Origin of the sequence: Pseudoxanthomonas sp. PXM01 (genome assembly GCF_014851815.1) — a bacterium.
Taxonomy (GTDB): domain Bacteria; phylum Pseudomonadota; class Gammaproteobacteria; order Xanthomonadales; family Xanthomonadaceae; genus Pseudoxanthomonas_A.
This window is the reverse complement of record NZ_JACVAJ010000002.1, coordinates 613,153-726,347: the sequence shown is the minus strand read 5'-3', so window position 1 is coordinate 726,347 and position 113,195 is coordinate 613,153. Positions and strand designations below refer to the sequence as shown.

104 protein-coding genes, 1 tRNA gene and 1 pseudogene (2 of these 106 only partly in view) are annotated in these 113,195 nt (G+C 68.5%); 69 read left to right on the top strand and 37 right to left on the bottom strand.

The window, feature by feature from the left end; genetic code table 11:
* On the top strand, positions 1–305 hold the 3' end of the coding sequence (locus tag IB230_RS12840) for an ABC-F family ATP-binding cassette domain-containing protein (RefSeq protein ID WP_192272764.1). 1,546 nt of this gene lie to the left of the window's left edge; 305 of the gene's 1,851 nt are visible here — the last part of the coding sequence; its start codon lies off the left edge, out of view; it ends in the stop codon at positions 303–305.
* 2,233 nt (positions 306–2,538) lie between these two features.
* On the top strand, positions 2,539–2,871 hold the full coding sequence (locus IB230_RS12835) for a zinc ribbon domain-containing protein (protein WP_192273922.1): 333 nt from the start codon (positions 2,539–2,541) through the stop codon (positions 2,869–2,871).
* A 46-nt stretch (positions 2,872–2,917) separates the two neighbouring features.
* Here the strand turns inward: IB230_RS12835 and IB230_RS12830 are convergent, their stop codons facing one another.
* Positions 2,918–5,017: a phosphoglycerol transferase I gene (locus IB230_RS12830; RefSeq protein ID WP_192272763.1), complete on the bottom strand. Its 2,100-nt coding sequence runs from the start codon at positions 5,015–5,017 to the stop codon at positions 2,918–2,920.
* A 235-nt stretch (positions 5,018–5,252) separates the two neighbouring features.
* Between IB230_RS12830 and IB230_RS12825 the strand changes: the two genes are divergently transcribed.
* Positions 5,253–5,876 carry a hypothetical protein gene (locus IB230_RS12825; protein ID WP_225589507.1) on the top strand — a complete coding sequence of 208 codons (624 nt, stop codon included), beginning with the start codon at positions 5,253–5,255 and terminating at the stop codon, positions 5,874–5,876.
* Between the two features lie 9 nt (positions 5,877–5,885).
* On the opposite strand, the gene IB230_RS12820 is transcribed toward IB230_RS12825, so the two are convergent.
* Positions 5,886–6,806, bottom strand: a complete 921-nt coding sequence (locus tag IB230_RS12820; protein WP_192272761.1) for a DUF3011 domain-containing protein — start codon at positions 6,804–6,806, stop codon at positions 5,886–5,888.
* Positions 6,807–6,957: 151 nt separating this feature from the next.
* Between IB230_RS12820 and aspS the strand changes: the two genes are divergently transcribed.
* From aspS to IB230_RS12805, 3 genes are read left to right on the top strand one after another with little or no spacing between them, the layout of a single operon-like run.
* The gene (gene aspS / locus IB230_RS12815; RefSeq protein ID WP_192272759.1) at positions 6,958–8,709 is read left to right on the top strand and encodes an aspartate--tRNA ligase; all 1,752 of its coding nucleotides are present in this window, start codon (positions 6,958–6,960) and stop codon (positions 8,707–8,709) included.
* A 17-nt stretch (positions 8,710–8,726) separates the two neighbouring features.
* A complete protein-coding gene (locus IB230_RS12810; protein WP_192272757.1) occupies positions 8,727–9,041 on the top strand; it encodes a DNA primase in 315 nt (104 codons plus the stop codon).
* A gap of 35 nt (positions 9,042–9,076) precedes the next feature.
* Positions 9,077–9,562, top strand: coding sequence for a GNAT family N-acetyltransferase (locus tag IB230_RS12805; protein ID WP_192273921.1), 486 nt, complete (start codon positions 9,077–9,079; stop codon positions 9,560–9,562).
* Between the two features lie 273 nt (positions 9,563–9,835).
* On the opposite strand, the gene IB230_RS12800 is transcribed toward IB230_RS12805, so the two are convergent.
* Both IB230_RS12800 and IB230_RS12795 read right to left on the bottom strand, forming a co-directional pair.
* Entirely contained in the window at positions 9,836–10,777 is a 942-nt protein-coding gene (locus tag IB230_RS12800) for an alpha/beta hydrolase (RefSeq protein ID WP_192272755.1), read from the bottom strand.
* A gap of 45 nt (positions 10,778–10,822) precedes the next feature.
* Positions 10,823–11,251, bottom strand: coding sequence for an organic hydroperoxide resistance protein (locus IB230_RS12795; RefSeq protein ID WP_192272753.1), 429 nt, complete (start codon positions 11,249–11,251; stop codon positions 10,823–10,825).
* A 123-nt stretch (positions 11,252–11,374) separates the two neighbouring features.
* Here IB230_RS12795 and IB230_RS12790 point away from each other — a divergent pair, with 123 nt between their 5' ends.
* The 22 genes from IB230_RS12790 to IB230_RS12685 all read left to right on the top strand — a co-directional run bounded on the left by IB230_RS12790 (position 11,375) and on the right by IB230_RS12685 (position 33,012).
* Entirely contained in the window at positions 11,375–12,202 is an 828-nt protein-coding gene (locus IB230_RS12790) for an AraC family transcriptional regulator (protein WP_192272751.1), read from the top strand.
* A gap of 43 nt (positions 12,203–12,245) precedes the next feature.
* A complete protein-coding gene (locus IB230_RS12785) occupies positions 12,246–12,884 on the top strand; it encodes an alpha/beta hydrolase (protein ID WP_192272749.1) in 639 nt (212 codons plus the stop codon).
* 57 nt (positions 12,885–12,941) lie between these two features.
* On the top strand, positions 12,942–13,673 hold the full coding sequence (locus IB230_RS12780; protein WP_192272747.1) for a YebC/PmpR family DNA-binding transcriptional regulator: 732 nt from the start codon (positions 12,942–12,944) through the stop codon (positions 13,671–13,673).
* 9 nt (positions 13,674–13,682) lie between these two features.
* A complete protein-coding gene (gene ruvC / locus IB230_RS12775; RefSeq protein ID WP_192272745.1) occupies positions 13,683–14,204 on the top strand; it encodes a crossover junction endodeoxyribonuclease RuvC in 522 nt (173 codons plus the stop codon).
* The gene (gene ruvA / locus IB230_RS12770) at positions 14,201–14,788 is read left to right on the top strand and encodes a Holliday junction branch migration protein RuvA (protein WP_192272743.1); all 588 of its coding nucleotides are present in this window, start codon (positions 14,201–14,203) and stop codon (positions 14,786–14,788) included. The genes ruvC and ruvA overlap by 4 nt, the downstream gene beginning before the upstream one ends.
* A gap of 52 nt (positions 14,789–14,840) precedes the next feature.
* Positions 14,841–16,763, top strand: a complete 1,923-nt coding sequence (locus tag IB230_RS12765) for a potassium transporter Kup (RefSeq protein WP_192272741.1) — start codon at positions 14,841–14,843, stop codon at positions 16,761–16,763.
* A gap of 60 nt (positions 16,764–16,823) precedes the next feature.
* Positions 16,824–17,978 (top strand): DUF418 domain-containing protein, encoded by a 1,155-nt coding sequence (locus IB230_RS12760; protein ID WP_192272738.1) that lies wholly within the window; start codon positions 16,824–16,826, stop codon positions 17,976–17,978.
* 41 nt (positions 17,979–18,019) lie between these two features.
* Entirely contained in the window at positions 18,020–19,060 is a 1,041-nt protein-coding gene (ruvB, locus tag IB230_RS12755; protein ID WP_192272737.1) for a Holliday junction branch migration DNA helicase RuvB, read from the top strand.
* Between the two features lie 51 nt (positions 19,061–19,111).
* A complete protein-coding gene (gene ybgC / locus IB230_RS12750; protein WP_192272734.1) occupies positions 19,112–19,567 on the top strand; it encodes a tol-pal system-associated acyl-CoA thioesterase in 456 nt (151 codons plus the stop codon).
* Positions 19,568–19,606: 39 nt separating this feature from the next.
* Positions 19,607–20,380 (top strand): protein TolQ, encoded by a 774-nt coding sequence (tolQ, locus tag IB230_RS12745; protein WP_192272732.1) that lies wholly within the window; start codon positions 19,607–19,609, stop codon positions 20,378–20,380.
* Positions 20,381–20,392: 12 nt separating this feature from the next.
* A complete protein-coding gene (locus tag IB230_RS12740; protein WP_192272730.1) occupies positions 20,393–20,836 on the top strand; it encodes an ExbD/TolR family protein in 444 nt (147 codons plus the stop codon).
* Positions 20,826–21,863, top strand: a complete 1,038-nt coding sequence (tolA, locus tag IB230_RS12735) for a cell envelope integrity protein TolA (protein WP_192272728.1) — start codon at positions 20,826–20,828, stop codon at positions 21,861–21,863. Before IB230_RS12740 ends, tolA begins: the two co-directional genes overlap by 11 nt.
* Before the next feature lie 101 nt (positions 21,864–21,964).
* A complete protein-coding gene (tolB, locus tag IB230_RS12730; RefSeq protein WP_192272726.1) occupies positions 21,965–23,281 on the top strand; it encodes a Tol-Pal system beta propeller repeat protein TolB in 1,317 nt (438 codons plus the stop codon).
* A gap of 65 nt (positions 23,282–23,346) precedes the next feature.
* The gene (gene pal, locus IB230_RS12725) at positions 23,347–23,862 is read left to right on the top strand and encodes a peptidoglycan-associated lipoprotein Pal (RefSeq protein WP_192272724.1); all 516 of its coding nucleotides are present in this window, start codon (positions 23,347–23,349) and stop codon (positions 23,860–23,862) included.
* A 15-nt stretch (positions 23,863–23,877) separates the two neighbouring features.
* Positions 23,878–24,711, top strand: coding sequence for a tol-pal system protein YbgF (gene ybgF / locus IB230_RS12720; RefSeq protein WP_192272722.1), 834 nt, complete (start codon positions 23,878–23,880; stop codon positions 24,709–24,711).
* A 63-nt stretch (positions 24,712–24,774) separates the two neighbouring features.
* The gene (queE, locus tag IB230_RS12715; RefSeq protein ID WP_192272720.1) at positions 24,775–25,458 is read left to right on the top strand and encodes a 7-carboxy-7-deazaguanine synthase QueE; all 684 of its coding nucleotides are present in this window, start codon (positions 24,775–24,777) and stop codon (positions 25,456–25,458) included.
* 47 nt (positions 25,459–25,505) lie between these two features.
* Positions 25,506–26,171, top strand: coding sequence for a 7-cyano-7-deazaguanine synthase QueC (gene queC, locus IB230_RS12710; RefSeq protein WP_192272718.1), 666 nt, complete (start codon positions 25,506–25,508; stop codon positions 26,169–26,171).
* Positions 26,172–26,245: 74 nt separating this feature from the next.
* Positions 26,246–26,321: transfer RNA gene (locus IB230_RS12705), tRNA-Lys, on the top strand.
* Positions 26,322–26,387: 66 nt separating this feature from the next.
* A complete protein-coding gene (locus tag IB230_RS12700) occupies positions 26,388–27,500 on the top strand; it encodes a PLP-dependent cysteine synthase family protein (RefSeq protein WP_343227314.1) in 1,113 nt (370 codons plus the stop codon).
* Positions 27,501–27,527: 27 nt separating this feature from the next.
* Complete coding sequence (locus IB230_RS12695) at positions 27,528–29,555, top strand: M3 family metallopeptidase (RefSeq protein ID WP_192272714.1); 2,028 nt, start codon at positions 27,528–27,530, stop codon at positions 29,553–29,555.
* A gap of 119 nt (positions 29,556–29,674) precedes the next feature.
* A complete protein-coding gene (locus IB230_RS12690; RefSeq protein WP_192272712.1) occupies positions 29,675–31,855 on the top strand; it encodes a glycoside hydrolase family 3 N-terminal domain-containing protein in 2,181 nt (726 codons plus the stop codon).
* Between the two features lie 5 nt (positions 31,856–31,860).
* Positions 31,861–33,012, top strand: coding sequence for an MFS transporter (locus IB230_RS12685; protein ID WP_192272710.1), 1,152 nt, complete (start codon positions 31,861–31,863; stop codon positions 33,010–33,012).
* 5 nt (positions 33,013–33,017) lie between these two features.
* Here the strand turns inward: IB230_RS12685 and IB230_RS12680 are convergent, their stop codons facing one another.
* The 3 genes from IB230_RS12680 to IB230_RS12670 form a co-directional block, all read right to left on the bottom strand.
* The gene (locus IB230_RS12680; protein WP_192272708.1) at positions 33,018–33,467 is read right to left on the bottom strand and encodes a hypothetical protein; all 450 of its coding nucleotides are present in this window, start codon (positions 33,465–33,467) and stop codon (positions 33,018–33,020) included.
* Positions 33,468–33,570: 103 nt separating this feature from the next.
* Positions 33,571–35,364, bottom strand: a complete 1,794-nt coding sequence (gene recQ, locus IB230_RS12675; RefSeq protein WP_192272706.1) for a DNA helicase RecQ — start codon at positions 35,362–35,364, stop codon at positions 33,571–33,573.
* A 135-nt stretch (positions 35,365–35,499) separates the two neighbouring features.
* Positions 35,500–36,054, bottom strand: a complete 555-nt coding sequence (locus IB230_RS12670) for a Dps family protein (RefSeq protein WP_192272704.1) — start codon at positions 36,052–36,054, stop codon at positions 35,500–35,502.
* 90 nt (positions 36,055–36,144) lie between these two features.
* On the opposite strand from IB230_RS12670, the gene hrpA reads away from it, so the two are divergent.
* Positions 36,145–40,257: an ATP-dependent RNA helicase HrpA gene (hrpA, locus tag IB230_RS12665; RefSeq protein ID WP_192272702.1), complete on the top strand. Its 4,113-nt coding sequence runs from the start codon at positions 36,145–36,147 to the stop codon at positions 40,255–40,257.
* 15 nt (positions 40,258–40,272) lie between these two features.
* On the opposite strand, the gene IB230_RS12660 is transcribed toward hrpA, so the two are convergent.
* Positions 40,273–40,761, bottom strand: coding sequence for a hypothetical protein (locus tag IB230_RS12660; RefSeq protein ID WP_192272700.1), 489 nt, complete (start codon positions 40,759–40,761; stop codon positions 40,273–40,275).
* 16 nt (positions 40,762–40,777) lie between these two features.
* Positions 40,778–41,284 (bottom strand): hypothetical protein, encoded by a 507-nt coding sequence (locus IB230_RS12655; RefSeq protein ID WP_192272698.1) that lies wholly within the window; start codon positions 41,282–41,284, stop codon positions 40,778–40,780.
* Positions 41,285–41,355: 71 nt separating this feature from the next.
* Here IB230_RS12655 and IB230_RS12650 point away from each other — a divergent pair, with 71 nt between their 5' ends.
* Together IB230_RS12650 and IB230_RS12645 are read left to right on the top strand one after the other, a co-directional pair.
* Positions 41,356–43,500, top strand: a complete 2,145-nt coding sequence (locus tag IB230_RS12650) for a bifunctional (p)ppGpp synthetase/guanosine-3',5'-bis(diphosphate) 3'-pyrophosphohydrolase (RefSeq protein ID WP_225589506.1) — start codon at positions 41,356–41,358, stop codon at positions 43,498–43,500.
* Positions 43,501–43,517: 17 nt separating this feature from the next.
* Complete coding sequence (locus IB230_RS12645; protein WP_343227313.1) at positions 43,518–45,110, top strand: hypothetical protein; 1,593 nt, start codon at positions 43,518–43,520, stop codon at positions 45,108–45,110.
* On the opposite strand, the gene IB230_RS12640 is transcribed toward IB230_RS12645, so the two are convergent.
* On the bottom strand, positions 45,107–47,203 hold the full coding sequence (locus IB230_RS12640) for a glycosyltransferase (RefSeq protein WP_192272696.1): 2,097 nt from the start codon (positions 47,201–47,203) through the stop codon (positions 45,107–45,109). The genes IB230_RS12645 and IB230_RS12640 overlap by 4 nt on opposite strands.
* Positions 47,204–47,298: 95 nt before the next feature.
* On the opposite strand from IB230_RS12640, the gene mrcB reads away from it, so the two are divergent.
* The 5 genes from mrcB to tsaB all read left to right on the top strand — a co-directional run bounded on the left by mrcB (position 47,299) and on the right by tsaB (position 54,217).
* Positions 47,299–49,710, top strand: coding sequence for a penicillin-binding protein 1B (gene mrcB / locus IB230_RS12635; protein WP_192272694.1), 2,412 nt, complete (start codon positions 47,299–47,301; stop codon positions 49,708–49,710).
* Positions 49,707–50,294: a hypothetical protein gene (locus tag IB230_RS12630; protein WP_192272692.1), complete on the top strand. Its 588-nt coding sequence runs from the start codon at positions 49,707–49,709 to the stop codon at positions 50,292–50,294. The genes mrcB and IB230_RS12630 overlap by 4 nt, the downstream gene beginning before the upstream one ends.
* Before the next feature lie 61 nt (positions 50,295–50,355).
* Positions 50,356–52,404 (top strand): ATP-dependent DNA helicase, encoded by a 2,049-nt coding sequence (locus IB230_RS12625; protein ID WP_192272691.1) that lies wholly within the window; start codon positions 50,356–50,358, stop codon positions 52,402–52,404.
* 106 nt (positions 52,405–52,510) lie between these two features.
* Positions 52,511–53,332, top strand: coding sequence for a DUF5694 domain-containing protein (locus tag IB230_RS12620; protein ID WP_192272689.1), 822 nt, complete (start codon positions 52,511–52,513; stop codon positions 53,330–53,332).
* A 144-nt stretch (positions 53,333–53,476) separates the two neighbouring features.
* Entirely contained in the window at positions 53,477–54,217 is a 741-nt protein-coding gene (gene tsaB, locus IB230_RS12615) for a tRNA (adenosine(37)-N6)-threonylcarbamoyltransferase complex dimerization subunit type 1 TsaB (RefSeq protein WP_192272687.1), read from the top strand.
* 14 nt (positions 54,218–54,231) lie between these two features.
* On the opposite strand, the gene IB230_RS12610 is transcribed toward tsaB, so the two are convergent.
* Together IB230_RS12610 and gshB are read right to left on the bottom strand one after the other, a co-directional pair.
* The gene (locus tag IB230_RS12610; protein ID WP_192272685.1) at positions 54,232–55,107 is read right to left on the bottom strand and encodes an energy transducer TonB; all 876 of its coding nucleotides are present in this window, start codon (positions 55,105–55,107) and stop codon (positions 54,232–54,234) included.
* Between the two features lies 1 nt (position 55,108).
* Positions 55,109–56,056 (bottom strand): glutathione synthase, encoded by a 948-nt coding sequence (gene gshB, locus IB230_RS12605; protein ID WP_192272683.1) that lies wholly within the window; start codon positions 56,054–56,056, stop codon positions 55,109–55,111.
* Positions 56,057–56,298: 242 nt separating this feature from the next.
* On the opposite strand from gshB, the gene IB230_RS12600 reads away from it, so the two are divergent.
* The 6 genes from IB230_RS12600 (at position 56,299) to IB230_RS12575 (ending at position 67,270) form a co-directional block, all read left to right on the top strand.
* Positions 56,299–56,700: a response regulator gene (locus IB230_RS12600; protein ID WP_055940451.1), complete on the top strand. Its 402-nt coding sequence runs from the start codon at positions 56,299–56,301 to the stop codon at positions 56,698–56,700.
* A gap of 53 nt (positions 56,701–56,753) precedes the next feature.
* Positions 56,754–57,284 (top strand): chemotaxis protein CheW, encoded by a 531-nt coding sequence (locus tag IB230_RS12595; protein WP_192273918.1) that lies wholly within the window; start codon positions 56,754–56,756, stop codon positions 57,282–57,284.
* Between the two features lie 33 nt (positions 57,285–57,317).
* Positions 57,318–59,354, top strand: a complete 2,037-nt coding sequence (locus IB230_RS12590) for a methyl-accepting chemotaxis protein (protein WP_192272681.1) — start codon at positions 57,318–57,320, stop codon at positions 59,352–59,354.
* Between the two features lie 90 nt (positions 59,355–59,444).
* Positions 59,445–65,546 carry an Hpt domain-containing protein gene (locus IB230_RS12585; RefSeq protein WP_192272679.1) on the top strand — a complete coding sequence of 2,034 codons (6,102 nt, stop codon included), beginning with the start codon at positions 59,445–59,447 and terminating at the stop codon, positions 65,544–65,546.
* Positions 65,533–66,789 (top strand): chemotaxis protein CheB, encoded by a 1,257-nt coding sequence (locus IB230_RS12580; protein WP_192272677.1) that lies wholly within the window; start codon positions 65,533–65,535, stop codon positions 66,787–66,789. The genes IB230_RS12585 and IB230_RS12580 overlap by 14 nt, the downstream gene beginning before the upstream one ends.
* 10 nt (positions 66,790–66,799) lie before the next feature.
* Complete coding sequence (locus IB230_RS12575; RefSeq protein WP_192272675.1) at positions 66,800–67,270, top strand: chemotaxis protein CheW; 471 nt, start codon at positions 66,800–66,802, stop codon at positions 67,268–67,270.
* A gap of 109 nt (positions 67,271–67,379) precedes the next feature.
* Here the strand turns inward: IB230_RS12575 and IB230_RS12570 are convergent, their stop codons facing one another.
* Together IB230_RS12570 and bioA are read right to left on the bottom strand one after the other, a co-directional pair.
* A complete protein-coding gene (locus tag IB230_RS12570) occupies positions 67,380–68,111 on the bottom strand; it encodes a 16S rRNA (uracil(1498)-N(3))-methyltransferase (RefSeq protein ID WP_192272673.1) in 732 nt (243 codons plus the stop codon).
* Positions 68,102–69,502 (bottom strand): adenosylmethionine--8-amino-7-oxononanoate transaminase, encoded by a 1,401-nt coding sequence (gene bioA, locus IB230_RS12565; RefSeq protein WP_192272671.1) that lies wholly within the window; start codon positions 69,500–69,502, stop codon positions 68,102–68,104. Before bioA ends, IB230_RS12570 begins: the two co-directional genes overlap by 10 nt.
* A 74-nt stretch (positions 69,503–69,576) precedes the next feature.
* On the opposite strand from bioA, the gene nudE reads away from it, so the two are divergent.
* The 5 genes from nudE (at position 69,577) to IB230_RS12540 (ending at position 72,516) form a co-directional block, all read left to right on the top strand.
* Positions 69,577–70,125, top strand: coding sequence for an ADP compounds hydrolase NudE (nudE, locus tag IB230_RS12560; protein ID WP_192272669.1), 549 nt, complete (start codon positions 69,577–69,579; stop codon positions 70,123–70,125).
* A complete protein-coding gene (gene cysQ / locus IB230_RS12555) occupies positions 70,122–70,958 on the top strand; it encodes a 3'(2'),5'-bisphosphate nucleotidase CysQ (protein WP_192272667.1) in 837 nt (278 codons plus the stop codon). The genes nudE and cysQ overlap by 4 nt, the downstream gene beginning before the upstream one ends.
* Positions 70,942–71,757: a nucleoside triphosphate pyrophosphohydrolase gene (gene mazG, locus IB230_RS12550; RefSeq protein WP_192273917.1), complete on the top strand. Its 816-nt coding sequence runs from the start codon at positions 70,942–70,944 to the stop codon at positions 71,755–71,757. Before cysQ ends, mazG begins: the two co-directional genes overlap by 17 nt.
* A 116-nt stretch (positions 71,758–71,873) precedes the next feature.
* On the top strand, positions 71,874–72,197 hold the full coding sequence (locus IB230_RS12545) for a YnfA family protein (protein ID WP_192272665.1): 324 nt from the start codon (positions 71,874–71,876) through the stop codon (positions 72,195–72,197).
* A 16-nt stretch (positions 72,198–72,213) separates the two neighbouring features.
* Entirely contained in the window at positions 72,214–72,516 is a 303-nt protein-coding gene (locus tag IB230_RS12540) for a DUF962 domain-containing protein (protein ID WP_192272663.1), read from the top strand.
* A gap of 9 nt (positions 72,517–72,525) precedes the next feature.
* On the opposite strand, the gene IB230_RS12535 is transcribed toward IB230_RS12540, so the two are convergent.
* The gene (locus tag IB230_RS12535; protein WP_192272661.1) at positions 72,526–72,864 is read right to left on the bottom strand and encodes a DMT family protein; all 339 of its coding nucleotides are present in this window, start codon (positions 72,862–72,864) and stop codon (positions 72,526–72,528) included.
* 128 nt (positions 72,865–72,992) lie between these two features.
* Between IB230_RS12535 and IB230_RS12530 the strand changes: the two genes are divergently transcribed.
* From IB230_RS12530 to IB230_RS12495, 8 genes are all read left to right on the top strand, one after another.
* Complete coding sequence (locus IB230_RS12530; RefSeq protein ID WP_056879702.1) at positions 72,993–73,694, top strand: response regulator transcription factor; 702 nt, start codon at positions 72,993–72,995, stop codon at positions 73,692–73,694.
* Positions 73,695–73,743: 49 nt separating this feature from the next.
* Entirely contained in the window at positions 73,744–75,018 is a 1,275-nt protein-coding gene (locus tag IB230_RS12525; protein WP_192272659.1) for a HAMP domain-containing sensor histidine kinase, read from the top strand.
* Positions 75,019–75,114: 96 nt separating this feature from the next.
* Complete coding sequence (locus IB230_RS12520; protein WP_192272657.1) at positions 75,115–76,653, top strand: efflux RND transporter periplasmic adaptor subunit; 1,539 nt, start codon at positions 75,115–75,117, stop codon at positions 76,651–76,653.
* The gene (locus tag IB230_RS12515) at positions 76,650–77,381 is read left to right on the top strand and encodes an ABC transporter ATP-binding protein (protein WP_192272655.1); all 732 of its coding nucleotides are present in this window, start codon (positions 76,650–76,652) and stop codon (positions 77,379–77,381) included. Before IB230_RS12520 ends, IB230_RS12515 begins: the two co-directional genes overlap by 4 nt.
* On the top strand, positions 77,378–78,619 hold the full coding sequence (locus tag IB230_RS12510) for an ABC transporter permease (protein WP_192272653.1): 1,242 nt from the start codon (positions 77,378–77,380) through the stop codon (positions 78,617–78,619). Before IB230_RS12515 ends, IB230_RS12510 begins: the two co-directional genes overlap by 4 nt.
* A gap of 77 nt (positions 78,620–78,696) precedes the next feature.
* Positions 78,697–79,653 (top strand): isoaspartyl peptidase/L-asparaginase, encoded by a 957-nt coding sequence (locus IB230_RS12505; RefSeq protein WP_192272651.1) that lies wholly within the window; start codon positions 78,697–78,699, stop codon positions 79,651–79,653.
* Positions 79,654–80,373 carry a transcriptional regulator gene (locus IB230_RS12500; RefSeq protein ID WP_192272649.1) on the top strand — a complete coding sequence of 240 codons (720 nt, stop codon included), beginning with the start codon at positions 79,654–79,656 and terminating at the stop codon, positions 80,371–80,373.
* The gene (locus IB230_RS12495; protein WP_192272647.1) at positions 80,352–80,729 is read left to right on the top strand and encodes a VOC family protein; all 378 of its coding nucleotides are present in this window, start codon (positions 80,352–80,354) and stop codon (positions 80,727–80,729) included. Before IB230_RS12500 ends, IB230_RS12495 begins: the two co-directional genes overlap by 22 nt.
* Positions 80,730–80,750: 21 nt before the next feature.
* Here IB230_RS12495 and IB230_RS12490 read toward each other — a convergent pair whose 3' ends face one another.
* On the bottom strand, positions 80,751–81,440 hold the full coding sequence (locus IB230_RS12490; protein ID WP_225589585.1) for an SGNH/GDSL hydrolase family protein: 690 nt from the start codon (positions 81,438–81,440) through the stop codon (positions 80,751–80,753).
* A gap of 248 nt (positions 81,441–81,688) precedes the next feature.
* Here IB230_RS12490 and IB230_RS12485 point away from each other — a divergent pair, with 248 nt between their 5' ends.
* The 8 genes from IB230_RS12485 to IB230_RS12450 all read left to right on the top strand — a co-directional run bounded on the left by IB230_RS12485 (position 81,689) and on the right by IB230_RS12450 (position 87,301).
* Positions 81,689–82,069 carry a diacylglycerol kinase gene (locus tag IB230_RS12485; RefSeq protein ID WP_192272645.1) on the top strand — a complete coding sequence of 127 codons (381 nt, stop codon included), beginning with the start codon at positions 81,689–81,691 and terminating at the stop codon, positions 82,067–82,069.
* 32 nt (positions 82,070–82,101) lie between these two features.
* The gene (locus IB230_RS12480) at positions 82,102–82,833 is read left to right on the top strand and encodes a TerC family protein (RefSeq protein ID WP_225589504.1); all 732 of its coding nucleotides are present in this window, start codon (positions 82,102–82,104) and stop codon (positions 82,831–82,833) included.
* 151 nt (positions 82,834–82,984) lie between these two features.
* On the top strand, positions 82,985–83,632 hold the full coding sequence (locus tag IB230_RS12475; protein WP_192272641.1) for a LemA family protein: 648 nt from the start codon (positions 82,985–82,987) through the stop codon (positions 83,630–83,632).
* A gap of 19 nt (positions 83,633–83,651) precedes the next feature.
* Positions 83,652–84,518: a TPM domain-containing protein gene (locus tag IB230_RS12470; protein ID WP_192272639.1), complete on the top strand. Its 867-nt coding sequence runs from the start codon at positions 83,652–83,654 to the stop codon at positions 84,516–84,518.
* Positions 84,518–85,009 (top strand): TPM domain-containing protein, encoded by a 492-nt coding sequence (locus IB230_RS12465; RefSeq protein WP_192272637.1) that lies wholly within the window; start codon positions 84,518–84,520, stop codon positions 85,007–85,009. Before IB230_RS12470 ends, IB230_RS12465 begins: the two co-directional genes overlap by 1 nt.
* 83 nt (positions 85,010–85,092) lie before the next feature.
* On the top strand, positions 85,093–85,980 hold the full coding sequence (gene lgt / locus IB230_RS12460) for a prolipoprotein diacylglyceryl transferase (protein WP_192272635.1): 888 nt from the start codon (positions 85,093–85,095) through the stop codon (positions 85,978–85,980).
* Positions 85,981–86,002: 22 nt separating this feature from the next.
* Complete coding sequence (locus IB230_RS12455; RefSeq protein ID WP_192272633.1) at positions 86,003–86,797, top strand: thymidylate synthase; 795 nt, start codon at positions 86,003–86,005, stop codon at positions 86,795–86,797.
* A gap of 6 nt (positions 86,798–86,803) precedes the next feature.
* Positions 86,804–87,301: a dihydrofolate reductase gene (locus tag IB230_RS12450; RefSeq protein ID WP_192272631.1), complete on the top strand. Its 498-nt coding sequence runs from the start codon at positions 86,804–86,806 to the stop codon at positions 87,299–87,301.
* Here IB230_RS12450 and IB230_RS12445 read toward each other — a convergent pair.
* The 10 genes and pseudogenes from IB230_RS12445 to IB230_RS12400 form a co-directional block, all read right to left on the bottom strand.
* A complete protein-coding gene (locus IB230_RS12445; protein WP_192272629.1) occupies positions 87,298–87,954 on the bottom strand; it encodes a DUF1287 domain-containing protein in 657 nt (218 codons plus the stop codon). The two genes, IB230_RS12450 and IB230_RS12445, sit on opposite strands and share 4 nt — an antisense overlap.
* A gap of 2 nt (positions 87,955–87,956) precedes the next feature.
* A complete protein-coding gene (locus tag IB230_RS12440) occupies positions 87,957–88,811 on the bottom strand; it encodes a symmetrical bis(5'-nucleosyl)-tetraphosphatase (protein WP_192272627.1) in 855 nt (284 codons plus the stop codon).
* 12 nt (positions 88,812–88,823) lie between these two features.
* The gene (apaG, locus tag IB230_RS12435) at positions 88,824–89,204 is read right to left on the bottom strand and encodes a Co2+/Mg2+ efflux protein ApaG (protein WP_192272625.1); all 381 of its coding nucleotides are present in this window, start codon (positions 89,202–89,204) and stop codon (positions 88,824–88,826) included.
* A gap of 58 nt (positions 89,205–89,262) precedes the next feature.
* Positions 89,263–90,051 (bottom strand): 16S rRNA (adenine(1518)-N(6)/adenine(1519)-N(6))-dimethyltransferase RsmA, encoded by a 789-nt coding sequence (gene rsmA, locus IB230_RS12430; protein ID WP_192272623.1) that lies wholly within the window; start codon positions 90,049–90,051, stop codon positions 89,263–89,265.
* A gap of 46 nt (positions 90,052–90,097) precedes the next feature.
* Complete coding sequence (gene pdxA, locus IB230_RS12425; RefSeq protein ID WP_192272621.1) at positions 90,098–91,072, bottom strand: 4-hydroxythreonine-4-phosphate dehydrogenase PdxA; 975 nt, start codon at positions 91,070–91,072, stop codon at positions 90,098–90,100.
* Positions 91,073–91,091: 19 nt separating this feature from the next.
* Positions 91,092–92,402, bottom strand: a pseudogene (locus tag IB230_RS12420) (peptidylprolyl isomerase); the annotation flags it as partial.
* The gene (gene lptD / locus IB230_RS12415; protein WP_192272617.1) at positions 92,399–94,864 is read right to left on the bottom strand and encodes an LPS assembly protein LptD; all 2,466 of its coding nucleotides are present in this window, start codon (positions 94,862–94,864) and stop codon (positions 92,399–92,401) included. The gene lptD and the pseudogene IB230_RS12420, both read right to left, overlap by 4 nt.
* Positions 94,865–94,989: 125 nt before the next feature.
* The gene (locus tag IB230_RS12410; RefSeq protein ID WP_192272609.1) at positions 94,990–95,898 is read right to left on the bottom strand and encodes a histone deacetylase family protein; all 909 of its coding nucleotides are present in this window, start codon (positions 95,896–95,898) and stop codon (positions 94,990–94,992) included.
* Positions 95,899–96,012: 114 nt separating this feature from the next.
* Positions 96,013–96,570, bottom strand: coding sequence for a cob(I)yrinic acid a,c-diamide adenosyltransferase (locus tag IB230_RS12405; RefSeq protein ID WP_192272607.1), 558 nt, complete (start codon positions 96,568–96,570; stop codon positions 96,013–96,015).
* 8 nt (positions 96,571–96,578) lie between these two features.
* Positions 96,579–97,181: a hypothetical protein gene (locus IB230_RS12400; RefSeq protein WP_192272606.1), complete on the bottom strand. Its 603-nt coding sequence runs from the start codon at positions 97,179–97,181 to the stop codon at positions 96,579–96,581.
* 98 nt (positions 97,182–97,279) lie between these two features.
* Here IB230_RS12400 and ubiH point away from each other — a divergent pair, with 98 nt between their 5' ends.
* From ubiH to IB230_RS12385, 3 genes are read left to right on the top strand one after another with little or no spacing between them, the layout of a single operon-like run.
* Entirely contained in the window at positions 97,280–98,488 is a 1,209-nt protein-coding gene (gene ubiH, locus IB230_RS12395) for a 2-octaprenyl-6-methoxyphenyl hydroxylase (protein WP_192272604.1), read from the top strand.
* A complete protein-coding gene (locus tag IB230_RS12390; RefSeq protein ID WP_192272602.1) occupies positions 98,485–99,672 on the top strand; it encodes a UbiH/UbiF family hydroxylase in 1,188 nt (395 codons plus the stop codon). The genes ubiH and IB230_RS12390 overlap by 4 nt, the downstream gene beginning before the upstream one ends.
* 54 nt (positions 99,673–99,726) lie before the next feature.
* Positions 99,727–100,851, top strand: coding sequence for a Gfo/Idh/MocA family oxidoreductase (locus tag IB230_RS12385; protein WP_192272600.1), 1,125 nt, complete (start codon positions 99,727–99,729; stop codon positions 100,849–100,851).
* 6 nt (positions 100,852–100,857) lie between these two features.
* Here the strand turns inward: IB230_RS12385 and IB230_RS12380 are convergent, their stop codons facing one another.
* The 6 genes from IB230_RS12380 to IB230_RS12355 form a co-directional block, all read right to left on the bottom strand.
* Positions 100,858–101,580 carry a hypothetical protein gene (locus tag IB230_RS12380; protein ID WP_192272598.1) on the bottom strand — a complete coding sequence of 241 codons (723 nt, stop codon included), beginning with the start codon at positions 101,578–101,580 and terminating at the stop codon, positions 100,858–100,860.
* A gap of 72 nt (positions 101,581–101,652) precedes the next feature.
* A complete protein-coding gene (locus IB230_RS12375) occupies positions 101,653–102,585 on the bottom strand; it encodes an SMP-30/gluconolactonase/LRE family protein (protein ID WP_192272596.1) in 933 nt (310 codons plus the stop codon).
* 36 nt (positions 102,586–102,621) lie between these two features.
* Complete coding sequence (gene rlmM / locus IB230_RS12370) at positions 102,622–103,674, bottom strand: 23S rRNA (cytidine(2498)-2'-O)-methyltransferase RlmM (protein WP_192273915.1); 1,053 nt, start codon at positions 103,672–103,674, stop codon at positions 102,622–102,624.
* An 87-nt stretch (positions 103,675–103,761) separates the two neighbouring features.
* A complete protein-coding gene (locus IB230_RS12365) occupies positions 103,762–104,322 on the bottom strand; it encodes a nucleoside deaminase (protein ID WP_192272594.1) in 561 nt (186 codons plus the stop codon).
* A complete protein-coding gene (locus IB230_RS12360; RefSeq protein WP_192272592.1) occupies positions 104,322–104,741 on the bottom strand; it encodes a hypothetical protein in 420 nt (139 codons plus the stop codon). The genes IB230_RS12365 and IB230_RS12360 overlap by 1 nt, the downstream gene beginning before the upstream one ends.
* Before the next feature lie 75 nt (positions 104,742–104,816).
* Entirely contained in the window at positions 104,817–106,559 is a 1,743-nt protein-coding gene (locus IB230_RS12355; protein WP_192272590.1) for a glutamine--tRNA ligase/YqeY domain fusion protein, read from the bottom strand.
* A gap of 93 nt (positions 106,560–106,652) precedes the next feature.
* Between IB230_RS12355 and IB230_RS12350 the strand changes: the two genes are divergently transcribed.
* The 3 genes from IB230_RS12350 to msrA are packed head-to-tail and all read left to right on the top strand — an operon-like array spanning position 106,653 to position 108,311.
* Positions 106,653–107,321 (top strand): glutathione S-transferase family protein, encoded by a 669-nt coding sequence (locus tag IB230_RS12350; RefSeq protein WP_192272588.1) that lies wholly within the window; start codon positions 106,653–106,655, stop codon positions 107,319–107,321.
* A 38-nt stretch (positions 107,322–107,359) separates the two neighbouring features.
* Entirely contained in the window at positions 107,360–107,629 is a 270-nt protein-coding gene (locus IB230_RS12345; RefSeq protein WP_192272586.1) for a DUF2007 domain-containing protein, read from the top strand.
* A 31-nt stretch (positions 107,630–107,660) separates the two neighbouring features.
* Complete coding sequence (msrA, locus tag IB230_RS12340) at positions 107,661–108,311, top strand: peptide-methionine (S)-S-oxide reductase MsrA (RefSeq protein ID WP_192272584.1); 651 nt, start codon at positions 107,661–107,663, stop codon at positions 108,309–108,311.
* A 94-nt stretch (positions 108,312–108,405) separates the two neighbouring features.
* Here msrA and IB230_RS12335 read toward each other — a convergent pair whose 3' ends face one another.
* The 5 genes from IB230_RS12335 to ahpF form a co-directional block, all read right to left on the bottom strand.
* On the bottom strand, positions 108,406–109,047 hold the full coding sequence (locus tag IB230_RS12335) for a hypothetical protein (protein WP_192272582.1): 642 nt from the start codon (positions 109,045–109,047) through the stop codon (positions 108,406–108,408).
* Positions 109,048–109,068: 21 nt separating this feature from the next.
* Positions 109,069–110,034 (bottom strand): transaldolase, encoded by a 966-nt coding sequence (locus tag IB230_RS12330; protein WP_192272580.1) that lies wholly within the window; start codon positions 110,032–110,034, stop codon positions 109,069–109,071.
* A gap of 110 nt (positions 110,035–110,144) precedes the next feature.
* Positions 110,145–110,585, bottom strand: coding sequence for a nucleoside diphosphate kinase regulator (gene rnk, locus IB230_RS12325; RefSeq protein ID WP_192272578.1), 441 nt, complete (start codon positions 110,583–110,585; stop codon positions 110,145–110,147).
* Positions 110,586–110,696: 111 nt separating this feature from the next.
* Complete coding sequence (oxyR, locus tag IB230_RS12320; RefSeq protein WP_192272576.1) at positions 110,697–111,656, bottom strand: DNA-binding transcriptional regulator OxyR; 960 nt, start codon at positions 111,654–111,656, stop codon at positions 110,697–110,699.
* 70 nt (positions 111,657–111,726) lie between these two features.
* Positions 111,727–113,195, bottom strand: partial view of an alkyl hydroperoxide reductase subunit F gene (gene ahpF, locus IB230_RS12315; protein WP_192272574.1) — the 3' portion only. 118 nt of this gene lie beyond the right edge of the window; 1,469 of the gene's 1,587 nt are visible here — the last part of the coding sequence; its start codon lies off the right edge, out of view — the gene reads right to left on this strand; the stop codon is at positions 111,727–111,729.

Below are 113,195 nucleotides of genomic sequence, written 5' to 3'. Positions count from 1 at the left end.
ATGCCGCCTGGCTGCGCACGCGCGCCTCGGCGCAGGGCAGCAAACCGCTGCGCAGCGAGCCGGCGCCCGCACCGAAGACCGCGCCGGCCCCTGCGCGCAAGGTCAATCCGGTGAAGCTGGCCGCCGCGGAAGCCAAGGTCGCCGAACTGGAAGGCAAGCTGGCCGACGTGGACGCGCAGCTCGCGGACCCGAACAGCTACGCCGATGCCGACCTCGCCGCACGGCTGGGCCGGGACCGCGAAGCGCTGCAGGAGCAGCTGTCCAAGGCCGAGGAGGCCTGGTCGGCGCTGTACGACGAGGCGTGACCCGCATCTGCAGGATGCGGTAGGCTGGCCCCCGCGGATGCCGCTTGGGGAAGTGGCCGCACGGGGGCAGGACATGGGGAAGCAGCAGGCAAGGACCGCCGCGATCGTCGCGCTGGTGGCGTTGGTGGGATTCGCGACGACTCGTTCGATCCCGGCATTGCAGATGGCCGACGAGCACAGGACATCCGCTTTCACGATGGCGGTGCCTGCGGGAGCGATACGGGTCGACGGGTCGCAGCCGTTGGTAAGGCAGCCGCCCTTGCGGCTGTCCGGCCGCGTGCTGGGCCTGCGATCGGTTCCCGCAGGTCTGCGGATCGACGTCCAGGTTGGGGCAAGCTCCTACGCCGCCAATGTCGTCGGCGACACCTATACGGTCGATCTCGGCCTGCCGGACCCATCGGCGATGATCACGGTGCATGCGCGCGCGTCCGCACTGCACTTCAGTTCGATCGTCGGCACCGTCGCCCAGGCGCGAGCGTTCGCTGGGGATGATCTGCATGCCGATGCCCAGGAGATCTCCTCCCTCAACGTATCGGCGTTCCGTACCGCGTTGAGCTGGCTGGTTCGCCATGCCCTGGGCGGGCGTGATCCGCTCGACGACAGGCAGCTCCGAGACGGCCTTCGTGCGGCGGTTACTCCCGACCTCGCCGTCATGACCCATGTCATCGACCAGCTGGCGCACGAGCCGGAGCGGTTGCCATCGTCTTATCCGGACGGTTTCGCTCTGGTCCGCGATCGCGCGGCGTACACGAGTTTCGCCGAGGCAAGCTGGGAGGTGGCGCCGGCCCATCTCGCGCAGATCCCGGATTCAGCGCCGTTGAGCAGTCTGCAGCAGCTCCCGGAAAAACTCTTGATGATTGACGGGATGCCGTACCGCAGCGTCGCCCCTGCAGCGGGCAATGTTCATTTGCTGGCGCGCAAGCCGGACGGCAGTTTCGATCTGTATGAGAACACGCCGTTGCGCGCGCCCAACTACTCGGTGCGACTGGATGCCGGTGGTGGGCTTGAACTCACACCGAGGCATGAGATCCAGCGTTCGCTCAAGGGAAGCGGCGGGATTATCGGCCTGGCAGGCGCCCACCGCCTGGTCCGCCTCGCATCAGGGCACGGGGTGGACATCTGGTTGCTGGAGGCGCACTGGGAGGAGTTCTATGCAGGCACGCCTCGGGGAGAGCGCATCGAGTACCGCGTGTTCGCGGCTTCCAGCCTGCCCGGATGGTCCCATCTGGAGGGATGGCCGCAGTTGACTGGCGGGAACCGCGCATTGCCTTGGTTCTGCGAGCAGCCCCTGCAGGGCGGCGGATTCTATTTCGACGAGTGCGACTACGTCCTGCACCAGTTGCAGGCCACGGGCTCGAACAGCACGATCGGGCACGGCACCAACGTCAACGAGGTCACCCTGCAGCCGGCGCCGGCCACGGGCGGCCAGCCCTTCAGCTGGAGCCTCGACTGGGATCGTTCGTTGCGTGTGGACACGGCGAATGCAGAAGTGCAGCTGTGGCGGCTCGACAGCCACGTTCCGTCGGTGGCAAACATCGTCTATCTGGCGCGTTCCAAATCCGCCGCCACGGCCGACAAGATGCTGCTGGGCCTCAGCGTGGATGCCGTGCAGAACCAGCCACAGGCGACCAGCGTCGATGTGCTGGGTGAATGGCAAAGCGAACAGCCGCAGGGGGGCTGGCCACGCAATGTGGGGTGGATGACGCTCTATGGCGCCATGGAGGTGACGGCTCGGAAGGTTCGCAGGGCCGATGGCACAGGCAACGACCAGATCGTTTCCGATGTCATTCGCGATACGCCGCTGTTCTGGGAGGTCCGGGGCAATGCGTTCTACGACACCTGGGCGCTGGCGCGCTTACCGGATCGCAGTCAGCGCTATTTCCGTTCGTGCGCCGATGCGGCCGCCGCCAATGCGGACATGTGCTCCACCATCGTCGGGTACTACCGGCCAGTGACGCGGACAGCTCGGGGGTTCTTCGGCATCCGGGAGATCTATCAGACCGCTTACCAGGATCCGCGCAATGGAGCGCCATCGGCGCCGCTCAAGCGGGTGTGGTTCCGACCTGGATATCAGAGTTGCACCGGCGGCGCATGCGTCGCCAGTTTTGGCCCCGCTGCTTCCGCCATGGGCCAGAATGCGCTGCAAGCGCCGCCCGATGCCCAACTCGCCGGGATTGAAACCGCGCGCCGCAGCCCCACAATACGTCCGGTCCACGTCCGTATCCCCCGCCTCATGCCCATCTACGCCTTCGAATGCACCCAGTGCGGCCACAGTTTCGACCGCCTGCAGAAGTTGTCCGACCCTGACCCCGATACCTGCCCGGCGTGCAGCGCGCAGGCGGTGAAGCGGCAGTTGACCGCGCCGTCGTTCCGTCTGGCGGGCAGCGGCTGGTACGAGACCGACTTCAAGAAGGACGGTGACAAGAAGCGCAACCTCGCCGATGGCGGCGAAGGCGCCAAGCCGTCGGGCGACTCCAAGCCTTCGACCGAGTCGGCGCCTGCGGCCAAGAGCGAACCATCGAAGACCGACGTCAAGCCCAGCGCCGCGAAGCCGGCAGCCGAGTAAGAACGCTGGAGAGCGCCGCGCATCAGGCAGCGCGGCGCATGTGCGGTCAGGAGCGCGGACGGCCCGAGACGCGGGTCATGGCGATGCCCTCCAGGGGCATCTCCTCCGTGTAGTCCAGCCACGCGCGGATCACCAGGTCGTCCACGGCAGTGTCCAGCCACATCGGCAGGCGGATCTGGCCGCCGGCACCCGGCACCACATTCACCCACTCGCGCGCATGGATCACCTTGCCGTCCGCTGACACGGCTTCCAGCCAGAACGGATGGCTGGGCAGCCGCTGCGGACGCAGCCGCACCTGGTACTGCCCCGCCAGCATGCGGCGCGATTCCTGGCTCAGCGTGAGCGGGCGGCGCGGTCGCGGGCGCGGTTCGTTGCTGACTTCGAGCGGCGTATCGATCTTCACGCCGCGCGCGAGATCCGCATCGGCATACAGCTTCAGGTCGTTGTTGCGATCGACCAGCAGCGCGCACCATTCGCCCAGCGGCAGCGCGTCCTCGAACGCCGTGCAGCGATCGATGTAGGCGAGCACGTTGTCGGGGTCGCGCATGAACTGGCGCGGTGCATCCTCGAGCACGATCGAACTGATGTTCCAGGTCTTGTCGTACTCCAGCATCACCGGCGGGCGGATCTGCTGGTCGCCCACCACCACGTGGTCGCCTTCCATGCGCAGCGTGCCGGTGTCGCGCCCCATCCACAGCTGGCGCGCGTAACCCAGATACGGGCGATACCCCGATGCATCGCCATCGCGGGCGGCGAGGCTCGCACCATCCCGGGGAGGATCCGCCAGCAGCGAACGGCCGAAGCCCAGCGCGGTCTGCTGCGGATGGAGCATCTGCAGGACCGTCGCGCCGGTGTCGAGCGTGCTGCCGCCCCGGTCGATCTGGCCGGCGGGCAGGTCGGGCGCCAGCATCAGCAGCAGGTTTTCACGCGGCATGTCCGCCAGCACGCCACTGAGGTCGTTCGGCATGGCCAGGTGGTCGGACGCGATGACGATGAGGGTGTCCTGCGCATATGGGCTGTTGCGGATCCTGTCGACCAGCGAGGAAATCAGCCGGTCGGTGCACTTGAGTGCGTTGAGCAGGCCGACGTCGCCATGACGGCTCTCGTAGCGCTCACCCTTGCACGACACCGGCAGGTGGCCGGCGGGGTGGTGCGTATCCATCGTCAGCGTGGTGAGCATGAAGGGCGCGCCGCGCGCCGACAGGGTCATGAAATCGGCGAACACGTCGTCGAGCAGCACGTCGTCGTGGATGCCCCAGTCCGAGAAGTGCTCGCGCGCCACGCCTGCCTTCTCGTAGTAGCCGCGTTCCTTGATCCGGTCGAAACCGTGGCTGGCGAGGAAGCTGCCCTTCGCGGCGAACGAGGCATCCGCGCCGCCACTGAAATGCAGGCGGTAGCCCTGCTGTTTCAGGTAGTCGCCCAGGCAGTACGCGCCGGGCAGGAAGCGGCCCATGCGACCCATGCTGTTCTCGTCGCCGCGCGCGGTCGTCAGCGGCACGCCGCACATCGAGGACACCAGCCCGGCGATGGTCCAACCGCTGCCTTCCGGCGACGCGATGCCGCGGAAGTCGGCTGCCTGTCCCGCCAGGCGCGAGAGATGCGGCATCAGCTCCGGAAAGACCTTCTGGTCCAGGTACGTGCGCTCGAGGCTCTCGCCGTAGATCCAGACGATGTTGCGCGCGCGCTCCACGGGGGCGTGCGGGATGACGTATTCCGCGGACACGGCGGTGACGTCGGTCGGCAGCGTGGCCCGATAGAGCCGCAGGCCATCGGCGAAGACGGGGCTGCCCACGACCGCTGCGATGAAGGTGGCGGCGAATGCTGCCGACAGCCATCCGCCGTGACGGCGCATCTGGAAGCGGCGTACGCGCAACAGCAGCAACGAGGCCAGGGCGAGCACGGCGAACACGGCGAACACCGAGATGACGTTGCGGAATTCCGCGATGCCGGCGCCTTTCAGGCCGGTCTGCAGGTGGTAGAGCGTGGCGGCATTGATGCCGTCGCCGCTCAGGCGATCCACCAGCCACCACACCGCCAGCGACAGCAGCCACACACAGAATGCTGCGGCCTTGACGCGGCGCCAGCGGGGCGACGCCATCAGCAGGCAGGCGAGCAGAAGCGAGCACGGAACAAGCCAGAGGGACATCGTTCAGCCCTCCCGCATCGTTGCGCGGCTCCTTGCCCGCGAGGGCGCGTGCGGTCGCAAAAACGTCATGAGTCGGTCAATCCCCTGAAACATGGATGTGCCGACGCTGCCATGCGCAAACTGAACATGATGTCGTCATGCACGCATCGCGTCCGGATGCTCAGCGTCGTTCGCGCCTGTGACTTGCCCGCATCGCGCGGTATAAAGGGACATTGCACCAGTGTGGGGAAACTGAATGAAGCGGACCGTGTGGATGAAAGGTGGATATGCATTGCTGGCTTTGAGCGCAGCAGCATCGGTGCAGGGCAAGGAGGCGCCGCCGCCGTCGGATGCGTTCCTCGCATCCCTGGCCGCGCATTGCGGAAAGGCCTACGCTGGCCGCATCACGGCGAACCAGCCCGCCTCCACGACACCCGATCCGTTCGAAGGCAAGACGCTGGTCATGCACGTGCGCGGCTGCGATGCGTCCACGCAGGAGATCCGCGTGCCCTTCCATGTGGGCGACGATCATTCGCGCACCTGGGTGCTCACGCGCACGGCGAACGGCTTGCGGCTCAAGCACGACCATCGCCATGAAGACGGCAGCCCGGATCCGGTGACGATGTACGGCGGCGACACGGCGGTGGCGGGAACGCCGCAGCGCCAGGCATTCCCTGTGGACGCCGAATCCATCGCGATGTTCGAGCGGGAAGGGTTGGCGGCCTCGGTGACGAACACCTGGGCGATGGAGCTGGTGCCGGCGAAAACCTTCGTCTACGAGTTGAGTCGCCCCAACGGCCGGTTGTTCCGGGTGGAGTTCGATCTCACCGCGCCGGTCGCGTTGCCGCCGGCGCCGTGGGGCGCCGAAGTCGAGGGCTGAGCCCAGGCGTCAGCGCGGCCCGAAGCGGCCGCGGCAGCCACGGTCCACCCACACCTGGTTGCCGGCGTAGCCCCAGCTGTAGCCTTCCCGGCAGCTGTTGTTGGACAGCTGCTGCAACAGGATCGGCCGGCCCTGGCGGGCATCGTAGGCGCAGGTCCTGCGGCGGTTGTCGTCGCTGCTGCAGGTGACGCTGTAGTCGCTGTTGCCGCCCCCCCAGCCGGTGCCCGAATCGCGGAACTCGGCGCGGCAACCGCTGCGCACCCAGACCATGCCCTGGCGCTGGCCCCAGTTCTGGTTCTCCGTGCAGCGGGTCGAGGACAGGTTCCGCTGGATGACAGCGCGGCCGCGGAAGCTGGTGCGGCACTCGCGGTAGGCGCCGTTCGCGCTCTCGCACTTCACCACGCCGCCGTTGCCGCCCCAGTCGCCGCCGGTGTTGCCTTCGGCGAACCGGCCGCGGCAGCCTCGATCGACCCAGACGGTGCCATTGCCACTGCCCCAGTTCTGGCCTTCGACGCAGCGCGTGCCGGACAGGTTCTGCACCAGCACCGCGTTGCGGCGGAAGCCGGTCTGGCATTCGCGGCGGCGGTTGTCCTTGCTTTCGCAGGTGACCTGACCGCCGGACGGTGGCGGGTTCGGGTTCCAGCCGCCGTTGTTGCCCCCGAGCGACTGGGCGATGTCCTGCTTGATGCGGCCGAAGGTCCAGTTGGAGCGGTTGACCTGGTCCAGATAGAACCGCAACTGGTCGTCCGGGATGCGGCGGCCGCGGGACTGTTCCGAGTACTCCAGGCTGATCACCCGGGTCTGGTCCTGCACCGACAGCGTGCGCAGGTTCTCCGGGGCATAGGCCTTGGGCGCGATCTGGGCGGTAGCACTGCCGGCCGCCAGGGCCAGCAACAGTACGAGAACGGACTGCAACAGCGGCTTCTTCATGGCGGCACCCTCCTGGGGAGGCGCCAGCATACGCCGGGAATGTTAATCCGGAGCGGAGGCGGGCCGGGGGACCGGGTAAACTAGCCGGCTAGGACGGCCGCTGGCCGTCGCATCCCCTTCCGGCGATGCCGGATGACCCCCTGGAGTTCCCATGCGTACCCATTTCTGCGGCCTCGTCGACGAGGCCATGATCGGCCAGACCGTGACCCTGTGCGGCTGGACCGACGTCGCCCGCAACCTCGGCGGCGTCTGCTTCATCGACCTGCGTGACCACGAAGGAATCGTGCAGGTGACGGTGGATCCGTCCAATGCCGAGGTCTTCAAGGTCGCCGCGTCGCTGGGGTACGAGGACGTGCTGCAGGTCGAGGGTGTCGTGCGTGCGCGTGAGGCCGTCAATACCAAGATCCGCACCGGCCAGGTGGAGGTGATCGCCACGGGCATCACGGTGCTCAACAAGGCCGAGCCGCTGCCGTTCCACCACCACGAGAACCCGGGCGAAGACGTTCGCCTGAAGTACCGCTATCTGGACCTGCGCAGCCCCGACATGCAGCGCAAGCAGCGCACCCGCATCCGCCTGGTGCAGGCGCTGCGCCGCTGGCTGGACGCACGCGGCTTCCAGGACATCGAGACGCCGATCCTGACCAAGGCCACGCCGGAAGGCGCGCGCGACTTCCTGGTGCCGGCGCGCATGCATCCCGGCGAGTTCTACGCGCTGCCGCAGTCGCCGCAGCTGTTCAAGCAGATCCTGATGGTGGCCGGCTTCGACCGCTACTACCAGATCGCGCGCTGCTTCCGCGACGAAGCGCTCCGCGCCGACCGCCAGCTCGAGTTCACCCAGCTCGACATGGAGTTCGCCTTCGTGCGCGAGCGCGACGTGCAGGACGCCGTCGAAGGCATGATCCGCGACATCTTCAAGGAAGTGATGGACGTGGAACTGGCCAACCCGTTCCCGCGCATGACCTGGGCCGAGGCGATGCGCCGTTACGGCTCGGACAAGCCGGACCTCCGCATCACGCTGGAACTGGTCGACGTGGCCGAACTGGTGAAGTCCAGCGAGTTCGCCGTGTTCACCGGCGCCGCCAATGATCCGGACGGCCGCGTCGCCGCGCTGCGCATTCCGGGCGGCGCCTCGCTGAGCCGCAAGCAGATCGACGAGTACGCCGCGCATGCCGCCAAGTACGGCGCCAAGGGCCTGGCCTACATCAAGATCGACGACGCCGGCGCGGTCAGCTCGCCGATCCAGAAGTTCTTCGCCGAGGACGCGTTCGCGGCGCTGGTCAAGCACGTCGGCGCCGGCAATGGCGACATCGTGTTCTTCGGTGCCGGCGGCTACAACAAGGTCTCCGACTTCATGGGCGCGCTGCGCCTCAAGGCCGGCAAGGACTTCGGTCTGGTGCAGGACGGCTGGACGCCGTTGTGGGTCACCGATTTCCCGATGTTCGAGTACGACGACGAAGCGCAGCGCTACGTCGCCCTGCATCACCCCTTCACCGCGCCGGCGGTGGACGACATCGCCGACCTGCGCGCGAACGCGAAGACGGCCGTGTCCCGCGGTTACGACATGGTGCTGAACGGCAACGAGATCGGCGGCGGTTCGATCCGCATCCACCGCCCCGAGATGCAGAGCACGGTGTTCGAGCTTCTCGGTATCGGCGCCGAGGAAGCGGAAGCCAAGTTCGGCTTCCTGCTGGACGCGTTGCGCTTCGGCGCGCCGCCGCACGGCGGCATCGCGTTCGGCATCGACCGCATCGCCGCGCTGATGGCGGGAACGGAATCGATCCGCGACGTCATCCCGTTCCCCAAGACCACCAGCGCGCAATGCCTGATGACCGGTGCACCCTCTCCCATCCCGGATGAGCAGCTGGCGGAAGTGCACATCCAGGTTCGTCCTAAGAAAGACTGATCGAGAGAACTCAAGAAATGACGGAAGTTGCTTTTTCGCTGGAGTGGGAACGCCTGGGCAATGAAGGCGCCGATGCGGCGCTGGTGACGGAGCGCGCGCGCGTGTTCGGTGGCTGGCTGGTGCGCGTCGGCACGTCGCCGGCGGCGATGGCGGTGACCTTCGTGCCGGATGGCCAGGGCCGCTGGGACGGTGAGGACTTCGGCGAAGACGATTACGAAGAAGAAGACGAAGAAGAGTACGAAGAGGAAGAAGACGAGGACGCTGACGAGGAAGACGAGGCGGACGAAGAGGAAGAAGAGGAAGAGGAAGAAGAGGAAGAAGAGGACGCGTAAGCGTGCGGATCCGTCGTGCCACCGTCGATGACGCCATGGTCCTGTCGGATCTGGCGTCGCGCACGTTCACCGAGACCTTCGGCCATCTGTATCCGGCCGAGGATCTGGCGGCGTTCCTCGCCGATGCCTATGACGTCGACAAGCAGCGCGTCATCCTTGCGCATCCTGAGTACGCGGTCTGGCTGCTGGAAGACGATGGCGTGGCCGTGGGGCACGCGGCCGCCGGGCCGTGCGGGTTGCCGCACGCTGAGGTGGTGAAGCGCGATGGCGAGTTGAAGCGGCTGTATGTGCTGGCTTCGCACCAGAACGGCGGGTGGGGCGGCAAGCTGTTCGCCGAAGTCGAGCAGTGGTTGTTGAAGGACGGGCCGCGGACGTTGTGGATCGGGGTGTGGTCGGAGAACTTCGGCGCGCAGCGGTTCTATGAGCGGCAGGGGTTTTCGCGCGTCGGGGGGTACAAGTTCGCGGTCGGCAGGACGCTAGACGATGAGTTCATCCTGCGGCGGGATGCTTCCACCGGCTGACCTGCAAAGCGTTCCGCTCGCCTTCGGCGTGCGGGTAACTTTTCTTTGTTGACGCAAAGAAAAGTCACCAAAAGAAAGCGTCTTCCCCGACGAAGCAATCCCATGATCTGGGTGCTATCGGGATTTTCCGACTCGCCTTCCTGGCGAGGCGGAAAACGGCGGACATCCTTGTCCGCCGCCCTCCGGGTCTGGTGGGCTCGCTGGCGCATCGGGGTGGGGGAGAGCAAAAGCAAACGGCCGCGTAAGCGGCCGTTGCTGTTTGTGGTGCTGTGCTTACTTCTGCAGGAAGTCGAGCAGGTCCTGGTTGACGCGGTCCTTGTGGGTGTCGGTCAGGCCGTGTGGGGCGCCGGGGTAGACGATCAGCTTGGCGTTCTTGATCTGCGCGGCGGAGGCTTTGCCGGCGGCGTCGATGGGGACGATCTGGTCGTCGTCGCCGTGGATGACCAGGGTGGGGATGTCGAACTTCTTCAGGTCGGCGCGGAAGTCGGTGGCCGAGAACGCGGCGATCGAGTCGTACGTGTTCTTGTGGCCGCCCTGCATGCCCTGCGCCCACCAGCTGTCGATCAGACCCTGCGAGACCTTCGCGCCCGGACGGTTGAAGCCGTAGAACGGGCCCGAGGCGATGTCCTTGTAGAGCTGCGCGCGGTTGTCCAGCGAGCCCTTGCGGATGCCGTCGAACACTTCGATCGGCAGGCCGCCCGGGTTGTCGGCGGTCTTCAGCATCAGCGGCGGCACGGCGCTGATCAGTACGGCCTTCTTCACCCGGCTGGTGCCATGGCGGCCGATGTAGCGGGCCACTTCGCCGCCGCCGGTGGAGAAGCCGACCAGGGTGACGTCCTTCAGGTCCAGCGTGTTGATCACGGTGGCCAGGTCGTCGGCGTAGTGGTCCATGTCGTTGCCGTCCCACGGCTGGCTGGAGCGGCCATGGCCGCGGCGATCGTGCGCGACCACGCGGTAGCCCTTGGAGGCCAGGAAGATCATCTGCGATTCCCAGCTGTCCGACGACAGCGGCCAACCGTGGCTGAAGGTGACGACCGGGCCGTTCTTCGGGCCCCAGTCCTTGTAGTACAGCTGCACGCCGTCGGCAGTGGTGAGGGTGCTGGCGGTGCGCTCGACGGCGACGGGCGCCGTGGCCGGTGTCGCGTGGGCGGAGAGGCTGGCCTGGGTGGCGACGGCCAGCAGGGTGACGGCGAGGGTACGGGTGAAGACGTTCATGGTGTCGGTTCCTGCGAAAGGTGGTGGGTCAGGAAGGAAGGGGGATCAGTCGGCGAGCACCAGCGTCACGTCGATGTTGCCGCGCGTGGCGTTGGAGTACGGGCAGACGATGTGGGCGGCGTCGACCAGGGCCTGCAGCTGCACGCGGTCCACGCCGGGGGCGACGATGGTCAGTTCGGCCTGGATGCCGAAACCGGTGGGAATCTGGCCGATGCCGACCTTGCCGGTGACGGTGGTGGTCGAAGGCAGGGCGACCTTCTGCTTGCCGGCGACGAACTTCAGCGCGCCCAGGAAGCAGGCCGACCAGCCGGCCGCGAACAGCTGTTCCGGGTTGGTGCCGTCGCCGCCGGCGCCGCCCAGCTCGCGCGGGGTGGACAGCTTGACGTCGAGCACGCCGTCGGACGAGGTGGCCTGGCCTTCGCGGCCGCCCGAGGCGGTGGCGGTGGCGGTGTAGAGGATCTTTTCGATGGACATGGCGGTTTCCTGGGTGGGTTGGGGGGTGGTCCGGCGGGTGGCCGTCCGGTGAGGTGTACTTTGCGCCGCCACCACGTACGTAAGGTGATATAGAATCCTGAAAACTTGATCGGGAGTACTTCCATGGTCGATCGCCTTGCGGTCCTGCTGGAACGCTTTTCCGTCAGCGCAGCGGTGTTCCATGCCGGTGCGCTGTGCGGCGTCAACACGCTGGAGGCCGAGCCCGGCGTCGGCCAACTGCACCTGATCCAGCGCGGGCCCCTGGAGGTGTTCCATGGCACGACGTCGCTGCGCATCGATACGCCCAGCCTGCTGCTCTATCCGCGCGCGCTGACGCACCGCTTCGTCAGTGACGAGGAGCGGGGTGCGGACATGGCCTGCGCCAGCGTGCGGTTCGAGGGTGGTGCGCAGAACCCGATCAGCGCCGCGCTGCCGGATGTGGTGTGCGTGCCGCTGGCCAGCCTGCACGGCGCCCAGGACGTGCTGGCGCTGCTGTTCGAAGAGGCCTTCACCCAGCGCTGCGGGCGCACCGCGCTGGTCAATCGCCTGTTCGAGGTGGTGATGATCCAGGTGCTGCGCCAGCTGATGGAAACCGGCGAAGTGAAGGGCGGCATGCTGGCCGGGTTGTCGCACCCACGCCTGCGCAACGCGATCGTCGCCATGCACGAAGCGCCGGCGAAGGACTGGACGCTGGAGGAACTGGCGCGCGTGGCCGGGCTGTCGCGCACGGTCTTCGCCAACACGTTCCGTGAAGCGCTGGGGCTGACGCCCGGGCAGTACCTGCAGGGCTGGCGCGTGGGCCTGGCGCAGCAGGCGCTACGGCGCGGCAAGCCGCTGAAGGTGGTGGCGTCGGACGTGGGTTACGGCAGCGAGGCGGCGCTGTCGCGCGCCTTCAAGGCGCATAGTGGGCTGTCGCCGCGCGAGTGGAAGCGCCAGCAGGCGGTGCACTGAGCGTGGCTGGCAAGTGCATCCCGCTTCGTCGACACTCCGTCGCATGACAGGACGATCGACCTCTCTCCCCCGCGTGGTGCTGGTGCATGGCATCTGGAATGCGAAGTCATGGTTGGCGCCGCTGGCGCGCCGCCTGCGGCAGGAGGGCTTCGAAGTCGAGGCGTTCGGTTATCCGAGCATCCTCGGTGGGCCGGAACCGGCCATCACCGGGCTCACGACGCGACTGAAGGCCGGGGCGGCGGTGCATCTGGTCGGCCACAGCCTGGGGGGTCTGATCGGCCTGGAGGCGCTGCGCCGCACGCCGGGCCTGCCCGTGCAACGTCTTGTATGCCTCGGTTCGCCCCTGTGCGGCAGCAACACGGCACGCAGCCTGGGGCGCTCGCCCTGGACGGCACCGGTGCTGGGGCGCAGCGGTGCGTTGCTGCAGGCGGGTTGTCCGCCTTGGAATGGGCGCGTGCCGGTCGGCATGGTGGCCGGCAATGTCGCGCGGGGTATCGGGCGGCTGCTCACCCGCTTCGATGGCGAATCCGACGGCACGGTGGGCCTGGACGAGACGCGGCTGCCGGGCCTGGCGGACCACTGCGTCGTGGCGTCCAGCCATACGGGCCTGGTCTTCTCCGCGGAGGCGGCCCGGCAGGCGGCCTGCTTCCTGCGCGAGGGCCGCTTCCGGGTCGTCGACTGACGTCCGTGTGCGGGCGCGTATAATCCGCGCCCTCGTCAGTGCACTCCGGAAGTTCCCATGGGCAGAGGCCCGTCGATCGAAGCCCGCAAGAACGCCACCGATGCCAAACGGGGCAAGATCTTCACCAAGATCATCCGTGAGATCGGCGTGGCGGCACGCGCCGGTGGCGGTGAGCCCGCCAACAATCCGCGCCTGCGCGTGGCCGTCGACAAGGGCCTGGCGGCCAACATGTCGAAGGACGTCATCGAGCGCGCCATCAAGAAGGCGACCGGTGAACTGGAAGGCGTGGTCTTCGAGGAGATCCGCTACGAAGGCTATGCGCCCGGCGGCGTCGCCGTGATCGTCGACTGCCTGACCGACAACCGCGTGCGCACCGTGGCCGAAGTGCGCCACGCCTTCGGCAAGCACGGCGGCAACATGGGCACCGAGGGCTCGGTGGCCTTCATGTTCAAGCGCCTGGGCGTGCTGAGCTACGCGCCCGGCGCGGACGAAGAGAAGATCACCGAAGCCGCGATCGAAGCGGGCGCCGATGACATCGTCGTCTACCCGGACGACGGCTCCATCGACGTGGTCACCACGCCGGATGCCTTCCAGTCCGTGAAGGATGCGATGACGGCTGCCGGCCTGGCCCCGGACCATGCCGAGACCACCTACCGCGCCGACAACGACATCAGCGTGGAAGGCGAGACCGCCCTGCAGGTGAAGAAGCTGCTGGACATGCTGGAAGACCTGGACGACGTCCAGGATGTCTACTCCAATGCCGACCTGGGCGCCGACGCGTACGCGTAAGCCGATCCCGTGACCCGCATCCTCGGCATCGATCCCGGCTCGCAGCGCACCGGCATCGGCATCATCGATGTCGATGCCGCAGGCAAGGTCACGCATGTCCACCACGCGCCGCTGGTGCTGCTGGGCGCGGATGATTTCCCGCAACGCTTGCGCCGCCTGCTGGACGACCTCACCGAGGCCATCGCGACCTGGCAGCCGGACGAAGTGGCCATCGAAAAAGTCTTCATGGCGCGCAATCCCGATTCGGCCCTGAAGCTGGGGCAGGCGCGTGGCGCCGCCATCAGTGCCGTTGTCCTGCGCGACCTGCCGGTGCACGAGTACGCCGCCAAGGAAGTGAAGCTGGCCGTGGTCGGCCGCGGCAGCGCCGAGAAGTCCCAGATCCAGCACATGGTCGGCATCATGCTGAACCTGCACGGCAAGTTGCAGGCCGATGCCGCCGATGCGCTGGCCGTCGCCATCACCCACGCACACGTACGCGCCACCGCCAAACGGCTGGGCGTGAGTTCGCAACTGGCCTGGAGCAGGAAATGATCGGACGTCTGCGCGGCATCCTGGCGTACAAGTCGCCGCCCTGGCTGGTGATCGATGTCGGCGGCGTGGGCTACGAACTGGAAGCCCCGATGAGCACCTTCTACGACCTGCCGGACGTGGGGCGCGAGGTGTTGCTGTTCACCCACTACGCGCAGAAGGAAGACAGCGTGTCGCTGTACGGCTTCCTGCGCGAAGGCGAGCGCCGCCTGTTCCGCGACGTGCAGAAGGTCACCGGCATCGGCGCGAAGATCGCGCTGGCCGTGCTGTCCGGCGCCAGCGTGGACGAGTTTGCGCGCATGGTGCAGGCCGGCGACATCACGGCGCTGACGCGCATCCCCGGTATCGGCAAGAAGACCGCCGAACGCATGGTGGTGGAGCTGCGCGACCGCGCGGCGGACCTGATGGGCACGGGCGTGGGCGGCATCACCGCGCTGCCGGTCGACCCGCAGTCCGAGGCGACCATCGCCCTGCAGCAGCTCGGCTACAAGCCGGCCGAAGCCACGCGGATGGCGCGCGACGCCACCGCACCGGGCGACGATGCGGCGATGATCATCCGCAAGGCCCTGCAGGCCGCGCTGCGCTGACCGTCGCTCTAGAGCATCCCTTCACTTCTCCAGCGCTACCCTGCCGGCCGCCATGTCCACCCCTTCGCATTCCGCGTCGTCCGCTCCCCATGGGCATCACCACGGGCACGGCAACGCCAGTCTCGCCACCTTGGTCATCGGCGCCATCGGCGTGGTGTTCGGCGACATCGGCACCAGCCCGCTGTACACCCTGAAGGAGGCGTTCTCCGGCCACTACGGCCTGGTCGCCGACCACGACACCGTGCTCGGCGTGCTGTCGCTGGTTTTCTGGGCGCTGACCATGGTGGTCACGGTGAAGTACGTGACCATCATCATGCGTGCCGACAACGAAGGCGAGGGCGGCATCATGGCGCTGATGGCGCTGGCCCAGCGGAGCCTCGCGAAGGGGTCGCGCTCGGCCTACCTGGTCGGCATCCTCGGCATCTTCGGGGCTTCGCTGTTCTTCGGCGATGGCGTCATCACGCCGGCCATCTCGGTGCTTTCGGCCGTGGAAGGACTGGAAGTGGTCGCGCCGCAGATGCACAGCTGGATCGTGCCGATCACGCTGGTGGTGCTGGTCAGCCTGTTCGCCACCCAGCGGTTCGGCACCGCCAAGGTGGGCAAGGTGTTCGGCCCGATCACCGTGACCTGGTTCCTGGTGCTGGCGGTGCTGGGGGTGATCAACATCACCCACGAGACCGAAGTGCTGCATGCGATCAATCCGGTGTGGGCGGTCAACTTCTTCCTCACTCACCACTGGCACGGCATCTTCATCCTGGGCGCCGTGGTGCTGGCGGTAACCGGCGGTGAAGCCATCTACACGGACATGGGCCACTTCGGTGCGCGCCCGATCCGGCTCGCGTGGTACTGGTTCGTGCTGCCGGCGCTGATGCTGAACTACCTGGGCCAGGGTGCGCTGATCCTGGAAAACCCGGCGGCGATCAAGAACCCGTTCTACATCGGCGTGCCGGAGTGGGGGCGCATCCCGATGATCGTGCTGGCCACCGCCGCCACCGTGATCGCCTCGCAGGCGGTCATCACCGGCGGCTTCTCCATTGCGCGCCAGGCGATGCAGCTCGGCTACATCCCGCGCATGCACATCAAGCACACCTCGCACGACACCATCGGCCAGATCTATATCCCCGGCATCAACTGGATGATGATGATCATCGTCATCGGCCTGGTGCTGGCGTTCCGCAGCTCCTCGGCGCTGGCGACCGCGTACGGCATCTCGGTGTCGGCCACCATGCTGATCGACACGCTGCTGCTGGCCATCGTGGCGCGCGCGCTGTGGCCGAAGTGGCGCCGCTGGGTGTTGCCGTTGTGCGCGCTGTTCCTGGTCGCCGACGTCGCCTTCGTGATCGCCAACGGCGCGAAGATCCTGCAGGGCGGCTGGTTCCCGGTGGTGCTGGGCACGATCCTGTTCACCCTGCTGCGCACCTGGCGTCGTGGCCGCGAACTGCTGACCGCCGAGATCCGCAAGGACGGCATCCAGCTGGACACGTTCCTGCCGGGCCTGATGCTGGCGCCGCCGGTGCGCGTGCCGGGCACGGCGGTGTTCCTGACCGCGCAGACCGGCATGGTGCCGCATGCGTTGCTGCACAACCTCAAGCACAACAAGGTGCTGCACGAGCGCAACGTGTTCCTGACGGTCGAGACGCTGACGGTGCCGTACGCGCCGCCGGCGAAGAAGCTGAAGATCGAATCGATCGGCGACGACTTCTATCGCGTGATCGTGCGCTATGGCTTCATGGAGACGCCGGACGTGCCGGCGGCGCTGATGCGCTCGTGCGACAAGGGTGGCATCTATTTCGATCCGATGGACACCACCTATTTCGCCAGCCGCGAAAGCGTGGTCGCCATCCGCCGTCGCGGCATGCCGATCTGGCGCGACAAGCTGTTCGCGGTCATGCACCGCAACGCCGCGCCCGCTACCGGCTTCTTCCGGATTCCCGGCAATCGGCTCGTGGAGTTGGGCGCGCAGGTCGAGATCTGACCCCGCGTCGCGCGCAAGGCGGTGCCGTACACTCGGTCACCGCTCACGCAAGGACGCCGGATGCCACTGCATGACCGCCTGATCGTGCTCGATGTCCTTCGGGGCATCGCGATCCTCGGCACGCTGGGCACCAACATCTGGATCTTCATGTACCCGGGCGGCCTGCTCGGCTACCTCGCGACAGGCTGGGGCCAGTCCGACGACATGCATTGGGGCACGTTGGCCCTGCAGCAGCTGACGCAGGGCAAGTTCCTCGGCCTGCTTGCGCTGATGTTCGGTATGGGCATCGTCTTGCAGCAGCGGTCCGCGCTCGCCGCAGGCATCCGCTGGCCCGGCCCCTATCTGGTGCGCGCCGCGCTGCTGTTCGTCGACGGCGTGCTGAACTACCTGTTCGTCGTCGAGTTCGACGTGCTGATGGGCTATGCGATCACCTCGGTGGTCGTGGCCTTCATGCTGCGGTTGGGAAGCCGTGGCAGGACTGCGTGGCTGGCGGTCGCCGCCGGCGTGCACTTCCTGTTTCTCGGCCTCGTGGTGCTGGTGCTGGCGTTCTTCGATGGCGACATGCCGGGCGGGGTGACGGCCGCCACCGGATCGGGCTGGTGGGACATGGTGCAGTCGCGCGTCGATAACGTCTGGTTGTTCCGCGAAGAGATGTTCTTCATCGCACCGATGAGCGTGGCGCTGTTCCTGCTGGGCGCGCGGCTGCTGGAGGCGGGGGTGTTCGAAGCACGGGGCGTGCGCCTGCGCCGTTGGCTGATCGTGCTGGGGCTCGGCGTCGCCTGGCCCATCGACATGGCGATGGGCGTGTTCGGCGGCGATGCCGGCATCATGGCCGGGCGCTACGGCACGGCGCCGTTCGTCGCGATGGGCCTGCTTGCGGCGGTGGCGGAGGCCTTCCATCGCCGTCCACAGCCGGGCGCACTCGGGCGCCGCCTCGCCGAGGTAGGTCGCATGGCCCTGAGCGGCTACGTGCTGCAGAACCTGCTGGCATCGGCGCTGTGCTACGACTGGGGCCTGGGTCTGGCGCGTCGCGTACCTGAGGCCTGGTCGGTTCCCGCCACGGTGGGGATCTACCTCCTTGTCGCCGCCGGCGTGATGCTGTTCGCCCACCTGTGGCAACGACATGCCAAGCGGGGTCCGCTGGAATGGCTGTGGCACAGGTCATACCTGCGACTGACACGCGGGTCGAGGGCCAACGACGCCGTCGCGGCCTGATCGAGCGGCCGCGGGGTGAATCCGTCCGTCATAATGGGCGCATGACCGCAGACCGCATCATCGATTCGTCCGCCACGCGCGAAGACGACGCCATCGAGGCCAGCATCCGCCCCAAGCGACTGGACGAGTACCTCGGCCAGAAGCCGGTCCGCGAGCAGTTGGACATCTATATCCAGGCGGCGAAGGGAAGGGGCGAGGCGCTGGACCACGTGCTGATCTTCGGGCCGCCTGGGCTCGGCAAGACCACGCTGAGTCATGTCATCGCCAACGAGCTGGGCGTGAACCTGCGGGTCACCTCCGGCCCGGTGATCGAGAAGGCCGGCGACCTGGCCGCGTTGTTGACCAACCTCCAGCCGCACGACGTGCTGTTCGTCGACGAGATCCATCGCCTGTCGCCGGTGGTCGAGGAAGTGCTGTATCCGGCGATGGAAGATTTCCAGATCGACATCATGATCGGCGAAGGTCCAGCCGCCCGTTCGATCAAGCTCGACCTGCCGCCGTTCACCCTTATCGGCGCCACCACGCGCGCGGGATTGCTGACCGCGCCGCTGCGCGACCGCTTCGGCATCGTGCAACGGCTGGAGTTCTACTCGCCTGAGGAACTGACCCGCATCGTGCAGCGCTCGGCCCGCATCCTCGGCATGGACTGCGTGCCGGAAGGCGCTGCCGAGATCGCCCGCCGTGCACGCGGGACGCCGCGCATCGCCAACCGCCTGCTGCGGCGTGTGCGCGACTACGCCCAGGTCAAGGCCAACGGCCATATCGACGTGGATGTCGCACGGGCCGCCATGCAGATGCTGAAGGTGGATCCGGAAGGCTTCGACGAGCTGGACCGCCGCATGCTGCGCACCATCATGGACAGCTTCGACGGCGGTCCGGTGGGCGTGGAGTCGCTGGCGGCAGCGCTCAGCGAAGAGCGGGGCACGCTGGAAGACGTCATCGAGCCCTACCTCATCCAGCAGGGGTTTCTGATCCGTACCGCACGCGGTCGCATGGCGACTCGTAAGGCTTACCTGCACCTCGGGCTGACGCCGAAAGGGCGGGTGCCGGAGGCCGGCGAGGCATCGGGCGAACTGTTCTAGACCTCACTGGTTACAGGTTGGTATGCATCACACCGTGCGGGAGCGCATGCTTTGACGACTGATTCGAAGACGATCGCCGGGGATGCGGCTCCGTTCATCTTTCCGACACGCGTCTATTGGGAAGATACCGACGCCGGTGGCGTGGTGTACCACGCGCAATATGTCGCCTTCCTGGAACGGACCCGTACCGAGTGGTTACGGGCCGGTGGTTACGCCCAGGAGCGATTGCGCCAAACCCACGACCTGGTGTTCGCCGTCCGTTCGATGCGCTTGGATTTCCTGCGCCCCGCACGGCTGGACGATCTGCTCCAGGTCAGCGCGCGCATCCATGAGTGCAAGCGGGCCAGCGTGGTCTTCGCCCAGTCCATCGAACGGGACGGCGAGGTTCTGCTGACCGCGGAGGTGAAGGTCGCTGCGCTCCGCGCGTCGACATTCAAACCCGTCGGGCTGCCCGATGCGTTGTACCAGGAGTTCCGTCGACTCGAATCCCCGGGCCGGCCGCTTTAACCCGATACGCACCACGAACCGAGACACGAGGAACGACGGATGATCGCAACGCTGCTGGCCTTCCAGGAAGTCGTAACGGAGGCATTGCCGCCCGAGACGGCTGCCGCCGCTGCCGAGGCCGCCGCTGCCACCACGCACAGCGGGATCAACTACATCGATCTGATGCTCAAGGCGAGCCTGCCGGTGCAGTTGATCGTGCTGTTGCTGCTGGTCGGATCGGTGATCAGCTGGGTGATCATTTTCCGCAAGGGGCGTGTGTTCAAGACCGCGAACCGCGATGCCGACGAGTTCGAAGGCCGCTTCTGGTCCGGCGCCGAACTGCACAAGCTCTACGCCGGCGCCGCCGACCGCAACCGCGTGGTCACCGGCCTGGAGGCCATCTTCGAAGCGGGCTTCCGTGAGTTCACCCGCCTGCGCGACAAGCGCGGTCTCGATGGTCGCGCGCAGCTCGAAGGCGCGCAGCGCGCCATGCGCGTGACCTACACGCGCGAAGTCGACCAGCTGGAGCGCAACCTGGAACTGCTGGCGAACATCGGTTCGACGGCACCCTACGTGGGCCTGGTCGGTACGGTATTCGGCATCATGGTGACCATGCACGACATGCTCAACAGTGGCGAACAGGCGGGTATCGCCGCCGTCGCGCCGGGCATCTCGGAAGCGCTGTTCGCCACCGCCATCGGCCTGTTCGTCGCCATTCCCGCCGTGTGGGCCTACAACCGCTTCACCACCCGCGTCGAGCGGCTGGCCGTGCGCTACGAAAGCTTCGCCGAGGAGTTCAGTTCCATCCTCCAGCGCCAGAATTCGGGCGAGTAAGCGGGGCACGCCATGGCCGGAAGCATCATCCATCGCAAGCGGCGCAAGCTGAAGTCCGAGATCAACGTCGTGCCCTACATCGACGTGATGCTGGTGCTGCTGATCATTTTCATGGTGACCGCGCCGCTGCTCACGCTGAGCGTGGACGTGAAACTGCCGTCGTCCAACGCGAAGGCGGTCGAGACGCGCAACGAGCCTGTCATCGTCATCGCGTATCCCGACGGCCGCTATGGCCTGAAGCTGCCGGAAGCCAAGCAGCCCGAGGTGCTGGACGCGGCCACGCTCGAGGCCCAGGTCGCCGCGATCCGCGCGGAGCAGGGCAACGAGCTGCGCATCATGGTGGCCGCCGAAGGCGCTGCGCCGTACCAGAAGGTGCTCGATGCCATGGATGTGCTGCGCCGTGCCAAGGTCAGCAACGTCAGCCTGATGACCAACGCGGGTGGCAATGCACGCTGAGGTGCTCCAGCGCCAGCGCCCCCCGCAGGACGAGGGGTTGGGTCGGGCGGTGGCGTGGGCCATCGGCCTGCACGTGCTGCTGCTCGTCGTGCTGCTGGTGTCGCCGTACTTCAAGTGGGACCGCGATCGCCTGAATGCCGCAGGCTCGCAGTCGATGGAAGCCACGCTGGACGTGTCCGCTGCCGACCAGCGGGCGGTCGAGCGCGCCCTGGATTTCCAGCCGGCGCCGATGCCGGAGCCCGTGCAGGAGCCGGCCCCCGAGGACACCACCCCGCCGCCGCAGCCGATTCCCGAGCCCGCACCTCAGGACGCACCGGTCGAGCGCCAGGCCAATGCCCAGGAGCGCATCCCCGTGCCGGACGATGTCGATCAGGACGAAGCGCGCCGCGATGCGATCTCGCAGGAGAAGGCCCTGCAGGAGCAGGAAGCCAAGCGCCGCCAGGAGCAGATCGACCTGACCGAGCGCAAGCGCCAGGAGCAGGCCGAACAGCAGCGCCGGCTGGCCGCGCAGCAGGAAGAAGACCGGCAGAAGCGCATCGCCGCCGAAGCCGCGCAGAAGGCCGAGGCCGACAAGAAGCGTCTGGAGGAAATCCGTCGTCAGCGCACGCAGGCGCAGCGGGAGCAGCAATTGGCTGAGCAGAAGCTTCGTCAGCTGGCCGATGCCCGTGCGCGGCAGGCCGCCGGGGCCGCGGCCTCCACGCCGGCACCGGCAGGCGGCCCGGTAGGCAACGGCGGCACCGACGAGGATCTGCGCGGCCGCTATGCCGCCGCCATCCAGGAGGCGGTGTTGCGCCAGTGGACACGGCCCGAGTCCATCCCCGTGGGAACGCGCTGCAAGGTCGTGATCCGTCAGTTGCCAGGTGGGGAAGTAGTCAGCGCGGAGGTCCAGCCGGGCTGTGCGATGGACCCCGCGGGCCAGGATTCCGTCGAGCGTGCCGTGCTGAAGGCCCAGCCGCTGCCGTATCGGGGCTACGAATCGGTGTTCGCCCGGACCCTGACCCTGAACTTCGAAGCCCGGGACCGTTGACTTCACACGACGTTTCGCCGCCCTCCGTTCACAATTGTTAAAACGTTCACGCGCGGGCTGGTATCCCTTTGCCGCCCCGTTCAACCCCAGAGCCGTTGCCCATGAAGAAACCGCTGCGCTGGTTTGCCCTGTTCCTGCTCGCTCTCGTCCCGGCGCTGGCATCCGCCCAGCAGCAGGGTCTGGAGATCGACATCATCGGCGGCAACGCCTCGGCCCTGCCGATCACCATCGTGCCCATGCCTTACCAGGGCACCACCGCGCCGCCGACCGACGTCTCGGCCGTGGTGCGCGCCGACCTGGAGCGCTCGGGCGCCTTCCGTACCCTGCCCGAAGCGCGCATCACCGAACGCCCCACGCGCGGTAGCGAGATCCAGTACCCGACCTGGCGCGCGCTGCGGCAGGACTACATCGTGGTCGGTCGCGTCGCCGATGCTGGCGACGGCAGCTACCGCGTGGAGTACGAACTGTTCGATGTGGCCAAGCAGGAGCGGCTGCTCGGCGAGGTGAAGACCGCGCGCGCCAACGCGCTGCGCGATGTCGCCCACCAGATGGCCGACGCGATCTACGAAAAAATCCTCGGCGTGCGCGGCGCGTTCTGGACCCGCATCGCTTACATCACCGCCGCCGGCACCGGCAAGGCGACGCGCTACGCGCTGATGGTGGCCGACTCCGATGGCTTCAACCCGCAGACCGTGGTGCGCTCGGCCGAGCCGCTGCTGTCGCCGTCGTGGAGCCCGGATGGTCGCAAACTGGCCTACGTGAGCTTCGAAGGCGGCAACTCGGCCATCTTCATCCAGGACATCTCCACCGGTGCGCGCGAGAAGGTGGCCAGCTTCCGTGGCATCAACGGTGCGCCCTCGTTCTCGCCGGACGGCCGCCAGCTGGCGCTGACGCTGTCGCGCAGCGGCAATCCCGAGATCTACGTGATGGACCTGGGCAGCCGTTCGCTGCGCCAGCTGACCACCACGTCGGCGATCGACACCGAACCGGTGTGGAGTCCGGATGGCAGCAGCATCTACTTCACCTCCGACCGCGGCGGCCGTCCGCAGATCTACCGCGTACCGGCGGGTGGTGGCAGCGCCAGCCGGGTGACCTTCGAGGGCAACTACAACGCCACGGCCAGCATCGGCTTCGATGGCAAGAAGGTCGCGGTGGTGCAGGGCAGCGGCAACAATTACCGCATCGCCCTGATGGACACCAGTCTGGGTGGTGCGCGCTGGACGTCGCTGTCGCCGGGCTCGCTGGACGAGTCGCCGAGCTTTGCGCCGAACGCCAGCATGGTGCTGTATGCGGCGCGGGAAGGTGGACGCGGCGTGCTGTACGCCGTGTCGGCCGATGCGCGCGTGCGCCAGCGTCTGGTGGTCGCCAACGCCGACGTTCGCGAGCCGGCGTGGTCGCCCTACCGCACCCAGCGTTAATTTTCTGTCTACAATGTGACCCCCGGTTCCACCGATCCCCCGTTCCAACGACGCAAGGAATGATCATGAACAAGACCACCCGTGTTCTGCTGCTCTCCATGATGTCCGTCGCCGTGCTGGCTGGCTGTAAGAAGGACGTCAAGCCGACCCCGCCGACCGACACCACGACCACCACCCCGACCACCCCGACGACGCCGACCACGTCCGGCCTGTACGGCCCGAACGATCTGGACACCGACGCCTGCCTGCGCCAGCGCGTGGTGTACTTCGATCTGGACCAGGACGCCCTGAAGCCGGAGTTCCAGGCCATCATGGGTTGCCACGCCAAGTACCTGCGTGACCGTCCGTCCTCGCGCATCACGCTGGAAGGCCACGCCGACGAGCGCGGCAGCCGCGAGTACAACCTGGGTCTGGGCGAGCGCCGCGGCAATGCCGTGAATTCGGCCCTGCAGGCGAACGGCGGTTCGGCCAGCCAGCTGACCGTGGTCAGCTACGGCGAAGAGCGCCCGGTCGCGACTGGCTCGGACGAAGCGTCCTGGTCGCAGAACCGTCGCGTCGAGATCGTCTACACGGCGAAGTAAGCCGTCGTCGACACGATGATCGCGAAAAAGACCTATCTGCTGGTCCTGGCGGCGGCCCTCGTGGCCGCCGCTCCCGCGTACGCGCAACGCGTCAGCCTGGCCGATCGCGTGGCCGCGCTGGAGGCGAAGGCCAACAACCCGCAGCAGAACCTCGACCTGCTCAACAAGGTCACCCAGCAGGAAGCGGAGCTCCGCGAGTTGCGCGCCCAGCTGGAGCAGCTGCAGAACGAGAACGAGCAGCTCAAGCAGCGCGGCCGCGACCAGTATCTCGACCTGGACGGTCGCCTCAACCGTCTGGAAGGCGGCACCGCACCCGCCCCGACCGGCACAACGCCTGCCGCGCCACCCCTGGGCAGTGCCCCCGTCGTTGCGCCGGCCACCACGCCGGCGCCCGTTGCAGGGGCGACCGCCGAACGTCCGCCCAGCGTCCATGGCGACATGGGCGCGCTGTCCGCCGCCGGCGACGAGCGCACCGCCTACAACGTCGCGTTCGACCGTCTCAAGGCCGGCGAGTACGCCGATGCGGCGCAGTTGTTCACCAGTTTCCTGCAGCTTTACCCCAGCGGCGTGTATGCGCCCAACGCGCTTTACTGGCTGGGCGAGAGTTATTACGTCACCCAGAATTACGCACTGGCCGCGGAACAGTTCCGCGCGCTGCTGGTGCAGTACCCGACCCACGACAAGGCGCCTGGCGCCCTGCTGAAGATCGGCCTGTGCGACTACGGACTGGGCAAGCTGCCCGAAGCCGAGCGCACCCTGGGCGAGGTCATCGCCAAGTATCCCGGCACCGACGTCGCCCGCACGGCCGACGACCGGCTGCGCGCCATCCAGCTCGGTCGCCTGCGCTGAGGCGGCCACGTCCGGCGCGCCTGGCGGAGATGCCGGGCCGCCAGGGCGTATCATGCGCACCCCATGAATGACGCCGCCCGCCCCAGCGAGATCGTCCAGTCCCCGCTGGAACGCCTCAAGATCACCGAGATCTTCCTGTCCCTGCAGGGCGAGGCGAACGCGGTCGGCTGGCCCACGGTCTTCGTCCGCCTGACCGGCTGCCCGCTGCGCTGCCAGTACTGCGACACCGCCTACGCCTTCCACGGCGGCGAGTGGCGCGAGATCGACGACATCGTCGCTGAAGTCGCGCGCCAGGGCGTCCGCCACGTCTGCGTCACCGGTGGCGAGCCGCTGTCGCAGAAGCGCTGCCTGCTGCTGCTGAGGAAGCTGTGCGATGCCGGTTTCGACGTGTCGCTGGAAACGTCGGGCGCGTTGGACATCACCGATGTCGATCCGCGCGTGTCGCGCGTGGTTGACCTGAAGACGCCCTGCTCGAAGGAAGTGGCACGCAACCGGCTGGAGAACCTGCCGCTGCTCACCGCGCGCGACCAGGTGAAGTTCGTCCTGTGCAGCCGCGCCGACTACGAATGGGCGCGTGGCATGCTCGCCGAGCACCGGCTGGCCGAGCGCTGCGACGTGCTGTTCTCGCCCAGCAAATCCGAACTGTCGCCGCGCGACCTGGCGGACTGGATCGTCGAGGACCGCCTGCCGGTGCGCTTCCAGATGCAGCTGCACAAGCTGCTGTGGAACGACGAACCGGGCCGCTGACGCAGCGCCTGCGGTAGCCTACCTTTCACCCCACGAAGCATCGCCCCATGAAGAATGCCGTCGTCCTGCTGTCCGGAGGCATGGACTCCGCCGTCGTCGTCGCCATCGCCCGCGAACAGGGCTTCGCCGTGCATGCGCTCAGTGTGCGCTACGGCCAGCGCCATACCTCCGAACTCGACGCCGCCGCGCGCGTCGCCAGCACGCTCGGCGCCGCCGCGCACAAGACCGTCCACGTGGACCTGCGCAGCATCGGCGGCTCCGCGCTGACCGACGACATCGACGTGCCGGAAGCCGGCGGGCCGGGCATCCCGGTGACCTACGTGCCGGCGCGCAACACCATCATGCTGTCGGTGGCGCTGGGCTGGGCCGAAGTGCTGGGCGCCAACGACATCTTCTGCGGCGTCAATGCGGTGGACTATTCGGGCTACCCGGATTGCCGCCCTGAGTTCATCCAGGCCTTCGAGGTGCTCGCCAATGTCGCGACCAAGGCGGGCGTGGAAGGCGCCGGCCTGCGCATCCAGGCGCCACTGCTGCGCATGAGCAAGGCCGACATCGTGCGCGAAGGCGTGCGGCTGGGCGTCGATTTCGCGCAGACCGTGTCCTGCTACCAAGCTGACGACCAAGGCCGCGCCTGCGGACACTGCGATGCCTGCCGCCTGCGCGCTGCCGGCTTCGCCGACGCCGGCGTGCCGGACCCCACGCATTACGTGTGAGGCAGGCGGATTTCGCCCCTTCGCGGACGATGCGCTAGAATGCGCATCCCGGTGCAAGGCCGGGATGCGTTTCCGGGCCGTTAGCTCAGTCGGTAGAGCAGAAGACTTTTAATCTTTTGGTCGAAGGTTCGAATCCTTCACGGCCCACCACGCACATCCCGCCGCCGCGCCATCATGCGCTGCGTTCGCGTCGGCGCCCGGCAGGAAATCTTCCGCGTGACCACGGCAGCGCGTGACTGGACGGCGCAGGCGATCCAGCGCATCGAAGCGGACTACAACCGGTCCGCCGACACCCACCTGATCCCGCTGCCGCTGCCCGGCTTTCCCGGCATCGACGTCTACCTCAAGGACGAATCCAGTCACCCGACCGGCAGCCTGAAGCACCGGCTCGCGCGCTCGCTGTTCCTGTACGCGCTGGCGAACGGCTGGCTGCGCGAGGGCGCGCCGGTCATCGAGGCATCCAGCGGTTCCACCGCGGTGTCCGAAGCCTATTTCGCGCGCCTGCTGGGCTTGCCCTTCATCGCGGTGATGCCGTCGTCGACGTCGCCGGACAAGATCGCCGCGATCCAGTTCCAGGGTGGGCGTTGCCACCTGGTCGAGCAGGCGGCGGCGATCAATGAGGTTTCACGGCAACTGGCGCAGGAGAGCGGGGGCCATTTCATGGACCAGTTCACCTACGCCGAGCGGGCCACCGACTGGCGCGCGAACAACAACATCGCCGAATCCATCTTCAAGCAGATGGAAGCCGAACCGCATCCGGTGCCGGCATGGATCGTCTGCAGTCCGGGCACCGGCGGCACCAGTGCCACCCTCGGGCGCTACGTGCGCTACCGCCGCCACCCGACGCGTGTGCTGTGCGCGGATCCCGAGCATTCGGTCTTCTTCGACCATTACCGGGGCGCCCGAGACGGCTGCGAAGACACGACGCTGACCTGCGCGCGCGGTTCCGGCATCGAGGGTATCGGGCGGCCGCACTCCGAGCCCAGTTTCATCCCGGCCTGCATCGACGCGATGGTCAAGGTGCCGGATGCGCTGAGCCTGGGCGCCATGCGCCACGTCAGCGCGGTACTCGGGCGGCGCGTCGGCGGGTCGACCGGCACCAATTTCGTCGGGATCCTTGCGGCGGCCACGCGCATGCGTGCGCAAGCGCAGGCCGGCTCGATCGTCAGCATCCTGTGCGACAGCGGTGAACGCTATGCGCACAGCTACTACAACCGGGACTGGTATCTGCAGCGCGGCATCCCCATCGTGGAAAGCGACGACGCCATCGCCGCGGCGGTGGCCGGGCGCGGGTTGCCCGCGCTGGCCCAGGCCGATTGGCCGAACTGAATACCCCCTTCTGAACGAGACGCCCCCATGACCAATCCATTGCTCGACTTCTCCGGCCTGCCGCATTTCGATGCGATCCGTCCCGAGCACATCGCCCCTGCCATCGACCAGTTGCTGGCCGAGGCCGAGGCGGCGGTGAAGACGGCCGAAGCCGTCGCGCCTGTCAGTTGGGATGCGTTCGCGGTACCGCTGGACGATGCCACCGAGCGCCTGGCACGCGCCTGGAACCAGGTCACCCACCTGGAAGCCGTGATGAACAGCCCGGCGCTGCGCGCTGCCTACAACGCGCAGTTGCCGAAGGTGACGCGCTTCTGGAGCGCGCTGGGACAGAACCTCGCGCTTTACCGGCAGTACCGTGCACTGGCCGATGCGCCCGAAGCGGCGCAGTACGACGAAGCGCGTCGCAAGGTGTTGGACAATGCGTTGCGCGATTTCAGGCTCGGCGGTGCCGAGTTGCCGGAGGAGCAGAAGGTGCGCTTCGCCGCGGTGAAGGAAGAGCTTGCCGGGCTCTCCGCCAAGTTCTCGCAGAACGTGCTGGATGCGACCGACGAGTACGAGTTCTGGATCAAGGACAAGCAGCACCTCGGCGGCCTGCCGGCCGACGTGGTGTCGGCCGCGCGCGCGGCGGCCAAGGCCGACGACGAGCCGGGCTGGAAGTTCACCCTGCAGATGCCGTGCTACCTGCCGGTGCAGGCCTATGCGGACGACCGCGCGCTGCGCGAGACGCTGTACCACGCGAATGCGGTGCGCGCGTCCGAACTCGCCGACAACGCGGCGCTCGACAACTCCGCGCTGATCGATCGCATCCTCGCCCTGCGGTCGGAACTGGCTGTGATGCTGGGTTTTGCCAGCTACGCGGAGTATTCACTGGCCACCAAGATGGCCGACACGCCCGATGACGTGCTGAGCTTCCTGCGCGACCTCGCCGCACGCGCCAAACCGCATGCGCAGCGCGATCGGGCGGAGCTGGAAGCGTTCGCCCACGAACAACTCGGCCTGGAAACGCTGGAGGCTTGGGACCTGGCCTACGCCAGCGAAAAGCTCAAGCAGGCGCGCTACAGCTTCTCCGCGCAGGAAGTGAAGCAGTACTTCACCGAGCCGGCAGTGCTGGCCGGGCTGTTCGGCGTGATCGGCGATCTCTACGGGCTGCGCGTCGAACAGGACACCGCGCCGACCTGGCATCCGGATGTGCGTTTCTATCGCCTGATCGACAGCGACGGTGCGCTGGTCGGTCAGTTCTATCTCGACCTGTACGCCCGCGAAGGCAAGCGCGGCGGTGCCTGGATGGACGACTGCCGCAACCGCCGCGAGACAGCGCGCGGTACGCAGACGCCCCTGGTCTATCTGGTGTGCAACTTCGGCAGGGGCATGGACGGCAAGCCGGCCACCTTCAGCCACAACGACGTCACCACCCTGTTCCACGAAATGGGTCATGGCCTGCACCAGTTGCTGACCCAGGTCGGTGAACTCGGCGTGGCGGGCATCAACGGCGTGGAGTGGGATGCGGTGGAGCTGCCCAGCCAGTTCATGGAGAACTTCTGCTGGGAATGGGCGCGCGTGCAGGCGATGACCGCGCATGTGGATACCGGCGAACCGCTGCCGCGCGCGCTGTTCGACCGGATGGTGGCGGCCAAGAACTATCAGAGCGGCATGGCCACCGTGCGCCAGCTCGAGTTCGGCCTGTTCGACATGCAGCTGCACAGTGGCTTCGATCCCGCCGATGACAGCGTGCTCGCCTTGCTGGACCGCGTGCGCGCCGAGGTGGCGGTGAACATTCCGCCGGACTGGAATCGCTTCCCCCACCAGTTCAGCCATATCTTCGCCGGCGGCTACGGGGCGGGGTACTACAGCTACAAGTGGGCCGAGGTGCTGAGCGCCGACGCCTATGCGGCCTTCGAGGAGGCCCCGACCGAGGTCGCCGACACCGGCGCGCGTTTCCGTCGCGAGGTGCTGGCGCGTGGCGGAAGCCGGGCTGCCGCCGACAATTTTCGCGCCTTCCGCGGCCGCGCCCCCCGCATCGATGCGCTGCTGCGCCATTCCGGCATGGCCGGATAAGCATCGCGGCGCATCCTGGAGGGCCAGGCGGAGCCCGCTCCCAGTGGGTTTGACCCCGCCTGTAAACGTTTTCATAATGGCTCCCCCGTAACACCGGCGTTCCCGGGAGGACCGCTTACATGCCGCATCAGCGAAGGATCGAAGGCCTGATCGCCGGGATGACGCTGGAGGAAAAGATCGGCCAGCTCGGCGCCTTCGCCGATGCGCTGCGGCCGTTCGCCTTCGAGGTCAATCCGGAGACCTTCGCGCGCGATGCCGAGCAGGTACGCGAGCAGATCCGCAGCGGTCGCGTGGGCGCGCTGTTCAACGGCGTGGGCGCGGCGGAAGGCCGCGAGGCGCAGCGCATCGCGGTGGAGGAGAGCCGGCTCGGCATCCCGCTGCTGCTGGGGGCCGACGTCATCCACGGCATGCGCACGGTGTTCCCGATCCCGCTGGGCGAAGCCGCCAGCTTCGAACCCGAGCTGGCCGAGCGCACCGCGCGCGCCACCGCGAAGGAAGCCACCGCCGCCGGCATCCACTGGACGTTCGCGCCGATGGTCGACATCGCGCGCGACCAGCGCTGGGGCCGCGTGGCGGAGACCTCCGGCGAGGACGTGCATCTCTCCTGCGAACTGGCCGCCGCCCGCGTGCGTGGTTTCCAGGGCCCGGACCTGACCGCCGCCGATTCGCTGCTGACCACGCCGAAGCACTTCGCCGCCTATGGCGCGATCTCTGCCGGCCTGGACTACAACTTCGTGGACATGGCGCCGCAGACGTTGCGCGATATCCACCTGCCGCCGTTCAAGGCCGCGATCGACGCCGGCGCGCTGACGCTGATGAGCTCGTTCAACGACATCAACGGCGTGCCGGCCTCGGCCAACCGCGAACTGCTGACCGACATCCTGCGCGGCGAGTGGAAGTTCGAAGGCTTCGTGGTGTCCGACTACACCTCCGACCTGGAGCTGATCGCGCACGGCTACGCCAGCGACGAAGCCGACGCCGCGCAGAAGGCGCTGTCGGCCGGCCTGGACATGAGCCTGCAGAGCGGCATCTACGCCGGCCACGTCGCCACACTGGTCGCCGATGGCCGGCTGGGCATGGACGAGGTCGACGAAGCCGTGCGCCGCGTGCTGCACGTCAAGGCCGCGGTCGGCCTGTTCGATGATCCCTACCGCTGCCTCGATGCCGAACGCGAAGCCGACCAGTCGCACATCGCCGCGCACGATGCGCTGGCGCGCGACTGCGCGCGCCGCTCCATCGTGCTGCTGAAGAACGAGGGCGACCTGCTGCCGCTGAAGAAGACCGGCCAGCGCATCGCGCTGATCGGGCCGTTCGCGCAGGACACGGCCAACCTCGGCGGTTGCTGGAACATCTTCGGCGACGCCTCACGCATGGTGGACGTGGAAACCGGCGTGCGTGCCGCGCTGGACGATCCGTCCGCGCTGGTCGTCGTGCCGGGCAGCGGCATCGAGGAGGCGATCGACGGCGGCATCGACGCGGCGGTCGCCGCCGCGCGCGCGGCCGACGTCGTACTGCTGGCCGTGGGCGAACCGCACGAGTTCTCCGGCGAAGCGCAGTCGCGCACGCAGATCGTGCTCCCGGCCGCGCAGCAGGCGCTGGCCGAGGCGGTCGTCGCCACCGGCAAGCCGGTCGTCGTGGTGTTGCGCAATGGCCGCGCGCTGGCGCTGGAAGGCGCCGTGCGCGAAGCGCGGGCGATCCTGGTCGGCTGGTTCCTCGGCACGCAGACCGGTCCGGCCATCGCCGACGTGGTGTTCGGCGACTACAACCCGTCCGCACGCCTGCCGGTGAGCTTCCCGCAGGACGCTGGCCAGCAGCCGTACTTCTACAACCATCCCGCCACCGGCCGTCCCAACGTGCCGGGTACCCCGCGCTTCTTCCAGACGCGCTGGCGCGAAGTTACCCACGCCGCGCTCTATCCGTTCGGCCATGGCCTGTCGTACACGCGCTTCGACTACGGCGTGCCTCAACTCGACACGCAGACGCTGGCCTGGGGCGACACGCTGACCATCCGCACGCGCATCACCAATACCGGTGCGCGTGCGGGCGAAGAAGTCGTGCAGCTCTACCTGCGCGACCGTACCGCCAGCCGCGTGCGTCCGGTGCGCGAACTGAAGCGCTTCCGCAAGATCGCGCTCGCCGCCGGCGAGTCGCAGGACGTCGAGTTCACGCTGACGCGCGCTGATCTGGAGTTCCATGGCATCGACAACCGCCCTGTCGCCGAGCCCGGCCTGTTCGACCTGTGGGTCGCGCCGTCCAGCGCGGTCGGCGACGCGGTGCCGTTCGAACTGCTGGCGCCCTGAGCCGCATGTCCGTGAGTGACGCCGCGATGCCGGCCCCCGGCGCGCGCGAACGCATCGCCACCCGCATCGCCTTCTTCATCGGCGGCTTCGCCATCTCGGCGTGGGCGCCGCTGATCCCGTTCGCCAAGCGCAAGCTCGCGCTGGACGACGGCCAACTCGGCCTGATGCTGCTGTGCCTGGGCGTGGGCTCGGTGCTGATGATGCCGCTGGCCGGCGGGCTCGCGGCACGGTTCGGTTGCCGCCGCATGATCCTGGCGGCGGGCGCGATGATCTGCCTGTGCATGCCGGCGTTGATGCTGGCGCCCAGCATTCCCGTGCTCGCGCTGGTGCTGGCCGTGTTCGGCGCCAGCATGGGCGTGCTCGACGTGGTGATGAATGTGCAGGCGGTGATCGTCGAACGCGCCAGCGGCCGCGCGATGATGTCCGGCTTCCACGGCATGTACAGCGTCGGCGGCATCGCCGGTGCCGGCGGCGTGGCCGGTGCGCTGGCGCTCGGTGCGTCGCCGCTGCTGGCGATCGGCGGCATGGCGATCGTCGCGGCGACGCTGTTGGCGGCCTCGCGCCGGGGCCTGCTGGTGGACGGCGGCGCCGGCGACCATCCGGCGTTCGTGTTGCCGCGCGGGCGCGTGTTGCTGGTCGGTGCGGTGTGCTTCGCGATGTTCCTGTCCGAAGGTGCGGTGCTGGACTGGAGCGCGGTGTTCCTGACCTCCGTGCGCAACGCCGATCCGGCCACCGCCGGCTTCGGTTACGTTGCCTTCGCGGTGACGATGACGATCGGCCGCCTGACCGGCGACCGCATCGTGCAGGCGCTGGGTGCGTTCCGTGTGGTTGTGTGCGGTGCGTTGATCGCGGCGGCGGGCTTCACGCTGGCGATCCTGGTGCCGTCGTCGTTGGTCGGTCTGGCCGGCTTCGCGCTGGTCGGTGCCGGCGCTGCCAACGTGGTGCCGGTGATGTTCTCCGCCGCCGGGCGTCAGCGCAGCATGCCCACGCACCTGGCGGTCGCCGCGGTCACCACCATGGGTTACGCAGGGGTGCTGCTGGGGCCGGCGGCGCTGGGCTTCATCGCCAAGCTGACCTCGCTGGCGGCAGCGCTGGGCCTGCTGGTCGTACTGCTGGTGGCGGTGGCCTTGGTCGCGCGCGTCGCCACGCGCGACTGAACGGCTTACGGGCGCGGTGCGCCGCGCATCATCGGGCCGCCGGGGTAACCGTAGGGGCCGTAGTAGCCACCGGGCCCGTCGTAGCGCTCGACGTTGATATTGAAGTTGAACGTACGCGGCTTGCCTTCGTCGTCGTACGTGGTCTTGCAGAGATTGAGGTTGGCCGCGTTGTAGGTGCTGCGGCCGTGGCCCTTGCTGTAGCCGATGCCGGTGGTCACGCTGCCGGACACACCGTCGCCGTCATCGTCGCCGTAGTACACGCAGGGATCGATGGGGGCAGCCGGCGCCGTGTCCTTCGTCCGTGCCGGCTGGCGGTCGCCATACCAGGTGCCCGGCGGATCCTTGGCATAGGTCGCCTCCCGCGGCACGCTCAGGTCGAGTGCTTCCGCCGTCGGCTGCGCGAGCGCAGGCGCGGTGGTCAGCAGGGCCAGCAATGCGATGGGCAAGGTCTTCATGGGACATCCCGGAAGGAGGGCGCGCCGGCTGGCGGACCTGAAAGGCAACCTAACAGCCGCGGATTGAACGTCGGCTGAGATCGGCGCGCGCGGGCAGGGAACTTCACCCCGCCGCACCCAGCACGTCCAGCACGCGCTGGCCGTAGCGCTCCAGCTTGGCGCCGCCGATACCGCCGACCCGGGCCAGTTCGTCCAGCGTGGCGGGCTGCTGCTCGGCGATGTTGCGCAGCGTACTGTCGTGGAAGATGACGTAGGCGGGGACGTTCTGCTCGCGCGCGAGTTGAGCGCGCAGGTCGCGCAGCACCTGGAAGCGCGGCAGGTCGGCGGCCTGGACCGGCACGCCGCTGCGCGATCCGCGGTCGCGCTCGCGCTTTTCGCGCTGCTCCTTGCGCAGCTGCAGGCGGCGCTCGCCGCGCAGCACCGCGCGGCTGCCCTCGGTCAGGCGCAGGCTGCCGAACTCGGCCTCCACTTCCAGCAGGCCGCAGGCCACCAACTGGCGGAATACGCTGCGCCACGCGGTCGCGTCCAGGTCCTTGCCGATGCCGTAGGTGGTCAGGTGGTCGTGGCCGCACTGGCGGATGCGCTCGCTCTCGCTGCCGCGCAGCACGTCGATGACATGGTTCACGCCGAAGCGCTGGCCGCTGCGGTACACGCAGCTCAAGGCCTTCTGCGCGGCCTCGGTGGCGTCCCAGGTCTCGGCCGGGCTCAGGCAGTTGTCGCAGTTGCCGCACTCGTGCGGATAGGTTTCGCCGAAGCCGGCCAGCAGCACCTGCCGCCGGCACTGGGTGGACTCGCAGTAGCCCAGCAGCTGGTCCAGCTTGCGCCGCTCCAGCCGCTTGCGCTCCTCGCCGGCCTCGCCCTGTTCGATCATCTGCTTCAGCAGCACCACATCGCCCAGGCCGTAGCAGAGCCAGGCTTCGGCGGCCTCGCCGTCACGACCGGCGCGACCGGTCTCCTGGTAATAGCCTTCCATCGACTTGGGCAGGTCCACGTGCGCCACGAAGCGCACGTCCGGCTTGTCGATGCCCATGCCGAAGGCGATGGTCGCCACCATCACGATGCCTTCCTCGCGCAGGAACCGCCGCTGGTTGTGGGCGCGCACGCTGGCATCCAGGCCCGCGTGGTAGGGCAGGGCATTGAAACCCTGCTCGGCCAGGTAGTCGGCGAACTGTTCCACCCGCTTGCGCGACAGGCAGTAGACGATGCCGGCCTCGCCACGGTGCTTGCGCAGCATGTCGCGCAGCTGGTGGCGTGCGGTGTCCTTCTGCACCACGGTGTAGCGGATGTTGGGTCGGTCGAACGAGCTGACGAACTTCTCGGCCTCGACCAGGTTCAGCCGCTCGGCGATCTCGCGCTGGGTCGGCGGATCGGCGGTCGCGGTCAGCGCGATGCGCGGCACGTCCGGCCAGCGCTCGTGCAGCAGGGTCAGTTCCAGGTACTCGCGGCGGAAGTCGTGGCCCCAGGCCGAGACGCAGTGCGCTTCGTCGATCGCGAACAGCGCGATCCGGCTGCGGTCCAGCAGCGACAGGAAGCGACCGGTCAGCAGGCGCTCGGGCGCGACGTACAGCAGGTCCAGCTCACCCGCCAGCAGCGCCTGTTCGACCTGCTGGGCTTCGTCCGCCGCCAGTGAGGAATTCAGGAAGGCCGCACGCACGCCCAGTTGGCGCAGCGCATCCACCTGGTCCTGCATCAGTGCGATCAGCGGGGAGACGACGATGCCGGTGCCGTCGCGCAGCAGTGCGGGCACCTGGTAGCACAGGGATTTGCCAGCACCGGTCGGCATGAGGACCAGGGCATCGTGGCCGGCGGCGAGGTGTTCGACGATCGCCTGCTGGTGGCCACGGAAGGCGCTGTAACCGAAGACGCGCTGCAGTGTTTCAAGTGCGGGGGACGACATGGGCACAGGATAACCCGGCGCCCGGGCGGGCCGGTCGCGCCCACGGCGGCGATGCGTGTAGGAAAACCCCGATCCGGGCGCGAAAAGCAGGACGCCCGGCAGGGGCCGGGCGTCGGTGCGTCACGGAAGCGTGGATTACTGCAGCAGCGAGCGCAGCATCCAGGCGTACTTCTCGTGGGTCTGCAGGCGCTGCGTCAGCAGGTCCTCTGTCGGGGCATCGTCGGCGTCGTCCGCGATATCCAGCACCTTGCGCGCGGTACGGCAGACGGCTTCATTGCCGATCACCAGCTGGCGCACCATCTCGCGCCAGTCGGCGCTGTCGCTCAGGCCCGGCTCTTCCGGGATCGAGGTCAGGCTGACGAACTCGCGGTACGAGCCCGGGGCGTTGAAGCCCAGCGCGCGGATGCGCTCGGCGATTTCGTCCAGTGCGGTCCACTGCTCGGTGTACTGGGTTTCGAACATCGTATGCAGCGAATTGAACATCGCGCCGGTGATGTTCCAGTGGAAATTGTGGGTCTTCAGGTACAGCGTGTAGCTGTCGGCCAGGAAGCGCGACAGGCCGTCGGCGATCTTCTTGCGTTCGCCGCCACTGATCCCGATATCGATGTTCGGTGCCGACGGGGCGGTTGCGAGGGGCGCAGCCACGGAGGTGGCCTTGGTCTTGGCGGGCTTGGTCTTCGGCTTGGCCATGCGGATTCTCCTGTAGGTGGGTTGAGGCGGCACAATAGACACACTAGAACATGTGGCGTGAGCGAAAAGTTTCAACGCCGTGCTTAAAGAATGACGACCCCCCGCCATCCCACCCCCGACCGTACCCCCGAGCGCGCCGCCCTCGACCAGGGGCGGCGTGCGCTCGACGGTGCACTGAGCCGGGACCGTGGCCGGCTGCACGGGCTGTGGTCGCGCTGGCAGGGCAAGCCGGCCGATGCCGGCGCGCGGCAGGCCTTCGAACAGGCATTGATGGCCTCGATCGCCACCCGCGAGCGGCGCCTATCGGCCGTGCCGGCGGTGATCCTGGATGAGTCGCTTCCCATCGCCCGCGAGGGCGAGCGCATCGTCGAGCTGATCCGGAACCACCAGGTCGTCGTCATCGCCGGCGAGACCGGCTCCGGCAAGACCACCCAGCTGCCCAAGCTGTGCCTGGCCGCCGGCCGCGGTGTGGCCGGCATGATCGGCTGCACCCAGCCACGCCGCATCGCCGCGCGCGCGGTGGCGCGGCGCGTGGCCGAAGAGTTGAACACCGAGCTCGGCCGCGGCGTCGGCTTCCAGGTGCGCTTCAACGACCAGGTCGGCGAAGACACCCACATCAAGTTCATGACCGACGGCATCCTGCTGGCGGAGATCGCCAGCGACCGCTGGTTGTCGGCCTACGACACGATCATCGTCGACGAGGCGCACGAACGCAGCCTCAACATCGACTTCCTGCTCGGCTATCTGAAGCAGCTGCTGCGCAAGCGCCGCGACCTGAAGGTCATCGTGACCTCGGCGACCATCGATACCGAACGCTTCGCCAAGCACTTCGACGATGCGCCGGTGATCAGCGTGGAAGGCCGCACCTATCCGGTGGAGGTGCGGTACCGCGCGCTGGAAGGCGAAGGCGAACAGGAAGGCGAGCGCACGGTCAACGACGGCATCGTGGCGGCGGTGGACGAGATCACCCGGCAGGATGCGCGCGGCGACGTGCTGGTCTTCCTGCCCGGCGAGCGCGAGATCCGCGATGCGCACCAGTCGCTGGAGCGTCGCAAGTACCGCAACACCGAGGTGCTGCCGCTGTACGCGCGCCTGTCCAACCAGGACCAGGACCGGGTGTTCAATCCGGGGCCGAACCGGCGCATCGTGCTGGCCACCAACGTCGCCGAGACCTCGCTGACGGTGCCGCGCATCCGCTACGTGGTCGATCCGGGCTTCGCGCGCGTCAAGCGCTACAGCCCGCGCAACAAGCTCGACCGCTTGCACATCGAACCGGTCTCGCAGGCCAGCGCCAACCAGCGCAAGGGCCGCTGCGGCCGCATCGCCGAGGGCATCTGCTACCGCCTGTATGCCGAAGCGGACTTCCAGGCGCGCGCGGAGTTCACCGATCCGGAGATCCGCCGTTCCAGCCTGGCCGGGGTGATCCTGCGCATGCTGCAGCTGGGCCTGGGCCGGATCGAGGATTTCCCGTTCCTGGAAGCGCCGGACGAGCGCGCGGTCGCCGACGGCTGGCAGCAGCTGGCCGAACTCGGTGCGATCGACAACGAGCGACGCATGACCGCCATCGGCAAGCAGATGGCGCGGCTGCCGGTCGACGTGAAGCTGGCGCGCATGCTGGTGGCCGCGCAGGCCGCCGGCTGCCTGCGGCCGATGCTGGTGATCGCCTCGTTCCTCGGCATCCAGGACCCGCGCGAGCGTCCTGCCGACGCGCGTGGCGCGGCCGACACGGCACACGCGCAATTCGCCGACGGGCGCTCCGAGTTCGTCGGCGTGCTGCGTCTGTGGGATGCATATCGGCAGGCGCATGAAGACCTGACCCAGTCCAAGTTGCGCGACTGGTGCGGCCGCCATTTCCTCGGTTTCCTGCGCATGCGCGAATGGCGCGAATTGCATCGCCAGCTGCGCCTGCTGTGCGAGGAGCTGGGCTGGAAGGAAGAAGCGGCCGACGCGTCGATGGCGCCACTGCTCGCCGGCAGCAGCGCGCCGCCCGCCGCGCGCGATGACGCCGCCGCGGTGAAAGCGACACGTGGCCAGCTGCATCGCGCCGCGCGTCTCGCACGCGAGGGCAAGACCGAGGCTGCACCGGCGCCGGTCGCCGTCAGTGCGCAGAAGCAACAGGCGCCTGCCGCGGGCGGCTTCAGCGAGCGTGTGCGCGCCGCCGCCTACCAGACCCTGCACCGCGCGCTGGTCGCGGGCCTGCCCACGCAGGTCGGCCATCGCACCGACAAGGGCGATTTCCAGGCGCCCCGGCAACGCCGCTTCCTGCCGTTCCCGGGCTCGCCGTTGTCGAAGCGCCCGCCGCCCTGGCTGCTGGCCGCCAACCTGCTGGACACGCAGAAGGTGTGGGGCATGACGCTGGCCGCGATCGAACCGGACTGGGTCATCGCCGAACTGCCGCACCTGCTGCTGCGCAAGCATTTCGGCCCGCACTGGTCGCGCGCGCAGGGGCAGGTGCTGGCGTCGGAGCAGATCAGCCTGTTCGGCCTGGTGCTGGCGCCGAAGAAGCCGGTGCACTACGGCCGTATCGCACCGGGCGAAGCGCACGACATTTTCGTGCGCCAAGGGCTGGTGACCGGCGAGATCACGACGCGCGCGTCGTTCGTCGCCGACAACCTCAAGACGCTGGAGCAGGCGCGCGAAGAAGAAGCCAAGCTGCGTCGCGCCGGCCTGGTCGCCGACGAGGACTGGCAGGCGCGCTGGTACCTGGACCGCGTGCCGGCGGATATCCATTCCGCCGCCGGCCTCGATGCGTGGTGGAAGGCCTTGCCGGCCGACAAGCGCCGCGCGCTGCACTGGTCGCTGGCCGACCTGCTGCCGGGCGAGGGCAGCGAGGAAGACCGCTATCCGAAGTATTTCGCGCTGGGCGATGCGCGCCTGCCGCTGCATTACCGGTTCGAGCCGGGATCCGTCGATGACGGCGTGACGCTGGCGGTGCCGCTGCACCTGCTCAACGCGCTCGATCCCACGCGACTGTCATGGCTGGCGCCCGGTTTCGTCGCCGACAAGGCGGCCGGCCTGATCCGCAGCCTGCCCAAGGCGATGCGGCGCAATTACGTGCCGGCGCCGGATTACGGCCGCGCGTTCTTCGAGGCGTTCGCGAAGCCGACCGTGGACGATATCCGCGGTGAGCTGGCGCGCTTCCTGTCGCGCGCCACCGGCGTGACGGTCACCGCGCTCGACTTCGACGAAGCCGCGCTGGAGCCGCACCTGCGCATGAACCTGCGGCTGCGCGAAGATCCGCGCGGCGGCGGCGAAGGCAAGGTGCTGGCCGAGTCGCGCGACCTCGACGAACTGCGCGCCCGTTTCGGCGCGCAGGCGGGGCAGGCGTTTGCCGCGCGCGCGGGCCGCGAGATGGCGGCCACCGGATTGCGCGACTTCCCCGCGCAGCCGATTCCGCGCGAGGTGCCCGGCGAAGCCGGCGTGCCGGCGTATCCCGCGCTGCGCGATGACGGCGAGACGGTGGCGCTGCAGGTGTTCGCCGACCGCGGGGAAGCGGCCGCGGCGCATCCGGGTGGCGTACGTCGGCTGCTGGAGATCGCGCTGGCCGACAAGGTGAAGCAGGCGCGCAAGCAGTTGCCGGTGTCGCCGAAGACGGGGTTGCTGTACGCGGCGATCGAATCGCAGGAGCGGTTGCGCGGCGACATCGTCGATGCGGCGATGAACGCGGTGCTGGCCGACGGGCTCGACGCGATCCGCGACCGCGCCGCGTTCGAGCAGCGGCGCGACGACGCCGGCAAGCGCCTGTTCGGTGAAGCGATGGAGCGGCTGAAGCTGGTCGAGGCCATCCTGTCGGCGGTCGCGGAGTTGAAGCCGCAACTGGAGGCGCCGTTGATGGGGTGGGCGCGCGGCAACCTCGACGACCTGCGCGCGCAGTTGGCGGCGCTGGTGCATCCGGGTTTCCTGCGCGACACGCCGGCCGATGCGCTGGCGCAGCTGCCGCGCTACCTGAAGGCGATGACCCTGCGCGCCGAACGCGCCAAGCGCGATCCCGCGAAGGACCAGGTACGCATGCTGGAACTCAAGCCGTTCGCCGACGCGTTGGCGCAGGCGAACGAGGATGGCATCGCGCAGGCACCGGACTGGCAGGCGCTGCGGTGGGACCTGGAGGAACTGCGGGTGTCGGTGTTCGCGCAGGAACTGGGCGCGAAGAGCGGCGTGTCGCCGAAGAAGCTCGCGCAACGCCTGCAGGCGCTGCGCGGGTAAGGCATCGTGTGCGCGTCAGTCGGCGCGCTGCACCTTGGGCCGCGGATTGTGGCCTTCGACCTGCAGGTACCAGCCGCTGATCTTGCCGGGCGAAACCGTGACCTTGGCGTTGCCGAGCGGCTTGCCCGCGTAGTACTCGCCGTCGATCACCCGCCAGCGCTGGCCGTTCTCCAGGGTGAACACGGTGCCGCGCGACCAGCCCTTGAGGCTGTTGGCGGCCAGCGCACTGGCGACCGGCTGCAGTCCGTCGCTGCCGAACAGGGTGCCCGTCACGCGCTGACCATCGTCCCTGCGCTCCTTGCGGACTTCTTCAACGACCGCTTTCCTGTCCTCATCGAGCAGGTTGTTGAGCAGTTGCAGTTGCTCGCTGCTCAGCTGGTCCAGGCCGGTGGCCTTCATCTGTTCCGGCGTGAGGCGATTCTGGATGTCGACGTAGTCGCGGGCATGCAAGGGCAGGGCGACGATGCACAGGGCGACAAGGGGCAGGAGGCGTTTCAGGCGCATGGATGTTCTCGGTCGGTCATTTGATGCGGCGGACGGGTGCGGCGGTGTTGTAGCCGTCGATCTTCAGGAACCATGTGTTGCCGAAGCGCGACGGCGTGATCTTCACCACGGGATCGGTGCGACGGACGCCTGCGAGCGATGCCGGCTCGACCTGTTCCCACACCTGGCCATTGGCGAGCGTGTACTGGCGTCCCTTCGCGAAACCGTTGAACGCGCCGACGATCGTGCTCTGTATCGGCTCGGTGGTGCCGAAATCGAAGAACCCGCGGGTCTCCTGTTCGACCTCCTTGCGGCCCTCCTGCTTCGCCTGCGCAGCCGCCTGCGCGGTCTGCTGGCCGACGCGTTGCTGCAGCCACGCATCGAGCGCGGCGAGTTCCTCCGCGCTCAGCTTGTCCAGGCCGGCGGCCTTGAACTCGCTGTCGCTCATCGCGTTGCGCAGCGGCTCGAGAGAATTCTGCTGCGCGACGGCGCACGTGGATGCGACCAGCAGCGCGATGGATAGAAACAAGCGGCTCATCTTCATGGTTGTTCCGGCGGTCGACTGGCCGGTAGTGTAGTCATTCCGGCGGCGCTTGACCGCCCAGCCCCGCGCCCATGCCTTCCCCCGTCCAGGACATCACCACGCTGCTGCAACGACCCGCGATCCAGGGGTTGCCGGCACCGCTGCGTCGCGCGCTCGCCGGAGCGGTGGACGCCGCTCCGCCGCCGGGCGACATGCCGGACACGATCGGCGTGCTTGCCGACACGCTCGACACGCTGGTGACGCTGGGAGCGGATGGCGATGTCGTGCTCGCCGCCCTGCTGCATGGCGTGCCGGCACTGGCCGAGCCGGTGGGCAGCCAGGTCCCCGGGCTGGCGGACCTGCTGGAGGGGCAGGTGGCGGCGGCCCAGGTCTGGGCGCTGCATGCGGAACAGGCACGGGGAGTGAACACGGAAGGCTTGCGCCGGCTGCTGCTGGCGATCGTGCGCGACCTGCGCGTGGTCACCATCCTGCTGGCCCGGCAGCTCGCCCGCATGCGCGCCGCGGGCGCCCTGCCCGAATCCGAACGGCAGGCGCTGGCGCGCCTCACCCGCGACATCCACGCGCCGCTGGCCAACCGGCTGGGCATCTGGCAGCTGAAATGGGAGCTGGAAGACCTCGCATTCCGCTACCTGCAGCCGCAGGTGTACAAGCAGATCGCCACGCAACTCGACGAGAAGCGCATCGGCCGCGAGCGCTACATCGGCGAGGTCATCGACGCGCTGCGGGCGGCACTGGCCGAGCATGGCATCCGGGCGGACATCAGCGGCCGGCCGAAGCACATCTACAGCATCTGGCGGAAAATGCAGCGCAAGCAGGTCGGCTTCGACGAGCTGTACGACCTGCGCGCGGTCCGCATCGCGGTGGACGACGTTGCCGCGTGCTACGCCGCGCTCGGCATCGTGCATGCGCTGTGGGTGCCGATCCCCAGCGAGTTCGACGATTACATCGCGCGCCCGAAGGCCAACGACTACCGCTCGCTGCACACGGCCGTGGTCGGCCCGGAAGGGCGCACGGTCGAAGTGCAGATCCGCACGCACGAAATGCACGCGCAGGCCGAACTGGGTGTGGCGGCGCACTGGAAGTACAAGGAAGGCAAGGGTGGCGGCGATGCCTTCGATCGCAAGATCGCGTGGATGCGCCGGCTGCTCGATGGTGCGGCGGAGGGTTCCGGCGGCGAAGGCAGCCTCGCCGGCGAACTGGATGCGGAACTGGTCGAGGACCGGATCTACGCGCTGACGCCGAAGGGAGAAGTGGTCGACCTGCCGCGGAGCGGCACCGTGCTCGACTTCGCCTACCACGTGCACACCATGGTGGGTCACCGCACGCGCGGCGCAAAGGTCAACGGCCGCATCGTGTCGCTCAGCCATGTGCTGCGCAGCGGTGACCGGGTCGAGATCCTGACCTCGAAGGAACCGGAGCCGCGGCGCGACTGGCTGCTGCAGGCCAACGGCTTTCTCGCCAGCGGGCGCTCGCGCGACAAGGTGCGCGCGTGGTTCCACAAGCTGGATCGCGCGCGCAACCTGCAGGCCGGTCGCGACCTGCTGGAGAAGGAGCTGAAGCGGCTGGGGCTGCACCACGCCGACCTGACGGGCGCGGCGAAGAAGTTCCATGCCGACAGCGTCGAGGAGCTCTACATCCAGGTCGCGCTGGGCGACGTCGGCCCGCACCAGGTCGGGCGTGCGCTGCACGAAGAGCAACGTGCCGCGGCCGAGCCGGATACGGTTTCGCTACCGGTACTGCGACCGCCGCGCAGGGTCGCCAAGCCGGGCAAGTCGAAGTTCACCGTGCAGGGCGTGGGCAACCTGCTGGTGCAGCTGGCCAAGTGCTGCCAGCCGGTGCCCGGCGAACCTATCGCCGGCTACCTGACGCGGGTCCGCGGCGTGACCGTGCACCGCGCGGACTGCGTGGCTTTCGCGCGACTGGCCGCGACCAGTCCGCAACGCGTGCTGCCGGTGGAATGGGGCCAGGCCGGCGGGGGATACGAGGTGGACGTGCAGGTCACGGCGCTCGATCGTAAGTGGCTGCTCAAGGACATCACCACGCTGATCGCGCAGGAAGAAGCCAACGTGCTGGACATCAACAGCCAGAGCAACCGCACCAGTGGCCGCGTGCATCTGCGGCTGCGGCTGAAGGTCGCCGACTTCGGACAGCTGTCGACGCTGCTGGGCAAGCTGGATGCGCTGCCCGGGGTGGAAGACGCACGACGTTCAGGCTGAGTGGTTATGCTGCGGGCGTGACCCGCGAAGACCACCATGGCGCCGGACGGGGCCGACGCATCGAACCGCGCATCGACTGGACGCATACCGCAGGGCTCGACGCCGACCCGCGCCGTGCTCCCGGCCCGGTGTGGCGCGATCGGCGCCATTGGCGATGGGCGGTAGCGGCCGCCATCGGCTTCATCCTGCTCGTCATCGTCCTGCGCCAGCCGCTGGCTGACATGGTGTGGCCGCAGACCCGCATCCAGTCGCTGCTCGACCAGGCGGACCAGGCGTTGCGCGCCGGGCGGCTGGATGCGGCCGATGGCAGTGGTGCGCGCCAGCTGTACGAAGCGGCGCAGGCGCTCGACAACGATCGTACCGAGGCGGCCGACGGTCTGCGCCGCGTCGCACTGGCCGCGTTGCAGTCGGCGGACGCGGCCCTGCAGCAGAACCGGTTCGACGACGTGCGTGCGCGGCTCGCGCTCGCCCGCGACCTGCAGGTGCCGCGGCCGCAGGCGGATGCGCTGGCGGCGAGACTGCGCGCGCGCGAGGCCGAGCATGCGGGTATCGACGGCTTGCTTGCGGCGGCGGCGCGTGCGCACGCGGACGAGCACCTGTGGGGCGGTGATGACACGGCCCTGCCGCTGTACCGGCGCGTGCTGGCGCTGCAGCCGACACGCATCGAGGCGCTGGAGGGCAGGGAAGACGCGTTGTCGGACCTGCTGCAGGAAGCCGGATCGCAGCTCCGCCGCGGCGAGCTCGGCGAGGCGGCGGCCAGGATCGCGGCGGCGCGCACGTTCGACGCCGGCCATGTCGATCTGCCTCAGGCCGAAGCTGCGCTGGCGGCCGCAGTGGATGCGCGGCGTCGCGCAGGTACGCGCGACCTGGCGCGAGGCCGGCTCGCCTCCGCACGCGCGGCCTATGAGGCGGTCGCGTCGGCCCTGCCGGACGATGCTGCGGCACGGCAGGGTCTTGAGCAGGTCGGTATCGCGCATGCCCGGCAGGCGGAGCGCGAGGCCGGCGATTTCAATTTCGCGCAGGCGCAGCAGGAGCTGCGGCTGGCGCGCGAGCTGGCGCCGCAGGCGGCCGGCGTGGCGCAGGCGGAGCAGGCCGTCGCGCGGGCACGCCAGGCGCGGCAGCGCCAGAACGCGGCGCCGTCGATGACCGCACGCGAGCGGGACCGCCGGGTCGGTGTGCTGCTCGCACGGATGGCGCACGCCGAGGCGCAAGGCCAGTGGCTGACGCCACCGGGGGAGAGTGCCTACGACACGTTGCGCGCGGCGCAGGCGCTGTCCCCCGAAAGTGCGGCGGTGAAACAGGCGGCGATTCGCCTGATGCCCGCCGTCCGCACCTGCTACGAAGACGAACTGCGCGCCAATCGCATCCGCCGCGCGCAGGCCTGCCAGCAGGCCTGGCAGACCCTGGAGCCGCGCGATCCCGCCTTGCAGGACGCACGCCGACGGCTGGCGGAAAAATGGATCGCGGTGGGCACGGAACGCCTGGGTGCGGGCGATCTGGCGTTCGCGGGGCAGGCGTTGCAGGAGGCGCGGCGGCTGGATGGCGCGGTCGCCGGCCTGGACGACTTCGCCTCGCGTGTCCGCGTGGCGCAGGCGGCCATCGCTCCCTAGTGCAGGAAGACGCGGCGCACCGTGTCGCGGGCGGCGTCCATCGAGAAATGGCGGGTGATGTTCTCGCGGCCGTTGTCGGCGAGCCGCTGCCACAGCGCCGCATCGGCGTACAGTCGCAGCACCGCTTCCGCGAACCCGGCGGCGTCGTCGGCCACCAGCACGTCGTGTCCGTCCGTCAGGTGCATGCCTTCGATCGCGCACGAGGTCGCCACCACCGGTTGCCCGTGCGCCATGCTCAGGTTGACCTTGCCCTTCACGCCGGCGCCGAAGCGCAGCGGCGCCAGCGCGATGCGAGCGCCGGCCATGTAAGGCTCCAGCTCCGCCACGTGCCCGTGCACGACAATGCCCGGCTGCGACTGCAGGGCGAGCACCTCGGCGGTTGGCGCCATCCCGATGCAGTGGAAGCGGATGCCGGGTTGCCGTGCGCGGATCAACGGAAACACCTCGCCGCCGAACCAGCGCACCGCATCGACATTGGGCGGATGACGGAAGCCGCCCACGAACACCAGATCGTGCCGTTGCCCGAAGGGAAGCCCGCTATCGGCCACCTCGTGGAGGTTCGCCACCACCTCCACGCATGCATCCGGCAGCAACCCGGCCAGCATGTCGCGCTCCACCGGACTCACCACCAGCGTGGCATCGGCCTGGCGGATCAGCGTGAGCTCGCGGTCGCGCGTGCGTTCGGCGGCGCGCTCCAGGCCGGCATCACCCGCCAGTTCAGCGCCGCGCCGTTCGCGCAGGAAGTGCAGGTCGACCGTGTCGAACACCACCTTGGCCTGCGGCGCGAAGCGCCGGACCAAGGGCAGGAACTCCGCGGCGACGTAGTGGCGCGACAGCATGACCACGTCGAAGCGGTGGCCGTGCTCGCGCAGCCACGCCGATGCGCGTGCCGCGAACGGTGCGTGCCAGGCCTCGATGCCGTGGCGTCGCAGTCGCGCGGTATCGTCGCCTGCGTGGTGAAGGTCGGCGGGCAGGAACACGACATGGGCCCCGTCTTCCACCAGCATCCGCATCAGGTTGACCAAGCGCAGGGAGGCGGAGTCGTGCAGCGGACGCGGCGTTTCCGCATCGACGACGAGGATCTGCCGTCGCGGACGCACGACCGAGCCGGCGGTCGGTACGGTGCCGGCGCGCGGCTGTCGCGCGAGCGCTTCCCGCCATTTTTCCGCGAACACGCCACGGTTGCGCACCTGGTAGGCCTTGGTGCCGCTTGCGGTGTCGGTGCCGGAGGTGATGCCTTCCAGATGCACCACCCGCGATGCGGGCTGGTAGAGCACGCGAAGACCGCGTGCGCGCACGGCGAAGGCGAGGTCGGTGTCTTCGTAGTAGGCCGGCGCGTAGCGCGTGTCGAAGCCGCCCAACTCGCGGAACAGCGGGGTAGGCACCGCGACGGCGGCGCCCGAACAATAGGCCGCGTCGCGCAGGCTGGCGTAGCGGGGATCGTCCGGCGAGTCGAAGCGTCCGTAGTTCCAGGCCGAGCCGTCGTCGAACACCACGCCGCCGGCTTCCTGCAGGCGTCCATCCGGGTAGATCAGCTGCGCGCCGACCAGTCCGGCATCCGGGTGGGCTCCGAACGTGTCGAGCAGCGCATCGAGCCAGCCCGGTTGCGGCACCGTGTCGTTGTTGAGGAAGACCAGATGGGCGCCGTTCGCCAGTGCCGCGCCGTCGTTGCACGCCGCGATGAAACCACCGTTGGCGGGGCGGCGGTGGTATCGCAGTCCGGCGATCTGCGGCATCCACTCGCCGGTCTCGTCGCTGGACCCGTCGTCGACGACGAGGATCTCGCAGGTCGCGGCCGGCGGGTATTCCGCCAGGGCGCGCAGGCAGGCGAGCGTGTAGGCCGCCTGGTTGTAGACCGGAATCACGATGCTGGCGCGCGGGGCATCGTTTGCCGGTACCGCGAACGGCGCGAACGGTGCCGCCGCGGGAACATGGAGCGGCGCGGAGGCCGGAAGCACGCGACGCGCGAACTGCCGTCGTACCCGCGCCCACGTGGGGCCCAGGCCCCGCGTGCGCAGGCTGGCCAGTCCTCGCCGGACCAGGCCGCGCATGCGTTCCAGCATGAAGCGCACGTCGGCCCACGACATCGACATTCCGTTGCAACTCCAGCTGAGCAAGGGGGAAACGGGCCGGGCGCACCGCGGATGGCTGCGCTAGACTCGCCCGAATTCCCATTGTCGCATCCCCTGTGGCCCGCAACGACTACGACGACGAAGCACTGGACGAAGACGACATCGACGACGACGGCGGTCCCGTCTGGCGGCAACGCCTGCTGACATGGGGTCTGGCCGCGGTGGGTCTGGGATTGGGCTTCCTGATCCCGTACACGCTGTACCTGAACCACCAGGTCACCGAACGTTTCGGCGAGTTGCGCTGGCAGATCCCCACCCGCGTCTATGCGCGGCCGCTGCAGGTCGCGCCGGGCCTGGCGATGGACGCGCAGACGCTGAAGACCGAACTCGACGCCGCGGCGTACCGCGACGACGGTAGCGGCGAGAGCCCGGGCACCTACACGCGCGAGGGTGGCCGCTTCACCATTTCCAGCCGTGGTTTCATCGACGTGGACGGGCGTGTGGTACCGCGCCGGTTGCAGGTCAGCCTGTCCGATGGCCGTATTGCCGCGGTGCGCGACCTCGGCCGCAAGCAGAACCTCAAGGCGGCGCGACTGGATCCGGCGCGGATCGCCACGTTGTACGGACAGAAGCAGGAAGAGCGTCGGCTGGTGCGGCTGGAAGAGGTGCCGGAACTGCTGGTGACCGGCCTGCAGGCGGTCGAGGACCGCGATTTCAAGGACCACCACGGCATCGACCTGTCGGGCATGGTGCGCGCGGCGTGGTTGCTGGTGCGCTCCGGCGGCGACACGCGGCAGGGCGCCAGCACGCTGACCCAGCAGCTCGCACGCAGCGGCCTGCTCGGCATCGGCAAGGAACAGACGCCGACGCGCAAGTTCAACGAGATCCTCTACGCGTTGATCCTGGAGGCGCGCTACGACAAGCGCACGATCCTGGAGGCGTACTTCAACCAGGTGTACCTGGGGCAGCGGGGCAGCCAGGCGATCCACGGCGTCGCCGCCGGCGCGGAGTTCTGGTTCGGGCGCGACCTCGACAGCCTGACCACCGAGCAGATCGCGCTTCTCATCGGCATGGTGAAGGGGCCGTCGTACTACGACCCGCGGCGCAACCCGGAACGTGCGAAGGAGCGCCGCGACTACGCGCTGCTCAAGCTGCACGAGACCGGCCTGCTCGACGATGCCGAGTACAAGCGTGCGCTTGCCGCGCCACTGGGCGTGACCAAGACGCCGGGCATGGCCGCCGCCAACCGTTTCCCCGCCTACGTGGACCTGGTCCGCCGCCAGCTGGCGCGCGACTATCCCGAGAGTGCGCTGCAGGGAGCAGGCCTGACGGTGCTCACCGGCATGTCGCCGTCGGCGCAGGCGTACGCCGAATCGTCGGTGACGCGCACGATCAAGGCGCTGGAGAACAAACGCCGGCCGACGCTGCAGGCCGGCATGGTGGTGACCGACGTGCACGACGGCGACGTGCTGGCCGTGGTCGGCAGCCGCAACGTGTCCGAAGTCGGCTTCAACCGCGCCGTCGAAGCGCAGCGGCCGGTCGGCTCGCTGTTGAAGCCATTCGTCTACCTGCTCGCGCTGGCGCAGCCGGACCAGTATTCACTGGCGTCGTGGGTCGACGATTCGCCGGTGACCGTGCAACTGGGCAAGAACCGGCGCTGGACGCCGGCCAACGCCGACCGCCGCAGCCATGGCACCGTGCGCCTGGTCGACGCGCTGGCGCGCTCGTACAACCAGGCCACCGTGCGCGTGGGCATGAAGGTCGAACCGGACCGCCTGGCGCAACTCATCCGGGTGCTGGCCGGCATCCAGGCGGAACCGAACCCGGCCTTGATCCTGGGCTCCACCGACCAGAGCCCGTACGCGATGGCGCAGCTGTACCAGTTCCTCGCTTCGGGCGGCGAGATCCAGCCGCTGCACGCGGTGCGCGGAGTGCTCGATCCCGATGGCAAGCTGCTCAAGCGCTACGACAAGACGCCGGCGCCGGCGCAGGAAGGCGATTCGATCGCCGCCAACCTCATCACGGTGGCGTTGCAGCAGGTCGTATCGAACGGCACCGGCCGCCAGCTGATCGGCGATGGCCTGGGTCGTTTGCAGTCCGCGGGCAAGACCGGCACCAGCAACGACAGTCGCGACAGCTGGTACGCCGGCTACACCGGCGATCACCTCGCGGTGGTGTGGATGGGCAATGACCAGAACGAGCAGACCGGCCTGTACGGCGGCACCGGCGCGATGCGCGTGTGGTCGGGCCTGTTCGCGCGGTTGCCGAGCGCACCGCTGAAGGTGTCGGGCAAGGGCCTGGACTGGCAGTGGGTCGCCGGATCCAACACCACCGATGCCAGCTGTCCGGAAGCCCGGCAGCTGCCGTTCGTCTCCGGCTTCACACCGGCCTATGCGCCTTGCGTCATCGAACAGGCGCCGGTCGAGGGCGAGGAATCCGAAGGTGGCGGCTGGCGCAGCTGGTTCGGCCTGGATCGCAAGGAAGAACCCGCACCGCCGCCACAGGAAGCGCCTCCGCAACAGCCATGACCATGAAGTACGCACTCTCTCTTGTCCTGATCCTGCTGGCCGGCTGCGTCTCCGCGCCGGTGCCCGAGACGCCGGTCGTGCGCGATCCGCTGACGCCTGACCAGCGCGTCGCCGCCATCGATGCCGCCGCCGGGGACGACGACCGCGAGCTCGCCGTGCAGCCGCTGCGCGATCCGCAGGTCGAGGATCTGCGCGAGACGGCGCAGCAGGCGCGCGCGGCGCGCGACGTCGCCAGGGCGGCGGACGCGTTGAACCAGGCCTTGCTGCTGGTGCCGGAAGATCCCGCCGTGCTGCAGGAACGGGCCGAAGTGGCGATGCTGCAGGGCGACTACGCGCGCGCCGACACACTGGCGCAGCGCGCCTTCCAGCTGGGCTCGCAGGTGGGTCCGTTGTGCCGCCAGCACTGGGAGACCGTGCGTCAGGTGCGCCAGCATGAACTCGCCGTGCATCAACCCCTGCCCGCACGGCACACGCCGGAGGACGCGGCCCAGCATGCCGCGCGCGCGGCGACCCTGCGCGCGGCGATCATCGAGGCGGAGAGCAAGCGCGACGCGTGCACCGTGCCGGTCATCGAGCGGATGTGAGGCGCATGCCGCGTCCGTGACGCGGTACCCTTGCCGCTGCACGCCGCCTCCTGTTTTCCCGATGTCCCAGCTAGCCCAGGCCAGCCGCGATGCCCTCAGCGAGGGCGGTGCGCTGGCGGAACGACTCGATGCCTTCGCCCCCCGCGACGCCCAGCAGCGCCTGACCGCGGCGATCGCCGACGCCTTCGACGCGCGCGATGTGCTGCTGGCCGAAGCCGGCACGGGCACCGGCAAGACCTTCGCCTATCTGGTGCCTGCGCTGCTGTCGGGCCTGAAGACCATCGTCTCAACCGGCACGCGCGCGCTGCAGGACCAGCTCTACCACCGCGACCTGCCGCGCGTGCGCGATGCGCTCGGCGTGGCCGGGCTGAAGTCCGCGCTGTTGAAGGGACGCAGCAACTACCTGTGCCGCTACCGCCTCAACCAGGCCAAGGGCGATCCGCAGGCGCTGCGCACCACGTTCACCAGCCGCGAGCAGGTGGACCAGTTCCAGCGCATCGTCGCGTGGGGCGGACGCACGCAATACGGCGACATGGCGGAACTGGCCGCCTTGCCGGACGACTCGCCGCTGCTGCCGCTGGTCACGTCGACGATCGACAACTGCCTGGGCAGCGAGTGCCCGTTCTGGGACGACTGCTTCGTGGTGCAGGCGCGCCAGCGCGCACAGGCGGCCGACATCGTGGTCGTCAACCACCATCTGCTGCTCGCCGACCTGGCGCTGAAGCAGGAGGGCTTCGGCGAGATCCTCCCGGGCGCGCAGGCGTTCGTCATCGACGAGGCGCACCAGCTGCCTGAACTCGCCGCCAATTTCTTCGGCGAAGGCTTCGGCATGCGGCCGCTGCAGGAACTGGCGCGCGATTGCCTGACGGAGTCGAAGGACGCGGCGGGCGCACTGGCCGCCTTGCAGCCGCCCGTGCGTGCGCTGGAACAGGCGTTGCGCGAGGCGCGCGCGGCCATGGAGGGCATGCCGGCGCGCGGCACCCGCGAGCGCCTGCTGGCCAGGCCCGAGGTCGGCGCGGGGTTCGATGCCATCGAGCATGCGCTCGCCGACCTGTCCGCGGCGCTCGCACCGCTGGCGCAGGCGTCGTTGGGGCTCGAAGCCTGCGCCGCGCGCGCCACCGAATTCGCCAAGCGCCTGTCGCGCTGGCATGCCGCGCCGTCCGGCGCGGGTGCATTCGACGACACGGAGGCGGCGCAGGCCGACGATGGCGACGTGCTCTGGTACGAACTCACCCCGCGTGCGTTCCGCTGCCAGCGCACGCCGCTCGATGTCTCCGGACCGCTGCGCCAGCATCGCGAGCAGTCGCGTGCGGCGTGGGTATTCACCTCGGCCACGCTGGCGGTAGGTGGCCGCTTCGACCATCTCGCCGTGCGGCTGGGCCTGGACGATCCGCCGACGCTGCTGCAGCCGAGTCCATTCGATTGGCCGCAGCAGGCGCTGTGCTACCTGCCCACCGGATTGCCTGATCCGAATGCGCCGGGCTATGGCGCGGGCCTGATCGCGACGCTGAGGCCGGTGCTGGAGGCGTCGCAGGGCCGTGCCTTCCTGTTGTTCGCCTCGCACCGCGCGTTGCGCGAAGCCGCGGAGGCGCTACGCGGAGGTCCTTGGCCGCTGTTCGTGCAGGGCGAGGCGCCGCGCGGCACGCTGCTGCAGCGGTTCCGCGAGTCCGGCAACGGCGTGCTGCTGGGCGCGGCCAGCTTCCGCGAAGGCGTCGACGTGGTCGGCGATGCCTTGAGCGTGGTGGTGGTCGACAAGCTGCCGTTCGCCGCGCCCGACGATCCGGTGTTCGAGGCGCGCCTGGAAGCGGTGCGCCGTGCCGGTGGCAATCCGTTCCGCGACGAACAGCTGCCGCAGGCGGTGATCGCATTGAAGCAGGCGGTCGGCCGGCTGATCCGCAGCGAGACCGACCGTGGCGTGCTGGTGCTGTGCGACCCGCGCCTGACCGGCAAGCCGTACGGACGCGTTTTTCTCGACTCGCTGCCGCCGTTCCGCCGCACCCAGCGCGTGCAGGACGTACAGCGCTTCTTCGGTGCCGAGGTCGAGGAAGCGGCGCCGGCGCCGGCACGTGCCGGCGATGCGGACGACTGGTTTGCGGACGCACGCTTCTGACCGGACCGAATCCGACGCCCGCTACGGAGATCGAGCTGGGTTAAACCCTCTGCCTGTCTGTTGCATCTGACGAAGGACTTGCCTTCGTCTGGTCCAGGAGTTCGAGATGGGTTTTCGCGTGTCGTGGTTCTCACTGGTGTTGCTGTGCGCGGCGGGGATACCGGTACAGGGGCGCGCCGCCGAACCTGCGCCGGAGCCTGCGAAGGTCATGATGCTGGGGGTGTTCCACTTCGCCAATCCTGGTCGGGACGTGGTGAAGGCGGACGTCATCGACGTGATGACGGCCGCCAACCAGGCCTATCTGGCGGGGCTGGCGTCACGACTGGCAGCATTCCGGCCGACCGATGTGCTCGTCGAATGCGAGCGATCGGCGCAGGCGCGGCAGGATGCGGCCTATGTGGCGTACCGTGATGACGGCGCGACGCTGGGCATCAACGAAATCCAGCAGATCGGCTACCGCGTGGCCAAGCTGGCCGGCCTCGATGGTGTGACCTGCTTTGACGAGGATGAGGTGCACTGGAAGGGGGAGGCGTTGTTCGCCTACATCGCCGAGCGCGAGCCTGATCGGAAGGCGGCCATGGACGCGGTGTTCGCGGCATTGTCCGCACGCGAGGCGCGCGAGCAGGCGACGCTGCCGTTACCCGAACTGCTGCGGCTGGCCAACACTCCGGAGCGGGATCGCGAGAACAAGGACCTGTACATCGCCACGAATGCGGTGGATGCCGGCGGCGGATTCGTGGGCGCCGATGCATCGGCCAGCTGGTGGCATCGCAATTTCCGCATGTACGCCAACGTGCAGAATGCAGCCGCGCCCGGGCGTCGCGTGCTGGTGATCGGTGGAGCAGGCCACACCGCGATCCTCAAGGATCTGCTGGCGATAGACCGGCAGCGTCAGGCCGAGCCTGTGGCGCCATACCTGACGCCTTGAAGACGAGGCCCGCAGCGGGAGGCAGGTAATCAGGCAGCACCCGACGTCCAGAGAGCAGCCGCGGGGTTTCCACCGATGCGGGGTGGCGATCGCGCAAACGCGCCAGCGTTTAAGCTAGCCCCCTTTCCCCGTCCCGTCCGTCCCATGAAGCTGCTCGCCTTCGAAACCGCTACCGAAGCCTGTTCCATTGCCGTCTACGTCGATGGCGAGGTGCGCGAGCGTTTCGAAATCGCGCCGCGACGGCATGCCGAACTTGCGCTGCCTTGGGCCGAGCACCTGCTGGTGGAAGCAGGCATCGTGCGCAGCCAGCTCGATGCCATCGCGCTGAGCCGTGGTCCCGGCGCCTTTACCGGCGTGCGCCTGGCCATCGCGCTCGCGCAGGGCATCGCGTTGGCGCTGGACCGGCCACTGGTGCCGGTGTCCACGCTCGCAGTACTGGCCTCGCAGGTGCCGCCACCGCGGGTGACGGCGGGCGAAGGCGGCTGCGACGTCGGCACCGCGCACCCCATTCTTGCGGCGATCGACGCGCGTATGGGCGAGGTCTACACGGGCACCTTCGTGCATCGTGGCGACCGTCTCGAGGCAACGTCGGGCGAAGCGGTGATCGCACCTGCCGATTACGCGCTGGCGGGTGATGACGCCGGCTGGATCGGCGTAGGGACCGGTTTCGCGGCGGGCGAGGGTGTGCTGGCCGCGCGCCTGTCATCCCGCTTCGTCCGCATCGATGCACAGGCATTGCCGCATGCGGCGGATCTCGCGCGACTCGCGGCAGACGCGTTCGCCCGGGGCGAGATGGTGGCGCCCGAGCTTGTCGAGCCCGCCTACCTGCGCAACAACGTCGCGCTGACGCTGGAAGAACAGAAAGCCTTGCGCGCCTCCCGCTGAGGCGTGCGCCTGCGTTACTCGTCGCGCACTTCGCCGCCCGGCAGGAAGCGCCAGGTGCGGGTGACGTGCAGGACGTCGACGTTTTCCGCCGTTTCCGGCAGCGGCGGGAACGGCGAGGACAACTGCACGATGCGCTGCGCCGTCGAGTCGAGCAGCGGCACGCCGCTGGACTGGATGATGCGGGTCTGCTCGACGCTACCGTCGCGGCGCACCGCCACACTGATCACCAGCGTGCCGGCCAGACGCCGGCGGCGCGCTTCGTCGGGGTAGTTGAGGTTGCCCACGCGCTCGGCGCGATCCACCCAGGCGCGCAGGTAGTTCGCGTAGACGTATTCCTTGGTGCTGGCCGAGACGAACTTGCGCTTCGGCCGCTTGGCGTACAGCTCCGAGCGCAGGTGGTACTCCGCCGCCAGTCGTGCCATCTCGGCATCGCGCTGCACTTTCTGTTCGCCCTGAGGCAGCTCGGGCTGGTCCGGCTGCGGGCGTGCTTCGGCGGCAGGCGCGCGGGTCTCGCTGTCGCGCGTGGTCACCACGCGGCTCTCCGGCGGCGGCACCGGCGCGGTGGTCTGCGCGCGCAGCGGCTGCGGCGCCAAGCCGGTGTCGGGTTGGGGGATCCAGCCGGCCTGGCTGTCGCGCGGGCGCCTGGCCTGGTCGCTTTCGCCGCCGCCTTCCTGGTTGGCGGCGGCGAGGAAGTCGGCTTCCTTCGGCGTCAGCGGCGTGCTGGTCTGGCTGAGGATCACGTCCAGCGTCGGCATCACCGGCGCGGCGTCGTCCAGGGCGAAGCCCACGCCGAGCACCAGCAGGCCGTGCACGATCAGCGACAGCGCCAGGGTGGCGCCGAGGCGTTCGTTCGCGCCGATCTTCGGCGGTGGAACGGGGACGGCCGACATCTCAGGCGGCCAGCTTCTTCTCGATGGCGTCGAACAGCTGGCCGGCGATGTTCAGGCCGTACTGGCCGTCCAGCTCGCGCACGCAGGTGGGGCTGGTGACGTTGACCTCGGTCAGGTAGTCGCCGATCACGTCCAGGCCGACGAACAGCATGCCGCGGCGCTTCATCTCCGGGCCGACCTGCGCGGCGATCCAGCGGTCGCGCTCGCTTAGTGGACGGCCCTCGCCGCGGCCGCCGGCGGCCAGGTTGCCGCGGAACTCGTCGCCCTGCGGAATGCGTGCCAGCGCGTAGTCCACCGGCTCGCCATCGACCAGCAGCACGCGCTTGTCGCCGTCCTTGATGCCGGGGATGAAGCGTTGGGCCAGGGTGAAGTTGCCGCCGCCGATCAGCGTTTCCAGAATGACGTTGGTGTTGGGGTCGCCGGCCTTCACGCGGAAGATCGAGCGGCCGCCCATGCCGTCCAGCGGCTTCAGCACCGCCTCGCCATGCTCGGCCACGAAGGCCTTGAGCGCGGCCGGGTCGCGGCTCACCAGGGTGGGAGGGCAGCATTGCGGGAAGAGCAGCGCCGCCAGCTTCTCGTTGAAATCGCGCAGGCCCTGCGGATCGTTGACGATCAGCGCGCCGGCCTGCTGCGCGACGCCCAGCACGTGCGTGTCGTAGAGATACTGGTCGTCGACCGGCGGATCCTTGCGCATCAGCACGACCTGGCCGGGGCCGAACGTCAGCGTGCGCGTATCGCCGAGGGTGGACCAGCCGGCCTTGTCGTCCTTCACCGTCAACGCCGCGACCTGGGCCTGGGCCACGCCCTCGCGCAGCGACAGGCGGCCGGGGATGACGTAGTGGAGGCGGTGACCGCGCCGCTGGGCTTCCAGCAGCATGGCGAAGGTGGTGTCCTTGGCGATCTTGATGGACCCGATCGGGTCCATGACGACGATGACGTCCAGCGGCATGGGGGCGGTTCTGCGGGAGACGCCGCATGGTATCAGGGCGGACGCGGCCGCCGGTCCGGACGCCGGTGGAACACCGCGTCCGCCCGGTGGCGGAAAATTGAGACGTGGATCGCATGATGCCGTTCAGCGACGCGCACCGGAAAGGCGCGGCTTGACAGTGCGCGCCGGGATGGGGGATATAAGCAGCAACGCAGCGTGGCCGGTTCGTCAATGAAGCCACGCGCGCATGGGGAAATCAGGTAATGACGCAGAACGAAGGCCAGGCCGGTGGACTCCACGGCCTACGGGTCATGGTGATCGATGACTCGAAAACCATCCGCCGCACCGCGGAAACCCTGCTGAAACGCGAGGGTTGCGAAGTCGTGACCGCGACCGACGGGTTCGAGGCCCTGGCCAAGATCGCCGACCAGCAGCCGCAGATCATCTTCGTGGACATCATGATGCCGCGCCTGGACGGGTACCAGACCTGTGCGCTGATCAAGAACAACCAGGTGTTCAAGTCCACGCCGGTCATCATGCTGTCGTCCAAGGACAGCCTGTTCGACAAGGCGCGCGGGCGCATCGTCGGCTCGGAGCAGTACCTGACCAAGCCGTTCACGCGCGAGGAACTCCTCGACGCCATCCGCGCCCACGTCAGCACCTGAGGGGCTGGCGCCATGGTGATCATTCGCACTGAGTGCACAGGGGGCGGGCGATGATCCGCACACCGTTCGATACGCTGGCCGAATACGAGCGCCGCAGCCTGGCGCATGCCGTGCTGCAGCCGGCGCGCGAGATCGCGCAGGACCAGTACCGTGGCGTCGGCTACCGCGTCGGCAAGCGCCGGCTGATTTCCAACTTCGGGGAAGTGGTGGAAATCGTGCAGATGCCGCCGGTCACGCCGGTGCCGGGCGCGCAGCCGTGGCTGCTGGGGATCGGCAACCTGCGCGGCAACCTGTTTCCGGTCGTGGACCTGAAGCAGTTCCTCGAAGGCGAACGCACCGTGCTGCACGAGGGCCAGCGCGTGCTGGTCATGCGCCAGGCCGGTGGCGATGTCGCGCTGACCATCGACGAGCTGTACGGCCAGCGCAGTTTCCACGAATCGCAGCAGGTCGAGCCGGGGGATCTGGCGGACGGCCGCTACGGGCATTTCATCGATCGCGCTTTCGCCAGCGACGATCAGCGGTGGGGCGTTTTCGCGCTGGGGCTGTTGGCGCGCACGCCGGAATTCCGCCAGACCGCGCTCTGAGCGCGGACGACAAGAACAATCAGGGGTTGAACGATGAGCACTGCGACGGATTCTCCTAGCGCCGGCAAGGTCGGCAGTTTCGGCAACAATTTCTGGCTGTTGCTGCTGGCGCTATCGGTGCTGGTCTTCGGTGCCAACACCGGTGTGGCCACCTACCAGGGCAGTCGCCTGTCCGGCGCCAGCACCGGCGCATCGGACATGCGCGTGCTGTCGCAGCAGTTGACCAACCAGGGCCGGGAAGCCGTGGCCGGCAACGCCGAGGCGTTCAAGGCGTTCAAGGAGACCAAGCAGTCGGTCGAATCCACCGTCTCCGACCTGCAGACCCGCTTCGGCAACGAAGGCGCCATCTCCGGCCCGCTGGCCAAGCTGAGCGCCACCTGGGCGCCGCTGGGCAAGAACGCCGACCAGATCGTCGCCTCCGAAGCCGCCGTACTGGCGCTGGCCGGCAACGCCGACCGGTTCGCCACCCAGGTGCCCAGCCTGCAGGCACAGCTCAACGAAGTGGTGCGTGCCATGTCCGCCGGCGGTGCGCCGTCGTCGCAGATCTACAGCGCGCTGCAGCAGGTCGTGCTGGCCGGCACCATGGCCCGCCGCGTGACGGAAATCCGCGCCGGTGGCGCCGGTGCCGCCACCGCTGGCGACGCGCTGGGCCGCGACGCCGTGCTGTTCGGCCAGGTGCTGGACGGCCTGCGCGAAGGCAATCCCGATCTCGGCATCGCCCCGGTCCGCAATGCCGCCGCGCTGTCGGCCCTGCAGAACTCGCAGACCCTGTGGACGGCGATGAAGAAGGACCTGGACGCGATCCTGGCGAGCTCGCGCAACCTGTTCGCCGCGCAGTCGGCCGCCGCCGCGCTCACCAACGGCTCCGGCCAGATGCTCCAGGACAGCACCAACCTGTTCCAGGCGTTCTCGGCGTTCGGCTCGGTGCGCGACACGCGCCTGTTCCCGAACTTCTGGCTGGGCATCGCCTCCGGTGCCGCGGCGCTGATCTCCATCATCGGCCTGCTGTACTCGCTGTACCGCACCCGCCAGCGCGAGCAGGAAATGCGCTACCAGACGCAGGTGGAATACAACAGCCGCAACCAACAGGCGATCATGCGGCTGCTGGACGAAATTTCCTCGCTGGGTGAAGGCGACCTGACGGTGAAGGCCTCGGTGACCGAGGACATGACCGGCGCGATCGCGGACGCCATCAACTACGCCGTGGACGAACTGCGCAACCTGGTGACGACGATCAACGACACCTCGGTGCAGGTGGCGGCGTCGACGCAGGAAACGCAGGCCACCGCGCTGCAGCTGGCGGAAGCCGCCGGCCACCAGGCCGACCAGATCACCACCGCCTCCGACCGCATCAGCGAGATCGCGACCAGCATCGACCAGGTGTCGAAGAACTCCACCGAGTCCGCCGAAGTGGCGCAGCGCTCGGTGCAGATCGCGACCGAGGGCGCGGGCGTGGTGCGCGAGACGATCCGCGGCATGGACCAGATCCGCGACCAGATCCAGGAAACCTCCAAGCGCATCAAGCGCCTGGGCGAGTCGTCGCAGGAAATCGGCTCGGTCGTGGAACTGATCAACGACATTTCCGAACAGACCAACATCCTGGCGCTCAACGCGGCCGTGCAGGCGGCCTCTGCCGGTGAAGCGGGGCGCGGTTTCGCGGTCGTGGCCGACGAAGTGCAACGCCTCGCCGAACGCACCTCGGGCGCGACGCGCCGCATCGAATCGCTGGTGCAGACGATTCAGGCCGATACCAACGAAGCGGTCAGCTCGATGGAGCAGACCACCGCCGAAGTGGTGTCCGGTGCGCGCCTGGCCGAGGACGCGGGCACCGCGCTGGGCGAGATCGAGCGCGTGTCGAACGACCTCAACAACCTCATCAAGGGCATCTCCAGCGCCGCGCAGCAGCAGTCGTCGGCGGCATTGGACATCACCCAGACGATGGGCGTGATCCGCCAGATCACCTCGCAGACCTCGCTGGGCGCCGGCCAGACCGCCGAGTCCATCGGCCACCTGGCGCAGTTGGCCGCGGACCTGCGCCGCTCGGTCGCCGACTTCAAGCTGCCGGGCTGAGGACGGGACGCACTGCATGAACTTCCTACGCCATCCCGCCTGCCAGCAGCGCAAGGCTGACGGTCCTGCCGTCGCCGCGGGAGCACGCCCATGAGTGCGCTGCGCGAAGCCATGAGCCACGCCGTGCTCGGCTGGGTCAAGCCCGAACTGGACGAGACGCTGCGCCTGGTCCGCCAGGAGATCGAAGCGTTCGTCGAAGCCCCGGCCGATACCAGCCGCATGCGCTTCTGCGCCGGCTACCTGCACCAGGTGCAGGGCACGCTGCGCATGGTCGAGCTGTACGCGCCGGCGATGGTCGCCGAAGAACTCGAACTGCTCGCCAAGGCGTTGCAGGACGGTGCCGTGGGCGATCGCGACGAGGCGTGCGCCACGCTGATGCGTGGCGCGGTGCTGCTGCCGGACTACCTGGAGCGCCTGCAGGAAGGCCATCGCGACATCCCGATCGTGCTGCTGCCGCTGCTCAACGAGATCCGTGCCTCGCGCGGTGCGCCGGGCCTCAACGAAAGCATGCTGTTCCCGGGCGGCGCCCGCGACGAAGCGGCCCCGAGCGAAGCCGAGATCGACCACGCGCGCAGCAGCCTGAGTGGCCGCAATCGCGAGCTGCTGGACACCGTCGGCAACGCGGTCAAGGAAGAACTGCTGCGCGTGAAGGACGCGCTGGACCTGCACCTGCGCACGGGCAGCGACGCGAACGAGCTCGACTCGCAGGTCACCGAACTGGGCAATGTCGCCGATACGCTCGGCATGATGGGGCTGGGCGTGGCGCGCGACGTCGTGCTGCAGCAGCGCGACACGTTGCGCGAGGTGGCCTCCGGGTCGCGTCCGGCCGACGAGGGGACCCTGCTCGACGTCGCCGGTGCGCTGCTGTACGTCGACGCGTCGCTGGACGATCAGGTCGCGCGGCTGGGCAGTGGCGATGCCGAACAGGACCCGAGCGCGGCGGAATCGCAGCGCACGGTCGAGGTGCTGGCGCAGGAAGCCATCATCAACTTCGCCGGTGCGCGCGAGCGCTTCGTCGCCTTCATCGAAACCAACTGGGACCACGCCGAACTGGCGGATGTCCCGCGCCTGCTGGACGAAGTGGCGGGCGCGCTGCGCATGCTCGAACTCGGCCAGGCCGGCGACTACGTCGTCGGTGTGAAGCGCTACGTGAGTGGCGAGCTGATCGGCAAGAAGCGCGTCCCCGGTGGCCAGCAGCTGGACACCCTGGCCGACGCGATGGCCAGTCTGGAGTATTACCTGGAGGCGCTGCGCGAGCGGCGTCCCAACCGCGAGGACATCCTCGAGATCACCCGGGGCAGCCTGGAAGCGCTGCGTTACTGGCCGTTGCCGGCGGAAGCCGTCGCATCGTCGGAAGCGCCCGTCGCCGAGGCGCCGGTGACCGTGACGACGCCCGCCGTCGAAGCGGCCTCCGAACCTGCCGCCGAAGCACCTGCACCGGCGTCGTTCGGCACGCTTTCGCTGGAGCCGCTTGATGCCGCGCCGGCACCGCCGTCGAACGCGGGTGCGAACCCGTTCGATCCCGTGGGCTTCGAGGAAGAAGGCACCGCTTCGCCGGCGACGGTCGAAGCGGAGGTGCCTGCATTCGACCTGCCGATCGAGGCCGGCGACCGCAATGCAATCGATACCGCGGTCGACGCTGTCGACACCACGGTGCTCGACACGGCGGTTGACGCGCCGGTTGACGCCGAGGCACCCGCGCCGGTGGTCGAAACCGATACGTTGCCCGACCTGCGCCACGAGATCGCAGCGGCCGCGGCCGCCGTGCCGTCCGCGATCATGGGTGGGTTCGATGGCGACAGCACCGACATCGACGACGACATCCGCGAGGTGTTCCTCGAGGAATTCGACGAAGAGATCGTCAACCTGCGGCAGCTGCTGCCGGCCTGGCGCAACAACACCGAAGACCTGGAGCGCCTGCGGCCGATCCGCCGCGTGTTCCACACGCTGAAGGGCAGCGGGCGCCTGGTGGGCGCCAAGACGCTCGGCGAGTTCAGCTGGAAGGTCGAGAACATGCTCAACCGCGTGCTGGACCGCACGCGCGCTCCCAGCCACGCCGTCGAAGTCCTGCTCGAACAGGCCTGCGACACGCTGCCTCAGCTCAATGCCGCGCTGCGCGGACAGGGCAGCGTCACCGCCGACCTGGCCGGCCTGCAGGACGTGGCGGACCGCCTGGCCGCGGGCGAGGACGCGTACTACAGCGCCGAGCCGACCGTGCTGGAAGAGCAGGCCGACTTCGTCGAGCCGACGCCCGTGGCGCCGGTCGCCTTCGTCGACGACGCGCCGGCCGTGTTCGAACCGGAAACCGAAGGCACGCCGGCGTCGGTCGACGCGGTGCTGCGCGAAATCCTCGAAGCCGAGGTCGACAATCATCTCGATACGGTCGACCACTGGCTGCAGAAGGCGCAGGTCGAAGCCACGCCGGTCACCGAGGAATTGCTGCGCGCGATCCACACGATGAACGGCGCGCTGGCGATGGCCGACGTACCGGAGATCACCCACGTCACCTCCGCGGCCGAGCAGTACACCAAGCGGCTGCTGGCGGCCGGCGAAACGCCGACGCCGGAAGGCGTTTCCGCGTTCGCCGATACCGCGCAGGCGATCCGTCGCAGCGTCGCGGCACTGCAGGCGCCGTCGCCGCGCATCCCCGTGTTCGCTGCCCTCGCGGGCCAGTTGCGTGCGCTGACCGACAGCCTGCCCGACGTGCGGCAGGGTGCGCAGATCGTGGACGACACGCGCCAGGGAACCTACGTCGGCCAGACGCCGATCGCCCCGCCCGTCGGGCCGTCGGACGTCGAGCTGCTGGCGATGGACCTGTCGGCCTACCTCGATGCCGAGGCGGCCAACGGCGCCGGTGGATTCGAAGCCGCCGTGCCCGTCGAGGATTCCGTTCCCGATGCCGCTGTCGGAGTTGTGATCGAAGAGGCGACGGACGACGCGGCGGAGACAGCGTCGGTCGATGTGCCCGTGGTGCCGGAAACCCCGGCGCCCGTGGACCAGAGCGTCACCTTCTACGACATCGATTACCGCATCCTGCCGCGCACGCAGACGCCGGATGCCGAGGCTGCGGCACCTGCGGGCAGCGACGTCCATGAGGAAGAGGCATCCGCCGAGGCGGAGGAGAGTGTCGTCGCCGAAGCCGATACCGGCCTGGTCGATGTCATCGAGGACGCCTCGATGGCGACCGAGGAGTCCGTTGCGGTGTCCGATGCGGACGTCGTCGGGCTGGTAGCCGACGAAGCGGCCTCCGACGCCGAAGAGGATGCGCTGGTGGTCGATGGCGACCTGCCCGCGTTCCTCGCCGAGGCGGACGACGCATCGACAGCCGACGCTGGTGACAGTGACGTGGCGACCGAAGCGGATCTGTCCGTCCCGGTCGATGACGTCGCCGCGCAGGACGAAGCCGCTCCCGCGGAACTCTCCGACGACGTGTCGGAGACCGCCGCCTGGACGACAGACGTCGCCGACGCCGTCGAAGAGGTCACCGTCGAAGAAATCACCGTCGAGGGCGATACCGTCGACAGCCTCGACGCAGTGCCGGGCTCAACGGAAGACGAAGCGGTGGCGGCAGAAGTGCTGTCCGTTGTCCCGCAGGACGACGCATCCGCCGGCGAGACCGCTTCCGCGGATGACACCAACGCCTTGGGTTCCGTCGAGGATGCGGTTGTCGAGGACGCCGTGCCGGAGCCGGCCGCCCTCGACGAGACCGTCGAGGTCCAGGACATCGCGGATGTCGCGGATGTCGAAGATGCACCCGCTGCGGAAGCCCCCGCACTGCAGGACGCCGAAGTCGAAGCCGTTGCCTCCGTCGAAGTCGAGGAGTCTGCCGTGACCGCACCCGCCGACATGCCGGAGCCGGAAGACGCGCTCGACCTGACCGGGCTCGACCTGGACCTGGTCGAGATCTTCGTCGAGGAAGGCAACGACCTGCTGGACCACTCCGACGACCTCATCGCCAAGCTGCGTGAAACGCCGGAAGACCGCACGCTGCTCACCGGCCTGCAGCGCGATCTGCACACGCTGAAGGGTGGCGCGCGCATGGCGGGCATCCACGCCGTCGGCGACCTGGGTCACGCGATCGAGTCGATGCTGGAGTCGATTGCCGGTCAGCGCACCGAGCTGGACCGCCGCGGCATCCAGCTGCTGGAACGCGGCTTCGACACCCTGCATGCGCAGCTTGCCCGTGTCACCGCGCGCCGCACCGTCTCCATCCCGGACGGCATGGTCGCGGAGTTCAACGCGCGCGCCCGCGGCATCGAACTGCCGGATGCGCCGGCGACGACGGATGCGCCCGCCGCACCGGTCGAGCTCGCGCCGCTGTCTGCGCCGATCGACACCGAAGCGGCTGCACCGGTCGAGGAAGAGTTCTTCCCCGTCGGGCAGCAGGAGCAGGTGCGCGTCCGCGCCGATTTGCTGGACCGTCTGGTCAACAACGCCGGCGAAGTCGCGATCTACCGCGCCCGCCTGGAACAGCAGCTGGGTGCGTTCCGCGGTGCGATGGCGGAACTGGACCGCACCAACATCCGCATGCACGACCAGCTGCGTCGCCTCGACCTGGAAACGGAGGCGCAGATCGTCGCCCGTTACCAGCGCGAACACGACAAGCAGGACCCGACGTTCGACCCGCTGGAACTCGATCGCTTCTCCACGTTGCAGCAGCTGAGCCGCGCGCTCGCCGAATCGGCGGCCGACATCAGCGGCCTGCAGGGTGTGCTGGACGACCTCGCGCGCCAGTACGACAGCCTGCTGCAGCAGCAGTCGCGCGTCAGCTCGGAACTGCAGGACGGCCTGATGCGCGCGCGCATGCTGCCGTTCGAAGGCATCGTGCCGCGCCTGCGCCGCGTGCTGCGCCAGGCCGCGACCGAGACGCACAAGCAGGTCAGCCTGCAGTTCTCCGGTACGCACGGCGAAATGGATCGCAACGTGCTGGACCGCATGACGGCGCCACTGGAGCACTTGCTGCGCAACTCGATCGCGCATGGCCTGGAGACGCCGAAGGAACGCCGCAAGGCGGGCAAGCCGGAAGAGGGCACGGTGCATGTCGCCCTGCGCCGCGAAGGCTCGGAAATGGTGCTGGAGGTGTCCGACGACGGCGCCGGCCTGAACCGCGACGCCATCCGCAAGCGCGCCGAACAGCGCGGCCTGCTGCAGCCGGGCGCCGTGCTGCCCGACACCGCGCTGGACCGCCTGATCCTCGAGCCCGGCTTCAGCACCGCCGACAAGGTCAGCCAGCTGGCCGGCCGTGGCGTGGGCATGGACGTGGTCTACAACGAAGTCCGCCAGCTGGGCGGTTCGCTGGAAATCAGCTCGGTGCCGGGCAAGGGTGCGACCTTCACCCTGCGCCTGCCGCAGACGCTGGCCGTCAGCCAGGCCGTGTTCGTGCAGATCGGCGAGACGCAGTTCGCCGTGCCGGTGGCAGCGGTCAGCGGCATCGGTCGCATCAGCCACGCACGTTTCGGTGCGGGTGCGGGCAGCTACCACTACGCCGGCGAAGACTACCCGCTGTACAACCTGGGCCACCTGGTCGGCCAGGGCGCCGCCAAGGCCGAAGGCCAGCCGCAGGTGCCGCTCCTGCTGGTGCGTTCGGGCGACCTGCGTGCCGCCGTGGCCGTGGACCAGGTGCTCGGCAACCGCGAAATCGTGGTCAAGCCGGTCGGTCCGCAGATCGCGTCGATCCCCGGCATCTACGGCGCCACGATCACCGGCGACGGCAGCGTGGTGGTGATCCTGGATGCCGCACCGCTGGTGCGTCGCCACCTGGCGCAGCCGCAGGAGCCCGCGCAGCAGGCACCCGTGGTCGAACAGCGCCGCGTGCCGCTGGTGATGGTGGTCGACGACTCGCTGACCATGCGCAAGGTGACCAGCCGCGTGCTGGAGCGCCACAACTTCGAGGTCACCGCCGCGCGCGATGGCGTCGAGGCACTCGAGAAACTGGACGAGCGCGTGCCCGACCTGATGCTGCTCGACATCGAAATGCCGCGTATGGACGGTTACGAGCTGGCCACGGCGATGAAGGCCGATCCGCGCTTCAAGGACGTGCCCATCGTCATGATCACCTCGCGTACCGGCGACAAGCATCGCCAGCGCGCCTTCGACATCGGCGTGCAGCGCTACCTGGGCAAGCCGTACCAGGAGCTCGACCTGATGCGCAACGTGTACGACCTGCTGGGAATCGCCCGTGTCCGTGAGTGAAGCCAAACGCGTCGCCCTGCTGGCGCGCCCGGGCGAGGCGCGCGAGCGCCTGCGCGTGGCGCTGCACGAGGCCGGCGCCGAGATCGTGCTGGAAGACGACCCCAATGCGCTCGATGCCGAGGCGCTGGGCAACAGTGCACCGCAGGTGGTGCTGGTGGCGCTGGAACCGGCCATCGAGGACAGCCTGGAACGCTTCGACAGCGTGCTGCACGATCCCGCGGTCGCGGTGATCTTCGACGAGGCCGAACTCGCCGCGCGCCGCCAGGGCTGGGACGCCCAGCGCTGGGCGCGCCATCTGGCCGCCAAATTGCACGGCCACCGTGACGTGCTGCCGCCGGGCCGCGAAGAAGACGTGGCCCTGCAGCTGGAGCCCGGCCTGCCGGTGACACCGGCCCAGTTGCACGAAGGTGCGGAGATCTCGCTGCACCTCGAGGAGGCCGCCGGCATGGCGCTGGAACTCCCGAGCGACGATTTCGCCTACACCGGCAGTTTCCAGGCGCGCGACACGGACGAACAGGTCATCGATGCGGACGCCTGGCTGCGGTCGGCGACCGCACAGGCGGAGGCTCCGGCCGTTCCGCCGCCGCTCCCCGAATTGCCGACCGGAGGACCGCCACCACTGCCTCCCGCACCGGCCGCGACCAGCACCGGCCACGCCGGCTTCGACCTGTCGAAGCTGGAGCTGGAACCGCTGGAAGCAGGCAGTCTCGCGTCGGCGCGCGTGCAGGGCGCGGTGCTGGTGTTCGCCGGCATCGGCGGCCCCGATGCGGTGCGCAAGCTGCTGGCCGACCTGCCGACCGGTTTCCCGAAGCCGGTGATGGTGCACCTGCGCCTCGATGGTGGCCGCTACGACAACCTAGTCCGGCAGATGGAGCGCGTGTCGCACATGCCGGTGCTGCTGGCGGAAGCCGGCAAGGCCGCCGACGCGGGGCATGTGTACGTGCTGCCCGGTGACGTGGTGCCGTTCGTCGATGCGGGCGTAGTGAGTTTCCGCCCCGGCGCGGTGATCCACACGATGATTCCGCAGCTGCCGCCGGCCGACAGCGCCGTGTTGCTGCTGAGCGGCAGCGACACCGCGCTGGTCGATGCCGCAGCCACGCTGGGCAGTGAAGGGGCGCTGGTCATGGGCCAGTCGCAGGAAGGCTGCTACGACCCCGCCGCGCCCAAGGCGCTCGCGGCGCGCGGCGCCGACCTGGGCTCGCCCGCGCAGATCGCGCAGCGCCTGACCGACCGCTGGTTCTGAGGAACATACGATGGCCCATTCCAACGACGAAATCCGCGGCGTCCTGATCCAGGCCGGCGAATACCGCCTGCTCCTGCCCAACGCCACCGTCGCCGAAGTGCTGACGCGCGCGCCCGTGGAGCCGGTCGCGGACATGCCCGACTGGCTGCCCGGCCGGATCGACTGGCACGGCTGGCCGGTACCGCTGGTCGCGTTCGGACGCCTGACCGGCAACGCCGGCGAACCGGTGGCGCTGAACAGCAAGATCGTCGTGCTGAAGGCGCTGAGCGGCGACAAGGACCGCCCTTATTTCGCCCTGCTGACGCCGTCGTTCCCGCGGCTGGTATCGGTGCCGCGCGACGGCCTGCTTGCCGACGCGACCGAGGAGGATCTTCCGGTCGGGGTGAAGGTCCGCGTGCTGCTCGGTGACGAAGCCGCCGTGCTGCCCGACCTGGAGCTCGTGGAGACGATGATCGGTGACGCGCTGGCCAACGCGGCCTGATGCTGCGTAGGGTGGGCCTTGGCCCACCACTCAATCCGCAAGGACTAAGAGCGCCCTGGTCTGCCGCTGTGTGGACCCGACGCCGTGCGATGGCGGGCTTGAGCCCGCCCTACAGGTCTCCGAATCTCGACTGCAATGCGGCGATAGCCGCCAGTCCGGCGGTTTCGGTACGCAGGATGCGCGGGCCGAGGCGCAGTCCGGTGAAGCCGGCGGCCGACAGGATGTCGCGATCACGCGGCGACCAGCCGCCTTCCGGTCCGATCGCCACCACCACGCCACCTGCGGCGACCTCGACCGTGGACAGCGCGACGTCGCCGGTCGGGTCAAGCGTCAGCTTCGCGGCCCCGTCGTCGACGGTGCGTACCGCATCGATCAAGGCGGCGGGGGGCGCCAGCGTCGGCAAGCGTGCGCGGCCGCTCTGCTCACAGGCAGAGGCGATGACACTGCGCCAGTGCGCGACGCGTTTTTCCGTGCGTTCGGCGTCCAGCTTCACCTCGGTGCGCTCGGCCATCACCGGAATGAACGCCGCCACGCCCAGCTCGGTGGCCTTCTGCAGGATCAGGTCCATCTTTTCCCCGCGCGCGATGCCCTGCAGCAGGGTGACGTGCAGCGGAGATTCGTTGTCGATGGTGCGCGCGCCGACGATGTCGGCCAGCACGCCGCGCTTGCTGATCGCGGTGATGCGCGCATCGAAGTCGCGCCCGTCACCGTTGAACAGCACGCAGCCGTCGCCTTCGCGCAGCCTCAGCACGCGAGCGAGGTGGTTGGCGGCGGCATCGGGCAGCGCGAGCGAGGTGCCGACGGCGAGCGCGGCATCCACATGGCAGCGGGTCAGGCGCATGACGTGGCCTCGTCGATGGCGTGGCGGGTGACGTCGGCGAGCATCCGCAGGGCGTCCTCGTCCACGCAGTAGGGGGGCATCCAGTACAGCACGTCGCCGAGCGGGCGCAGCACCACACCGCGCGCCAGCGCCGCGCGGTACGCCTTCAGGCCGATGCGCGCGGCGGCGGGGAACGGCGTTGCCTTGTCGCCGTCCTGCGTCAGTTCGAAGGCCAGCATCATGCCGGCCTGGCGCACGTCGGCCACGTGTCGGTGACTCGCCAGGGGCTCGGCAAATGCCGCCATCGTGCGCGCCATGGCGCGATTGCGTGCCAGCACATCGTCGGCACGGAAGATATCCAGCGACGCCAGCGCTGCCGCACACGCCAGCGGGTTGCCGGTGTAGCTGTGCGAATGCAGGAACGCGCGTTCGCGCGAATCATCGAGGAAGCCGTCGTAGATCGTCTGCGTGGCAAGCACCGCGGCCAGCGGCAGGAAGCCGCCGGTCAGTCCCTTCGACAGGCACAGCAGATCGGGCATCACGCCGCTCTGCTCGCTGGCGAACAGCGTGCCGGTGCGGCCGAAACCCACCGCGATCTCGTCGGCGATCAGGAACGCGCCGCTGGCGTCGCACAGTTCGCGCACGCGCGCCAGATAGTCGGGGTGATGCATGCGCATGCCGCCGGCGCACTGCACGCGCGGCTCGACGATGACCGCGCAGACCTCGTCCGCATGCCTGTCCAGCAGCGCGGCCAGCGCATCGGCGGCACGTCGCGCGCAGTCGGCCGGTGTCTCGCCGGGCTGCGCCAGGTAGGCGTCGGGCGAGGGCGCGAACAGCGCTTCGGTCAGCAGCGGCGCATACACCCGCCGGTACAGCGGGATGTCGCCGACCGCCAGCGCGCCGAGCGTCTCGCCGTGGTAGCCGTTCTCCAGCGCGATGAACTTCGTGCGCCGGTGCTCGCCGCGGTTGTGGAACCAGTGGAACGCCATCTTCAGCGCCACTTCCACGCCCGCCGAGCCATTGTCGGCGTAGAACACCTTGGACAGCGGCGCACGCCCCGCCTGCCGCGGCGCCACCGCCAGCAGCCGCTCGGCCAGTTCGACCGCCGGTGCGTGGGTGAAACCGGCCAGCATCACCTGCTCGAGCGACCCCGCCTGTGCGGCGATGGCGGCGCCGATGCGCGGTTCGGCATGACCGAACAGATTGGTCCACCAGCTGCTTACCGCATCCAGGTAGCGCGTGCCGTCGTGGCCGATCAGCCACGCGCCTTCGCCGCGGGCGATCGGCACCAGCGGCAAGGTGTGCGGGTGTTCACGCATCTGCGTGCAGGGATGCCACAGCACGGACAAGTCACGGGCACGCCACTCGTCCGCCTCTGCTAGCATTCCCTTCTGATGATCCTGTTGTCGCATCCCCCCATGATATCGGGCACCGCCCCCTGCCGTCGCCGCGCATCGCGTGGCGTGGGCGGACAACGCTCCGTCGCATGAGCCGCCTGCCCACCATCCACGGGATCACCCAGCGCACCGACGGGCCGGACCGCCACGTCGAAGAGCTGGACCTGGAATTCAGCAACGGCGAGCGCCGTCGTTACCACCGTCTGCAGTCGCAGGGGCATGGTGCGGTGGTCGTGGTGCCGATGCAGGACGAGGAAACCGTGTTGCTGGTGCGCGAGTACGCCGCCGGCATGCACCGCTACGAACTGGGTCTGGTGAAAGGCCGCATCGACGCCGGCGAGACGCCCGAACAGGCTGCCGACCGCGAACTGAAGGAAGAAGCCGGCTTCGGCGCGCGCCGCCTCGACGTGCTGCGTGCCCTGACCCTGGCGCCCACCTACATGAGCCACCAGTCCTGGCTGGTGGTGGCAAGAGACCTGTACCCCGAGCGCCTGCCGGGGGATGAACCCGAGGAGTTGGAAGTAGTGCCCTGGAAGTTGCAAGACCTCGACCAGCTGATGCTGCGCGAGGATTTTTCGGAAGGCCGTTCGCTGGCAGCGCTGTTCATCGCCCGCGAATGGTTGAACACGCGTACATGAGCCGGATGACCGCCGACCTGCACGAAGCCGTCATCGTCATCGCCCGCGAAGCGGGCCAGGCCATCATGGCCGTGTACGAGGGTGCCTTCGACGTGCAGCGCAAGAACGACGACAGCCCGCTGACCGCCGCCGACATGGCCGCCCACCAGGTGATCACCGACGGCCTGCGCCGGTTGACCCCGCAGTGGCCGGTGCTGTCGGAGGAAGCCGCGGACATCCCGTGGTCCGAGCGCAGCCAGTGGCCGACCTACTGGCTGGTGGACCCGCTGGACGGCACGCGCGAGTTCATCAAGCGCAATGGCGAGTTCACCGTCAACATCGCGCTGATCGAACAGAACGAACCGATCTTCGGCGTGGTCCATGCGCCGGTGACCGGCGAGACCTGGCACGCGCGGCAGGGTCGCAATGCCTACCGCCGCGTCGGCGACGTGGATGCGCAGATCCGCACGCGCGCACCGGCCACCGGTGCGCTGAAGGTCGCGGCCAGCCGGTCTCACCGCGATGCCCGCACGCAGGCCTTCCTCGACGGCATGGGCGACATCGAAACGGTCGCGCTGGGTTCCTCGCTGAAGTTCTGCCGCATTGCCGAGGGCACGCTCGACGTATACCCGCGCTTTGGCCCGACCAGCGAATGGGACACGGCAGCCGCGCAGTGCGTGCTGGAAGCCGCCGGTGGCGCGCTTCTGGCGCCGGATGGTCGTGCGTTCCGCTACAACCGCCGCGAAACGCTGCTCAATGGCGACTTCGTCGCGTTGGGCGACATGACGCTGCCGTGGCGCATGTGGCTGGCGCAGACGCAGGACGATGCGAATGGACATGCCCGCAGCGCCTGACGGCGACATCGGACGGCTGCTGGCCATCATGGCCCGCCTGCGCGATCCGGACGGTGGTTGCCCGTGGGATCTGGAGCAGGACTTCTCCACCATCGCGCCGTATACGGTGGAAGAGGCCTACGAGGTCGCGGATGCGATCGATCGGGGCGACCTGCCGGCGTTGAAGGACGAGCTGGGCGACCTGCTGCTGCAGGTCGTCTTCCATGCGCAGATGGCAAAGGAGCAGGGCGCCTTCGCGTTCGGTGACGTCGTCGATGCGATCTGCGACAAGATGGTGCGCCGTCATCCGCATGTCTTCGGCGATGCCTCGTTCGCCGATGCGGAAGCGCAGACGGTCAACTGGGAAGCGATCAAGGCCGCTGAGCGCAAGGCGGCGGGCGAGGAAGATTCGTCCGCGCTGGCGGGTGTCTCGCGCGGGCTGCCCGAATGGCAGCGTGCGATCAAGTTGCAGTCGCGTGCGGCGCGGGTCGGCTTCGACTGGCCGGATACCGCGCCGGTGATCGACAAGCTGCACGAAGAGATCGACGAGGTGCGCGTCGAACTCGCCGCATCCCCGTCGCCCGAGCGCGATGCGCGGCTGGAGGATGAGATCGGCGACCTGCTGTTCGTCGCGGCGAACCTGGCGCGCCACGCCAAGGTGGACGTGGGCGGCGCGCTGCGCCGCGCCAACCTGAAGTTCGAGCGTCGTTTCCGCGCGATGGAGGCGATCGCTGCCGCCGAGGGCACGACGATGTCCGCGCTGTCGCTGGCGCAGCAGGAAGCGTTGTGGGCGCGGGTGAAGCAGGGCGAAGTTCCGTAGAGCCGAGCTTGCTCGGCTGCGCCGACTCTCCCGGGAAAAGCAGCGGAGCAAGCTCCGCTCTACGGTTCATGGGTGCGCGGGTTGTCCAGCGGAGCAAGCTCCGCTCTACTGGCGACATGAAGACCCTGCTGCTGTTCCTCGTCACTGCGCTGGCCGAGATCGTCGGCTGTTATCTCCCCTACCTGTGGCTACGCAAGGAAGGAAGCGCCTGGCTGCTGGTGCCCGCGGCGGCCAGCCTCGCGTTGTTCGCGTGGCTGCTGACCCTGCATCCGACGGCGTCCGGCCGCGTGTACGCGGCCTACGGCGGCGTCTACGTCAACATGGCGATCGCGTGGCTGTGGGCGGTGGATGCGGTGAAGCCGACGCGCTGGGACCTGCTGGGCGCCGGCTTGTGCCTGGCCGGCATGGCGGTGATCATGTTCGCGCCACGCGCCGCCTGACCCTGTGGGAGGGGACATGAGCCGCTTCGCCAGCTTCCGCGAGTTCTATCCGTTCTACCTCAACGAACACAGCAACCGCACCTCGCGGCGGCTGCACTTCATCGGCAGTTGTGGCGTGCTCGCCCTGCTGGCGCTGGCCATCGTCGAACGCAACGCGTGGTGGCTGCTCGCCGCGCTGTTCTGCGGCTACGGCTTCGCCTGGGTGGGCCACTTCTTCTTCGAAAAGAACCGGCCCGCCACCTTCAAGCACCCGTTCTATTCCTTCGCCGGCGACTGGGTGATGTTCAAGGACATCCTCACCGGCAAGATCCGGTTCTGAGTTGGCTGCTCACTCGTAAAACATCAGGAACGCCGCGCCCACGATCAGGGCGAAGGCGGCGTAGTGGTTCCACTTCAGCGGCTGGCCCAGGTACCAGGTGCTGAAGCCGGCGAAGACCAGCAGGGTCAGGATTTCCTGGATCGTCTTCAGCTGCACCACCGAGTAGACCGCACTGCCCATGCGGTTGGCCGGCACCATCAGCATGTACTCGAAGAAGGCGATGCCCCAGCTCGCCAGGATCACGAGGAACAGGGGCGCTGACTTGTACTTGAGGTGTCCGTACCAGGCGAACGTCATGAAGACGTTGGACGCCAGCAGCAGGAAGAGGGGCAGGACGCGGTCGATCATGGCAGGGCCGTCGGAGGAGGAGGGCGAAGCGTAATCCCAACTGCCGGCTGAATGGAGAGGGCATCTTCACGCGGTGTCTACCGGTCGACCGGTAGTTTCACAAACCTGAAGCCTCTCAAGGAGTCGGTATGCGACACAGTCAGGAAACCGCGGGTCTGGTGCTGGTGGTGGAAGACAACCGCAACATTTCCGAGATGATCGGCGAGTATCTCGAAGGGCGGGGGTTCGAAGTCGACTACGCCACCGACGGCCTGGACGGCTACCGCCTGGCGGTGGAGAACAGCTACGACGTGCTGGTCCTGGACCTGATGCTGCCGCGGCTGGACGGCATGGAAGTCTGCAAGCGCCTGAGGAACGAGGCCCGCAAGTCCACGCCGGTCCTGATGCTGACCGCACGCGACACGCTGGACGACAAGCTGACCGGTCTGAGTTCCGGCGCCGACGACTACCTGACCAAGCCGTTCGCCATCCAGGAACTGGAAGCCCGGTTGCGCGCCCTGATCCGCCGGGAGCGGCGCCAGGTGGGCGCCGAGGTGCTGAAGGTCGCGGACCTGGTGCTGGACCCGGTCAGCATGCGCGCCACCCGCGGCGGCACCGAGCTGATGCTGTCGCCCATCGGCCTGCGCCTGCTGACCATCCTGATGCGCGAATCGCCGCGCGTGGTGACCCGCCAGGAGATCGAGCGCGAGATCTGGGGTAACGGACTGCCGGACTCGGACACGCTGCGCAGCCACCTGTACAACCTGCGCAAGGTGATCGACAAACCCTTCGACAAGCCGCTGCTGCACACGGTGCAGAGCGCGGGCTACCGTATCGCCGATATCGGCTGACCCGGCCGTCGGCGCAAGGCATACTCCCGCCTTCGCCCGACGAATCCCCATGCGCCACCACGGCCTGCCCCGCAAACTCAGGATCGCCTTCATCCTGCAGGCCGTGATGGTCAGCCTGGCCATCGTGCTGGGTGTGTACCTGATTTCCGCGGTCATCAAGCACAGCCTGATGAACACCGCGCTGCAGGAAGAAGCCACCCACTTCTGGCAGCTCTACAGCGCCAGCACCGCGCAACCGCCGCCGAACACGCACAACCTGCGCGGCTACCTGGTGGTGAAGGGGCATTCGAACCTGGTGTTGCCGGAAAACCTGCGCGAGCTGCGGCCCGGCTTCCACGAACTGAAGGATGACGATCTGCTCGTGCTGGTCGACGAGCAGCCCGAGGGTCGCCTGTACCTGGTGTTCCTGCGCTCGCAGGCCGAGCGATTGGCGTTCTACTTCGGCACGGTGCCGATCATCATGACGCTGGTCGCGATCTATCTCGTGTCGTGGCTGACGTATCGCGCTTCCAAGCGGCTGGTGTCGCCGGTCAGCTGGCTGGCGCGGCAGGTCGCGGAGTGGGATCCGCGGCGCCCGGACGTCAGTGCGCTGGCCCCGGACAGGCTGCCGAGCGACGTGCAGGGCGAGGCGCGCCAGCTGGCCGCCGCGCTGCATGGGCTGGCCCAGCGCGTCAGCGCGCACGTGGCCCGTGAGCGCGACTTCACCCGCGATGCCAGCCATGAACTGCGCACGCCGTTGACGGTGATCCGCGTGGCCACCGACATGGGCATGGCCGAGGATTCGCCGCCGCGCGTGGCGCGTGCACTGCAGCGCATCCAGCGTGCCGGCCGCGACATGGAAGCGGTGATCGATGCGTTCCTGATCCTCGCCCGCGAGGCCGAGGTCGAGCCGCAGAGCGAGGACTTCGACGTGGCCGACATCGTCATGGACGAGGCCGAGAACGCGCGCACACTGCTGCTCAACAAGCCGGTCGACCTGGAAGTCACGCTGCACGCGCGTCCGCGCCTGCACGCGCCGCCGCGGGTGTTCCAGGTGGTCGTCAGCAACCTGCTGCGCAACGCCTGCGCCTATACCGACCGTGGCCGCATCGACGTGCTGCTGGAGCCGGACCGCGTGGTCGTGCGGGACACCGGCATCGGCATGTCGGCCGAGTCGATGGTGCGGGTGTTCGAGCCCTTCTACCGCGCCGATCCCACGCGCCCGCACGGCAGCGGCCTGGGCCTGTCGATCGTCAGCCGGTTGTGCGACCGCTTCGGCTGGAAGATCGAGCTGGACAGCGAGCTGGGTCGCGGCACCACCGCGACCATCCGCTTCGTTCCTTAATCTATACGGGAACTGACCGGCGCCGCGGGCTGTCAACGCCGCGGCCTCGGGCGCGTTCCCGTTCCCGACTTCCTACTCTCCAAGCCGACTCACTGCATGAGCCAGCCAGCACGCACCGCTCCCCGCAAGACATCCCCGCTTCCCAAGATCCTGCTCGGGGTCGCCGTCGTCGCGATCCTCGGCGCGGGGGCCTGGTACTGGACCGCGCACAAGGCCGACGGCACCGAAAGCGCCTACCGCACCGCGACCGTCGAACGTGGCGACATCCGCGTCGCCATCTCGGCCACCGGCACGCTCAGCGCCATTTCCACGGTCACCGTCGGCAGCCAGATCTCCGGTCAGGTCACCGACGTGCTGGTCGACTACAACAGCGAAGTGAAGAAGGGTGAAGTGCTGGCGCGCATCGACCCGAGCACCTACGAAGCCCAGATCGAACAGGGCAACGCGCAGATCGCCAACGCGCAGGCCAGCCTGAAGCAGGCCCAGGCCACACTGGCGAACGCCGAGCTGGACTACACCCGCAAGGCCGATCTCGGCACGCAGAAGCTGGTCGCGCAGAGCGACGTCGACCTGGCCCGCGCCGCGCGCGACCAGGCGCGCGCGCAGGTCAATGCCGCGCAGGCCTCGATCCGCCAGCAGACCGCATCGACCCAGACCACCCGCGTCAACCTGGACCGCACCGTCATCCGCTCGCCGGTGGACGGCGTGGTGCTGACCCGCAGCATCGAGCCGGGCCAGACCGTGGCGGCCAGCCTGCAGGCGCCGGAACTGTTCACCATCGCCGAAGACCTGTCGAAGATGAAGATCGAACTGGCCGTCGACGAGGCCGACATCGGCCAGGTCAAGGTCGGCCAAGCGGTATCGTTCACCGTCGATGCCTTTGCCGACCGCCAGTTCCGCGGCGAGGTGCAGCAGGTGCGCCTGTCCGCCACCACCACCAGCAACGTGGTGACCTATCCGGTGGTGGTCAGCGTGGACAACAGCGACGGCACGCTGCTGCCCGGCCTGACCGTCAATGCCGAGATCGAGGTCAGCAAGCGCGACGATATCCTCAAGATCTCCAACGCGGCGCTGCGCTACAAGCCGACGGGCGAGGAAGCCAACGCCGCCGCCGGCGCGCAGGCCCCGCAGGGCGGCCAGAACCGAAGCGGCAGCGGCGTCAGCGACGATCTGGTGCGGGTGGCCGGCAGCCTGCAACTGAAACCGGACCAGCAGGCTGCGTTCGATACGGCGCTGGCGGCATTGCGCGAACGCCAGGCCGCGCGCGCGGCGCAGGCGCAGCAGCGCGGTGGCGCGAGCATGTTCGGTGGACCGGGCGGTGGCCCGCGCCCCGGCGGCAACAGCAGCGGTGGCGGCGGCGCGATGCAGGCACAGATCCGCCAGCGCATGGCCGAGCGCATGCAGCAGGATTTCGCGCCGTTCCGCGCGACGCTGGACGACACGCAGAAGCAGCGTTGGGATGGCGAACTACGCACGCTGCTCGGCGCCAAGCGGGCGCCGCTGTACAAGCTGGTCAACGGCAAGCCCGAGCAGGTGCAGGTGCGCGTGGGTGCCAGCGATGGCACCAGCACCGAGGTGTCCGGCGCGGTGAAGGAAGGCGACGTGGTGGTCGTGGGCGAGCGCGCGAAGGAATGAGCGCGCCGTCCGCGACCATCGACGACCGCATCCCGGTCATCCAGACGCACGCGCTGGGCAAGGTCTACTCCGCCGGCACGGAGGCGGAAGTGATCGCGCTGCGCGGCGTGGACATGCGTGTGGACCGCGGCGACTTCGTCGCCATCATGGGACCGTCCGGGTCGGGCAAGTCCACGCTGATGAACCTGATCGGCTGCTTGGACACGCCCAGCGACGGCCGCTACCTGTGCGACGGTATCGACGTGGCCACGCTGGACGCCGAGCAGTTGGCGATCCTGCGCCGCGAGAAGATCGGCTTCGTGTTCCAGGGCTTCCACCTGCTGCCACGGATGACGGCGCTGGACAATGTGGCGATGCCGCTAGGCTATGCGCAGGTCCCGCCCGGCGAGCGCGCCGAACGCGCGCGCCAGGCGCTGGCCGCAGTCGGGCTGGCCGAGCGGGCCGGCCATCGTCCCAATGAACTGTCCGGTGGCCAGCAGCAGCGTGTCGCCATCGCGCGCGCGCTGATCAACCAGCCGCCGATCCTGCTGGCCGACGAACCGACCGGCGCACTGGACAGCAAGACCGGCGAGGAGATCCTGGCGCTGTTCAAGCGCCTGCGCGACGACGGCCACACCGTCATCCTGATCACCCACGACGCGGAAGTCGCCGCGCACGCCGACCGCATCCTGGTGATGCGCGACGGCGAACTGCACGAAGACACGGACCATGCGGGAGGCCGGCCATGAAGTTCTCCGACATCCTGCGCACCGCGCTGCATGCGCTGCGTGGCAACTGGATGCGCAGCGCGCTGACGTCGCTGGGCGTGATCATCGGCATCGCCGCCGTCATCGTCATGGTGTCGGTGGGCCAGGGCACGCAGGCCGAGATCGACAAGCTGGTCTCCGGACTGGGCTCGCAGCGCCTGGATATCAGCCCGGGCGCCGGCCGCGGTCCCGGCGGCGGTGGCGTGCGCATGAGCTCCAGCAGCTTCTACACACTGAAGGAAGGCGACGTCGACGCCATCCGCAACGAGATCCCGGAAGTGCAGTACGTGGCCGGCGCGTTGCGGGGCAACACCCAGATCGTGTTCGCCGAGAACAATGCCTCGACCAGCTGGCAGGGCGTGCAGGCCGACTTCTTCGACATCAACAGCTGGGTCATCGCCAACGGCGAAGGCTTCGATGCGCAGGACTATTCCAGCGCCGACAAGGTGGTGATCCTGGGCGAGACGGTGCGGCGCACCCTGTTCGGCGAGGACAGCGGCATCGGCCAGACCGTGCGCCTGGGCCGCGTGCCGTTCACCGTCGTCGGCACGCTGGCACCGAAAGGGCAGGGCGGCTTCGGCCAGGACCAGGACGACGTGATGATGGTGCCGCTGGAGACCGCGCGCCGCCGCCTGATGGGCTCGATGGGCCTGCCGCCGGGTGCCGTGCAGCAGGTCGCGTTGACCGTGGCCGACGCCAAGGACCTTGGCTACGTGCAGGGCGAAGTGGAAGCGCTGCTGCGCCAGCGCCACAAGATCAGTCCGGGCGAAGAGGACGACTTCAACGTCCGCAACATCTCTGAGATCGTCGCCACGCGCACCGCCACCACCAAGCTGATGTCGCTGCTGCTGGGCGCGGTGGCGACCATCTCGCTGATCGTCGGCGGCATCGGCATCATGAACATCATGCTGGTGTCGGTGACCGAGCGCATCCGCGAGATCGGCCTGCGCATGGCGGTGGGCGCGGGGCCGGGCGACGTGCGCCGGCAGTTCCTCGCCGAGGCCATGCTGCTGTCGCTCGGCGGCGGCGTGCTGGGCATCGTCATCGGCGTCGTCGGTGCGCTGCTGGTGGGGCAGTTCAGCGAACTGCCGGTCGCGTTGAACGGGCAGGTCATCGGGCTTGCCGCGGGCTTCTCGATCGCCACCGGCCTGTTCTTCGGTTACTACCCGGCGCGCAAGGCGTCGCAGCTCGATCCCATCGAGGCGCTGCGCTCGCAATAGGCCATCCGCGGGGCTGGTGCGGCGCGACGGCGGGAGTATGCTGAAGTCCCGTCGCGCCTTCCGGTGGTGCCTGCGCCATGAGCCCGCATTCGTCCCGCCGGCCGCTTGCACTCGCGATCCATGGCGGTGCCGGCGTGATCGAACCGGGCAGCCTGGGCACCGACTTGGAAAACGCGATCCACGCCGAACTCGCGCGTGCGCTCGACGCCGGCCATGCCATCCTCGCCACCGGCGGCAGCGCGCTCGACGCGGTGGAAGCCGCGGTGGCCGTGCTCGAGGATTCGCCGCATTTCAACGCCGGGCGCGGGTCGGTGTTCACCGCCGAAGGCCGGCACGAACTCGATGCCTCGATCATGGACGGACGACACCGTCGCGCCGGCTCGGTCGCGGGCGTGATGACCGTGCGCCATCCCGTGCGGCTGGCACGGCGCGTGCTGGAGGATTCGCCGCACGTGTTCCTGATCGGCGACGGCGCCGAGCAGTTCGCCGACACCCAGCCGGCCATCGAGCGCGTGCCGAACGGCTGGTTCTCGACCGAGGCGCGGCGCGCGCAACTGCGCGATGCGCAGCAACGCGAGCAACAGGCCTGGCACGCCAACGACGACCTGCGCGGCAAGTACTTCGGCACGGTCGGCGCGGTGGCACTGGACAGCCGCGGACACCTGGCGGCCGCGACCTCCACCGGCGGCATGACCAACAAGCGCTGGGGGCGTGTCGGCGACTCGCCGGTGATCGGCGCCGGCACTTGGGCCGATGCACGCTGCGCGGTATCGTGCAGTGGCTGGGGCGAGTTCTACATCCGCAACGCGGCGGCCCACGACATCGCCGCACGCGTCGCCTACCGCGGCGATCGTCTGCGCGATGCGGTGGAAGACGTCATTCTCGGCGAGGTGCCGCAACATGGCGGCGACGGGGGTGCGATCGCGGTGGACCGCGACGGCAATCTCGCGCTCGTGCTCAACACTCGCGGCATGTACCGCGGCTGGGTGCGGCCGGACGGCACGCGCGGCACCGCCATCTACCAGGACGCCTGAGTGACGGCATCGTCGGAAGGTCGAGGAGAAGCACTGACGCTGGCGGTCTATCGCACCCTGCGCGCGCAGGCGTTGCGGCTGTGCCGCCGTGCGGACGAGGCGGAGGACCTGGTGCAGGACACGCTGCTCGCCGGCGTGGTCGCCGGACGGCATGACCTGCCCTGGCTGTCCGGCGTACTCCGTCGCCAGGCGGCGATGGCCGCACGCACGGCGGTCCGTCGGCGCCGGCGCGAAGCACAAGCGGGCCTCGACGTGGAGGATGCCGCCGATCCCGCGACGCTCGGAGATGCCGCCGCACACCCGGCGACGCAGCTGCTCTGGTTCGGGACGCTGCCGCCTTCTGCGCGCCGTCTGGCCGTGCTGGCGCTGCACGGGCTGTCGGCGGACGAGATCCGCTGGATCCTGCGGATCGAGCCGACGGCGTTCCGGCAGCGCCTGACCCGCATCCGCAAGACGCTCGCCGCGCAGTCCCCGACGGTGCGCGCCGACAGCATCGCGCTGGCGCGTATGCGTGATCCCGCCCGCCGCGTCGACCTCGCCTTCGGCCTGGCCCGGCGCGCGCTGAAGGCCGCGATGCAGGCGGGCGAGGGCCTGGGAACGCACGACCCGGACGGGCATCTGATCCTGATCGATGCCGGTGCTCACATATCGCGTTCCCGCGGCAACGGACAGAAGGGAATCACACAGGAGGACATCCCATGCTCACGCACTGCAAGGTAGGAGCCATCGTGTTCTTCGTCTCCGACCTGGCCCGGTCGGTGGCGTTCTACCGCGACACCCTGGGCTTGCCGATCGACACGATGGACGGGCACGACGGCCCGTTCGCGACGGGCGAGGTCGGCGAACTGGCGCTGGTGTTCATCCCGCGCCCGGCGCGCGCAGGCGAATCGCCGGTCGTCGTCTTCAGCCTCGATGGCGGCATCGACGACCATGCCGAGGCGCTGGCCGCGAAGGGCGTGGAGATCGTGGTACCGGTCAGCGAAGCACCCGATGGCGGGTTGACCCTGGACTTTCTCGATCCGGATGGCAACCTGCTGAGCCTGCACCAGAACGAAGGCGCGCCGCGCCGACGGTGATCCGCCGGCGCGGGCGCGTGGTCACTTCACGTAGGGGGTGATCACCCGCTGCCAGATGTCGTAGCCGGCGGCATTCATGTGCAGGCGGTCGTCGATGAAGAGCGCCTCGTTCGGCTGGCCGGCGGCGTCCAGCATTGGCGTGAAGACGTCGATGTAATCCACGCCCAGACGTTTCGCTTCCGCGGCTACCAGCGCGTTCGCTTCACGTTGCGCGGGCAGCAGCTGCGCGCGCGACGGGCTGGGCTTGGTGCTGATGTAGCCGATCTTCGCCTTCGGCAGGTCGCGGCGCACGCGTTCGACGAAGGCGATGAAGTCCGCGCGCAGCTGCTGCGGCGAGCGGCCCGAATTCAGATCGTTGTCGCCGGCGTAGATCAGGATCTGCCGCGGCGCGTACGGCACGATGGTGCGGTCCGCGTACCAGGTGCTGTCGCGCAGTTCGGACCCGCCGAAGCCGCGGTTGATCACCGGAACACCCGGGAAATCCTGCGCCAGTGTGTCCCACAGGCGGATCGACGAACTGCCGGTGAACACCACGCCGCCCCGCGGCGGCGGCGATTGCGCATCCTCGGCTGCGAAACGCTGCATGTCGGTCTCCCAGGCCGCGTTGGAAACCTGGTCCGGAATGCGGGGAGCGGTCTTCGCGGGGGGGGCGGAAGGCGCGTCGGAGGTCGCGGGCGGGCTGCCCGCGCAGGCGGTCAGCACGGCGACCAGGGCGAGCGCGGACAGGGGCAGGCGAAGGGAGTGCGGGAACGTCACGGGGGAAGGGCTCCTCGGGGGCAGGTCGCACCTAGTGGACCAGCCGGGGACGGGTGATGCAAACCGGCGCGGGGGCACCTTGTGGCAAAATCGCCACCTTGGCGCACCACCTGCGCCGGTTCCACCCGATCCGACCCCTGCTGGCCCAGGCACCGCCTGGCCGGCCGGGGACGATGCGGGGCCTCCTTCGCATCGACCTGCCCATGGCTGACGAAATCGGACATCTCCCCCGCGGCCCGGGCCGCATCCTCAAGGCCGCCGTCTGGTCCCTGCAGGGACTGCGCGCGGCGTGGGTGCACGAATCCTCGTTCCGCCTGGAGGTGTACCTGCTGGCCGTCCTGGCGCCGCTGGCGCTGTGGCTCGGGGGGGGCGGGCTGGAACGCGCCGTGATGATCGGCAGCTGCCTGCTGGTGCTGGCGGCCGAACTGTTGAATTCCGCGGTGGAAGCGGTGATCGAGCGCTACGGCCCCGAGCACCACGAACTCGCCGGTCGCGCGAAGGACATGGGCTCCGCCGCCGTCTTCGTGCTGATGATGAACGTGCTGCTGTGCTGGGGCCTGATCCTCGCACCCCGCTATCTCTGACTTTCTGATCTGAACCAAGGTACTCCCCGATGATGGAACTGCTTTCCGATCCCCAGGTGTGGATCACGCTGGTCACGCTGAGCGCGATCGAGATCGTGCTGGGCATCGACAACCTGGTCTTCATTTCCATCGCGGTGAGCAAGCTGCCGCCGCACCAGCGCGAAGTCGCGCGCAAGTTCGGCATCGCGGTGGCGTGCATCACCCGCATCCTGCTACTGCTGACGCTGGCCTGGCTGGCGGGCCTGACCGCCGACCTGTTCACCGTGTTCGGCCAGGGCATCTCGGTGCGCGACCTGGTGCTGATCATCGGCGGTCTGTTCCTGCTGGTGAAGGGCACCAAGGAAATCCTGGAACTGGTGAAGGGCGAGCCGGATTCGGAAGACGTGCACACGCGTCCGGCCGTGTCGTTCGCCGGCGTCATCGCGCAGATCGCCGTCATCGACATCGTGTTCTCGCTGGACTCGGTGATCGCGGCCGTTGGCATGGCAAACCACACGCCGGTGATGGTGGCCGCGATCCTGCTGGCGGTGATGGTCATGCTGCTGGCGGCCAAGCCGCTGGGCCAGTTCATCGACAACAACCCGACCATCAAGATGCTGGCGCTGGCCTTCATCGTGGCCGTCGGTGCTTACCTGCTGCTGGATGGCTTCGAGCTGCACATCGAGAAGGGCTACCTGTACGGCGCGATGGGCTTCTCCGCCGTGGTGGAGTGCCTCAACCTGTGGGCGAAGAAGCGCGCCAACCAGCGCATGCTGCGCGAGTAAGCGCACGCGGCGGAGATCGCACACGAAGGGCTCCCGACGGGAGCCCTTCGCTTTTCACGATCCGGTAACAACCCTGCGCATCCATGATGGTGCTTGCACGGTTCCGGGCGAGGTGCTGCAATCGGCGCGTCCTTCAATGGAGTGCTGTGCCATGCGCCAGGTGTCGCGTCTGTGGTTGCTCGTCGTGCTCGTCGCGTTGCTGTCCGGCTGCGGCTACAACGCCATCCAGCAGAAGGATGAAGCGGTGAAGGCGGGCTGGTCGGAAGTGCTCAACCAGTACAAGCGCCGTGCGGACCTGATTCCGAACCTGGTCAAGACCGTGCAGGGCTACGCCCAGCAGGAGCGCCAGGTGCTGACCGACGTGACCAACGCGCGCGCGCGCGTCGGCCAGATCCAGGTCAATGCCGACGATGCCGCGTCGCTGCAACAGTTCCAGCAGGCACAGGGCGAGTTGTCCGGCACGTTGAACCGGCTGTTGATGGTCACCGAGAACTACCCGAACCTGAAATCCGACCAGTCCTTCCGCGACCTGCAGGCGCAGCTGGAAGGCACCGAGAACCGCATCACCGTCGCGCGCGGCCGTTACATCCAGCTGGTGCAGGACTACAACACCTACATCCGCCAGTTCCCGCAACTGATCACCGCCAAGATCACCGGCGCGAAGGAAAAGCCGAACTTCTCCGTCGAGAACGAGGCGGCGATTTCGGAAGCGCCGGCGGTGGATTTCGGCACGCCGCCGCCTGCACCGGCCGCGCCGCAGCAGCCGACACCGCCGCCCGCGCCGTCGCCGGACAACTGAGCGGCGACGTAGCCTTCCCATGCTCCGCGCGCTGGCGTTCTGCCTGCTGCTGATCGTCGTGCCCGCCGGGGCGCAGTCGCTCGCGCCCATCCCCGCACTCGATTCGCCGGTGGTCGACACCACCGGCACGCTGGATGCGGCGCAGAAGCAGCAGCTGGAAACGCAGGCGCTGGCCTTGCAGCAGCGCAAGGGCAGCCAGCTGCAGGTACTGATCGTGCCGAGCACGCAGCCGGAAGACATCTTCGACTACACCCAGCGCGTGTTCGACCAGTGGAAGCTGGGGCGCAAGGGTGTGGACGATGCCGTCATGCTGGTGGTCGCCAAGGACGACCGGCGCGTGCGCATCCACACGGGATACGGGCTGGAAGGCGCCATTCCCGATGCCATCGCCAACCGCATCATCCAGGAGTATCTGGTGCCGAAGTTCCGCGCCGGCGACTTCGCAGGTGGCATCACCGATGCGACGGCGGTACTGGTGAAACTGGTCGATGGTGAAGCGTTGCCCGAACCGGTGAGCGACAACCGCACCGGCCAGGCCCGTGGCGGGAGCGGCGCATTGTTCGCCCTGTTCGCAGCGTTCGTCGTTGCCACCATGGTCCGCGGCGTATTCGGCCGTGCCCCCCGACTGTTGCGCGGCGTGTTCACCGGTGGCGCGGCCGGTGGTGTCGTGCTGTTGCTGTCATCGATCATTCCGCTGACAGCCTTCGCGGGCATCCTGGGCCTGTTCTACGGTCTGCTCGCCGGCTCGTCCGGGAGTTTTGCACGCCACGGCGGCTGGGGTGGCTTCGGCGGCGGTGGCTGGGGAGGCGGTGGTTTCGGAGGGGGTGGCGGCTGGGGTGGAGGTGGCGGCATGTCGGGAGGCGGTGGCGCCTCGGGGAGCTGGTGATGAGGCTGCTGCGCCATCTGTTCGCGCCGTCGTCGCGCAGGCTGTTCCCGGAGGACAGTCTGCAGCGCATCACCCAGGCGATCGCCGACGGTGAACGCAGTCATCGCGGCGAGGTCATGTTCGCAGTCGAGTCCAATCTGCCGCCCGGCGCGTTGCTGGCCGGTACGCAGGCGCGGGAGCGCGCGCACGAAGCGTTCGTCCGCCTGCGCACCTGGGACACCGACGCCAACAACGGTGTGCTGATCTACCTGCTGCTGGCCGACCACCGGATCGAGATCGTGGCCGACCGCGGACTGACCGGGCGCGTGAGCGACGCGGAATGGGCCGCGGTGTGCCGCCTGATCGAGGCGGAGATGCGGGCAGACCATCCCGAGCAGGCGATCCTGGAAGGCATCCGCGCCGTGTCGGATCACCTGGCGCGGCATTTCCCGCAGTCCGACGGACAGCAGGACGAAGATGAACTGCCCAATCGGCCCCATCTGCTGGATTGAGGGGCGTCGATGCGGTCCGTGGTCATCCACGCGCGGACCGGCTGGGGCAAAATAGCCCATCTCCACCGGCCACGCCGAGGCGCATGATCTACCTCCACCAGATCGATCCGATCATCTTCTCGCTGGGTCCGGTCAAGCTTCACTGGTACGGCCTGATGTACCTGCTCGCGTTCATCACGGCCTGGTGGCTGGGGCGCCTGCGGGCGTCGCAAGGCCGACTGCCTGGCGTCAACGCGGACGCGTTCTCCGATCTGTTGTTCTACGCCATGCTCGGCGTGGTGCTGGGCGGACGCATCGGCTACGTGTTGTTCTACGGCTTCGGCACCTTCCTCGACAATCCGCTGTCGATCTTCAAGGTGTGGGAAGGCGGCATGAGTTTCCACGGCGGCCTGATCGGCGTGATGGCGGCGGCGCTGTGGTGGTCGCGCAAGCACCGGCTGCATTTCTTCGACACGATGGATTTCGTGGCGCCTCTGGTGCCGCCCGGGCTGGGCTTCGGCCGCCTCGGCAATTTCATCGGTGCGGAGCTGTGGGGCAAGCCGACAGAAGCGGGCTGGGGCGTGATTTTCCCGACCGATCCGGCGCTGCGTACGCTGGATGCCGCCCAGTTGCAGGCGCAGTACGCTGCTGGCGCGCTCGACCCGTTCGCCCGCCATCCCTCGCAGCTCTACCAGGCCTTCCTCGAAGGACTGGTGATGTTCGTCGTGCTTTGGCTGGTATCGCGCAAGCCGCGTCCGCGCTATCTCGTCTCCGGCCTGTTCGCATTGATGTACGGCGTCTTCCGCTTCCTGGTGGAGTTCGTGCGTGTGCCGGACGAAGGCCACTATGTCGCGTGGGACTGGTTGACCAAGGGCCAGATCCTCAGCCTGCCGCTGGTGCTGCTGGGCCTGTACCTGCTGTGGCTGTCGCGTCGTGCGCCGACGCTGCAGCCTGTCGTGCCTGCGCCGGCCGCCGGCAAGGAAACCGCATGAACACCCCCGCCGGAGCCAAGGCATGAAGCAGTATCTCGACCTGTTGCGCCACGTGCTTGAGCAGGGCGCCGAGAAGTCCGACCGCACCGGCACCGGCACGCGCAGCGTGTTCGGTTGGCAGATGCGCTTCGACCTCAACGAAGGCTTCCCGCTGGTCACCACCAAGAAGCTGCACCTGCGCTCGATCATCCATGAACTGCTTTGGTTCCTGAAGGGCGAGACCAACATCGCCTACCTCAAGGACAACAAGGTCAGCATCTGGGACGAGTGGGCCGACGAGCATGGCGAACTGGGGCCGGTGTACGGCAAACAGTGGCGCAGCTGGGAAGGCGCGGATGGAAAGACCATCGACCAGATGCAGTGGCTGGTGGACGAGATCAAGCGCAACCCCGACTCGCGCCGTCTGGTGATCAGTGCGTGGAACGTGGCCGAGCTGCCGAAGATGGCGTTGATGCCGTGCCATTCGCTGTTCCAGTTCTACGTGGTGGACGGCAAGCTCAGCTGCCAGCTGTACCAGCGCAGCGGCGACATCTTCCTGGGCGTGCCGTTCAACATCGCCAGCTACGCGCTGCTGACGCACATGGTGGCGCAGGCGACGGGCCTCGGCGTGGGCGACTTCGTACATACGCTCGGCGACGCGCACCTGTATTCGAACCATTACGAACAGGCGCGCGAGCAGCTGTCGCGCACGCCGCGCGCGCTGCCGAAGCTGCACCTCAATCCTGACGTGACCGACCTGTTCGGCTTCACCTTCGACGACATCGAGATCCATGGTTACGACCCGCTTCCGGCGATCAAGGCGCCGGTGGCGGTCTGAGCCGCGATGCGGATCTCGCTGGTCGTCGCGCTGGACCGTCACCGCGCCATCGGTCGCGACAATGATCTTCCCTGGCGCCTGCCCGACGACCTGAAGCGCTTCAAGGCGCTGACGCTCGGCAAGCCGGTGCTCATGGGGCGCAAAACGGCCGAGTCGCTCGGCCGTGCGCTTCCCGGACGACTCAACCTGGTGCTGACCCGCCGCGGTCGCGTGCCGTTCGAGGGTATGCAGGCGGTGATGTCGGTCGATGAGGCGATCGGTATCGCAGCCGGACAGGAGGCGGAAGAGCTGTGCGTGATCGGCGGTGGCGAGGTGTATGCGCAGACGCTGGAGCGCGCCGACGTGCTACATGTGACCGAGGTCGACACGATCGTCGACGGTGCCCATGCGTTCTTCCCGGTGTTCGATCCTGCGGATTGGCGCGAGGTCGCCCGAGAATCCCATGGTGTCGATGCGAAGCACGCACTGGCGTTCGACTTCGTGGAGTACCATCGCGCGCGCTAGCCGCGCGACAGCGCCGCCGGCGGACGATAGTGGCCGATGATCGCGTGCTGGAACAGCAGATGGTCTTCCTGCGTGCCCGCATTGATGTTGTGCAGGATCAGCGGCGTGCCATCACGACTGCGCCGGTCCGACACGATGCCGATATGCAGCAGGCCGCTGCCCGTGAGCTTCCAGGCGACGATGTCGCCGGGCGAGAAATCGTCCGCCGAACTGCCAATGGCCTGCTGCCATCCCTGTCGTTCGAACCAGTGCATCTGGTTGGGAACGCGTCGATGATCGATGTTGCGATCTGGACGGACCAGTCCCCACAGATTCGGGTATCCATCGAAGTGAATACGCATGTCGTCGTGGATCGCCTGCTGCAGGTCCAGCCCCTGTGTGCGTAACGCGCGTATGACCACGTCCGTACAGACGCCGCGATCGGACGGCACATCGCCGCCGGGGTACGAGAGGCTGAAGTAGGTCGGGTCGTACACGCGGACCACGCCGATCTGCGCACGTGCCGCGGCGACAAGCGGGGGCGAGATGGCGGGAGGCGCATCCGGCGCGGCGGCGGCTGGCGGCGCGGTGTCGACGGCGACCGGCGTCTCATCGCGGCAGGCCGTGAGCGCCAGCAGGATCAGGCACAGCGTCGATAGCCGCGCCCGTCGCATGCTCAGTCCTTCGGCAGTTCGCCCTTGGGCGGTGGCGGGACGTCGCGACCGGGCACCTGCACGAGGCGGACATCATCCGTATCCAGCTGCAACGCGGTGAGCTTGCCGCCCCACACGGCGCCGGTATCGATCGCATGCACACCATGCCCGATCATCAGGCCCAGTGTGGACCAGTGGCCGCAGACGATCTTCAGATCGCGCTCGGCACGGCCTGGCACTTCGTACCAGGGATACAGGCCCTGCGCCTGGCGGCCGGGTGCGCCCTTTTCCTCGATCGCCATACGGCCACGCGGCGTGCAGTAGCGCATGCGGGTGAGCACGTTGATGATGGCGCGCGAACGGTCGTGGCCCGACAGGTGCGGCGCCCAGTTGGGCTTGTCGCCGTACATGTTGCGGAACAGCTTGCGATAGGCGTTGCCGTGCAGCTGCTGTTCGACTTCGCGCGCATGCTTTTCGGCCAGTGCGGTGGTCCATTTCGGCGCCAGGCCGGCATGCACCATCATCCAGCCCAGCTCACGGTCCACGTGTACCAGCTTCTGCATGCGCAGCCAGTCCAGCAGCACGCGTGCGTCGTCCGCGAGCACCACGCGCTGCAGGTCGGGATTGACCTTGCGCTGTTCGTCCGGCGAGCGTTCGCCGATGGCCAGCAGCGACAGGTCGTGGTTGCCCAGCACCGTGGTGCTGTGCTCGCGCAGCGAATACACCAGCCGCAGCGTTTCCAGCGACTGGCCGCCGCGGTTGACCAGGTCGCCGCAGAACCAGAGACGGTCCTGCGCGGGATCGAAGCGGATCTTCTCGAGCAGCCGCTGTGTGGCGTCGTAGCAGCCCTGCAGGTCGCCGATGGCCCAGACACTCATCGCGCCGCGGCCTCAGTGCAGCGTCCGCGGGACGGACAGGGTGAAGGTGGCGATGGGAGCGTCGAAGCGGGTGCCGTCGTCGGCGAGCATGTCGTAGCGTCCCTGCATGGTGCCCAGCGAGGTCTCGAGGATGGCGCCGGACGTATAGCGGAAATCCTCGCCCGGCCTCAGCCAGGGTTGCTCGCCTACCACGCCCTCGCCATCCACGGTTTCCACCTTGCCGTTCGCATCAGTGATGACCCAGTGACGGCGCAGCAACTGCGCGGGCACACGGCCGCGGTTGTGGATGCGGATGGTGTACGCGAACACGTAACGCCCGTCCTCGGGCGTGGACTGATCGTCCAGGAAGCGCGTCGCGACATCGACGTCGATGGCGTAGTCGGGGGAATCCATGCGGGAAGTGTATGCAAAGGCGTGTAAAAGCGGAAACGACGCCGTGGTGGAGCGTGGGTCAGCCTTCCGCCGGCAGGTTGGCAAGACGGACGAAGCCCTCGACCTCGATCTGTTCGGCGCGCGCATCGGGACGCAGGCCGGCGGCTTCGATCTGGTCGGTCGAGCACGTGCCGCCCAGAGCATTGCGCAGGGTCTTGCGGCGCTGGCCGAACGCCGCACGCACCACGTCCCCGAAGCGCCGGTGGTCCGCGATGCCGACGGCGGACGCATCGCGCGGTACCAGTCGCGCCACCGCCGAGTCGACTTTCGGTGGCGGACGGAAGGCGCCCGGCGGCACGACGAACAGCGAATCCACGCGACAGTAGGCTTGCAACATCACGCTGAGGCGGCCATAGACCTTGCTGCCGGGTTCGGCGGCCATGCGGTCCACGACTTCCTTTTGCAGCATGAAGACCATGTCGTGGATCGACGCGGCGTGTTCGATCGCATGGAACAGGATCGGCGACGACAGGTTGTACGGCAGGTTGCCCACCAGGCGCAGCTTGTCGTCGCCGGCGAGCTTGCCGAAGTCCACGTCCAGCACGTTCTTGTGGATGATCGTCAGCCGGCCGACGCCTTCGGACGCCTCCATCAGCGGCGTGATCAGGTCGCGGTCGAACTCGATGGCGGTCAGCTCGCCATGTTTCCGCAGCAGCGGAAAGGTGATCGCGCCCTGGCCAGGTCCGATCTCCACCAGCCGGTCGCCGGGCTGCGGGTTCACTGCCATCACGATCTTGTCGATGTAGCTGCGGTCGGTCAGGAAGTGCTGGCCGAGGGACTTCTTGGGGGGAGCCTTGAAATGCGACATGCGGGAATTATGCGGGAATGCCGCTGCTCCCGTCGGCCGCAAGGTGTCAGCCTTGGCGCCGTGCCGCCATGCGTGCACAGGTGGTGACGGCTGCCAGCAGGCTGGACGGGTCGGCGACCCCCTTGCCGGCCAGGTCGAGCGCGGTGCCGTGGTCGACCGCCACGCGTGGATACGGCAGGCCCAGCGTCAGGTTCACGGCCTGCTCGAAGCCGCTGTACTTGAGCACCGGCAGACCCTGGTCGTGGTACATCGCGACCACCGCGTCGAAGCCGCCCAGCTTCTGCGGCAGGAACGCGGTATCGGCGGGCAGCGGACCTTCCAGGCGCATGCCGTCCGCGCGCAACGCGTGCAGCAGCGGTTCGATGACCTCGATCTCCTCGTGCCCCAGATGCCCGGCTTCGCCCGCATGCGGATTGAGGCCGAGTACGGCGATGACGGGATCGGCGATGCCGAAGTCGCTGCGCAGCGCGGTATGCGTGATGCGCAGGACCTGCTCCAGCGCCGCGGATGTGATCGCATCGGGGACAGCGCGCAAGGGCAGGTGGGTCGTCGCCAGCGCGACGCGCACGATGTCGTTCGCCAGCATCATCACCACCGGCCGACTGGCATGGTCGGCGAGCAGTTCGGTGGTGCCGCTGTAGGCGATGCCGCCCGCATTGATGGCTGCCTTGTGCACCGGGCCCGTCACAAGGCCGTCCAGCCGACCCTGAAGACAGGCATCCGCCGCGTGCGTCAGCGCATCGATGACGGCCCGTGCATTCCCGGGTTCGGTCTTGCCGAACGTAGTGGCCACCGCGTTCGGAACAGGCCGCAGGCGGAGGTCGCCAGGCTGGGTGGCGACATCGTGTTCTGCAAGCAGGCGGAGCGGGAGGCCCAGCACGTCCGCCGCGGCGCCCAGGGTGGCGGCGTCACCGAAAGCGAGCAGGGTGCAGTCCTGGCGGAGCACCTGCGCCAACCGCACGCAGAGCTCCGGTCCAATGCCGCCAGGCTCGCCCGGGACCAGCGCCAGCCGGGGCGTCATGTCAGCCGCCCGGCGTGGTCTCGGCGCGGTCGCCGGTGCGGAAGCTCACGTAGGCTTCGCCACGCAGCTCCTGCAGGTAGCGGTTGTACTCGTCTTCCGCCTTGCGGCGGCCGATGGTGTCGCGTACCTGGGCACGGCGGTTCTGGTCGGTCACGTCGGTCTGGCGGGCACCAACGCGCTGGACGATGTGCCAGCCAGCGTCCGTGCGGAATGGTGCGCTCACCTGGCCATCCTGCAGGCCGGTCACTTCCCTGCCGAATGCCGGACCGAACGCATCGGCCGGGAACCAGCCCAGGTCGCCACCGTCATCGCGGCTGTTCGCATCCTCGGTGGATTCCTTGGCCACGGCGACGAAATCTGCACCGCCGGCGATGCGGGCGCGCAGCGTGTCGATCTTGGCCTTTGCGGCCGCGGCATCCTGGGTCGGGGTGATGCGAACCAGGATGTGGCGTGCGTTGTACTCCTCGACGGAACGCTTCTCGGCCTGCGCGGCGTCGCGCGTCTCCACCAGCTTCAGCAGCTGGAAGCCGCTGGGGCCGCGCAGGGGACCGACGACCTGGCCCGGGCTCATGCCCTTCAGCATCTCGACGAAGGCGGTCGGGATTTCATCCACGCTGCGCCAGCCCAGGTCGCCGCCTTCCAGCGCGTTGGGGCTGTCGGAATAGCGCACCGCGGCGGCGGCGAATTCGATTTCGCCCTTGTCGACCAGCGCCTTGACGCCGTCGATCTTGCCCTGGCCCGTACTGATCTGTTCGGCGCTGGCGCCGTCGGGCAGCGCAACCAGGATGTGGGCCAAGCGGTACTGCGTACCGCTGGCGGCCTGGGCGGCCAGCGCGGCATCGACTTCGCCCTCGCTGACGTTCACGCGGGTCTGCGCGAAGCCCTGCTTGAGGCGCTGGATGGTGATTTCGTCGCGCAGCGAATTGCGGAACTCCGGGAACGACATGCCATCGGCTTCCAGCCGCTGACGCAGACCGTCCGGGGTGGTGCCGTTCTGCTGGGCAACGGCGTTGACCGCGTTGTTGAGGTCGGCGTCATTGACGCGTACGCCGGTCTCCGCTGCACGCGCGACCTGCAGCTTGACCAGCACCAGGCGCTCGAGTACCTGGCGTTCCAGCACCGCGCGCGGCGGCAGCTGGCCCGGCTGGTTGGCGTACTGGGTCAGCACGTTCTGCACGGCGCGGTCGAGCTCGCTCTGCAGCACCACGTCTTCGTTGACGACCGCCGCGATACGGTCCAGCGGCTGGAGGGTCTGCGCCAGGACGGGCGCGGCAGCCGTCGACAGGGTCAGCAGGCCGGCGATAAAGAGGCGGGAAAACGGCTTGGTCATGGCATCGGATCCGGAGCGTAGGAGGTGTCGTCCGGACGCGGCGCGATATTGCTCGGTGGGACGAGATAGAGGTCGTCTCGGTAGTAACCGAGGATAGCACGGCGCAGCGTACGGTCCGTGTCCTGGCCCGCCGAGCCCAGGCCCTTCAGGACGAACTCGACCTGGAAGCCCGTGTTCATGTCGCCTTCGCGATTGCGAACGTACCTGCGCACCAGCGCGCGGACGGCGAGGCAGCAACTGTCCCACTGGACGCCGGCGACGCCTTCCAGCAGGCCGGGCTCCTGACGTGTCGACGCATCGCGGTAGAAGGAGTGGTAGTAACGGCCGACGACACTCCATGCGGGCGTGACCGGGTACAGGAACGAGAAGTCGGCCTGCTCCAGCAGGTCGCGGCGACGGCGGTAGGTGATGTTGACCACCCCGTCGTCCGGCAGCAGGTAACGCGCGCGCACACTGGCCAGGTCCTCGCGCCGGAACTTCGGGTCCCACTGGTAGGAGGCGCCGATGGTCCAGCGGTCGGTCGGGGCGTAATTGGCGTCGACCACCCACGCCGACTTTCCCTGCTCCAGAGGGGTTTCGCCGGGCAGCACCACGCGGCTGTCGTCGAAGTAGCGGATCTGGCCGATGCTCGCCGACAGGCGCTCGAAGCCATCCTTCTGGCGCAGGAGACGGGTGGTCAGCGCCAGCGTCAGCTGGTTGGCATCGGTCTGGCGGTCCGGGCCGGTATAGCGGTTGTCGCGGAACAGCTGGCCGTAGCTGAAGTTGAACGGGCGCGTGTCGAAGATCGGCAGGCCGTCCTGTTCGCGATACGGCGCGTTGAGATAGAACAGCCGCGGTTCCAGCGTCTGCAGGAAGCGGTCGCCCTTGATCTCGGTCTCGCGGTCGAAATACACGCCGGCATCCAGCGAGCCGATCGGCAGGCTGCGGCTGGGGGAGCGGTCATAGAACTCGGCGATCATCGCCGGCGTCACCTGGGCGGCGGGTACGCCGTAGGCCGCACGTGCCTGACGGACGGCGGTCTCCTGCGCGAGATCGGCTTCAAGCCGGTACTCGGTGTGCCGGTACGCCAGCGTCGGCGTGATGTACCAGGCTGCGCCCTGGATCGGAAAGGAAATCGTCGGTTTGATGTCGAGGCGGCTGCCGCCGGCCTTTTCATCGTGCTGGAACCTTACCGCTTCCGCATGGCCGCCCACGTTGATCCAGCGACTGAGCGGCTGGCTCCAGTTGAGGTAGACACGCGGCAGGCGGTCGTAGGGGAGCGAACGCTCGCTGCTGAGATAGTCGGACAGCTGCCAATGGTCGGCCATCAGGCCGGCGGTCCAGAACTCGCCAGCGCCATACACGCCCGCGGTACTCGTCACGGACGAAAACGACTGTCCGTAAAGAGAGTTGCCGAAGTCTTCCTGATAGCGCGCATCGCTGAGCCAGGTCAGGTTGGCGCGCGCCTGCCAGTTCCGGTTGAAACGGTGGGAGCCGACGTACGACAGGAATCCACGCCCATCGTCCGGATCGGGATTGTTCTGGTTGTCCGGGTCGTAGGTGGACTCGCTCATCCGGTCCCGGACCAGGTCGTCCTTGTTCATCCAGCTGCCCTGGATTTCGCCGCGGCCCTTCTCGTAGAGGTAGCGGAACTCGGCGCCCAGCTGGAAGCCGCGCTCGGTCATGATGCGGGGCTCGAGCGTGGCGTCGTAGTTCGGCGCCAGGTTCAGGTAGATGGGCTGCTTCCAGTCGAAGCCGTTGCGCCCCGACAGGCCGATCGCCGGGTACAGCAGGCCGGTGTGGCGCTGGTCGTCGATCGGGAACTTCAGGTAGGGCACGTACAGCACCGGCACCTTGCCGAGGCGGATCGTCGCGCCGCGCGCCACGCCCCAGCCATCATCGGTGTTGATGTCGATGCGCCGCGAGCGGAGTTCCCAACGGCGGTCTTCGGGATCGCACGTGGAATAGGTCGAATGCAGCAGGCTGCCTTCCGGCCCCTTCATGTCGATGCGGTCGGCGCCGCCATTGCCCCGGCGGGAGACGAGCTGGTAGCGGACGTTGTCGATCTGGTGGGTATCGGCCTCCTGGTTGCCGCGCGCCGTGTCGGCGATCAGGCGGATGCCGGTGTCCTGGTAACGGATGTGCCCGTCGGCGACGTAGGTGTCCTTCTCCTGGTCGTACTTCAGGTTGTCGGCACCAAGGAACTGGTCGCCACGGCTCAGGGCCACGTTCCCCTGGTACTCCAGATTGGTCTCCGTTCCCCCGAGGCTGTCGCCCTCGATGGAGGTGGCCTGTTCGGCACGCTGGTCGCGGGTTGCCTGCGGGCTGCCCGCAGCGGAAGGCTGTGGCGCGCCGCCAAAGGCCGGGATCACATCCTGGATCGGGCAGAGCGCCCAGCTTTCAGGCTTCTCATCGTCCGCCAGTGCGGGCAGGCACAGGGCGATGCTGAAGGGCAACGGGAGCAGGCGGAGGGCGGTGCGCACGCGGTGCTGGGCTCGCTGTCGGACGAAAAACGGTCGTTAGCTTGCCGCATCCCATGCATGCGGGCAATGAAGGCCTCCGGGCGATGACGGGCAGGGTTCAGCGACCGGCCCGTGGGCCTTCCGGGTCAGCGAAGCTCGTCCACGTGGACCTTCGCGCAATCGCGCAGAGCCTCCAGGTCGTACCCCCCTTCGAGCATCGAAACGACCCGGCCACCGGCATGGCGTCGCGCCACGTCGCGCAGTTTCCGCGTCAGCCAGCCGAAGTCCTCGGTCTCCAGCATCAGGTCGGCGAGCGGGTCGCGCATGTGGGCGTCGAAGCCGGCGGAGATCAGCAGCAGCTGCGGCTTGAAGTCCTCCAGGGCGGGCAGCAGTTCGTCGGCCCACGTGTTCTGGAAGCGGAAGCCGCCGCTGCCCGGCGGCAGCAGGGCATTGAACATGTTGCCGACGCCGCGCTCGTACGGGGCGCCGCTATGCGGGTAGATACCGGATTCGTGGCTGCTGAAATAGGCCACGCGCGGGTCGTTGTAGAAGATGGCCTGGGTGCCGTTGCCGTGGTGGACGTCGAAATCGATCACCGCCACCCGTTCCAGCCCGTGCTTGTCGCAGGCATACGCCGCGGCCACGGCGATGTTGTTGAACAGGCAGAAACCCATCGCCGCCGTGCCGGTCGCATGGTGGCCCGGCGGGCGAACGGCGCAGAACACCGTCCGGTCGTCGCCGTTCATCACGGCATCCACCGCCGCCACGCCCGCGCCGGCCGCCCGCAGCGCTGCCGCGCGCGAGGCCGGGCAGATGACCGTGTCCGGATCGAGCATGCGGTAGCCGGCGATGTCGGCCTCCAGCACGTCGCGCACCAGGGTCTCGTCGTGTACGCGCCGCAGGTCGCCCAGTTTCACGATCGGCGCTTCGCGCCAGTCGGCGTCGGCGTGATGTTCGCGCAGGGCCTCGAGCACGACTTCCAGTCGTGCAGGACGCTCCGGGTGCTCGGGACCCGGATCGTGCAACAGGCAGGCAGGGTGGGTGTAGATGATCAAGGTGCCGGCGTTGCCCCGTCAGGGCGGGAACCGCCTCTCCCGATGGATGTCGGGGACCATTCTATGCGCGGTGCCGGCCGCGCCGTCATCCGACCTTGGGGGAAGACCGCGCGGTCAGGAATGCCGCCGCTCGTGCTTCCACAGCACTTCGCCCTGCCCGTCGGCGCGGGCGAGCACACGGGCCAGCACGAACAGCAGGTCGGACAACCGGTTGAGGTAGCGGATCGCTTCCGGCCGCACGGCGTCGTGGCGGGCCAGGGTGACGGTCTCGCGCTCGGCACGGCGCACAATGGTGCGGGCCAGATGGCAGCGCGACGCCGCTTCGCCGCCGGCCGGCAGGATGAAGTCCTTCAGCGGCGGCAGGTCGTCGTTGTAGTGGTCCAGCTGCCGTTCCAGCGCATCGACATCGTCGCCGGTGATCGCCGCATGGCCGGGGATGCACAGCTCGCCCCCCAGATCGAACAGTTGGTGCTGCACCGTGGTCAGCAGGGTGCGGATGTCGTCCTGCACGCTGGGCACCGCCAGCAGCACGCCGATGGCCGAATTGGCCTCGTCCACCGTGCCGTAGGCTGTGACGCGCGCGGAGTCCTTGCCCACGCGCGTGCCATCGCCCAATCCCGTACTGCCGTCGTCGCCGGTGCGGGTGTAGATCTTCGAAAGGCGGTTGCCCATCGGTCGGATCAGTCGGCGGTGCGGCCGTGCGGCTTGGCGAGGCGCACGACCTGCTCGACCAGCACGTGCACGATGACCGCCAGGCCCACATAGATCGCGGCCACGCGCAGGTAGGGCACGTACCAGTCGCTGAAGTTCTTCCACCAGCCCGCGACGGTGGGTTCGCTGACCACCGGGCTCAGCCAGTAGAAGCTGCCCTGGCTCAGCAGGTGGCACACGGTGACCGAGGCCAGCAGGCTGCCCACCAGCAGGGCCAGAGTGCGGCCGTGGTTGGCGGACTGGTAGCGGCGGACCAGCGAACCGCCCACCCACATCGCGCCGTAGGCCGGCAGCAGGAACCAGTACGCCGGCGACACGCAGTAGTGCGTCCAGAAGTTGATGCCCTGGCCGCTGATCACGATGTAGTCCACGACCACCGCGGCGGCCATGAACAGCGGGAACGCCCAGCGCGACCACGTGCGCAGGTAGTAGCCGCCGATGAAGAACGCGGCCCAGCTGGCATCGGGCAACGGGCCGATGTGGCCGAACGTGGTGGGCAGGTGCAGACGGGTCAGGACCAGCAGGGCGGCGACCAGCGTCAGCACGACGACGCGTTGGGAAGTGGTGTTCATCGGCACGGTTCCGGAGACTCAGCCCCGCATTCTACCGGAGCCTGCGTGCCGGATGCCGACGGACGGGAGGGCCGTAGGCGGGGCGCTATGATGAACGCATGAAAGAACGGCATGACGTGGTGATCGTGGGCGGGGGGCTGGTGGGTGCCAGCCTGGCCATCGCCCTGGACCGGCAGGGACTGGACGTGGGGCTGGTGGAAGCCAGTCCGGCGGGGCAGATGCCCGCCGTGTTCGACCAGCGCAACCTCAGCTTCGCCGCCGCGACGGTCAATGCACTGACCGCGCTGGGCGTGATGCAGCAATTGCGCACGCCGACCGGGCCGATCCGACGCATCCATGTCAGCCGCCAGGGCGATTTCGGCCGGGTGCGGCTCGATGCCGGCGACTACGGCCGCGCAATGTTCGGGCAGGTGGTGGTGGCGCGCGACTTCGGCGAGGCGCTGGAGGCAGGGCTGGACAGCCTGAAGCGGCTCACGCGCTATCGGCCGGCGCGCTTTGTCGGGTTCGGAGAGGAAGAAGCGGGGTACCGCGCGCTGCGGATCGCCGATGCCGATGGCGAACGTACGCTGCATGCCCGCCTTGTCGTTGCGGCCGACGGCACCCGCAGTGCCGTGCGCGAGGCGCTCGGCATCGGCGTGGACGAACACGATTACGGCCAGACCCTGTTCGTGGCGCGCGTGCGCGCCACGCAGGCGCCCGATGGCACGGCCTACGAACGCCTCTGCGATACCGGCCCGACAGCACTGTTGCCGCGCGGGGACCGCCATTGGGGCGTTATCCACGGCGTAGCCCGTGATGAAGCCGACGCCGTCGCCGCACTGGACGAAGCGGCCTGGCTGGCACGGCTGCAGCATGCCGTGGGCTGGCGCATCGGCCGCCTGACCGGCAGCGGCGACCGTAGCGCGTATCCGATCATCCGTGTCGTCGCGCAACGACTGGTCGCCGACCGCGCCGTGGTGCTGGGCAACGCGGCGCAGACGATCCACCCGATCGGTGCACAGGGTTTCAACCTCGGCCTGCGCGATGCGCTGACCTTGGCCGAGGAGATCGCCCGCCACGACGATCCGGGTGATGCGGCCAGCCTGGCGGCCTACGCCACGCGCCGGCAGGAAGACCGCGAGCGCACGTTGGCCTTTTCCGACGGCCTGGCGCGACTGACCGCCAACCCGTCGCCGTTGCTGAAGCCGCTGCGCAGCCTGGGCCTGGTGGCGGTGGATGCGCAGCCGTCGTTGCAATCGTTCCTGGTGGGCGGTGCGATGGGCTTCCGTGGCGATGTGCCGGCGCTGTGCCGCGGGGAGGCCGCATGAAGCGGCGTGGACAGATCGATGTCGCCGTCGTCGGTGGCGGCGTGGTGGGTGCCGCCTGCGCGCTGGTGCTGGCGCGCGAGGGACTGGACGTCGCGCTGGTCGAGGGGCGCGAGCCTTTGTCCTGGTCACCGGCGCAACCGGACCTGCGTGTCTATGCGTTCGCGCCGGACAACGCGGCGCTGCTCGACGAAGCAGGTGCGTGGAGCGCCGTGCGCGATGCGCGTGCGCAGCCCTATCGGCGCATGCGGGTATGGGATGCCGGCGGTGGCGACGAACTGCGCTTCGATGCCGATGCGCTGGGCCGCACGCAGCTGGGCTGGATCGTCGAGAACGCACTGCTGGTCGACCGGCTGTGGGCCGCGTTGCCGGCGGCCGGCGTGCAGGTCCGCTGCCCGGCACGCGTGGAGGCGATGGAGCAGGACGACACCGGCGTGACGCTCCGGTTGGACGACGGATCGCGGCTCGATGCGCGGCTGGCGGTGGCGGCCGATGGCGCTGATTCCACCTTGCGCCGTCTCGCCGGCCTGGAGGTCGCGGCGCATGACTATGCGCAGCGCGGCGTGGTCGCGTTCGTGCGCACCGGCATGCCGCACGAGGACACCGCCTGGCAGCGCTTCCTGCCGACCGGGCCACTGGCCTTCCTGCCGTTCGCGGACGGGCTCAGCTCGATCGTCTGGACCCTGCCGGACGACGAGGCGCAGCGCGTGCTGACGCTGGACGATGCCGCGTTCGGCCGGGAACTGACGCTGGCAATGGGCGGCAAGCTCGGCCAGGTGGACGCGGCATCGCCGCGCGCCGCTTTCCCGCTGAAGCGGCAACTGGCGAAGGACTACGTGGCCGGCCGCATCGTCGTCGCCGGCGATGCGGCGCATGTCGTGCATCCGCTGGCGGGGCAGGGCGTCAACCTCGGCCTGCGTGACGTGGCCGCATTGCGCGATGGCATCCGTGCCGCGCAGGGCCGTCGTGTCGACTGGGCCGCAACGCATCGGATCGAGCGCTGGGCGCGCCAGCGTCGCAGCGAGAACGCGACCGCCGCCTACGCCTTCGAGGGCATCAACCGCCTGTTCTCCAACGACGAGATGCACCTGACCCTGTTGCGCGGTCCGCTGCTGGGCCTGGCCGGCAAGCTGCCGCCGCTGGTGGATTTCTTCTGGCGGCACGCCGCGGGCCAGCGCGCGCGCTGAAACGCTGCGCCCGCTGATACGGTAGCCTCGTGGTTCCCACCCGAGGCATCCGCGATGGCCGTCGAACACGCGTCCCCCGATCGTCTACGCCGGCGCCTGCTTGCTGCCCTGGGTGCCGCGGGCGTGGCTGGCATGCTGCCGAACGCACGCGCCCGGGGGCGGCGCCCCATCGGCGTCGCCCTGGTGGGACTGGGCTACTACAGCCGCGATCTGCTCGCGCCCGCCCTGCAGATGACGCAGTACTGCCGGCTGGCGGGCATCGTCACCGGTACGCCGGCCAAGGCGGAGACGTGGCAGCGTCGCTACGGTATTCCTGACCGCAATATCTACGACTACGCGGGCTTCGACCGTATCGCCGACAACCCCGACATCGACGTGGTCTACGTCGTGCTGCCCAACCACCTGCACAAGCCGTTCACCCTGCGCGCCGCCGCGGCCGGCAAGCACGTGTGGTGCGAGAAGCCGATGGCGATGGATGCGGCCGAGGCGCGCGCGATGATCGACGCCTGCCGGACGCACCGCGTGCAACTGGCGATCGGCTACCGCATGCAGCACGAACCGAACACGCAGGCGGTGATGGACCTGGCGGCGTCGCGGCCGTTCGGGCGCCTGCAGCGCATCCGCGCCGAGGCGGGGTTCCATGGGTTCGACGGCGCCAGCGGCGACAACTGGCGGCTGGATGCTGCGCGGGGCGGCGGTGCGATGTACGACATGGGCGTCTACGCGCTGAATGCGGCGCGCTACACCGCCGGCGCCGAACCCGTCGCGGTGACGGCGACGCCGTCCGTGCAGCGGCCTGACATCTTCCAGGGTGTCGACGAAACGATGCGCTTCCGTCTCGAATTCCCCCATGGCGTGACGGCGGATTGCGCCACCAGTTTCGGCGAAAACATGAACCGGCTGCGTGCGGACTGCGCGGGTGGCTGGTACGAACTGTCGCCGTTCCAGGCCTACGAAGGCGTGCGGGGCGAAGCCAGCGACGGTCGCCGCTTCGATGCGGTGATCGGCGCGACGCCCGCGCAGCAGGCGCGGCAGATGGATGCCGATGCGTTGGCCATCATCGAGGGCCGATCGCCGCGCGTACCCGGAGAAGAGGGCTGGCGCGACATGCTGGCCCTGGACGCGATCTTTGCCTCCGCGCGCGCCGGCGGGACGCGCGTTGAGATCGCCGCGGCTTGATCCCGGTCAGCCCGGGATGAAGGGAAACACGATCTTCAGCAGGCCCTTCAGTCCGCCCTCGGCGGTGCTGGCCACTGCCTTGGCGCCGAGACTGTTGAGCGCGTTGCGCGCGTCCTGCCAGCGCAGCTTGGTGACGTCCTTCTTCAGCAGGTCGGCAACTTCTTCGGAGGTCGGCGTCAGCCGCTTCAGTGCCTCGGTGACCGCCGCGGGGTCGGGCTGCAGGTAACCCCAGCGCTCGGCGATCGCCAGCAGCGTATCGAAGCGGACCGCCACCACTTCCCGGTTGCGCTCGTAGACCGGCAGCGCCCCGACGTCGAGGATGGCCTGCTCGAACTGCTGGTGGTCGTCCGGGTGCTCGACGCGGATGGCGAGGAAGCCGTCCTTGCGGCTGCGTTCGCTGACATGCTTCGCGCCCGACTTCAGGTTCGCCTCGGTCAAGGCGCTGGCGACGATGCGCTGAAGCGCGGCGTCGCGCTCCTCCGGTACCAGCGCGCGCCAGCGGGCATAGCCGTCCCGGCGCAACGCCTTGATCTTCGCCGGCGTCACCCGCAGCTTGCCGGCGACGGTGAAGTTGGATTCGTCGCGGCCGATGGCGCCGTCGCGCTCGAGCAGCACGAAGATCAGCAGTTCCAGGTCACGCTTGGTCAGCGACTGGAAGCCCTGCAGCAGGGTCAGGCGCAGGAACTCGGTGCCGAAGCCGGCAGGGTCCTTGAGTTCGATGGGCAGCATCGTCGTTCTCCGTATCAGGGAGGCATCTTGCCACGCTGGGGTGTCAGTACCTGAGACGTCAGTGGCCCCCCGTCACAGGCCGGCTTCACGCCCAGGGTGTTCGGCGCGGAACGCCTCGATGGCGCCCCGGTCCTGCAGGGTGACGTAGACCGTGCGGCCGTCGCCGCCGCCGAACGCGACGTTGGTGGGCTTCTGTCCCTTCAGCTTCACTTCGCGCAGCAGCCTGCCCTCGGGCGACACCACCGCGACCACGCCGGCGCCGTAACGGGCGATGTAGAGGTTGCCCTTCACGTCGGTGCGCATCCCGTCCATGCCGTGGTCGTTGAAGGCGATCAGCAGGCGCTTGTTGCCGATGCTGCCGTCGGCGCGGATGTCGTAGACCCACACGTTGCGCTGCACGCTTTCGTTGACGTAGAGGTGCTTGCCGTTCGGGCTGACTTCCACGCCGTTGGTGGTGCCCATGCCGGCTTCGAGCAGGTGCGGCGTGCCGCTGCGGTCGATGCGCCACAGCTGGCCGCTGTTGTCGGCCCATTTCGGATCGCTGGCGTACAGGGTGCCGTCGGGAGAGAGTGCGATGTCGTTGGGCTGGTTGGCCTGCGGCATGCGTGCAAACACCTTCGCGTCGCGTTCGCCGGGCGCGATGCGCAGCACGTGGTGCCCGCTGTAGTCGGCGATGTACATGCTGCCGTCGGTGCCGAAGCGGATGCCGTTGCCGGTGCTGCCTTCCGGCAGGGTGGCGAACAGTGAGGCGCGCGCGCTGCCATCGGCATCGAACGTCACCCGGCCGATCGTGCCGTCGCGCCCATAGCTCACGGCATACAGGGCGCCATCGGGGCCGAACGCCGGCCCTTCGATGCCGGCGCTGAAGACGCCGTCGCCGATGACATCGCGAGCGGTATACCAGGAAGTCGCCGGTGCGGAAGAACCGCTTTCGACCGATGCGCATCCGGCCAAGCCTGCGATGGCGATGACCGTACCGATTCTGCCCACGACGTGCGACGCCATGCGTGCTCCCTGGTTATGAAAATGTGCAGCGCGTTGTCAGCGCGGCGTGGCGAACACCGTGATCTCTTCGCGGTCGTGATAGAGCTGGCGCGCGCTGACCCGCAACGGCCGCTCTGCCTGGTCCGCGAACAGCTCCAGGCACAGCTTCGTCTCGTCCCAGCGTTTCTTCATCGGCAGCTTGAGGTTGAACACCGCATGCCGGCACCAGCCTTCGCGGAACCACTGCGCCATCCGCTCGGCCACGCGGCGCGGCTGCTCGACCATGTCGCAGACCATCCAGTCCAGCGACTGCGTCGGCTTCCAGTGGAAACCGTCCGCACGCAGGTGTTCGACCAGTCCGGTCGCCAGCACGTGTTCGCGCAATGGCCCGTTGTCCACGCTGGTCACGCGCAGGTGATGGCGGGTCAGCACCCAGGTCCAGCCGCCGGGCGCAGCGCCAAGGTCGGCGGCGGTCATGCCCGGCTTCAGCAGCGTCTCGCGCTGGTGGTCGTCGAGCAGCGAGAGGAAGGCTTCCTCCAGCTTCAGCGCCGAGCGCGACGGCGCGTCCGGCAGCAGCTTCAGCCGCGGGATGCCGAGCGGCCAGGGCGCGCTGTCGCGGTTATCGGCGACGCACAGGAACAGGTGGTCACCCTGCACGAACACCACGTGCAGGCGTGGCAGACGCGCATCGTCCTTCTCGGTCAGAAAGCCCGCCTTGCGCAGTGCGGGACGCAGCGCATTGCCGAAACTGCGTGCCAGTCCGGCCAGTGGCTTGGCGCTGTCGGAATCCGGATGCTCGACCCACAGGTCGCCGTAGCGCCCGGCACCGGACAGTGCGGCAAGGATCGGCGTGATGCGGTCCTTCGGATCGATGCCGCGCAGTTCGGCGAGCAGGCGCAGCTTCTGCCGGGCGAAGATCAGGTCGCGCCACGGCAGCGCACGGTCCAGTGCCTCGGCCTGGTCGCAGGCGAAGACGACGTGACCGTCGTTGCGTTGCGCGCGGGCATAGCCGGCGAACCCGGCCAGCGCGGCGCGCTCGCTCAGTTCGGCGGCAAGTTCGGGTTCGAATCCCTGGCGGCAATAAGCCAGCAGGCCGGTCGTCGATGACATGGCGATGGGCATGGCGGGTGGCTGCGGCTCCTGCCGCACCGACAGGGTACAGGAGAAGCCGGGGGCGATGGCTTCTCCTGCGCAGGATCAGTACTTGTCGCCGCCCTGCTCGCCGTAGCGCTTCAGAACCGCACGTGCATCTTCGCGGCGCACGTCGCGCACGACCTCGATGCCGCGCCGGTTGAGTTCGCCGATCCAGTCGGCCGGCAACGGGCCTTCGTCGAACTCGGTCAGTTCCATCACGTCCTCGGCGCGCGCACCGATCAGCAGGCGATCGATACCGGCCCAGATGGTGGCGCCGTAGCACTGGCAGCAGGGCTGCGATGACGTAGCCAGCACCACCGGCGCCAGCACGTCGTTGAGGCGCGGCGTCTGCAGGCGTTGCTGCGCCAGCATGTAGGCCATGGTCTCGGCATGCGCCAGCGAGCAGGTATGCGGCATCACGCGGTTCACGCCGAGGGAGATCACGCGGTGGTCGGGGCCGAACACGACGGCACCGAACGGCCCGCCGCTGTTGGCGTCCACGTTGCGGCGCGACAGGTCGATCGCCAGCGCGACCTTGTCTTCGTCGCTCGCGTACGTCGCGGCGGGATCGACCAGATCGTGGGTCCAGGCGGGCAGGGTCAGGTGGATCTGTTGATAGAGCATTACTGGGCAGGCAACTTGGCGACGGAGGAATCGGATTCGCAGCGGCCGCTGACGCATTGGCAGGCCGTCACGTCGGCGAAGCCGCAGATGCCCATGCGGCCGCTGGCGGCGCATTGCGCCTGCACGCCCTGCGGATCGGTGGGGCTGTTCTTGTTGACGCAGGCCGGCATGGCGCCGCAACAGTTGCCGACGTTCTTCACCGCGCAGTCGGCGCTGGTCTTGCAGGCGTAGTCGACGGTGACCGCACCGGCCTCGCGCGGCGGCTGGTTTCCGCCGGTCGGCTTGGGCGAGGGCGTCGAGGCCGGGGGCAGATCGCCTGCAGTGCCATCGGAGGAGGCGGGCGCTGCGCAACCTGCCAGCGCGACGACAAGAAGGCAGGACAACAGGGCGAACGACAGACGCTGCACGGTGCGGGACATGGCGGACTCCTTCCTTCGGTGGTGGTGCGCCAGCCTGCCGGCCACCGCCTCAACGGGCGGTGAAAGCCGCCGGTGTCAGGCCTTGGTGGCCCAGGTGTCGCGCAGGGTCACGCTGCGGTTGAACACGGGACGCTCCGACGTGTGGTCGTAGCGGTCGGCGACGAAATAGCCGGTACGTTCGAACTGGAACGACTGTTCCGGCGTGGCGCTCGCTGCGGCAGGCTCCACGTAGCCGGTGACCGTGCGGCGCGATTCCGGATTCATGTAGTCGCGGTAGGTCTTGCCTTCGGATTCGTCGTCCGGGTTCGGTACGGTGAACAGGCGGTCGTACACGCGGATTTCCGCCGCCACCGCGTGCTTCGCGCTGACCCAGTGGATGGTGCCCTTGATCTTGCGCTCGGCACCGGCCATGCCGGGACGCGACTCGGGATCCAGCCAGCCGCGCAGCTCGACGATCTCCCCGGCGTCGTTCTTGATCACCTCATCGCAGCGCACGATGCCGGCGCCGCGCAGGCGCACTTCGCCGCCCGTGGTCAGGCGCTTGAAGCCCTTCGGCGGGACTTCCTCGAAGTCCTCGCGCTCGATCCACAACTCGCGCGAGAACGGCACGCTGCGCTGGCCGAAAGACTCGTCCTTCGGGTGGTTGGAGAACGTCAGCGACTCCTCGTGGTCTTCCGGCAGGTTCGCCAGCACCAGCTTTACTGGGTCGACCACGCCCATCCGGCGCGGCGCGGCGGTATCCAGATCCTCGCGCAATGCGCCTTCCAGGATCGAGATGTCCAGCAGCGAGTTCTGCTTGCTGATGCCCACGCGGTCCACCATCAGGCGCAGCGCGGCCGGGGTGTAGCCGCGACGGCGGATGCCCTGCAGGGTCGGCATGCGCGGGTCGTCCCAGCCGTCGACGAGCTGGTCGTTGACCATCGCCAGCAGCTTGCGCTTGCTCATCACCAGGTAGTTGAAGTTCAACCGCGAGAATTCGATCTGGCGCGGCTTGCTGGCTTCCTTCGGCAGGCCCTTGGCCAGCAGCGGTGCGATCAGGTCGGGCGAGCCGGCCAGGTCCACCTTGTCCACGCACCAGTCGTACAGCGGACGATGGTCTTCGAATTCCAGCGTGCACAGCGAATGGGTGATGCCTTCCACCGCATCGCTCAGCGAATGCGCGTAGTCGTACATCGGGTAGATCGGCCAGTCGTTGCCGGTGTTCTGGTGCTCGACGTGCTTGATGCGGTACAGCGCCGGGTCGCGCAGGTTGATGTTGCCGCTGGCCATGTCGATCTTGGCGCGTAGCGTGCGCGCGCCATCGGGGAACTCGCCCGCGCGCATGCGGCGGAACAGGTCCAGGTTCTCTTCCACGCTGCGGTCGCGGTAGGGCGAATTGCGGCCCGGTTCGGTCAGCGTGCCGCGGTACTCGCGCACTTCCTCCGCGCTCAGGTCGCAGACGAAAGCGTCGCCCTGGCGGATCAGCTTCTCGCCGGCCAGGTACAGCACCTCGAAGTAATCCGAGGCGTGGCGCAGGTCGTGCCAATCGAAGCCCAGCCAGCGCACGTCATCCTGGATGGCGCGCACGTACTCCGGGTCTTCCTTGGCCGGATTGGTGTCGTCCAGGCGCAGGTTGCAGACGCCGCCGAACTCCCCGGCGATACCGAAGTCCAGGCAGATCGCCTTGGCGTGGCCGATGTGCAGGTAGCCGTTCGGTTCGGGTGGGAAGCGGGTCTTCACCGACGTGTGGCGTCCGGCGGCCAGGTCCTCGCGCACGATCTGGCGGATGAAGTCCTTCTTTTCGGGAAGGGCGTCGGGGGCGGGGGCAGCGTCGGACATCGGGGGCGTTGGGGCGTGGAAAACGGCAAGTTTAGCCGGTCCCGGGGGGCGGCTGGTCTATCCTGAACAGCCTCGGCGCGCGTGGAGCCCAGCATGAGCCTTCCGGTCCTGGTCATCGGCAACAAGAACTACTCGTCCTGGTCGCTGCGTCCCTGGTTGCTGCTGCGCCATTTCGGCGTCGCCTTCGAGGAGGTCCGGCTGCTGCTGGACGCGCCCGACTTCACCGCGCAGGCACGGCGGCATTCGCCCACCGGCAAGGTGCCGGCGCTGCACGATGGCGGGGTCCATGTGTGGGATTCGCTGGCAATCTGCGAGTACGCCAACGAGCGCTGGCTCGATGGCCGTGGCTGGCCTGCAGACCTGGCAGTCCGCGCCCTGGCTCGTGCCGCCGCCGCGGAAATGCATTCGGGCTTCGTCGCGCTGCGCACGCAGCTGCCGATGAACAGTCGGCGCACGCCGGACGCCTACACCTGGGACGAGGCCGCCCAGCGCGATATCGACCGCGTACAGGCACTCTGGCGTCAGCTGCGCGCTGCGCATGGGGCGGGCGGAGACTTCCTGTTCGGCGGGTTCGGCATCGTCGACGCCATGTATGCCCCCGTGGCTATTCGCTTCGAAGGCTACGGCGTGGAGGTCGACGACACGGCACGCGCCTACCTGCAGGCCCTGTTCGCGCTGCCTGCAATGCGGGAATGGCGCTCCGCGGCAGTGGCGGAAACTGAATCGGTGGCGGACACGGACAGGCTGCGCAAGCCGCTTTAGACGGGCAGCGGTGTAGTCTGGCCATGGAGGACGAATCCATGCGCGTGATCTACCTGGCCGACAACCTGTTCGACGCCCATCTGGTGAAGCACGCGCTGGAAGAGGTGGAGAGTCCGGCCTTCGTGTTCGGCGAGTCGCTGCTGGGCGGCATGGGCGAACTGCCGCTGTTCGGCGTGCTGCGGGTCTGCGTCCCGGACACAGCGTTCCCCGAGGCGGAGCAGGTGGTGCAGGCGCTGGGACTGGAATCGCGCGACGAAGGCCCCATCTTGGAAGGCGACGACGAAGGCATGGGCATCCTGCCGGCCTGATCCGTCGTTCCCCACGATCACGAGGTTCGCCATGCTGGGTATCGGAGCCTACAAGCAGCGCATGCCGCGCGCGGAAGACATGCTGCCGGGTCGCGGCACGCCGCTGCCGCTGCACAACGTGCATTTCGTCAACGGACACCCGCTGCGCGACGCGTTCGACGGCTTGCAGCAGGTCGAGTTCGGCCTGGGCTGTTTCTGGGGCGCCGAGCGCAAGTTCTGGAACGTGCCCGGCGTGTACAGCACGTCGGTCGGCTATGCCGGCGGCGGCACGCCCAATGCCACCTACGAGGAGGTCTGCTCCGGCCAGACCGGCCACAACGAAGTCGTGCGTGTGGTGTACGACCCGACCCAGGTGTCGTTCGAACGGCTGCTGCAGGTGTTCTGGGAAAGCCATGACCCCACGCAGGGCATGCGCCAGGGCAACGACGTCGGGACGCAGTACCGGTCCGGTATCCATGCCCATACGCCGGAACAGCAGGCGGCTGCGGACGCCAGCCTGCAGGCTTACCAGCAGCAGCTGCAGGCTGCCGGCTACGGTGCCATCACCACCGAAGTCGTGTATCCGGCGCCGCCGTTCTACTACGCCGAGGATTACCACCAGCAGTACCTGGCGAAGAATCCGAACGGCTATTGCGGGCTCGGTGGCACCGGCGTGAGCTGCCCGATCGGCCTCGACGCGTGAGGAGGCTGGTTGTGGGAGCGACGTGAGTCGCGAGGCTGTTTGAACCGACCGTGGCAGTGTCGCGACTCACGTCGCTCCCACGGCGTGCTTCTTTCTACAAACGCGTGACGCCGCAGACGTAAACGACTTCGCAGGCGCCGCCGCCGGTATCGGTGCGGCGCGTCGAGCTGCGCCAGCGCCAGCCGTCGTCGGCTTTCGCTTCCACCAGCCAGCCCTCGATGCGGACGCGCTCATCCTTGCGCACGTCGGCCAGCGCCTGCGCGATGGCGTCGTTGCCGGGGATCATGTGCATGTTGGCGCTGCTGCGGGCGATCTCGTCCTGCGGCAGTGGCGGCCGGTCGCGCCAACGGTAGTGGTACCAGCGCGAGGACTGGCGGATATCGAGCGCAGCGATCACCGCGTCCTCTTCCATGCGTTGCCAGCCGAGCGCGAAGTCGACCGGCGACAGATCCGCCTCGCGCCCGCTGCGATAGTCCTCGCGCGACAGCACGCGCGCCTCGATGCTGAAGCCCGCCAGCGGCGTGAGCGTGGCCGCCTGCAAGGCGAATGGCCTCACGTCATCGGGGACGTCGGTCTGCAAGGGCGGCTCCCCCGCAGCGACGCGGGGTGGCAGGGGGCAGGCGGTCGGCATGGCTCCCACCGTCGCGGGAGCACGCGGGCCGCGACGATGATCGGAGAACCACCAGCCGGCGATGCCGGCCAGCAGTGCGATCACCAGCAACGTACGCAGGCTCATCCGCGAAGTGCGGGCGAGGCGTCAGGCGGCCAGCTTCTCGCGGATGGTCGCGCGCAGTGCAACCAGGTCCTTGGCGAAGATCTCGATGCCGGTGGCCAGTTTTTCCTTCGCCATCGGATCGGCCTCGATCGCGGCGGCGAAACTCTCGGCCGTCACGGGTGCGGCGTCCACTGCTTCCTTGGCGCCGGGTGACAGCTTGCGCGGCAGGTCGCCGTGGTCCTGGTCGAGCTTTTCCAGCAGGTCGGGCGAAATGGTCAGGCGGTCGCAGCCGGCCAGCGCTTCGATCTGCGCGGTCGAGCGGAACGACGCGCCCATCACCACCGTCGGCGATCCGCGACGCTTGAACTCGGCATAGACGCCGCGCACGAACACCACGCCCGGGTCTTCGTCGATGGTCGCCGGCGTCTGGCCGTTGGCCACATACCAGTCCAGGATGCGACCCACGAACGGCGAGATCAGGAATGCGCCGGCTTCGGCGCAGGCGATGGCCTGGGTCGGGTTGAAGATCAGGGTGAGGTTGCAGTCGATGCCTTCGGCCTGCAGCTGGCGCGCGGCTTCCACGCCTTCCCAGGTGGAGGCGACCTTGATCAGGATGCGGTCGCGGCCGATGCCCTGGTCGGCGTACATCTGCACGAACTTGCGCGCCTTGGCCACGGTGGCGGCGGTGTCGTACGCCTGGTCGGCGTCGACTTCGGTGGAGACACGGCCGGGGATCAGGCCGGCGAGCTTCGCGCCGACGCCGATCGTCAGGCGGTCCACGACCTCATCCACCAAGGCTTCACCACCGCCCTGCGCGCGTGCCCAGGCCAGTTGCTCTTCGATCAGGTCGGCGTAGACCGGCAAGTCGAGCGCCTTCTTCACCAGCGTGGGATTGGTGGTGCAGTCCACCGGCTTGAGGCGCTTGATGGCGTCGTAGTCGCCGGTGTCGGCCACGACGACGGAGAGTTCGCGGAGCTGCTGCAGCTTGGAGGGGGACGTATCGGACATGGGATTCGGGGCAGGGGGACAACGGGGCGACAAGTATGCCCTGTCCCGCGCGGGCGGACCCGGCACGGGACGATGGTTTTCGTGGATTGAGGCGATAGCGCGGACGCGGGTCAGCGATGCAGGGCGCCGCTGGCTTCGGGCTGGTAGTCGATCGCGGTGACGCGCAGCCGCAGCGGCCGGTTGCCGGACGCCTGCCAGTCGATCGTCTGGCCGATCGAGAGTCCGAGCAGCGCGCTGCCGACGGGCGCGAGCACGGAGACCAGGCCGGTCTCGACGTTCGCTTCGTGGGGGTACACCAGGGTCAGGCGATGGTGCTCGCCGGTGAGCTCGTCCTCGCATTCCACCCGCGAGTGCATCGTCACCACGTTGTCCGGCATCTCGTCCGGCGCGCGCACGTCGGCGCGGTTCAGTTCGTCCATCAGCGCGAGCGCGGCCGGATGCCGGCGCAGCACGGGTGTATCGAGCAGGGCCTCCAGGCGGGACAGGTCGCGGCTGGAGACCACAAGCGGCGGGAGCGAAGGCGGCAGGCCGCTGGTGCGGGTGTTGTTCATCGTGTGCTCTCTGGTTTTGGGGTCGCGCAAAAGGAAACGGGCGACGCGTTGCCGCGCCGCCCATCGGTTTCATTTTTTGCGCGCCTACCGTAGCCCGGAAGCGCGATGGCTTCAAGCTGCGTGCGTGCTGGAGCGTTCCGTCGTCGCGGATACCTGGGGCAGGGGCGCATCCGGCTCGAACAGGCCGGGCGGCAGCTCGCGGAACACCTGCGCCAGTTGCTGCAGGAAGTCGGCCATGGCCGAGCTCTTGCGCCACACCATTGCGATCTGGCGGCTCGGATGCGAGTCGCTGAAGCCGAGCAGATGGATGTTCTCCGAGCGTGCGACCGGCGGCTTCACCGCCAGCGTCGGCAGCAGGGTGATGCCGACATCGGCGGCGACCATCTGCCGCAGTGTTTCCAGGCTGGTCGCGCGGAACTCGGACTTTTCGTTGGCGCCGGACAGGCGGCACACGTCCAGCGCCTGCTCGCGCAGGCAATGGCCATCTTCCAGCAGCAGCAACTGTTGTTGCGACAGCTCGGCCAGGCTCAGCGAGTCGCGCCGCGCCAGCGGATGCGATTCCGGCACCGCCAGCACGAACGGTTCTTCGAACAGGAACTCGGTGTGCAGTTGATCGTCCGTCACCGGCAGCGCCAGCAGGCCCGCATCGAGCCGACCCTCGCGCAGGCGCGACAGCAACACATCGCTCTTCTCTTCGACCAGCAGCAGTTCCAGCTGTGGAAAGCGTGCGCGGATGCGAGGCACGACATGCGGCAGCAGGTACGGGCCTAGCGTGGGAAAGATGCCCAGCCGTACCGTGCCGGCTTCGGGGTCCTGGCTGCGGCGCGCGGCTTCCTTCATCTGTTCGACTTCGGCGACGATGCGGCGCGCGCGGTCGGCGGCGTCTCTTCCGGCGGGCGTCAGCATGACCTTGCGCGGGGCGCGCTCCACCAGCGGCACGCCCAGTTCGTCTTCCAGCTTCTTGATCTGGGTCGACAGCGTGGGCTGGCTGACGTAGCACGCCGCGGCGGCGCGGCCGAAATGCTTGTGGTCGGCCAGGGCCACCAGGTACTTGAGATCGCGCAGGTTCATCGGACTCCTCCCTCAGGGAACCGCCTTGCGTGCGACTGGCGCGGACCGGTGTACGGCCCGCACCCCTGCATCATGCCGCGACCGCGTCCGGGGTTTCCACCGGTGCCGACGTGCGGATCAGGTGGTCGAACGCGCTCAACGCGGCCTTCGAGCCTTCGCCCATGGCGATGACGATCTGCTTGTACGGCACCGTCGTCGCGTCGCCGGCGGCGAACACGCCCGGCACACTGGTCTGGCCGCGATCATCGACGATGATCTCGCCGCGCGGACTCAGGTCCACCACGCCCTTCAGCCATTCGGTGTTCGGCAGCAGACCGATCTGCACGAAGACGCCCTCCAGCTCCACGCGGTGCGTGTCGCCACCGGCGCGGTCCTTGTAGACCAGGCCGTTGACCTTGCTGCCGTCGCCCAGCACTTCGGTGGTCTGCGCGCTGGTGACGATGCGCACGTTCGGCAGGCTGCGCAGCTTGCGCTGCAGCACGTCGTCGGCACGCAGCTGGCTGTCGAACTCGATCAGCGTCACGTGCGCCACGATGCCGGCCAGGTCGATCGCGGCCTCGACGCCGGAGTTGCCGCCGCCGATCACCGCCACACGCTTGCCCTTGAACAGCGGACCATCGCAGTGCGGGCAGTAGGCGACGCCCTTGTTGCGGTACTCGTTCTCGCCGGGCACGTTCATCTGCCGCCAGCGCGCACCGGTGGAGAGGACCACGGTCCTCGATTTCAGCGACGCGCCGTTGGCGAGCTGCACTTCGACCAGCCCGTCCTTGCCCGCAGGCACCAGCTTTTCCGCACGCTGCAGGTCCATCACGTCGACCTGGTAGTCCTTGACGTGCTGTTCCAGCGCGGCCGCCAGCTTGGGACCTTCGGTGTACGGCACGGAGATGAAGTTCTCGATGGCCATCGTGTCCAGCACCTGGCCGCCGAAGCGCTCGGCGGCGATGCCGGTGCGGATGCCCTTGCGGGCAGCGTAGATCGCCGCGGATGCGCCGGCGGGACCGCCGCCGACGACGAGCACGTCGAACGCGTCCTTGGCCGCGATCTTCGCCGCCGCACGTGCCGCCGAGTTGGTATCGAGCTTGGCGAGGATCTCGGGCACGCCCATACGACCCGCACCGAACACGGCGCCGTTGAGGAAGATGAAGGGCACCGACAGCACTTCGCGCGCCTCGACTTCCTGCTGGAACAGCGCGCCGTCGATGGCGACATGCTGAATGCGGGGGTTGAGCACGCTCATCAGGTTCAGCGCCTGCACTACGTCCGGGCAGCTCTGGCAGGTCAGCGAGAAATAGGTCTCGAAGCGGTAGTCGCCGTCCAGGTCACGGATCTGTTCGATCACGTCCTGCGCGAGCTTCGACGGGTGGCCACCGACCTGCAGCAACGCCAGCACCAGCGAGGTGAACTCGTGGCCCATCGGCAGGCCGGCGAAGGTCAGGTGGATGTCGTGGCCCGGCGAGGTCAGCGCGAACGACGGCGTGCGCTCGCCACCGCGCTGTTCGATGATGCTGATCTTGTCGGAGGCGTCCTGCAGGTCGCGCA

Excerpts from the sequence above, each read along its gene's own strand:
- IB230_RS12835 (WP_192273922.1), top strand. The coding sequence starts at position 2,539 with ATGCCCATCTACGCCTTCGAATGCACCCAGTGCGGCCACAGTTTCGAC.
- IB230_RS12830 (WP_192272763.1), bottom strand. The coding sequence starts at position 5,017 with ATGTCCCTCTGGCTTGTTCCGTGCTCGCTTCTGCTCGCCTGCCTGCTG.
- IB230_RS12825 (WP_225589507.1), top strand. The coding sequence starts at position 5,253 with ATGAAGCGGACCGTGTGGATGAAAGGTGGATATGCATTGCTGGCTTTG.
- IB230_RS12820 (WP_192272761.1), bottom strand. The coding sequence starts at position 6,806 with ATGAAGAAGCCGCTGTTGCAGTCCGTTCTCGTACTGTTGCTGGCCCTG.
- aspS (WP_192272759.1), top strand. The coding sequence starts at position 6,958 with ATGCGTACCCATTTCTGCGGCCTCGTCGACGAGGCCATGATCGGCCAG.
- IB230_RS12810 (WP_192272757.1), top strand. The coding sequence starts at position 8,727 with ATGACGGAAGTTGCTTTTTCGCTGGAGTGGGAACGCCTGGGCAATGAA.
- IB230_RS12805 (WP_192273921.1), top strand. The coding sequence starts at position 9,077 with ATGGTCCTGTCGGATCTGGCGTCGCGCACGTTCACCGAGACCTTCGGC.
- IB230_RS12800 (WP_192272755.1), bottom strand. The coding sequence starts at position 10,777 with ATGAACGTCTTCACCCGTACCCTCGCCGTCACCCTGCTGGCCGTCGCC.
- IB230_RS12795 (WP_192272753.1), bottom strand. The coding sequence starts at position 11,251 with ATGTCCATCGAAAAGATCCTCTACACCGCCACCGCCACCGCCTCGGGC.
- IB230_RS12790 (WP_192272751.1), top strand. The coding sequence starts at position 11,375 with ATGGTCGATCGCCTTGCGGTCCTGCTGGAACGCTTTTCCGTCAGCGCA.
- IB230_RS12785 (WP_192272749.1), top strand. The coding sequence starts at position 12,246 with ATGACAGGACGATCGACCTCTCTCCCCCGCGTGGTGCTGGTGCATGGC.
- IB230_RS12780 (WP_192272747.1), top strand. The coding sequence starts at position 12,942 with ATGGGCAGAGGCCCGTCGATCGAAGCCCGCAAGAACGCCACCGATGCC.
- ruvA (WP_192272743.1), top strand. The coding sequence starts at position 14,201 with ATGATCGGACGTCTGCGCGGCATCCTGGCGTACAAGTCGCCGCCCTGG.
- IB230_RS12765 (WP_192272741.1), top strand. The coding sequence starts at position 14,841 with ATGTCCACCCCTTCGCATTCCGCGTCGTCCGCTCCCCATGGGCATCAC.
- IB230_RS12760 (WP_192272738.1), top strand. The coding sequence starts at position 16,824 with ATGCCACTGCATGACCGCCTGATCGTGCTCGATGTCCTTCGGGGCATC.
- ruvB (WP_192272737.1), top strand. The coding sequence starts at position 18,020 with ATGACCGCAGACCGCATCATCGATTCGTCCGCCACGCGCGAAGACGAC.
- tolQ (WP_192272732.1), top strand. The coding sequence starts at position 19,607 with ATGATCGCAACGCTGCTGGCCTTCCAGGAAGTCGTAACGGAGGCATTG.
- IB230_RS12740 (WP_192272730.1), top strand. The coding sequence starts at position 20,393 with ATGGCCGGAAGCATCATCCATCGCAAGCGGCGCAAGCTGAAGTCCGAG.
- tolA (WP_192272728.1), top strand. The coding sequence starts at position 20,826 with ATGCACGCTGAGGTGCTCCAGCGCCAGCGCCCCCCGCAGGACGAGGGG.
- tolB (WP_192272726.1), top strand. The coding sequence starts at position 21,965 with ATGAAGAAACCGCTGCGCTGGTTTGCCCTGTTCCTGCTCGCTCTCGTC.
- pal (WP_192272724.1), top strand. The coding sequence starts at position 23,347 with ATGAACAAGACCACCCGTGTTCTGCTGCTCTCCATGATGTCCGTCGCC.
- ybgF (WP_192272722.1), top strand. The coding sequence starts at position 23,878 with ATGATCGCGAAAAAGACCTATCTGCTGGTCCTGGCGGCGGCCCTCGTG.
- queE (WP_192272720.1), top strand. The coding sequence starts at position 24,775 with ATGAATGACGCCGCCCGCCCCAGCGAGATCGTCCAGTCCCCGCTGGAA.
- queC (WP_192272718.1), top strand. The coding sequence starts at position 25,506 with ATGAAGAATGCCGTCGTCCTGCTGTCCGGAGGCATGGACTCCGCCGTC.
- IB230_RS12695 (WP_192272714.1), top strand. The coding sequence starts at position 27,528 with ATGACCAATCCATTGCTCGACTTCTCCGGCCTGCCGCATTTCGATGCG.
- IB230_RS12690 (WP_192272712.1), top strand. The coding sequence starts at position 29,675 with ATGCCGCATCAGCGAAGGATCGAAGGCCTGATCGCCGGGATGACGCTG.
- IB230_RS12685 (WP_192272710.1), top strand. The coding sequence starts at position 31,861 with ATGTCCGTGAGTGACGCCGCGATGCCGGCCCCCGGCGCGCGCGAACGC.
- IB230_RS12680 (WP_192272708.1), bottom strand. The coding sequence starts at position 33,467 with ATGAAGACCTTGCCCATCGCATTGCTGGCCCTGCTGACCACCGCGCCT.
- recQ (WP_192272706.1), bottom strand. The coding sequence starts at position 35,364 with ATGTCGTCCCCCGCACTTGAAACACTGCAGCGCGTCTTCGGTTACAGC.
- IB230_RS12670 (WP_192272704.1), bottom strand. The coding sequence starts at position 36,054 with ATGGCCAAGCCGAAGACCAAGCCCGCCAAGACCAAGGCCACCTCCGTG.
- hrpA (WP_192272702.1), top strand. The coding sequence starts at position 36,145 with ATGACGACCCCCCGCCATCCCACCCCCGACCGTACCCCCGAGCGCGCC.
- IB230_RS12660 (WP_192272700.1), bottom strand. The coding sequence starts at position 40,761 with ATGCGCCTGAAACGCCTCCTGCCCCTTGTCGCCCTGTGCATCGTCGCC.
- IB230_RS12655 (WP_192272698.1), bottom strand. The coding sequence starts at position 41,284 with ATGAAGATGAGCCGCTTGTTTCTATCCATCGCGCTGCTGGTCGCATCC.
- IB230_RS12650 (WP_225589506.1), top strand. The coding sequence starts at position 41,356 with ATGCCTTCCCCCGTCCAGGACATCACCACGCTGCTGCAACGACCCGCG.
- IB230_RS12640 (WP_192272696.1), bottom strand. The coding sequence starts at position 47,203 with ATGTCGATGTCGTGGGCCGACGTGCGCTTCATGCTGGAACGCATGCGC.
- IB230_RS12630 (WP_192272692.1), top strand. The coding sequence starts at position 49,707 with ATGACCATGAAGTACGCACTCTCTCTTGTCCTGATCCTGCTGGCCGGC.
- IB230_RS12625 (WP_192272691.1), top strand. The coding sequence starts at position 50,356 with ATGTCCCAGCTAGCCCAGGCCAGCCGCGATGCCCTCAGCGAGGGCGGT.
- IB230_RS12620 (WP_192272689.1), top strand. The coding sequence starts at position 52,511 with ATGGGTTTTCGCGTGTCGTGGTTCTCACTGGTGTTGCTGTGCGCGGCG.
- tsaB (WP_192272687.1), top strand. The coding sequence starts at position 53,477 with ATGAAGCTGCTCGCCTTCGAAACCGCTACCGAAGCCTGTTCCATTGCC.
- IB230_RS12610 (WP_192272685.1), bottom strand. The coding sequence starts at position 55,107 with ATGTCGGCCGTCCCCGTTCCACCGCCGAAGATCGGCGCGAACGAACGC.
- gshB (WP_192272683.1), bottom strand. The coding sequence starts at position 56,056 with ATGCCGCTGGACGTCATCGTCGTCATGGACCCGATCGGGTCCATCAAG.
- IB230_RS12600 (WP_055940451.1), top strand. The coding sequence starts at position 56,299 with ATGACGCAGAACGAAGGCCAGGCCGGTGGACTCCACGGCCTACGGGTC.
- IB230_RS12590 (WP_192272681.1), top strand. The coding sequence starts at position 57,318 with ATGAGCACTGCGACGGATTCTCCTAGCGCCGGCAAGGTCGGCAGTTTC.
- IB230_RS12585 (WP_192272679.1), top strand. The coding sequence starts at position 59,445 with ATGAGTGCGCTGCGCGAAGCCATGAGCCACGCCGTGCTCGGCTGGGTC.
- IB230_RS12575 (WP_192272675.1), top strand. The coding sequence starts at position 66,800 with ATGGCCCATTCCAACGACGAAATCCGCGGCGTCCTGATCCAGGCCGGC.
- IB230_RS12570 (WP_192272673.1), bottom strand. The coding sequence starts at position 68,111 with ATGCGCCTGACCCGCTGCCATGTGGATGCCGCGCTCGCCGTCGGCACC.
- bioA (WP_192272671.1), bottom strand. The coding sequence starts at position 69,502 with ATGCGACAACAGGATCATCAGAAGGGAATGCTAGCAGAGGCGGACGAG.
- nudE (WP_192272669.1), top strand. The coding sequence starts at position 69,577 with ATGAGCCGCCTGCCCACCATCCACGGGATCACCCAGCGCACCGACGGG.
- cysQ (WP_192272667.1), top strand. The coding sequence starts at position 70,122 with ATGAGCCGGATGACCGCCGACCTGCACGAAGCCGTCATCGTCATCGCC.
- mazG (WP_192273917.1), top strand. The coding sequence starts at position 70,942 with ATGCCCGCAGCGCCTGACGGCGACATCGGACGGCTGCTGGCCATCATG.
- IB230_RS12545 (WP_192272665.1), top strand. The coding sequence starts at position 71,874 with ATGAAGACCCTGCTGCTGTTCCTCGTCACTGCGCTGGCCGAGATCGTC.
- IB230_RS12540 (WP_192272663.1), top strand. The coding sequence starts at position 72,214 with ATGAGCCGCTTCGCCAGCTTCCGCGAGTTCTATCCGTTCTACCTCAAC.
- IB230_RS12535 (WP_192272661.1), bottom strand. The coding sequence starts at position 72,864 with ATGATCGACCGCGTCCTGCCCCTCTTCCTGCTGCTGGCGTCCAACGTC.
- IB230_RS12530 (WP_056879702.1), top strand. The coding sequence starts at position 72,993 with ATGCGACACAGTCAGGAAACCGCGGGTCTGGTGCTGGTGGTGGAAGAC.
- IB230_RS12525 (WP_192272659.1), top strand. The coding sequence starts at position 73,744 with ATGCGCCACCACGGCCTGCCCCGCAAACTCAGGATCGCCTTCATCCTG.
- IB230_RS12520 (WP_192272657.1), top strand. The coding sequence starts at position 75,115 with ATGAGCCAGCCAGCACGCACCGCTCCCCGCAAGACATCCCCGCTTCCC.
- IB230_RS12515 (WP_192272655.1), top strand. The coding sequence starts at position 76,650 with ATGAGCGCGCCGTCCGCGACCATCGACGACCGCATCCCGGTCATCCAG.
- IB230_RS12510 (WP_192272653.1), top strand. The coding sequence starts at position 77,378 with ATGAAGTTCTCCGACATCCTGCGCACCGCGCTGCATGCGCTGCGTGGC.
- IB230_RS12505 (WP_192272651.1), top strand. The coding sequence starts at position 78,697 with ATGAGCCCGCATTCGTCCCGCCGGCCGCTTGCACTCGCGATCCATGGC.
- IB230_RS12495 (WP_192272647.1), top strand. The coding sequence starts at position 80,352 with ATGCTCACGCACTGCAAGGTAGGAGCCATCGTGTTCTTCGTCTCCGAC.
- IB230_RS12485 (WP_192272645.1), top strand. The coding sequence starts at position 81,689 with ATGGCTGACGAAATCGGACATCTCCCCCGCGGCCCGGGCCGCATCCTC.
- IB230_RS12480 (WP_225589504.1), top strand. The coding sequence starts at position 82,102 with ATGGAACTGCTTTCCGATCCCCAGGTGTGGATCACGCTGGTCACGCTG.
- IB230_RS12475 (WP_192272641.1), top strand. The coding sequence starts at position 82,985 with ATGCGCCAGGTGTCGCGTCTGTGGTTGCTCGTCGTGCTCGTCGCGTTG.
- IB230_RS12470 (WP_192272639.1), top strand. The coding sequence starts at position 83,652 with ATGCTCCGCGCGCTGGCGTTCTGCCTGCTGCTGATCGTCGTGCCCGCC.
- IB230_RS12465 (WP_192272637.1), top strand. The coding sequence starts at position 84,518 with ATGAGGCTGCTGCGCCATCTGTTCGCGCCGTCGTCGCGCAGGCTGTTC.
- lgt (WP_192272635.1), top strand. The coding sequence starts at position 85,093 with ATGATCTACCTCCACCAGATCGATCCGATCATCTTCTCGCTGGGTCCG.
- IB230_RS12455 (WP_192272633.1), top strand. The coding sequence starts at position 86,003 with ATGAAGCAGTATCTCGACCTGTTGCGCCACGTGCTTGAGCAGGGCGCC.
- IB230_RS12450 (WP_192272631.1), top strand. The coding sequence starts at position 86,804 with ATGCGGATCTCGCTGGTCGTCGCGCTGGACCGTCACCGCGCCATCGGT.
- IB230_RS12445 (WP_192272629.1), bottom strand. The coding sequence starts at position 87,954 with ATGCGACGGGCGCGGCTATCGACGCTGTGCCTGATCCTGCTGGCGCTC.
- IB230_RS12440 (WP_192272627.1), bottom strand. The coding sequence starts at position 88,811 with ATGAGTGTCTGGGCCATCGGCGACCTGCAGGGCTGCTACGACGCCACA.
- apaG (WP_192272625.1), bottom strand. The coding sequence starts at position 89,204 with ATGGATTCCCCCGACTACGCCATCGACGTCGATGTCGCGACGCGCTTC.
- rsmA (WP_192272623.1), bottom strand. The coding sequence starts at position 90,051 with ATGTCGCATTTCAAGGCTCCCCCCAAGAAGTCCCTCGGCCAGCACTTC.
- pdxA (WP_192272621.1), bottom strand. The coding sequence starts at position 91,072 with ATGACGCCCCGGCTGGCGCTGGTCCCGGGCGAGCCTGGCGGCATTGGA.
- IB230_RS12405 (WP_192272607.1), bottom strand. The coding sequence starts at position 96,570 with ATGGGCAACCGCCTTTCGAAGATCTACACCCGCACCGGCGACGACGGC.
- IB230_RS12400 (WP_192272606.1), bottom strand. The coding sequence starts at position 97,181 with ATGAACACCACTTCCCAACGCGTCGTCGTGCTGACGCTGGTCGCCGCC.
- ubiH (WP_192272604.1), top strand. The coding sequence starts at position 97,280 with ATGAAAGAACGGCATGACGTGGTGATCGTGGGCGGGGGGCTGGTGGGT.
- IB230_RS12390 (WP_192272602.1), top strand. The coding sequence starts at position 98,485 with ATGAAGCGGCGTGGACAGATCGATGTCGCCGTCGTCGGTGGCGGCGTG.
- IB230_RS12385 (WP_192272600.1), top strand. The coding sequence starts at position 99,727 with ATGGCCGTCGAACACGCGTCCCCCGATCGTCTACGCCGGCGCCTGCTT.
- IB230_RS12380 (WP_192272598.1), bottom strand. The coding sequence starts at position 101,580 with ATGCTGCCCATCGAACTCAAGGACCCTGCCGGCTTCGGCACCGAGTTC.
- IB230_RS12375 (WP_192272596.1), bottom strand. The coding sequence starts at position 102,585 with ATGGCGTCGCACGTCGTGGGCAGAATCGGTACGGTCATCGCCATCGCA.
- rlmM (WP_192273915.1), bottom strand. The coding sequence starts at position 103,674 with ATGTCATCGACGACCGGCCTGCTGGCTTATTGCCGCCAGGGATTCGAA.
- IB230_RS12365 (WP_192272594.1), bottom strand. The coding sequence starts at position 104,322 with ATGCTCTATCAACAGATCCACCTGACCCTGCCCGCCTGGACCCACGAT.
- IB230_RS12360 (WP_192272592.1), bottom strand. The coding sequence starts at position 104,741 with ATGTCCCGCACCGTGCAGCGTCTGTCGTTCGCCCTGTTGTCCTGCCTT.
- IB230_RS12355 (WP_192272590.1), bottom strand. The coding sequence starts at position 106,559 with ATGTCCGACGCTGCCCCCGCCCCCGACGCCCTTCCCGAAAAGAAGGAC.
- IB230_RS12350 (WP_192272588.1), top strand. The coding sequence starts at position 106,653 with ATGAGCCTTCCGGTCCTGGTCATCGGCAACAAGAACTACTCGTCCTGG.
- IB230_RS12345 (WP_192272586.1), top strand. The coding sequence starts at position 107,360 with ATGCGCGTGATCTACCTGGCCGACAACCTGTTCGACGCCCATCTGGTG.
- msrA (WP_192272584.1), top strand. The coding sequence starts at position 107,661 with ATGCTGGGTATCGGAGCCTACAAGCAGCGCATGCCGCGCGCGGAAGAC.
- IB230_RS12335 (WP_192272582.1), bottom strand. The coding sequence starts at position 109,047 with ATGAGCCTGCGTACGTTGCTGGTGATCGCACTGCTGGCCGGCATCGCC.
- IB230_RS12330 (WP_192272580.1), bottom strand. The coding sequence starts at position 110,034 with ATGTCCGATACGTCCCCCTCCAAGCTGCAGCAGCTCCGCGAACTCTCC.
- rnk (WP_192272578.1), bottom strand. The coding sequence starts at position 110,585 with ATGAACAACACCCGCACCAGCGGCCTGCCGCCTTCGCTCCCGCCGCTT.
- oxyR (WP_192272576.1), bottom strand. The coding sequence starts at position 111,656 with ATGAACCTGCGCGATCTCAAGTACCTGGTGGCCCTGGCCGACCACAAG.